Genomic DNA, 115,343 nt, shown 5'->3' on the forward strand with positions numbered 1-115,343 from the left:
ACCCTGCTGGAACAGGCCGCGACTGAGCCTGCGTATCGTCCGGCATTTTTCCGCACGCTGCTGGAATCCACGGTTTGGGTGCCAGGCACGGCGGCGGAAGGTGAAGCCATTGTTGAAGACAGCGCGCTCGATTTACAGCACTGGGAAAAAGATGACGGCACATCCGTGATCCCGTTCTTTACCTCGCTGGACGCGCTGCAACAGGCAGTAGAAGAGGAGCAGGCGTTTGTGGTGATGCCCGCGCGTACGCTGTTTGAAATGACGCTCGGCGAGACGCTGTTCCTCAATGCCAGGTTGCCGACCGGCAAAGAGTTCACCCCACGTGAAATCAGCCACCTGGTGGGCGAAGAGGGCAGCCCTCTAAGCCAGCAGGAAGTGCTGGAGGGCGGCACGGCGCTGCTGCTTTCCGACGTGGCTGAACCGCCCGCGCAAATGGTGGATTCGCTGACCACGCTGTTTAAAAGCATCAAAACCGTGAAGCGCGCGTTTCTCTGCTCAATCAAAGAGAAAGCTGATGAGCAGCCCAATCTGCTGATTGGAATCGAAGCCGATGGCGATATTGAAGAGATTATTCACGCGGCGGGCAGTGTGGCGACCGATACGCTCCCCGGTGATGAGCCGGTGGATATTTGCCAGGTCGTTGAAGGTGAAAAAGGAATTAGCCATTTTATGATGGCGCATATTACCCCTTTCTACGAACGACGCTGGGGAAGTTTCCTGCGCGACTTTAAGCAAAATCGCATTATTTAATTATCGGGCGGTATGTTACGTACCGCCTTCTATTATTTAAAAAATTGAATTATTAGCCTTTCATTAATAACGTCGTACGGCTTTCGCTGTAAATTCCATAAATTATGTATTAATCCCATTCCTGTGATACGGTTCGTTTTTACGTTTCTTTACGGTTACTTTTTATGGACAAAAAAAGCCTGCTGTACTGCTTCGGCGTACCGTTAATTCTTTTCTTCTACGCCTGCTGGCAGAATATCCGTATTAACGAAGTGGATGTTTATCAGGTCACGCAATATGGTTTTGTCGGTCACAGCGTATTTGCCGATATGTCGCGCCAGATGCTCGCCAAAGCCGGTATGTTGTTTTCCCTGTTGGGCTTGATTGCCAGTACCAGCGCGGTAATTCTCTGTATTTTAAGCGTACGGAAAGCCCGTATATCTGCGGAAAAGCTCATTGCCGCGTTTACCCTTTGTCGCAAGTTACTGCCATTTATTATGGTTGGCGTAATGGCGTCGATTGGTTTCGCGCTGGTCTGCGTACTGTTATATGAGGTGTGCTGGATCTACACGCTCGGCAGGGCGAGCGCCTTTAATATCAAACTGGTGATATTTGTTTTGCTGATCATTGGTTCGCTGGTATTTATGGTGCTGAAAAGCCTGTTCTTACTAAAACGCTGCTTTGCGCTGTTTGAGCCACAAGATATGCAGGTTCATGGTGCAGCTGTTTCTGAAGCCGACGCGCCGGAGCTGTGGCGCTGGGTCAGAGAATTAGCCCAGCGCGGGCAGGCTATTGTGCCGGATAATATTGTTGTCGGTTTATTTGAAGGGTTTTACGTCACCGCAAGCCCGGTGCAAATTGAAAATGGCGCGCGGTTAACCGGCAACACGCTCTATTTCCCGCTCAGCTACGCCGCGTTTATGAATAAAGACGAAGTGGCTGCCGTGATTGGTCATGAGCTGGGACATTTTTCCGGTAATGACACCGTCTACACCCTGCATTTCGCCGGGCTGTATGCTGGTATGGAAAACAGTCTCGACTACTTTTATCGCGATGTGGCGAGCAGCGGCTGGCTTGAGCGGCTGGCGCTCAACCCGACTATTCATCTCGGCCTCTGGTTTTACCGTCAGTTCCATGAAACGGTCAATGGCTGGAGCCGCGTACGCGAACTGGCGGCGGACGCTGCGGGCGCGCGTACCAGTTCGCCGCAGGCGCTGGCGGCCTCGCTCCTGCGTTTCTCTGCGCTCAATGAACGCTTTAACGCGCCGATGGAGCTGTTCTTTAATCGCAAACTTGAGACGCACGATCTGGTGCACAGCTTGTTTGCTTCGCTGCGTGAGGGCGGGCGTTTTGATGTTGCCGCCTCGCTTGAGCAGGAACTGGCGCACCCAACAGACAGCCACCCGCCGACGCGCGTGCGTATCGAGCAACTGAATGTGCCGCTGGATGAAACGCTGCTGGCCAGGGCGTCGCGCCCGGCGGATGAGGCGGATTACCAGTGGATGCGCAGTTTATTCCGTGATGCTTCGGCTTTATCAGCCGCGTTAACCGCTGGCATGGCGAGCAATGTGGAAGCACATCATGACGCTTATCAGGCCGAATTAGAGAATCTGGCAGCACACTCCACGGAAAGCGTCGTTGTCTCGCTGCGTAAGAAAAATTTCTGGCTGTTCCTGGTGCTGGCGGTGCTCTGTGTTGCCGGTGCCGGTTTAGTCCTCACGCTGAGCATCCAGTGGAACGCCACCGCCAATCCCTCAATGGAGAAGATAATTTTTGGGCTGGCCGTTGGCGGGCTGATCTTTGGGCTGGGAAGCTGGACGATGTATACGCGCGTGCGCCAGCCGCTGTTCACACTGACGGCACAAGGCATCGAAAGCTATCAGCTCAGCGCGCCGCTGTTGCTGGCGGAGATTGAAAACATTGATATTCGTAGCGTTAATGACTGGGTATTTATCGATCTCTACTGGCGGGAGGGTTATCAGCCACCTACCTGCACCGTGGGGCGTTTGTTCCGCAATTTTGTTGTTGATCCGAAGAAGCGCAAAGTGGTGATAAGCCTGCCCGGCGGGGTGTTGAAAGGCGCACAGCGGGAAAAAATGCCGATTGAGGAGCTGTATGTCGCGCTTCATGAATACATTCAGGCGGCCTGGGCGCGGCGTGAACTGAGCCATTCGTAATGCGCGCATTTGTTGATGCTTGCCGCATAGCGGCAAGCCTTATTGCGTCGCTTCCAGCAGCAACAGATCCATCAGTAGCACCAGATTTGACTCGAACGAGGTGATCCCGGCGGCTTCAGCGGCAAAATGCACCGCTTCGTCGTACAGCGCGAAATGGATATCTGCCATCTCCGCCAGCGGGTTTACCGACGCGCGGGTAAATGCCACCACCGTCATACCGACCGTGCGCGCAATACGCGCTTTATCCAGCACTTGTTCCGTTTCACCGCTGCGGGAGACGGCAATAAACACCTGGTAGCGCGCCGCGTTACTGAGAAAGATATTCCGGCTGTCGCCCGGCCCGGAAATAAACGCCGTCTTGCCCAACACCTGTAATTTCTTGGTCAGATACTCAGCAAACAGATAGGAAAACCCGGCACCATACAGAAAAAAGCTCTCCTGCTCATGCAGCAGGGCGGCAAAATGCTGCCGTTTTTCCGCGCTCACCCACTGAAACGTGCGCTGATAATTCGCCATAAACTGCGCGAAAGCGGCGGGTAGCTCGGCGGGTTCACTGTGTGGCCCGGTAATGTGCGGCGTGTCTGCCAGCCGCTGTTTGCAGTGCCAGATAAACTCGCTATAGCCACTGAAACCGAGCTTCTGGCACAGGCGAATAATGGTGGCGGTGGAGACAAATGTCGCCTGCGCCAGTTCGCGTACCGTGATGTTCCCCACCAGCAACGGGTGTTCCGTCAGATGCGCAAGAACACGATATTCCGCGCGGGTCAGCGATTCCCCGCGCGTCAGCAGTGGTGCCAGTCGGTTGTCCATTTACGCCGTTTCGATGGGTAAATCGTCGCGCGCGCCCCATTCACTCCAGGAGCCGTCATACAGCGTCACGTTACTTGCACCAAGTGTTTCCAGTGCAAGGATCACCACCGATGCCGTCACGCCGGAGCCGCAGCTGGCGATGATCGGTTTGTGCAGATCCACACCCTGACGGCGGAAAATCGCCGCCAGCTCATCGGTGGTTTTCAGTTCACCTTCAACGACTAAATCGACCCACGGTACATTCAGCGCGCCGGGGATATGGCCGCGCTTCAGGCCCGCGCGCGGTTCATCCACTTCGCCATTAAAACGCGGAGCAGGGCGGGCATCGACAATTTGTGCCGTGCCTTCGTGGCTCGCCAGCAGCACGTCGGTCAGTTTTTTCACTACGTGAGGATCGAAATTGGCATTGAAGTCGGACTCCGGCAGCGGCACGTCGCCTTTTTGCAGCGGCAGGGCATCGCGCTGCCAGCCTGCCAGCCCACCGGCCAGAATCGAGACATTTTCCACGCCGTGATTACGTAACATCCACCAGGCGCGCGGGGCAGAGAAGAGATTGCCTTCGTCATACACCACCAGATGTTTATCCTGGCTGATGCCCAGTTCGCGCATCGCCACGGCGAACGCTTCCGGGCGCGTCAGCATATGCGGCAGCGGCGTGGTGTGATCGGAAAGGGCTTCGATATCAAAAAAGACCGCACCGGGAAGGTGCCCGGCGCGGTATTCCGCTCTCATGTCGCGATGCTCCTGACCCACTGGCGCCATCCGCGCATCAATCAGCTGGATTTCGGGATCATCGCTGTGCTCTATCAGCCAGTCGGCCGCGACAAAAAACGAGGTGGACATGGTTGTCTCCGTGTCATCAACAGTAACCTGAATTGTTAACGTTTTTTCATGACCCGACAAGCCGACTTCGCTAACGCCGCGAGCGACCTCGTTATTTTTATGCTGGTTTGCCGTTTTCCCATGCTTTTTGCAGCGCTGGCCAGTAGTCACGGTTGGCTTCGATCATCTCATCAAGGATCGCTTTCGCGTGCTGCATGGTCGGTACGGTGCGGTTGAGGGTAAATGCCTGCAGCGCTTTCTCGTAACTGCCTTCAATGGTGGCTTCCACCAGCAGTTGTTCCGACGCCAGTTGCTGCATTAGCAACGTCTGGTGGAACAGCGGCACCGCGCCCATCCGCACTGGCTCCGGCCCTTCACTGGTGATGTAAGCCGGGACTTCCACCATCGCATCGTAAGGCAGGTTAGCAATCGCCCCTTTGTTTTCCACAATCACCAGGTGACGCTGGCGCAGGTCAAAAGCCAGCGAACAAGCGACATCGACGATAAACGCGCCGTGTACGCCAACATGGAACGCATCCGGCAGAATGCCGGTGCGCTGATATTCCGCCGCGGCGGCAAACAGTTTTTTCTCGCGCCCGTCCATCACTTCATTGGCTCGGGTGTAATCAGCGTTTTGATGCGCAACGATGTCGTTTGGCATTAGGTAATACTGCAAATAGGGGTTCGGCAAAAATTCCGGGAAGTGATCCATAATCGGCTTGATGTTGCGCCAGGTTTTCACCCACGACGGATCCGAGTGTTGCGGATCGGTTTGCGCGGCATCTTCAGTTAACAGGCCAAAACGGGCGACGTGCTCGCGCAACTCCGGCAGCCGGTCTTCACCATCGACCCGCACTTTGGTAAACCAGCCAAAGTGATTCAGACCGAAGTAATCCACCTCCAGTTTGTGGCGATCAACGCCGAGGATCGCGCCCATATTGCGCATTGCCGCCACCGGCATATCACAAATATTCAGCACGCGCGCGTCGGGACGCAGACGGCGCACCCCTTCGGCGACAATCGCTGCCGGGTTCGAGTAGTTAACGATCCAGGCGCTTTTATCGGCGTAACGTTCCACCAGATCTATCAGTTCTACCATTGGCAAAATGGTTCGCAGCCCGTAAGCCAGCCCGCCAGGCCCGCAGGTTTCCTGACCCACCACGCCGTGGCGCAGCGGGATCTTTTCATCCTGCTCGCGCATTTTGTACTGCCCGACGCGCATCTGCGCGAAGGCAAAATGTGCGCCGCGAAACGCCGTTTCCGCATCACTGGTGACGGTAAACTTGATGCTCTGGCTGTGGTCACGGATCACTTTTTCCACCACCGGTGCGATGGTGTTTTGCCGGGTTTCATCGATATCGTAAAGGCGGATTTCCGCCAGCGGAAAATCTTCCAGTCTCACCATCAGGCTTTTGACAATGCCCGGGGTGTAGGTGCTGCCGCCACCGGCGATCGATAAAATAAACGGGGGTTTAATCATTTCTGGACTCCTTTAGAGAAACATCTCAACCGCTTCTCGCATTTTTTTGACATGCAGCCCGTAGACCACCTGAACGTTATTACCTTGTTTAATCACGCCTTTCGCGCCTGTCGCTTTTAGCTGCGGCTCATTAATTACCGCAGTGTCTTTCACCGTGACGCGCAGGCGGGTGTAGCAGTTATCCACCACTTCAATATTGGCGCGCCCGCCCAGCCCTTCGATAATCGCTTCGCCAACTGCGTCGTTATTGCCTTTTGCCTGGTAATCCTGCTTGCTGTAAAGGCGCGTCTCTTCGCTGTCATCCTCACGCCCTGGCGTTTTCATATCGAAGCGCAAAATCAGGAAGCGGAAGATAACGAAGTAGAGGGCGAACATGATGAGCCCGACGAGGATGTACATCGGCCAGTTGGATTTCACGGTGCCGAGCGGCAGGTTGTAGAGAATGAAATCGATAATGCCATTCGCGCCGATGGCGTGAACGCCAAACAGGGAAAACAGCATCATGCCAATGCCGGTCAGTACGGCGTGAACCACAAACAGCAGCGGCGCGACAAACAGGAACGAGAACTCAATCGGTTCGGTCACACCCACCAGCAACGAGGTGAGCGCGGCGGGGATCAAAATGGCTTTTGCTGCGGCTTTGCGTTCCGGTTTCGCGGTGACATACATCGCCAGCGCGGCGGCGGGCAGGCCGAACATTTTACTGATGCCGCGTGCATCCCACACTGCCGTGCTGCTCAATTGTGTGACGCTCGGGCAGGCCATTTCTGCGAAGTAGATATTGCGTGCGCCCTGGTAGGTGCTACCGCAAACATCTGCCGTACCACCTAACTCCGTGTACAGAAACGGTGTGTAAACCAGGTGATGCAGCCCGGTCGGCACCAGAATGCGCTCCAGAAAACCGTACACCGCCACACCAAATGGCCCGGCACCTTTGATCGCCAGCGCCAGCGTGCTGATGCCGTGCTGGGCAAAGGGCCATAACTCACTCATCACCACGCCGAGCACGATGGATACCGGTAGCATAATAATGGCGACAAAACAGTGGCCGGAGTAAATCGCCATCGCGCCGGAAAACTGTACGCCGGAATATTTATCGTACAGATAGCCCGACAGCGCGCCGGTGAGTATGCCAGCGAAAACGCCCATCTCCAGCACCTGTACGCCCAGCACCATGCTTTGCCCGGCGGCTTTCATCTGCGCAGCCGGGGCCAGCGCACCCTGCATTTGCAAAGTGACATTCATGGCGTTGATGAAAACAATAAACGTCACCAGACCAATTAACGCGGCATAGCCTTTATCCCGCGAAGCCAGCCCGACCGGGATGCCGACAGCAAACACCAGTGCCAGGTTAGCCAGCACGGAGACGGCGGATTTGGCAATGAGCTGGCCGACGTTTTGAATAAACGGATGACCAAGAAAGGGTAAATATTCGGCCAGGTTGCCGTTGCCAAAGATATTTCCGAAGGCAATAAACAAACCGACGATGGGCAAAATGAGCACCGGACCAAAGAGGGACTTACCAAAATTTTGTAGGGCATTCACGGCTCTGGACATAATGTTCTCTCTTATTAGAACCGCGCACAAAGGTGCACAGACCGCTTAACGTTAGCAGCCAGTGGTAAGAAATATCCAGCTATCTTATTGTTTTAAAAACAAATGACTCATAAGGTAACATGTTACATTACGGGCTGTGATCGGCTTAACAGCGAGGGTTAAGAACGTTAAGTGCGCTTTGCGAGGCGCTTTCCAGAATTCATCGGCGCTTTTGTAATTGTCACGGTTGCGCATAATAATGTGTGAGCCTCTTTCAACAGGTTACTTAACCAGGGATAACGAATGAAACCGCTACGTCTTGCGGCGCTGACTCTTGCGCTCGTCACCACCTTTACGCTCGCGGGCTGCGATGATAACGATAAGCCTAAGGCCGCCACTGCTCCCGAATCGAAGGCTGCGCCTGCGCCAGAGCAAAAAACACCGGCGGCGATCCCGCAGGATAAAGCAAAGCTTGCTGAGCTTGCCGCACGCAGCGAAGGCAAACCGTTAACGCTGCTGGATGCCTCTGAAGTGCAGCTTGACGGCGCAGCAACGTTGGTGCTGACCTTCTCGGTGCCGCTGGATCCAGACCAGAACTTTGCTTCCGCCGTGCATCTGGTGGATAAAAAAAGTGGCAAAGTGGATGGTGCCTGGGAGCTGGCGCCTAACCTGAAAGAGTTGCGCCTGCGCCATCTCGAACCAAACCGCGAGCTGCTGGTATCGGTCGATAAAGGGTTGCTGGCGCTTAACAAGGCTACGTTCGGTAGCGATTACGAAAAAACAATCACCACCCGCGATGTGCAACCGAGCGTCGGTTTCGCCAGCCGTGGTTCGCTGCTGCCAGGCAAAGTAGTGGATGGGCTGCCGGTGATGGCGCTGAACGTGGACAACGTTGACGTCAATTTTTACCGCGTGAAACCGGAATCGCTGGCCGCGTTTATCAGCCAGTGGGAGTACCGCAGTTCGTTGTCGAACTGGGAATCGGAAACGCTACTGAAAATGGCCGACCTGGTTTATACCGGCCGTTTTGATCTCAACCCAACCCGCAACACGCGTGAAAAACTGCTGTTGCCACTGGGCGGTATTCAGCCGTTACAGCAAACCGGCGTTTACATCGCGGTGATGAACCAGGCCGGGCATTACAACTACAGCAATGCCGCGACCCTGTTCACCCTCAGTAACATTGGCCTTTCTGCGCACCGTTACCACAACCGACTGGATATCTTCACCCAGGGGCTGGAAAACGGCGCTGCGCTCTCCGGCATTGAAGTGATGTTGCTGAACGAGAAGGGGCAAACCCTGGCGCAGGCCACCAGCGATAGCGATGGTCATGCCACGCTCAGCACCGATAAAGAAGCGGCGTTGATCCTCGCGCGCAAAGCGGGTGAAACCACGCTGCTGGATCTGAAATTACCGGCGCTGGATCTCGCCGAGTTCGCCATCGCAGGCGATCCTGGCTACAGCAAACAGTTCTTTATGTTTGGCCCGCGCGATCTCTACCGCCCGGGTGAAACGGTGATCCTTAATGGCCTGCTGCGCGACAGCGACGGCAAGCCACTGGCAGAGCAGCCGGTAAAACTTGAGGTGGTAAAACCGGACGGGCAGGTGATCCGCACGGTGGTTAGCCAGCCGCAAAACGGGCTGTACCAGTTTACTTACCCGCTGGAAGCCAGCGCGCAAACCGGTATGTGGCATATCCGTGCGAACACCGGGGATAACCTTTCCCGTGAGTGGGGTTTCCACGTTGAAGATTTCATGCCAGAGCGCATGGCGCTGAACATTACGCCGCAGCCAGAGCCTGTTGAGCCCGCCGCAGATGTGGTGTTTAACATTGATGGTCACTATCTGTATGGCGCGCCGGCCAGCGGGAACAGTCTGCAAGGCCAGCTGTTCCTGCGCCCGCTGCGCGAAGCCGTTCCCGCACTGCCGGGCTTCCAGTTTGGCGATATTGCCGAAGAGAATCTAAGCCGCAGCCTGGACGAAGTGCATCTGACGCTGGATAAACAAGGGCAGGGCGAAATCACCACGCCGAGCCAGTGGCAGGATTCGCACTCACCGTTGCAGGTGATTTTACAAGCCAGCCTGCTGGAGTCTGGCGGTCGCCCGGTGACACGCCGCGCAGAACAGGCTATCTGGCCCGCACAAGCGCTGCCGGGCATTCGTCCACAGTTTGCCTCCAAAGCCGTATATGACTATCGCACTGACACCACCGTGAACCAGCCGATAGTCGATGAGGGCAGCAATGCCGCTTTTGACATCGTTTATAGCGATGCCAGTGGCGCGAAAAAAGCGGTCAGCGATCTGCAGGTGCGCTTGATTCGTGAACGCCGCGACTACTTCTGGAACTGGTCGGAAAGCGAAGGCTGGCAATCACAATTCGACCAGAAAGATCTGGTCGAGGGCGAACAAAGCCTGACGCTCAAGGCAGATGAAACCGGAAAAGTCAGTTTCCCGGTGGACTGGGGTTCCTATCGTCTGGAAGTGAAAGGGCCGGATGACACCATCAGTAGCGTGCGCTTCTGGGCCGGTTACAGCTGGCAGGACAACACCGATGGCGCCGGTGCGGCAAGGCCGGATCGGGTGACGATGAAACTGGATAAACCGGCCTACAAACCGGGCGATACCATCAAATTGCACGTCACCGCGCCTGCCGCTGGTAAGGGCTATGCAATGATCGAATCCAGTGAAGGTCCGCTGTGGTGGAAAGAGATCGATGTGCCGGCAGAGGGCGTTGATCTGAGTATTCCTGTCGATCAGAAGTGGCAGCGCCACGATCTCTATATCAGCACGCTGGTGGTGCGCCCTGGCGATAAATCGAAATCCGCCACGCCAAAACGCGCTGTAGGTTTACTGCATCTCCCGATGGGCGATGAGAACCGTCGCCTTGACGTGACGCTCAGTGCGCCGCAAAAAATGCGTCCTAATCAACCGCTGACGGTGAAAGTCAAAGCGGCGGTGAAAAACGGCGCCACGCCAAAACAGGTTAACGTGCTGCTTTCTGCTGTGGACAGCGGCGTGCTGAACATTACCGATTATGTGACGCCGGATCCGTGGCAGGGCTTTTTCGGCCAGAAACGCTACGGTGCGGATATTTACGATATTTATGGTCAGGTGATTGAAGGGCAGGGACGTCTGGCGGCGCTGCGCTTTGGCGGCGATGGCGACGAGCTTAACCGTGGCGGCAAACCGCCGGTCAACCATGTCACCATTATTGCTCAGCAGGCACAGCCGGTAACGCTTGATGAAAATGGTGAAGGGACGGTGAGCTTGCCGATTGGCGATTTCAACGGCGAGCTGCGCGTAATGGCTCAAGCCTGGACGGCGGAAGACTTTGGTAGCACCGAAAGCAAAGTGATTGTGGCCGCGCCAGTGATTGCCGATCTCAATACCCCCCGCTTCCTTGGCAGTGGCGATACCTCGCGCCTGACGCTGGATCTGACTAACCTGACCGATCAACCGCAAACGCTCACTGTCGCGCTGACGGCGAGCGGCCTGCTGGGACTGGAAAGCGGTCAACCGGAGCCGGTTAAGCTCTCTGCCGGCGAGCGCACCACGCTGTTTATTCCGGTGCGTGCGCTGGAGGGATTTGGCGATGGCGAGATTAGTGCGCAAATCAGTGGCCTGACCTTACCGGGTGAAACGTTCGCACCGCAGCAAAAGCAGTGGAAAATCGGTGTGCGTCCCCCGTTCGCGGCACAGACTGTCAATAGCGGTGTGATGCTCAATCCGGGTGAGAGCTGGCATACGCCTGGGCAGCATCTTGCCAATATTTCACCGGTGACCTTGCAAGGTCGCTTACTGCTTAGCGGCAAGCCGCCGCTGAATCTGGCGCGCTACATCGAAGAGCTGCGTGCTTATCCGTACGGCTGTCTTGAACAGACCACCAGCGGGTTGTTCCCGTCGCTTTATACCAATGCCGCGCAGTTGAAAGCGCTGGGGATCAAAGGCGACAGCGATGAGCAGCGCCGCGCGGCGGTGGATTTGGGTATCTCCCGCCTGCTGCAGATGCAGCGCGAAGATGGCGGTTTCGCGTTGTGGGATAAGAGCGGGCCGGAGGAGTACTGGTTGACGGCCTACGTCACCGACTTCCTGGTAAGCGCCTCTGCGCAAGGGTACAGCGTGCCTATGGACGCACTGAACAACGCCAATAATCGCCTGCTGCGTTATTTGCAGGATCCGGCGGCTATGTCCATTCGCTATAGCGATGACGTTCCGGCAACCAAGTTCGCGGTACAAAGCTATGCCGGTCTGGTGCTGGCGCGCCAGCAGAAAGCACCGTTAGGCGCACTGCGTGAAATCTGGCAACGTCATGAGCAGGCTAAAGCGGCGCTGCCGCTGATGCAGCTGGGTGTGGCGCTGAAACTGATGGGCGATGCGCAGCGCAGCGAACAAGCGTTAGCGCTGGGGCTGAAAACATCTCGCCTGCAGTCCGGGCTCTGGCTGGCGGATTACGGCAGCGAACTGCGTGATAACGCATTGATCCTGGCGCTGCTGGAAGAGAACAACCTGCTGGCACAGGAGCAGCCGCGTCTGCTGGCGACGCTCGCCGAGCAGGCTTACGGTCAGCGCTGGTTGTCGACACAGGAGAGCAATGCGCTATTTATGGCCGGGCGTAACCTGCAAAACGCCACTGGCGCGTGGCAGGCACAAACCTCTCTGGATGCCGCGGGGCTCAGTGGCGATCGCCCGCAAAGCCGTAATCTCAGTGCCGATCAACTGGGGGCATTGCAGGTTACCAATAGCGGCAGCACACCGCTATGGTTGCGTCTCGACAGTACAGGTTATCCGGAGCAGGCACCCGCGCCGTCCGGGAAGGTATTAAAAATTGAGCGTATGTTCCTCGGAACCGATGGCCGCAGTAAATCACTTTCGTCACTGAAAAGCGGTGAACTGGTGCTGGTGCGTCTCGACGTGAACGCCAGCCAGAACGTACCGGATGCACTGGTGGTTGATTTACTGCCTGCCGGGCTGGAGCTGGAAAACCAGAACCTCGCCGATAGCAGCGCCAGTCTGCAAGATAGCGGCAGTGAAGTGCAGGATCTGCTTAATCGCATGCAACAAGTGGATATTCAGCATATGGAGTTTCGTGATGACCGATTTGTTGCAGCGGTACCGGTAAACGCAGGGGAGTGGGTCACGCTGGTTTACCTGGCGCGCGCGGTCACGCCAGGCACTTATCAGGTTCCCGCTCCGCAGGTGGAGTCAATGTATGTTCCGCAGTGGCGGGCAACCGGTGCGACCAGTGGTCCGCTGATTATCGTACCGTAACGTGAGGATCGTACGTCTGATACGCACCCGCTGGCGCTGGCTGGTGGGTGTTCCGCTGCTGTTGGTGTTGGGCGTTATGGCTGCCGACAAAATCTGGCCGCTGCCGCTGAGCGAGGTCGATCCGGCGCGGGTGGTGGTGGCCGAAGACGGTACGCCGCTGTGGCGCTTTGCCGATGCCGATGGTATCTGGCGCTACCCGGTCACTATCGAAGAGGTATCGCCCCACTATCTGCAGGCGCTGATCCAGTATGAGGATCGCTGGTTCTGGGCGCATCCCGGGGTGAATCCTCTGTCGATTGCGCGCGCAGCCTGGCAGGATCTGCGTTTCGGCCATGTCGTTTCCGGCGGCAGCACGCTGACCATGCAGGTTGCTCGCCTGCTCGATCCGCATCCGCGCACCTTCGGCGGCAAGGTACGCCAGCTGTGGCGGGCGCTGCAACTGGAGTGGCACCTCTCAAAACGTGAAATACTCACCCTTTATCTGAACCGCGCGCCGTTTGGCGGCACGCTGCAGGGCGTGGGCGCAGCGAGTTGGGCTTATTTGGGTAAACCGCCTGCGAAACTCAGCTATTCCGAAGCGGCGCTGTTAGCGGTTTTGCCGCAGGCACCCAGCCGTTTACGTCCGGATCGCTGGCCGCAACGTGCGCAGGCCGCGCGCGACAAAGTGCTGGAGCGCATGGTGTCGCAAAAGGTGTGGTCGGCAACGCAGGTGGCGGAGTCCCGCGAGGAGCCGGTCTGGCTGGCGCCGCGTCAGATGCCGCAACTGGCACCGCTATTCGCCCGGCGAATGCTTGGTGAAAGCAAGGCACTGAAAATCACCACCACGCTGAATGCCAGCCTGCAACGTCAGCTTGAAGATCTGGCGTTAAATGTGAAAAGCCGCCTGCCGGCGCGCAGCTCGCTGGCGATAATCGTCGTTGACCACACAGATATGAAAGTGCGCGGTTGGGTTGGCTCCGTGGATATCAATGACGACAGCCGTTTCAGCCATGTGGATATGGTTAGCGCCGTTCGCTCGCCGGGCTCGGTGTTAAAACCTTTTATTTATGGCCTCGCGCTGGATGAAGGGCTGATTCATCCGGCCTCACTGTTACAGGATGTGCCGCGCCGGGTGGGCGATTATCGGCCCGGTAATTTTGACAGTGGTTTCCATGGCCCGGTAAGCATGAATGAAGCGCTGGTACGCTCCCTTAATTTACCGGCGGTGCAGGTGCTGGAAGCCTACGGGCCGAAAAAATTTGCCGGAAATCTGCGTAACGTTGGTTTGCCGCTGATTTTGCCGACCGGGGCGGAACCAAATCTGTCGCTCATCCTTGGCGGCGCGGGTGCGCGGCTGGAAGATATTGCGGCTGCTTACACTGCGTTTGCCCGTGAGGGGAAAGCGGGAAGCCTGCGCCTGACCCCCAACGCCCCGCTGATGGAGCGGCGATTGATGTCGCCGGGCGCGGCGTGGATTATTCGCCGCATTCTCGCCGGAGAAGCACAACCGGTGCCCGACGAAGCGTTGCCGCAGGTGGTGCCGCTGGCGTGGAAAACTGGTACCAGTTATGGCTATCGCGACGCCTGGGCGATAGGGATTAATGCCCGCTACGTGATAGGCATCTGGACGGGCCGACCTGACGGCACGCCCGTTGCCGGGCAGTTCGGTTTTGCCAGCGCGGTGCCGTTACTTAACCAGGTCAATAATCTGTTGCAGCCGCGCTCAGCGCTTGAACAGGCGAGACTGCCGCGCGACCCGCGCCCGCAAACGGTCAGCAGCGGCGTCATCTGCTGGCCGGGCGGGCAAAGCTTACCGCCTAGCGACAGCAATTGTCGCCGTCGACTTACCACCTGGCTGTTGGACGGTAGCCAGCCGCCAACGCTGCTATTACCGGAGCAGGAAGGCGGGCACGGGATCAATTTCCCGCTCTGGCTGAATAAAGAGGGGCGCAGGGTTGCCGCAGATTGCCCGGAGGCGCAGCAGAAAACATGGATTGCCTGGCCGCTACCGCTGGAGCCATGGTTACCTGCCGGTGAACGCCGCGCAGCCCGTTTACCGGCGGCGGATAAACGCTGCCCGCCTCGCGACGATAACGCACCGCCGCCACTGTTATTAAGCGGCGTGCGTGAAGGTGCGGTTATCAGACGCATACCCGGCCAGGCGTTTGCCTTGCTGCCGCTACAAAGCAGCGGCGGCGAAGGCAGTCGCTGGTGGTTTTTGAATGGCGAACCGTTAGCCTCGCATAACAACTTATTGAGCCTGAAACTTGATAAAAGCGGGGAGTATCAGTTATTGGTTATGGATGACGCAGGGCAGATAGCGACAGTACAGTTTGCGGTGCAATAACCAATGAAATGGCGCTGTTGGCGGGGAGTGTTGCTAAAAATAGTCTCATTTTAAAAAAATGTTACCTTCATCCATAGGCAACGCCCGTATTGCTCTTTATAATCCGCGCCACACCTATTCAGGGCAACAGAACAACTTACAGAGGTAAACATGGCTATTGAACGTACTTTTTCCATCATTAAACCGAACGCGGTGGCAAAAAACGTTATTGGCAGCATCTTCTCTCGCTTTGAAGCGGCAGGGTTCAAAATTGTCGGCACCAAAATGCTGCACCTGACCGTTGAGCAGGCGCGCGGTTTCTATGCCGAGCACGAAGGTCGCCCGTTCTTTGACGGTCTGGTTGAGTTCATGACGTCCGGCCCGATCGTGGTTTCCGTACTGGAAGGTGAAAACGCGGTGCAGCGTCACCGTGACCTGCTGGGCGCAACCAACCCGGCTAACGCGCTGGCAGGCACGCTGCGTGCTGATTACGCAGACAGCTTCACTGAGAACGGCACCCACGGTTCTGACTCCGTTGAATCCGCTGCGCGTGAAATCGCCTACTTCTTCGCCGAAGGCGAAGTGTGCCCGCGCACTCGTTAATCACTCGTTAAACGTGTAACGAGGTTTACACTTTAATTTGTGAAAAGCCGCGTGCAAACGTGGTATCTGTGCGTCAGAATTTGTACAATGCTGCGCCCCAGGATGAGCCGATGCTTTCCTGGGGCGCTTCTTTTTAACCCTCCACGGGCCACAACGTGTAATAACGAGGCCGGAATACATTATGACTGAACAAATTGTCATGCCTGAGAACGACGCTCTCACGGTGCCAAACAAAGATGCAAAAATTAACCTGCTGGATTTAAACCGTCAGCAGATGCGTGAATTTTTCAAAAACTTAGGCGAAAAACCCTTCCGCGCCGATCAGGTGATGAAGTGGATGTACCACTATTGCAGCGACGACTTTGATGAGATGACCGACATCAACAAAGTGCTGCGCAACAAATTAAAAGAAGTCGCCGAAATTCGTGCGCCGGAAGTGGTGGAAGAACAACGTTCCTCCGACGGCACCATCAAGTGGGCGATTGCCGTGGGCGATCAGCGCGTTGAAACCGTCTACATCCCGGAAGAGGATCGCGCGACGTTGTGCGTCTCTTCCCAGGTAGGTTGCGCGCTGGAGTGCAAATTCTGCTCCACGGCTCAGCAGGGCTTTAACCGTAACCTGCGCGTTTCGGAAATTATCGGCCAGGTGTGGCGCGCGGCGAAAATTATCGGCGCGGCGAAAGTCACCGGCAGCCGCCCCATTACCAACGTGGTGATGATGGGCATGGGCGAGCCGCTGCTCAACCTGACCAACGTCGTTCCGGCGATGGAGATTATGCTGGATGATTTCGGCTTTGGTCTCTCCAAACGTCGCGTAACGCTCTCCACCTCCGGCGTGGTTCCGGCGCTGGATAAACTGGGCGATATGATTGACGTTGCGCTGGCTATCTCTCTGCATGCGCCAAACGACGAAATTCGCGATGAAATTGTACCGATCAACAAAAAGTACAACATCGAAACTTTCCTCGCCGCCGTTCGCCGTTATCTGGAAAAATCCAACGCTAACCAGGGCCGCGTGACCATCGAATATGTGATGTTGGATCACGTCAACGATGGCACTGAACATGCGCACCAGTTGGCGGAGTTGCTGAAAGATACACCGTGCAAGATTAACCTGATCCCATGGAACCCGTTCCCGGGCGCGCCGTATGGCCGCAGCTCTAACAGCCGTATCGATCGCTTCTGTAAAGTGCTGATGAGTTATGGTTTCACCACTATCGTGCGTAAAACGCGTGGCGATGATATCGATGCCGCGTGTGGACAGCTGGCGGGCGATGTGATTGACCGTACCAAACGTACGATGCGTAAGCGTATGCAGGGCGAGCCTATTGAGATCAAGGCACTATAATCATAAGTTGCAGCGCGAAGAATATGCTGCATTTTGTGAAAATGTCGACTATTTGGCCTGTACACATACAGGCCATTAATAATTACGGTGCGTTTCTCCTGACTTTAAGGCAGTATGTAGTGATGGAACAATGGTTTAGCAAAAAGTGCTGAAAGCTGTTCTGTTATGACGAGCCTGACAGTCCTATACTGTGGGCCAGGTTTAACCGACCCGGTTTTTTCGCGGCGCGTGTAGGCATTGCGGTTATGCGCGCCTGAATGTTTAATTTTCACGTACCAGTAGTTGTAGCGAATGAATACTGAAGCCACTCACGACCAAAATGAAGCACAAACCACTGGCGTACGTCTGCGCAACGCCCGTGAACAACTTGGACTCAGCCAGCAAGCGGTTGCAGAGCGCTTGTGCCTGAAGGTCTCCACGGTACGCGATATCGAAGAGGACAGGTCCCCCGCCGATCTGGCTTCGACTTTTGTACGCGGTTACATCCGCTCCTATGCCCGTCTTGTGCACATCCCTGAAGAAGAGCTGCTGCCGATTCTTGAAAAACAAGCGCCGGTCAGAGCGGCGAAAGTTGCGCCAATGCAGACTTTTGCTTTAGGCAAACCGCGTAAAAAACGCGGTGGCTGGATGATGAGTTTTATCACCTGGCTGGTGTTTCTGGTCGCAATCGGCCTGACAGGCGCATGGTGGTGGGATAACCACAAAGCGCAGCAGCAAGAGATCACCAACATGGCCGATCAATCTTCTGCGGAATTGAATACGGGCAACAGCAACGCGCAAAGCGTACCGCTGAATAACGACACTGCTGCTGCAGACCCGGTTGATAATTCCGGCACGCCTGTTGAAGCGCCAGCCCCGTCGGCGACGGCACAAACACCAGCCGCCAGCGCGCCGCAAACCCCTGCTACTACTGCAAACCAGAACACCGTTGTTGCACCGTCGCAGGCGAATGTCGACGCCATGCAGCAGCCTGCCGCTCCAGCGAATACTGCACAGCTCCCGACCAGCCAGGCCGGTGTCGCAGGTGCGCAAGCAGATACTAACGCACTGGTGATGAACTTTACTGCCGATTGCTGGCTGGAAGTGAGCGATGCCACCGGGAAGAAATTATTCAGTGGCTTGCAACGTAAAGACGCCACGCTCAATTTAACCGGCCAGGCGCCATATAAGCTGAAAATTGGCGCGCCGTCAGCCGTTCAGATTCAGTATCAGGGTAAACCTGTCGATCTGAGCCGTTTTATCAGAACTAACCAGGTTGCGCGTCTGACCCTCAATGCCGAACAATCAGCAGCACAGTAACAGACGCGCAACGCGGGAGATTTTTCATGCATAACCAGGCCCCGATTCAGCGTCGGAAATCGAAACGGATTTACGTTGGTAATGTTCCCATTGGCGATGGCGCGCCCATCGCCGTACAGTCCATGACAAACACCCGTACCACGGATGTTGAAGCTACGGTCAATCAAATCAAAGCGCTTGAGCGCGTCGGCGCGGATATCGTCCGCGTCTCCGTACCGACCATGGACGCGGCGGAAGCATTCAAGTTGATCAAACAGCAAGTGAGTGTCCCGCTGGTTGCGGACATCCATTTTGACTATCGCATTGCGCTGAAAGTCGCCGAATATGGCGTTGACTGCCTGCGCATTAACCCCGGCAATATCGGCAACGAAGAGCGAATTCGCACCGTTGTTGATTGTGCGCGCGATAAAAATATCCCGATTCGCATTGGTGTTAACGCCGGTTCGCTGGAAAAAGATCTGCAGGAAAAGTATGGCGAGCCAACGCCGCAAGCGCTGCTCGAATCCGCCATGCGTCATGTCGATCATCTCGATCGCCTGAATTTCGATCAGTTCAAAGTCAGCGTGAAAGCGTCGGACGTATTCCTCGCTGTTGAATCCTATCGCCTGCTGGCAAAACAGATTGATCAGCCGCTGCATCTTGGCATCACCGAAGCCGGTGGCGCACGTGCAGGTGCGGTCAAATCTGCAATCGGTCTGGGCTTACTGCTTTCAGAAGGCATTGGTGACACACTGCGTATTTCGCTGGCTGCCGATCCGGTGGAAGAGATTAAAGTTGGTTTTGATATCCTGAAATCGCTGCGCATTCGCTCGCGCGGCATTAACTTTATCGCCTGTCCGACCTGTTCCCGCCAGGAATTTGACGTTATCGGTACGGTCAATGCCCTTGAACAGCGGCTGGAAGATATCATCACGCCGATGGATGTCTCCATTATCGGTTGCGTGGTAAATGGGCCTGGCGAAGCGTTGGTTTCCACGCTGGGTGTGACCGGCGGCAACAAGAAAAGCGGCCTGTACGAAGATGGCGTGCGCAAAGACCGCCTGGATAACAGCGATATGATTAGCCAGCTTGAAGCCCGCATTCGCGCGAAAGCATCAATGCTGGATGAAGCGCGTCGTATCGATGTGCAACAGGTAGAAAAATAAGGTTGCTGGGAAGCGGCAGGCTTCCCGTGTATGATGAACCCGCCCGGCGCGACCCGCAGTTCGTCGCGGCCCTGAGGGTTCATTTTTTGTATTAATAAAGAGAATAAACGTGGCAAAAAATATTCAAGCCATTCGCGGCATGAACGATTATCTGCCTGGCGAAACCGCCATCTGGCAGCGCATTGAAGGCACTTTAAAAAACGTGCTCGGCAGCTACGGTTACAGTGAAATCCGTTTGCCGATTGTAGAGCAGACCCCGCTGTTCAAACGCGCGATCGGTGAAGTGACCGACGTGGTTGAAAAAGAGATGTATACCTTTGACGATCGCAACGGCGACAGCCTGACATTGCGTCCCGAAGGTACCGCGGGCTGCGTACGCGCCGGCATCGAGCATGGTCTGCTGTACAATCAGGAGCAGCGCTTGTGGTACGTTGGGCCGATGTTCCGCTACGAGCGTCCGCAGAAAGGGCGCTACCGTCAGTTCCATCAGCTGGGTGTGGAAGTGTTTGGTCTGCAAGGGCCGGATATCGATGCCGAGCTGATTATGCTGACCGCACGCTGGTGGCGCGAGCTGGGCATTGCTTCGCACGTTGCGCTCGAGCTCAACTCTATTGGCTCTCTTGAAGCGCGCGCGACCTATCGCGATGCGCTGGTGGCTTTCCTTGAGCAGCATAAAGATAAGCTGGACGAGGACTGCCTGCGTCGTATGTATACCAACCCGCTGCGCGTACTGGATACCAAAAACCAGGACATTCAGGCGCTGTTGAACGATGCACCGAAACTGGGTGATTACCTTGATGACGAGTCCCGCGAACACTTCGCAGGTCTTTGCGCATTCCTTGATGCGGCGGGTATCGCTTATACGGTGAACCAGCGTCTGGTGCGCGGTCTGGACTACTACAACCGCACTGTTTTCGAGTGGGTAACCACCAGTCTTGGCGCGCAGGGCACTGTTTGCGCAGGTGGTCGTTATGACGGCCTGGTTGAGCAGCTTGGCGGTCGTGCGACCCCGGCGGTTGGCTTCGCAATGGGTCTTGAACGACTTGTTTTGTTAGTTCAGGCAGTTAATCCGGAATTTAAAGCAGAATCCGTTGTCGATATATACCTGGTGGCGTCTGGTGCCAATACGCAATCCGCTGCTATGCAGTTGGGTGAACAGGTGCGCGATGCGTTACCTGGCGTACGGCTGATGATGAACCACGGCGGCGGCAATTTTAAAAAGCAATTTGCCCGCGCGGACAAGTGGGGCGCTCGCGTCGCACTGGTGCTCGGTGAAACTGAAATTGCCGACGGTAATGTTGTGGTGAAGGATTTACGCTCTGGTGAGCAGAGTACGGTAACGCAGGAGAGCGTTGCGGCGCATTTGCGCACACTACTGGGCTAATCTCCCCGGTGAATTATCGTTAAGGAGAAGGACTGCGTGGAAATTTACGAAAACGAAAACGACCAGGTAGACGCGATTAAGCGCTTCTTTGCCGAGAATGGTAAAGCGCTGGCCGTTGGCGTCGTTTTGGGTATTGGTGCGCTGGTTGGCTGGCGCTACTGGAACGGCCATCAGGCGGACACGGCGAGAGCCTCTTCACAGGCTTATGAAAACGCGGTTGCCGCGCTTTCGGCGGACAAACCAGAGTCGTTCACCGCGGCGGAAAAATTCGCGGCTGACAACAAAAACACCTACGGCGCGCTGGCGTCGCTGGAGCTGGCGCAGCAATACGTTGAAAAGAACGAACTGGATAAAGCCGCCGCTCAGCTGCAGCAAGGGCTGGTTGCGACGAATGATGAAAATCTCAAGTCGATAATCAATGTGCGTCTGGCGCGCATTCAGGTACAGCAAAAGCAACAAGACGCTGCGTTGAAAACGCTGGATGCTGTCAAAGCGGAAAGCTGGTCAGCGATAGTTGCCGATCTGCGTGGTGAAGCACTGCTGAGCAAAGGTGATAAACAAGGTGCGCGCACCGCATGGGAAAACGGCATTAAAAACAATGCTTCTCCTGCGCTGAGTGAAATGATGCAGATGAAAATCAATAATTTGTCCATCTAAGAGGGACCCGATGCAATTGCGTAAATTACTTCTGCCAGGGCTGCTTTCCGTCACGCTTTTGAGCGGCTGTTCCCTGTTTAACAGCGAAGAAGACGTTGTCAAAATGTCCCCGTTGCCGGTGGTTGAAAACCAATTCACCCCGACCACGTCATGGAGCACCTCCGTGGGCAACGGTATTGGTGACTTCTACTCTAACCTGCATCCGGCTTTTGCTGATGGCGTGGTCTACGCCGCCGATCGTCACGGTGTGGTGAAAGCGGTTAGCATTGAAGATGGGCATGAAATTTGGTCGGTTAACCTGGCTGAAAAAGATGGCTGGTTCTCCACTCGCGCTGCACTGCTTTCTGGCGGTGTGACCGTTTCCGGTGGCCATGTTTATGTGGGCAGCGAAAAAGCGCAGGTTTACGCACTGAACACCAGCGATGGTTCGCAGGCGTGGAAAACGAAAGTCGCTGGCGAAGCGCTTTCTCGCCCGGTAGTAAGCGACGGTTTAGTGCTGATCCACACCAGCAACGGTCAGTTGCAGGCGCTGAACGAAAGCGATGGCGCAACCAAATGGACCGTCAACCTTGATATGCCTGCGCTTTCTCTGCGCGGTGAATCCGCTCCGACTACCGCCTTTGGCGCTGCCATTGTCGGCGGTGATAACGGTCGCGTAAGTGCGGTATTGATGCAGCAGGGCCAGATGATTTGGCAGCAGCGCATCTCCCAGGCTAATGGCCCGACAGAGATCGATCGTCTGAGCGATGTCGATACCACGCCGGTTGTTGTTGGCAACGTGGTTTACGCGCTGGCCTATAACGGCAACATGACCGCGCTCGATCTGCGTAGCGGCCAGATTATGTGGAAACGCGAGCTGGGCTCAGTGAGCGATTTCGTGGTTGATGGTAACCGCATCTATATGATTGACCAGAGCGATCGTATTCTGGCGCTGACTACCGACGGTGGCGTAACCCTGTGGACGCAAAGTGATCTGCTGCACCGTAACCTTACCGCTCCGGCGTTGTATAATGGTTACATTGTGACAGGCGATAGCGAAGGCTACGTGCACTGGATTAACGTCGAAGACGGGCGCTTTGTCGCGCAGCAGAAAGTCGACAGCTCCGGTTTCCTGACCGAGCCGGTGGTTGCCGGGGGCAAACTGCTGATCCAGGCGAAAGACGGCACAGTGTACGCCCTTTCGCGCTAAGCGCGTCGGGTTTGTCGTTCCTGAAGACGGCTCCTGTTGCAGGAGCCGTTTTCCTGTTTTTAAAACGGCGCGCAATCCGCGACGTTTTGCTAATGAATTTTCTGTAATGAGGCTTTAAACATGGTACCTGTGGTCGCGCTTGTCGGGCGCCCTAACGTTGGAAAATCCACTCTATTTAACCGTTTAACACGCACCCGTGATGCGCTGGTGGCGGATTTCCCGGGTCTGACTCGTGACCGTAAGTACGGTCGTGCTGAAGTTGAAGGCCGCGAATTTATCTGTATCGATACCGGCGGTATCGATGGCACCGAAGACGGCGTGGAAACGCGCATGGCGGAACAGTCGCTGCTGGCGATTGAAGAAGCTGATGTCGTGCTGTTTATGGTCGATGCGCGCGCGGGGCTGATGCCTGCCGATTCGGCCATTGCCAAACACCTGCGTTCACGCGAAAAACCGACCTTCCTGGTGGCGAACAAAACTGACGGTCTGGATCCGGATCAGGCAACGGCCGATTTTTACTCCCTCGGTCTGGGTGAAATCCACGCTATCGCCGCCTCCCACGGGCGCGGCGTGACCAGCTTGCTTGAACATGTGCTGATGCCATGGATGGACGAACTCAACCCGCCGGAAGAGGTGGATGAAGACGCCGAATACTGGGCGCAGTTCGAAGCCAACGAAAACGGCGAGAAAGAAGAGCCGGAAGACGATTTCAACCCGCAGGATCTGCCGATCAAACTGGCTATTGTCGGGCGTCCGAACGTCGGTAAGTCCACTCTGACTAACCGCATTCTCGGTGAAGAGCGCGTGGTGGTGTATGACATGCCGGGCACCACGCGCGACAGCATCTACATTCCAATGCAGCGCGATGAGCGTGAGTACGTACTTATCGACACGGCTGGTGTGCGTAAACGCGGCAAAATCACCGATGTGGTAGAAAAGTTCTCGGTTATCAAAACGCTGCAGGCTATTGAAGACGCAAACGTCGTGCTGCTGGTTATTGATGCCCGTGAAGGTATCTCCGATCAGGATTTATCGCTGCTCGGCTTTATTCTTAACAGCGGTCGCTCGCTGGTTATCGTCGTCAATAAATGGGACGGTCTGAGCCAGGAAGTGAAAGAGCAGGTGAAAGAGACGCTGGATTACCGCCTGGGCTTTATTGATTTCGCCCGCGTGCATTTTATTTCTGCACTGCACGGCAGCGGCGTTGGCAACCTGTTTGAATCCGTTCGCGAAGCTTATGACAGCTCCACCCGCCGTGTCAGTACCGCATTGCTGACCCGCATTATGAACATGGCGGCAGAAGATCATCAGCCGCCGCTGGTGCGTGGTCGTCGCGTGAAGCTGAAATATGCCCACGCTGGTGGTTATAACCCGCCGATTGTGGTGATCCACGGCAATCAGGTAAAAGATTTGCCGGATTCCTACAAACGCTATTTGATGAACTACTTCCGCAAATCGCTGGATGTGATGGGTACGCCAATCCGTATTCAGTTCAAAGAAGGGGAAAACCCGTTTGCTGAAAAACGTAACACCCTGACCCCGAACCAGATGCGTAAACGTAAGCGCCTGATTAAGCACATCAAAAAAAGTAAGTAATCACTTGCTTCAAACCCGCCGCCTGGCGGGTTTTTTGTTTGCCAGAATTGGCTCACCTACAAAATTCAGGTGCTGTTTCAGCCTGTCGATAGCAGTACACTCTTTATAGCTATAAAAACAACGGGTTAATAACTGGCTTCAATAAATAATTTCAAAAGGGATATGAAATGAAGAAGGTTTTACTGTTAATACTGCTGGGCAGTGTAATGACAGGTTGCACACCGCTTCACCCCTCCGGTTGCCATAAAACCACTGCGCTTGGTAGTTGCGACTCAGGGCGCTTTACCGATCAGGATGAGTACGGGAAACAGGCCCGCGCGATAAAAAACGCTATCGAATCACGGCTTGCCGATCGTTCTGAATGGAAAGGGAAAAAATGCCGCTTACATCTGGAGTTTGCCTATGATGGCAAACTGAACAATATCGAGACGTGGGAAGGGAATAGAGCTTACTGTGCAGCGCTGAAAACCGCAGCGCAACGGGCGACATTCCCGGCATTTCCCTCTCAGCGGGTTTATCAGGCATTCGAGAGCTCCCGCTTCGTGATGGTGGGCGAATAGCAAACCAAACCTGACGCGGCACTTAACCCGTCTCCAGGCGGGTTTTTTGTCGCCAGCGGTGTATGATAAACCCCGTGAAAAATTAAGGAGCGCCTTATGGAACTTACCTGCCCGACTTGCCATAACCCGCTGCAAGTAGTGGGAACACATGCTCACTGCGACGGCTGCGGCAAAGACATTGAAGTACAAGCACATTGCCCGGAGTGCCACCAGCCTCTGGAAGTGTTAAAAGCCTGTGGCGCGGTTGACTTTTTCTGCCAGCACGGCCACGGGCTGATTTCGAAAAAACGCGTCGAGTTTACGCTGCTCTAAGGTTTGCAAATACAGTCTTCCCCTTCGCGCCACAGTTCGACAAACGACGGTGGCGCTTTGCTTTCCGGGATAAGCAGCAGCACATCCGTTTGCTGGGCGGTCCAGGTTATCTGCAAACGGTAGAAGCGCTGATCGCCGCTGCCCGGAGAGTCCGGCTGGCCTGGCGGCTCAGCGAGCGGGAGCGTCTGGTGCAATATGTCCACCAGCCGCTGGCGCTGCTCCGCACTGAGCTGGGCGATGACGATTTTTCGCGCGCCGCTCAGTTTAGGAATGTAAGCCAGCCCGCCTTCACGGGCTAACTCGACTACCGCGTCGTCGGTTAATTCGGGTTCGTTCATCATAAAACTCCGACATCTTTCCACGCCTGTTCGATAGCAGCGGCGACTTTTTTGCCGGACCGTTTTTCGCCATGTTTGATGGTGAATTTGGCGAAGGTGGCGAAGTCGGCATTTTGCGCCAGTGACTTATCACACACCGTGTCGTACCAGGCGTATCCGGCTTTTTCCCATGCATAGCCGCCTATAGCGGTTGCCGCCAGGTAAAATGCCCGGTTAGGAATGCCGGAATTCAGGTGCACACCGCCGTTATCTTCACGCGTTTTAATAAAATCTTTCATATGCGCAGGCTGCGGATCTTTACCCAGTAACGGGTCGTCATAAGCCGTTCCCGGCTTCGACATCGAACGCAGCCCCTTGCCATGAATGCCTTTTGCCAGCAAGCCTTCGCCAATGATCCAGTCCGCCTGATCCGCCGTCTGCTGCTGGTGGTACTGTTTTACCAGCGAACCGAACACATCGGATAATGACTCATTTAATGCGCCAGCTTGTTCAAAATAGATCAGCCCGGCTTCCGTTTCTGTGACGCCGTGGCTCAGTTCATGCGCTACCACGTCAATAGCAATGGTAAAACGGTTGAAGATCTCGCCATCACCATCGCCAAACACCATCTGCTGACCATTCCAGAAAGCGTTCTGGTAATCTTTGCCGTAATGCACGGTGCCGCTGAGAATTAGCCCCTGGTTATCCAGCGAGTTGCGCTGATAAACCTGCCAGAAGAAATCATGGGTGACACCCAGGTAGTCGTACGCTTCGGTGACGGCGACATCACCCGTCGGTGGCTGGCCCTCATAGCGTACCTGCTCACCGGGCAATGTCTCTTTTTGCTGAGCGTCATAAATATCGCGTACCAGTTCGCCGGGCGAAGTGACCAGCGGCGCATCGACTTTGCCGTGGCTGTGCGCCATCAACGTTTGTACATGCGTTAAGGTCTGGCGGGCGCAGCGTTGCTGAAGTTCAGAGCCATTGTCGATAATGCGGCGCAGGATATAAGGCGGGATAACACTGTACGGATGACGTGCATTCATGTTGATCTCCTTGATAAAACAAAAAAGAACAACAAAAAGTATAGGTTCGTCTGATTTATTGAGCGCGCTAATTAAGAGGATTTACGTTGGCGCGTTTTTTTCACGAGCGTAACGGCACTGACTTCACTCTCTACCCAGCCGTCGTTCAGCCGCGTGGTCAGTTTGTCACCCGCTTTAACCTGTTTGGTCTGTTTCAGCACTTTGCCGTCGGTCGCTGTGGTTACGCTGTAGCCACGCGCCAGCGTTGCCAGCGGGCTGACCGCTTCAAGGTGAGTGATTGCCGAACCGAAGCGTTCACGCGTGCTGCTTAAGCGATCACGAATATTCTGGCTCAGACGATATTCCAGTTGCTGAATACGGCTTTGCGCCCGGTGAATACGCGGCTGCGGGTTTTGCTGATTCAGACGCTGTACTGTGCGCTGCTGGCGCACGGAAGCGCGTTTTAACTGATTATCCAGCACGTTATGCATGCGCTGTTGCAGGCGTTCCAGCACAGTTTGCTGGCGCGCCAGACGCAGTTGCGGATGCTGTTGTTGCAGACGATGGTGTACCTGGGCAAAACGGCGACTACGGCCTGCCAGATAGTAATCCATCGACATTTCTAAACGCTGTTGCATCGCCTGAACCTGGCGCAGCAGCTCCAGCTGGTTACGGCTGACAATTTCCGCCGCCGCAGAGGGCGTTGGCGCGCGCAGGTCGGCTACAAAATCGGCAATGGTCACATCGGTTTCATGCCCAACGGCGCTGACTACCGGAATGCGGCTGGCAAAAATCGCCCGCGCCACGCGCTCGTCGTTAAAGCTCCACAAATCTTCCAGCGAACCGCCGCCGCGACCAACAATCAGTACGTCGCACTCTTCGCGGGCGTTAGCCAGCTCAATGGCGCGCACAATCTGCGCGGGCGCATCTTCGCCCTGTACCGCAGTCGGGTAAATCACCACCGGCAGTGACGGGTCGCGGCGTTTCAGTACATGCAGAATATCGTGCAGCGCGGCGCCGGTTTTAGACGTGATAACACCAACGCAATGGGCGGGCGAGGGCAGCGGTTTTTTGAATTGCTGGTCGAACAGCCCTTCGGCCGCGAGCTTAGCTTTAAGTTGCTCATACTTCTGTTGCAGCAAACCTTCACCAGCCGGTTGCATGCTCTCGACAATAATCTGGTATTCGCCGCGCGGTTCATACAGCGTGATATTGGCGCGTACCAGCACTTGCTGGCCGTGCTGCGGGCGAAACGTGACGCGACGGTTGCTGTTGCGGAACATCGCGCAGCGCACCTGGGCGGTATCGTCTTTTAAGGTGAAGTACCAGTGACCGGAAGCGGGCTGGGTAAAGTTGGAGATTTCCCCGCTGATCCACACCTGGCCGAGTTCGCGTTCCAGCAGTAAGCGCACCGACTGATTAAGGCGGCTAACCGTAAAAATTGAGGGGGATTGGAACGACGACATGTGAGCCAGATCAAATTCTAAATCAGCAAGTTATTCGTTCGATAGTAACCCGAAACGAGGGGATGGCAAGTATTTTTCTTAAAAAAGTGTGGATGCAATCGGTTACGCTCTGTATAATGCCACGGCAATATTTAACCCCCCAGGTCAGAGATATTGCCCATGCTACGTATCGCTAAAGAAGCACTGACGTTTGACGACGTCCTCCTCGTTCCCGCTCATTCCACCGTTCTGCCGAATACTGCCGACTTGAGCACGCAGCTCACTAAAACCATTCGCCTGAACATTCCTATGCTCTCTGCGGCGATGGATACCGTGACGGAAGCGCGCCTGGCAATTGCCCTGGCACAGGAAGGCGGCATTGGCTTTATTCACAAAAACATGTCGATTGAGCGCCAGGCGGAAGAAGTTCGCCGCGTGAAGAAACATGAATCCGGCGTGGTTAAAGACCCGCAAACCGTTCTGCCGACCACCACCCTGCGCGAAGTGAAAGAGCTGACCGAACGTAACGGCTTTGCCGGTTACCCGGTGGTGAACAACGACAACGAACTGGTTGGCATCATCACCGGTCGTGACGTGCGTTTCGTCACCGACCTGAACCAGCCTGTTAGCGTGTACATGACGCCGAAAGAGCGTCTGGTCACCGTACGTGAAGGTGAATCCCGCGAAGTTGTGTTCGCTAAAATGCACGAAAAACGTGTTGAGAAAGCGCTGGTTGTTGACGAAAGCTTCCACCTGCGTGGCATGATCACCGTTAAAGATTTCCAGAAAGCAGAACGTAAACCGAACGCCTGTAAAGATGAGCAGGGCCAACTGCGCGTTGGCGCCGCGGTTGGCGCAGGTGCGGGCAACGAAGAGCGCGTTGACGCGCTGGTTGCCGCTGGCGTGGACGTGCTGCTGATTGACTCCTCTCACGGTCACTCCGAAGGCGTGCTGCAGCGCATTCGCGAAACCCGTGCTAAATACCCGGATCTGCAAATCATTGGCGGTAACGTCGCAACTGGCGCAGGTGCTCGCGCACTGGCAGAAGCTGGCGTCAGCGCGGTGAAAGTCGGTATCGGCCCTGGCTCCATCTGTACGACGCGTATCGTGACTGGTGTGGGCGTTCCGCAGATCACCGCCGTTTCCGACGCGGTTGAAGCGCTGGAAGGCACCGGTATTCCGGTTATTGCCGATGGCGGTATCCGTTTCTCTGGCGACATCGCCAAAGCCATCGCCGCAGGCGCTGCCGCGGTGATGGTTGGCTCGATGCTTGCCGGGACCGAAGAATCCCCGGGCGAAATCGAACTCTACCAGGGCCGCTCTTACAAATCCTACCGTGGCATGGGCTCGCTGGGCGCGATGTCCAAAGGCTCTTCTGACCGCTACTTCCAGAGCGATAACGCCGCCGACAAACTGGTGCCGGAAGGTATCGAAGGCCGCGTGGCTTACAAAGGCCGCCTGAAAGAGATCATTCACCAGCAGATGGGCGGCCTGCGCTCCTGTATGGGTCTGACCGGCTGTGGTACTATCGACGACCTGCGCACCAAAGCGGAATTCGTGCGCATTAGCGGCGCGGGCATTCAGGAAAGCCACGTTCACGACGTGACCATCACCAAGGAATCCCCGAACTACCGCATGGGTTCTTAATGATTTTCGCGCCCGGTGCTCTCACCGGGCGCTTTCGTAACTTGCCTCGGAAGTAACGTCAATGACGGACAACATTCATAAACATCGTATTCTTATCCTCGATTTTGGTTCTCAGTACACCCAACTGGTTGCGCGCCGCGTGCGTGAACTGGGCGTTTACTGCGAACTGTGGGCGTGGGATGTCACCGAAGCGCAGATCCGCGACTTCAATCCAAGCGGCATCATCCTCTCCGGCGGCCCGGAAAGCACCACCGAAGACAACAGCCCGCGCGCACCGCAATATGTGTTCGAAGCTGGCGTGCCGGTGCTTGGCGTCTGCTACGGCATGCAGACCATGGCGATGCAGCTCGGCGGCCACGTTGAAGGTTCTAACGAGCGTGAATTCGGCTACGCGCAGGTTGAAGTGCAGACCGACAGCGCGCTGGTTCGCGGCATTGAAGATTCGCTGACCGCAGAAGGCAAAGTGCTGCTGGATGTGTGGATGAGCCACGGCGACAAAGTGACGGCGATCCCGTCTGACTTCGTCACCGTAGCCAGCACCGAAAGCTGCCCGTTCGCCATCATGGCGAACGAAGAAAAACGCTTCTACGGCGTGCAGTTCCACCCGGAAGTGACCCACACCCGCCAGGGGCTGCGTATGCTGGAGCGCTTTGTGCGCGACATCTGTGAATGTGAAGCGCTGTGGACGCCGGCAAAAATTATCGATGACGCCGTTGAGCGCATCCGTCAGCAGGTTGGCGATGACAAAGTGATCCTCGGCCTCTCCGGCGGCGTGGATTCTTCAGTGACCGCGATGCTGCTGCACCGCGCTATCGGCAAAAATCTGACCTGCGTATTCGTTGATAACGGTCTGCTGCGTCTGAACGAAGCTCAGCAGGTAATGGACATGTTTGGCGACCACTTCGGTCTGAACATTGTTCACGTTGAAGGGGAATCCCGTTTCCTGGCCGCACTGGCCGGTGAGAACGATCCGGAAGCAAAACGTAAAATCATCGGCCGTGTGTTCGTGGAAGTGTTCGACGAAGAAGCACTGAAGCTGGAAGACGTGAAATGGCTGGCGCAAGGCACCATTTACCCGGACGTGATCGAATCCGCTGCTTCGGCAACCGGTAAAGCGCACGTTATTAAATCTCACCACAACGTGGGCGGCCTGCCGAAAGAGATGAAGATGGGGCTGGTTGAACCGCTGCGTGAGCTGTTCAAAGACGAAGTGCGTAAAATTGGTCTGGAACTGGGCCTGCCGTACGACATGCTGTACCGCCATCCGTTCCCGGGGCCGGGCCTCGGTGTTCGCGTGCTGGGCGAAGTGAAGAAAGAGTATTGCGACCTGCTGCGCCGCGCGGATGCGATCTTTATCGAAGAGCTGCATAAAGCCGATCTCTACAACAAAGTGAGCCAGGCGTTCACCGTGTTCCTGCCGGTTCGCTCCGTGGGCGTGATGGGTGACGGTCGTAAATACGACTGGGTTGTCTCTCTGCGTGCAGTAGAAACCATCGACTTTATGACCGCACACTGGGCGCATCTGCCGTACGATTTCCTCGGCCGCGTCTCCAACCGCATCATCAACGAAGTGAACGGTATTTCCCGCGTGGTGTATGACATCAGCGGTAAACCGCCAGCTACGATTGAGTGGGAATAAGATTTAGCTCCTGCTGAATCTTAGAAATATAAAGCCCGCGAAAGCGGGCTTTTTTGTTTATGGCGTTTTTGCGGAACTTATTGGCAATTAACTCAATATTTTTGTCCCGTTGTGAGGAGGCTTAATAGTATAAGTGCTATCAGGTATGTTTTTTATAACCTCTTGTCGATGCTTCATATTTATTTGGTGTGATTGATTAAGAATATAAGCACTCAAATGGAAATTAAGATTATGAAAAGCTCTTTAAACACCGCTTTGATATTTATAAAAATGATTTAATCAGAAAACACAGTTAGAAGTTTAATTTAACGTTTTTATTCCCTTTTTCTTCCTTATAGCGGTGGAAAAGCCTCTTCTGTTTCGAATTCCATGCTTTTAAATTATCAGCCCCCTGTACCTGTATTTCCCCTCCTGCGCATAAATTCCTTGTTTCTGCCTTCCATTTGATGTCATGAATGTGCGTTTTTTGAACAAGCTCGGTTCATCGCCAGGATGAATAGCTATTCCATGAAACGACATATTTGAAACGTTAGTTTGAATAAATTGGTGAATCCTAAGCATATTTTCTTTCTCACAAGTACCTTCTTTCTAACTCTTTGATTCAAATGTGTAATGTGATTTAAATTAAATTTTAACGCCAGATTGCCGATAAGTTGTCTTCGGTATGCTTCTTTCAAAGGGAGCAGAAATTCATGAAATCACCTCAACCCTGGGTAATAAATATGTCAGTTAGGCGTTTTTCATTTCTCGTTTTTAGTCTGTTACTTGGTATTTTTCTCATCAGCTCGGCTTCTAACCTTTGGTCACTTACTCACAGCAACCAGTCGCTGGATAACGTGAACAAAGAGATCAGAGTCGTGCTGTCGGTTATTGACCCGATTAACCATAGCCGCACACTGCGTGTGCGTCTGATGGAAGCCATGATTAACGCCTCCCTGGGCGACAAACAGAAAACGGATGCGTCGCTTGAGAGCGCGAAAGCGGTGATGCAAAAAGCCACCGATGCGTTCAACAACTACAAGGCTGCGCCACCTGTCGAGGGCGAAGAGGCGCTTTCCGCGCCTTACAGCCAGGCCTGGCAAACGTATGTTGATCAAGGGTTGCGACCGTTGATGGACGCCGCGAGCAACAACGACACGGCGCGTTTCAACCAGCTCGTCAGCACCACCATCCCGCAGCTTGATCGTCAGTTTGAAATCACTCTCGATAACCTGCTGGCCTTTCGCGAAAAGTACGCCCAGCGCCTTAACAACGACGCGCAGAATCGCTTCGTGAACAGCATGGTGACCATTGGTGTTTTCGCCTTACTGTTTACCTTGATCATTGTCGCTATCTTTATCCTGCTGCGTCGCCGTGTTCTTTCGCCGCTGGATGCCGCACGTTTGCACTGCCAGAAGATGGCGGCAGGGGAGCTGCACACTCCTGTTGTTTACGGTTCTAAAGACGAGATTGGCGACATGCTCGGTTCGCTGGAGCAAATGCGTCTTGCTCTTCTGGAAATCATTGCCCAGGTGCGTAATTCCAGCCAGAGCGTGGCCCATGCGGCAGAAGAAATCGCTGCCGGTAATACCGATCTCTCGGCCCGTACCGAAGAGCAGGCGGCTTCTCTTGGGCAGACCGCTGCCAGCATGGAACAGCTGACTTCAACGGTTAAGCACACCTCCGAAAACACACAACAGGCAAATACCCTTGCGACGGCGATGCGCAGCTCCGCGCAGGAAGGGAATACGATTGTTGAAAAAGCAGTGATGTCGATGAAAGAGATCGAATCCAGCGCCGGCAAAATCGACACCATCATTTCCTTAATCGAAGACATTGCTTTCCAGACCAATATTCTGGCACTCAACGCAGCGGTTGAAGCGGCAAGAGCTGGCGAGCAGGGGCGCGGGTTTGCCGTCGTGGCAAGCGAAGTCCGTAATCTGGCGCAGCGTTCGTCACTCGCGGCGAAAGAGATCAAAGAGCTTATTGAGGAATCCGGCCGACAGGTGCTGCTGGGTAGCGAAAGGGTGTCGCAGGCGGGCGAGAGCATGCAACGCATTATCAGCACCGTTAAGCAGGTTTCTGAACTGATGGCGGAAATTGCGCTCTCGACCGGTGAACAGAGTCGCGGTATTGAGCAGATAAACCAGGCTGTTGCGCAGATGGACACGGTAACGCAGCAGAACGCCGCGTTAGTCGAAGAAGCATCAGCAGCAGCGCATTCGCTTAAAGAGCAGTCTCAATTGCTGGAAGAGACGGTAGCCGTTTTTAAACTGAGCTAACGTTTTGTCAAAAAAAACAAGGCAGGTTTATGCCTGCCTTGTTTGTGATTCTTTAATGGTTCGTCGTTACCCGGTTACCCGCTATTCAACGTATTGGTCGACAGTACAGAAGCGCTCATGGAAGGCGCGGACGTTGTTGCATCGCTGCTGCTGTTCCAATATAGCGCTGCTCAGTACATCCACTTTTCCACAACGTCATCACCCAGGTGTTCGCGCAGCAGATCTTCGTTATCTTCCTCGCCGTGGGCTTCCAGCAGGCATTTGAACATCAGCACGTCGAGGTACTGCCCCACGTCGGCGAAAACCTGCGTCAACATCGGCGAGCTGTCGTGATCGAAATACCACACTTCGCCGGTTTCCCGGTGAAAGCACCACAAATTGCCGTTGCCCAGGTAGTCGCCAAAGACGATCAACTGATGGACCAGCGCCCATTGCGACGCTGCGTCTGCCGCACTTTCGAGAATGTCATGAATGCCGGGGTAAGCCGCTAACAGCGGTTCAATGCTGGCGTATTTCGCGGGCGTGACACTGCACAACCTTTCGGCCAGTTCGAGTGCGCCGAGCGTTTCATGATAACGGCGAAGCAGCGGCGGGAGCGCGCAGCCCAGACGTTGTTCAAGCGCTTCAATCTCTTTGGCGTTAACCGGAGCCACTGGCGCAGGGTTATTCCACTGTTCGCGCCAGGCCTGTACGCAGGCGCGCCACCAGGCCAACCGTGCTGTCTCATCGGTAAATTCTGGCCACGCTAAGGGCGGCAGTTCACTGCTATCTGGATTCATTTTTTTCCCCTGCTGATTTACTCCGGCGGCTCACAGGATCGCTTATATTCGCCATGTGGGCCACTGCCATTAGTGATGGCTTTACGCTATGTTCTTCACCACGTTAAGGTAATTCGAACATATCAACGGTGCTGAACGGGGAGCGCGATGCAGTCAGTAAAGCTAATGGGGGATGGCTATGAGCCGCAGGTCTGGCAGGAAGGCGATAAGCTGACATACTCGTTGCCGGTCGATTCCGGGTTTGTCAGCTTCGATTTTCGTTTTGTTATTCGCCAAAGCGATCTGGATGTTCTGCTTGCCGATAATTACCGACGCGCCGTGCTCGAAATCATTGCGCACACCCTGCTTCAGCATTCCACGCTAAAGGGAAATGCCCGTTTCACGCAAAGCGATTTCGATAAACTGCTTGCGGATACGCTCCACGCAACGAACGATTCCCTGCAGACTTTTATTGCGCGCATCAATCGGGAACATCACATTGCAATTGAGCATTATGTGCAAGAGATCCTCACCCGTCGCGCTGATGCGGATTAAAGCAACGCATGCGCTGTGAAAGCGTCGTGCGCATTGCTCACTGAAGCGCATCGGGCTTTTCTCCTCAGACAACCCCCACTAAATCAGGTAGTTTGCTTCCGGCTTGCGGTGCCGGAGGCGTTATAGTGCTGTTTTATTGCAAAAGGCGTCACAAGCACAAAGAAGGATTCACATGTCGGGTAGCCAAAAATTCGTTTTACTCCTCCTTGCGTTGGCGTTGTGCTTCGTGGTGGGAACCGGGCTCTATTCCTCGTGGTTTAATGCGGCTTCAGTTGCCGTGTTTATCTGCCTGATGATCTATTTCACGCGCCCGTTGCTGATGCCCGCCGGGTATGGTGCGAACAAGATACGCGCGCTGGTGCTGGTGCTCGGATTCGGCATCATTGGCAGCGGTTCCAGCGCGTTAAATACGCTGTTACCGACTATCTGGACATTGCCGGTGCTGCAAAATGCTCCTGCGTGGCTGAAGAATATCCAGCTTATCAGTCAGCCTTCGCCGTGGATCCTTGCCAGCGTTGTCATCATCGTTGGTATTGTGTTCTTTTGCCTGCGCGATCGAAGCGTTGGCGGTGGGCATCCGACGCCGCTGAAAAAGGATTTCCCGGAAGATCGTTTTGCACGAAAGCTGGAGGTGTTCTGCAACATGTTGCAGCAGGATCTCACCTCGATTGACGTGAGCAGTAACTGGAGCCCTGAGTACTACACCGAACTGGAAGCCGAGGTTGAGATCCGTAAAGCGAAAGGTCTCGCTTCCCGTAAAAAGATCCTTGGGCTGCAAGACGCGATCCGCAAAGACAGAACCTCACGGTCGTTTTTGATTCTGGGCGCACCGGGTTCCGGCAAGAGCGTGGCGCTGCGCAAACTTGCCAGAGATATGCTGGCGGAGGTTAAAAAGACGCACCGCGTGCCGATTTACATCAACCTGCGCGAGTGGGTACCTGACAGCATTGTCACTGGCGGTCGCAAAGAGTTTTCTGTCGAAGATCTGGAAGCGTTTGTCATTAAAAACCTCGTCCGGCGTGGTGACGCCTACACGCGAGATTTTGTTAATGACTACTTTCATGACCTGTGGCGTACCGGTCGCTTATTTTTTATCTTCGATTCGTTTGATGAGATCTCCGAGTTGCTGGACGCCAGCGAAAACTCGACGGTCATCGATTCGTTGTCCACGGTTATCTCGCGCTTTATTACTACGCAAACGGCCTCACGCGGGGTTTTAGCTTCGCGCGTATTCCGCCAGCCGACGCGCGCGTTTCTGGCGGATAAAGTGCTGGAGATCCGCCCGCTTTCCGAAGCCGGTATTTCAGAAGCGCTGAGTCGGTATCCGCAATTTACTGATCAGGTGCGAAATACGTTATTCAGCCACCGACTGGATCTGATCCCGCTGGTGCGTAACCCGTTTATGATGGCGCTTCTTGGCGAATGGATCGCGGTTAACGAGACATTGCCGGTCAATCAGGCTGAGATTTATAAAAACTATATCGACAGCCGGATACAGCTCTGCAAACAGGAGCTGCGCGATACGGGGATCTCCTCTCGTGAGGTGATCGAGGTTGCGACGGATATCGCGTGGTTTGTTTTTCGCTCCTCGACGTTTGGCCTCGAAGCGCCGGTGAAAGTGATCCGCAGCTATTTCAATTCAGAACACGTGGACACGGTGCTGGAACTCCTGCGTTTTGCCCGTATTGCCAGAGTCACCCCTGGCGATGAGAAGTCGTTTGCGTTTGTTCATCGACGCTTTCTGGAGTATTTCGTCACCACCCGCTTTTTGCAGCAGCCCGCGGAAGTGCCGGATTCGCACATTCCTACGGATTCGCGCGGTCGCGATGCGCTGGTGCTGTATGCCCAGTTGTGTAGCGAAGCCGAAGCAAAACGGTTAGCGGAACTCTGCTGGGGTGAGATCCAGCACCATTTTGCGGATGCAGGTCAGCGCATTCGCGCTATTCACTGCCTGCGCTTTTTAATTGACGCATTTGGCTCCCGCCGCGAGGTGCTACAACCGTTCGAAGAGGAACTCTCTGCCTTTGTGATACAGCACGTTAAAACGGGCGATAACATTCTGCTGGCGAAAATTTGCCTGGAAGCGACCGGGCTGCTCTCCGAATCGCGTGCCGCGCCGGTGCTGACCACCGCGATTGCTGGTGAGGATGGCTGGTTACAGGAGACCGCGTTTCGCGCCTGTCGTCATCTGCCGAAAATGAATGATGAGCTGGAAGAGGGGATGAAGAAATACGTGCTGAATATTTCGGAAACCAACTTCTGGCGCGGGCGCAAGAATATCCTGCTGAGCTTGTCATTATCCGATGCCTTAAGCGGGGTTTATCGCGTTGCGAAGATGCGTTTATGGAGCATGAAAGCAGCACTTGCCAGCACGTTGTTACTGGCCATTGCACTGCCGTTTATTACCCTTTTCAGCGTGAGTTACGCGATGGCGGTGACCGCACCAATTTTGCTGTTCGGCAAAGCGGGGCGTACGGCGCAAACAGAGAAAGCGAAAAAAACGGGCAGTGATAGTCCCGCTCCGCGCGCTGCTGCGTCATTTATTGATAAGGGTTTTATATCCGGCACCTTTGTACTGTTTCGCGTGATGAGTTTTGTCATCCTGTTGGTGGTCAGTATTGCCGGGCTGTTCTCCCCGGCGCTGTCGCTGGCGGCGATACCGTTTTACACCTATAGCGGATACGCCATTTATAACGGCTGGCTGGCCGCCGCGAATGTAGTGTTAGGGTTGATGTTGCTTGATTGGGTGGCAATCTGTCGGTTTGTTCGCAGTAAAATTCATGATTTGCTGAACCCCAAAAAATGGCTGGCGGCGCTGTCGGTTCTTGTGGCATCCGCTGCGGGGGTAGGAATTATTTTCAGCCTCATCCATTATATCTCCCGCTATCCGATGGCGGAGCCGGTCTTTAAGGCGACCTTCTCTGTGCTGATTGCATTGATGGCGGCATACGTGGTGTTCACCTTTATTCAAGCTGTGCGCGGGGGGATTAAAGATCTGCGGAGGCTGCGGAAATTGGCCTTTGGCTCAGTCATTAAACGTGCGCAAATCGCGAAGATCATGGCGGAATGCGTGTCGGATTATGGGCGTTTGCAGTTTGTTCTGCGGCTTGAAAGTGAAGGTATTTCCGCCACCGGTCACTGGCCGGAAGGATTCAAACTGGCGGTTGGGCTTGGCGAAGCCTACACGGCGCTGGCGCGGCTGGAAGAGCGCTGGTTAAACCTCGACAGATAAGCAACGCGTTTGTGCAATGGGGCGAATACCGTTGCACAGACGAGCGCAAACCCACGCGGTAAAGCGTGTAAGCAAAATCGGATAAACTTTAGCGTCGTGCGGTGGGGTCGATAGTCTGACTGATTTGTTGTGACTGGCTTTTGTCCTGATGGTGGTACCAGGCGCCAATAGAGGAATAGACGAAGCGGCCGAAGAAAAAGATAAAGCTGATAAGAAGTACGATACGGGTCATGCGACTGTCAAATCGATGTCGTTTTCGCATACTGGTTGCCTGACTCACAATGGTTCCTTTAGGAATACCCGATTTACGGGCGACAGCGACATTAATGCACACTCTTTTTGTCAGGTCAATTAAGCCTGGCGCAAAATCACAATGATTAAATTATCACCATGGATTATATAAGATAAATTAAATATTTACGTCAGCAATGAAAAATGGACGATAATGCGCATTAAGCCGGTAATTAAAGCTGGCTGGCGCGCTTTTTTTGATGCAAATCAATTAACAGATATTGTCCGGAATTAGAATTTCTGTTTGTTAACAAACTGGCACTTCACCGTTGTACAGCACAGTCGGGTCGGATACCTGCCTGAAACACCCGCCAGGATCTGGGTTGGGTAACCGAGCATCTATGACACTTATTCAAAAATATCATCGCCTGAAAGATCAGTGGTGGGCTTTGCCGCTCATCACGCCTGTTATTTTGTACCCACTGTTTAGCCTCGCTAATACATTTACTACCGTTTCTGGTCAGACGGTCATTCTCTATTATCTGCCGATGGCGTTGCTGATCGCCCTGATGATGTTTTATGGCTGGGCGGCGCTGCCGGGCATTGTGCTGGCGCTGATTTGCCATTATTGGCCCGCACCGCCGCTGGAAATGGCCAGTAAAGGCGTGCATTTGCTGCTGCCTGTAATACTTAGCTGGGCGGGTTACCGTATTTTTGTCACTCGCCGCCACCGGGTGGCTTATGGCACGGCATTGCTGGTTTCGCAGCGTATTTTCTGGCAGGTGCTCTGCCCGGCGTCGATTTATCTGATTATTCTTGAGCTGGGCGTCTGGCTGAATCTTTACGATCGGGCAACAAGCGACGGCGGCGCGCTGGCGTGGAATGTGCCGATGCTCATCAATTACCAGGCATTACTGGTCGGGACGATGACCGGCGTGCCGTTTAGCTATTTGTTGATCCGCGTTATTCGCCATCCGCGTTATGCGATGTCGTGGTTATCGCAAATGCGTCACGAGTTTGATCGTAAAGTTACGCGCATTGAGATTGGGGTCTGGTTCGCCGTGGTGATTGGCATTTTGCTGCTGTTACTGATGCCGCTGAATAAAAACAGTTCCATTTTCAGCACCAACTACACGCTTTCACTTCTGTTACCGGTGATGCTGTGGGGATCAATGCGCTACGGCTATCGTTTTATGTCGCTGGTCTGGACACCGCTGCTGGTCATCTCTATTCACTTTTTTTACCGTTATTTGCCATGGTTTCCCGCTTACGACGTGCAACTCGCGATCGCCTCATCAAGTTACCTGGTCTTTTCCTTCATCATTCTCGCCATGGCGATGATGGCGACGCGTCAGAGACTGGTGCATGATCGCGCCCGCCGTCTGGCATTTATCGATCCGGTTGCCAATATGCCCAATCTTCGTGCGTTGAGCCGGGCTATGGCGGATACGCCGTGGTCGGTGCTCTGTTTTCTGCGCGTGCCGGAGCTGGAACTGCTGGGGCGTAACTATGGCGTGCTGCTGCGCATTCAGTATAAACAGCGCATGGCGGACTGGCTCAGGCCACTGCTGTCGGCGGAAGAGAACGTGTATCAACTTTCCGGGCACGATCTGGCGATCCGCCTGAATGCCCAGTCGCACCAGACACGCATTGAGGAACTGGACGCGCGCATCAAGCAGTTCCGCTTTATCTGGGATGATATGCCGCTGCAGCCGCAGGTGGGGTTAAGTTACTGCTACGTGCGTTCACCGGTGAAGCACCTCTATTTACTGCTCGGTGAAATGAGCACCATCGCCGATTTGTCGCTGGCGACCAACCACCCGGAAAATTTGCAAAACCGGGGCGCGGCGAATCTGCAACGCAGCCTGAAAAGCAAAGTGGATATGATGAATCGCCTGCAACTGGCGCTGGAAAAAAATCACTTTATCCTGATGGCTCAGTTAATTCATGGCGTGCGCGGCGATGATTACTACGAGATCCTGCTGCGCATGCGGGAAGAGAACGGCGACAACATCAGCCCGGATGCGTTTTTGCCTGTCGCGTATGAGTTCGGCTTGTCGTCGCGCATCGATTTATGGGTGATCGAACATGTGCTGATGTTTATGGCGCAAAACCGTGAAAAACTCCCCGCCCAGCGTTTTTCCATTAACCTCTCTCCGGCCTCAATTTGCCGCACGCAGTTTGCCCAGGAAGTCCGGCGTTTATTGCGCAAATACCGCATCGAAGCCTGGCAGTTGATTTTTGAGATCACCGAAAGCAACTCAATGACCAATCTTCAGCAGGCCAACCAGACGCTGGGGCAACTGCAACAGATGGGGTGCCGGGTGGCGATCGATGATTTTGGCACCGGTTATGCCAGCTATGCGCGGCTGAAAACCGTTAATGCTGACATCCTGAAAATCGATGGCAGTTTTATCCGCAATATTGTCTCGAACAGCCTGGATTATCAGATTGTGGCGTCGATTTGCCATCTGGCACGGATGAAAAAAATGCTGGTGGTGGCAGAGTATGTGGAAAGCGAAGAGATACGCAGCGCGGCAATCGCGCTGGGTATCGACTATTTACAGGGGTATCTGATTGGTAAGCCAGCGCCGCTGGAGACGCTGGTTAACAAGTAGCGAACGGGCGGCTCAGGCCGCCACTTCCGGAGAGTGCTCTTCTTCGATTTTCAGTCGCCAGCCAGTCACGGCTTCCCAGTATTCCTGCTCTTTTTCCAGATCCAGCAACACCAGCGCGTTCTGGCTGAACCAGTCGTACGGGAAGCTGAGCGTCCAGTGATTAGCATCGGTAGTCAGGCGCAGTGTCGGCGGCGTGGTGGTCGCCTGGCGCTGGTTATTCAGCAGCACGCCAAGCCGTAAGATTTGCACCAGCGGCAAATACTGCTTCTTTTTAAACAGCGTAAAGCGCGGCAAATCATCAAGCTTGATAGCCTTACGGTGGCAGCGCACCAGCGTCGCCATCATCAGCTGTTGCTCCTGATTAAAACCGGGTAGATCGCTGTTTTGCAGAATGTACGCCGAATGGCGGTGCATCCCGCTGTGGTTAATATTGAGCCCTACTTCGTGCAGCATCGCTGCCCATTTCAGCAACGCCGCCAGTTGCGGGTTAGCGAGCTTCGGGTTTTGCTCCAGCCACTGATCGTAAATCTGAGTGGTGGTTTCCAGCACACGACGCGCCTGCTCGCGGTCGATATTGTACTGGCTGGCGAGGCTCTGCGCGGTGCGGCTGCGAATATCCTGGTGGCGGAAACGACCTTCCATCTCATACAGCACGCCTTCACGCAGTGCGCCGTCGGAAAGGCGCAGCTCGCGGATCGCCAGCGCATCGAACACGCCGCAAAGAATAGCCAGCCCCGGCACAAACACCGCTTTACGCTCTTCGGAAAGGCCTGGCAGACTCAGTTCGCTGAAACTTTTGTACTTCAGCACTTCGGCGACCAGCTTCTCCAGCCGTTCCGGGGTGATAAAGCCATCTTTCTCGCCGGAGGCGATCAGCACTTCGTGGGCGGCTTTAATGCTACCGGATGCGCCAAGCGCAACATTCCAGCCCTGAATGCGGAACTGCCACGCCAGCGACTCCAGCTTTTGTGTTGCCGCCATGCGCGCGCGGCGGAAGTTTTCGCCGTTAATCGTGCCGCCCATAAAGTACATCTGCGCAAAGCTCACGCAGCCCATACGGCGGCTTTCCACCAGCTTCGGCTCGAAATCTTCACCGATCACCAATTCGGTAGAACCGCCGCCGATATCGATTACCAGCTTGCGGCCTTTTTCCGGCTGTGTATGTTCCACGCCCATAAAAATCAGGCGCGCTTCTTCATTGCCCGGAATGATTTCAATCGGGTAGGGGATTACCTTTTCCGCGCGTTTAAGAAATTCGGTGGCGTTCAGTGCCTGGCGCAACGTGTGCGTACCGACAATGCACACGCTTGCCGGATCAAAGCCCTGCAAGCGTTCGGCGAACAGCGACAGGCAAGCCAGCCCGCGCTCCATTGCCTCTTCGCTCAGCATGTTATTGCTGTCCAGACCATCAGCCAGGTGCACGCGCTGTTTCAGGCGGCCAATGATCTGCATTGCGCCGTCGACCACACGCGCAATGACCATATGGAAACTGTTTGAACCCAGATCGACCGCGGCAAATTCCTCCGGTCGTGGCGTCTTTTCTTGTATCGGCATAGGTTAGTCGGGCTGTTCGAGTGATTTGATGTAGTCGTAAATCGCCAGTTGTGCGCGCACTTTACGACGGTTGCCGCGCGGCACATAGCGATTACTCAGTTCTTTATCGATGTACCTGGCTTTCACGGTATCACTTAAAAGCAAATCAATGATATCCAGAACGCGCTGTTTAAGGCGCGGATCGAGCAGCGGTGCGGCCACTTCGATACGGTAATCGATGTTACGTGTCATCCAGTCTGCGGAGGAGAGATAAACGCGTTTATCGCCGCCGTTCTCAAAAATATAGATGCGATCGTGCTCAAGATAACGATCAACGATACTGGTGACACGAATATTTTCGCTGATGCCTTCCAGTTGCGGAATAAGTGAACACATGCCGCGCACCAGCAGGTTCACCGGCACGCCGGAACTGGAGGCGGTATACAGCCTGTCCACCAGCCCTTTATCGACAAGGTTATTCAGCTTCAGCGTAATGCCGGAAGGTTTACCTTCCTGCGCGTTAGCAATCTCCGTGTCGATCATATCGTACAACAGGCGGCGCGAGTTCTGCGGCGACACCAGCAAATAATCGAAGCTCACCGGGCGGTAGGGGTTTTCAATAAAGTTGAATACCCGGCGCACTTCATTGGTGATGCGCGCATCGGCCGTGATCAGTGAGTAGTCCGTATAAAGCCGCGCGGTTTTTTCGTTAAAGTTGCCGGTACCGATGTGCGCATAGCGCACGATCTCTTCCCCTTCCATACGGGAAATGAGGAACAGTTTGGCGTGAATTTTTAAGCCCGGCGCCGAGAAGATCACCTGCACGCCCGCTTCCGTCAGCCGCTTCGCCCAATGAATGTTGGCTTCCTCGTCGAAACGCGCCTGCAACTCCACCACCACGGTGACTTTTTTACCGTTATGCGCGGCGTGGATCATCGAATCGATAATGCGCGAATCTTTCGCCACGCGGTAAATGTTGATTTTGATCGCCAGCACGCTCGGGTCGAACGACGCCTGGCGCAGCAGCTCCAGCACGTGTTCAAAGGTGTGGTACGGATAATAGAGCAGCACATCGCGTTCGCGAATGGCGTCAAAACCGTTGCGGAACTTATCAAAGCCAATGTGGCGCAGACGCGGCATCGGTTTGTTGACGAGGTTGGCTTTGCCGACATTCGGAAAACCAATAAAGTCTTTGAAGTTGTGATAACGCCCGCCGGGAATAATGGAGTCATAACGGGAGATAGTCAGCTTTTCACGCAGCATCTCGACCATGGCATCGGGCATATCGCGCTGATAAACAAATCGTACCGGCTCGGCGGTCAGACGCTGTTTCAGGCTGGAGGACATCAGCTCCATCAGGCTCGACTCCATTTCGTGCACCAGGTCATATTCGGCGTCACGGGTCATTTTCATCGAGTAGGCGTTCAGCGCGTCATAATCGAAGAAGCCTTTAAAGATATCATCCAGGCAGTAACGCAGAATGTTATCCAGCAGGATCATCGGTTTGCGACGGCGCGGCGTTTCCGGCGGCAGGTTAACAAAGCGCGGCACTTTATCTGACGGGATCTCCAGCAGCGCGTAGCGGATTTCGTCGCCGCGAATAATCTCTACCGCCAGGTAGGTGTAATCATCTTTTAAGAAGCGTACCAGGTTGGTTTCGCGGTTAATCAGCGTCGGGGTAATGTGCTGGCGCAAATATTGTTTGAAGTAATTGCGCAGCCAGCTCTGCTGGTTTTGCGAAAGCTGACGTTCGTTAATCAGGAAAATTTGATTACGCGCCATCTCCAGCAGCAGGTCGTTGTACAGACTGTCGAACTCCTGATCGGCTTTCAGTACGCGAGACTGGATCTTGCCCAGCAGATGGCGGGAATTCGTGGTAACGCCTTGCTCTTCGCTAATGATTAAGCGGCGTTTCAGTTCAGCAAAACGGACTTTATAAAATTCGTCGAGGTTGTTGGAATAGATCCCCAAAAAACGCATGCGTTCGATAAGCGGGTTACTTTTGTCGGCGGCTTCCTGGAGAACACGTTCATTGAAGCACAACCAGCTTAGTTCTTTTTCGAGATATAACTTTTCCTGACCCATTCCTGTTTACACTCCGGTTCTTGCTCGGGACACGGCAAATCCTTCTCGCTCTCGCGGTGCCCTGACTGACAGGTGAACGTTGCTGGCGTCCCTTCGTATGACACAACTTATTATGGCGAGCTTTGCCGTCAGATGTCCAACTGTGCCAAAAAAGTATGACAGTAATCCGTTTTTCGCATCTAAGGTGATGGAAATAAAGTAACTTTTTCTTTTAGCAGGGGAAGAGGAAAGAAACCCTGCCACGGCGGGCAGGGTGAAAAGCGATAAATTGCAGTAATTATTCGTCGGCCGCATAGCCTTCAGGCGGTAGGCGCACACCATCCAGCCACGCGCTGTTGCTGTCCATTTTCAGGCGGCCATCAACAAACCAGCTGACCACCAGCGGGTAAATCGCATGTTCCTGTGACTGCACGCGTTCGGTGATCTCTTCTTCCGTATCACCTTCGAACACCGGCACTTTGGCTTGCAAAATCACCGGGCCACCGTCCAGCTCATCGGTAACAAAATGCACGCTGGTACCATGTTCTTCATCACCGTTTTCCAGCACCTGGCGGTGCGTGTGAAGGCCGGGATATTTTGGCAACAGGGAAGGGTGGATATTCAGCAGACGTCCGGCGTAATGCGCGACAAACGCCGGGCTGAGGATACGCATATAACCCGCCAGCACCACCACATCCGGGGCGTAGGCGTCGATTTCCTGCATCAGCTCGCGGTCAAACGCATCGCGGCTGGCGAACTGATCTGCGCTCAGCGCATGGGCGGGAATATTGGCTTCCCGCGCACGTTCAAGGCCGAACGCGTCGGCCTTATTACTGAATACTGCCCGCAGGGTGCCGTTGATTTTCTTCTGTTTGCAGGCGTCGATAATTGCCTGCAAATTGCTTCCGTTACCGGAAATCAGCACCACGATGTTTTTCATTCAATAACCACACGCTCACTGGAATCGGATGCTTTGATGATACCGATTTTCCACGCCTTTTCACCTTTCGCATTCAGCAGAGTGATGGCTTTATCGGCTTCAGCCGCAGGCAGCGCAATTACCATACCAACGCCGCAGTTAAAGGTGCGGTACATTTCGTGGCGGCTCACGTTGCCGGCGTTTTGCAGCCAGTTAAACACGGCCGGCCACTGCCAGGAGGACTCATTAATTACCGCCTGGGTGTTATCCGGCAGTACGCGCGGAATGTTTTCCCAGAAACCGCCGCCGGTCAGGTGGGCGATAGCGTGGACATCGACATTTTCAATCAGCTCCAGCACGGACTTCACATAAATGCGGGTCGGTTCCAGCAGGTGATCGGCCAGCGGTTTGCCTTCCAGTTGCGTAGCCAGCGGATCGGCACCGCTCACTTCGAGCACTTTACGCACCAGCGAATAGCCATTGGAGTGCGGGCCGCTGGAAGCCAGTGCGACCAGCACATCGCCGTCAGCCACTTTCGAGCCGTCGATGATTTCTGATTTTTCTACCACACCGACGCAGAAACCGGCGACATCGTAATCTTCACCGTGGTACATGCCCGGCATTTCCGCCGTTTCGCCGCCAACCAGCGCACAGCCAGATTGCAGGCAGCCTTCGGCGATGCCGTTGATCACGCTGGCGGCAGTATCAACATCCAGCTTGCCGGTGGCGTAATAGTCGAGGAAGAACAGCGGCTCAGCGCCCTGTACCACCAGATCGTTAACGCACATTGCCACCAGATCGATACCAATGGTGTCGTGACGTTTCAGATCCATTGCCAGACGCAGTTTTGTGCCCACGCCGTCAGTGCCGGAAACCAGTACTGGCTCACGATATTTTTGCGGCAGCGCGCACAGCGCACCGAAGCCGCCCAAACCGCCCATCACTTCCGGGCGACGGGTTTTCTTCACCACGCCTTTGATTCGGTCAACCAGAGCATTGCCCGCGTCGATATCAACACCGGCATCTTTATAGCTGAGAGAGGTTTTATCGGTCACTGCTTGGGTCCCCACGCGTTTACTTGCGGTAGAAATAAAATTCGGCGCAATTCTAACAGCCAAGGCAAACGTTTGCGAGTCCATTATTTAAGGGCGCGGCGGATTCTTGCGATATACTCTTTTCCAGTCTGATTGATCGCGATCAAGCGCCTTCCTGTAGCGCAACGGAGAAAAAGCGGTATAATCCGGCGATTTTTTTTGTGGCTGCCACCTGTCAGGGGAAAGGAGAAGAGTATGAAGGTCGTGGAAGTAAAACACCCACTCGTCAAACACAAGCTGGGTCTGATGCGAGAGAACGACATCAGCACCAAACGCTTTCGTGAACTCGCCTCAGAAGTGGGCAGCCTGCTGACCTATGAAGCAACGGCCGATCTGGAAACGGAAAAAGTGACCATCGAAGGCTGGAATGGCCCGGTACAGGTTGATCAAATTAAAGGTAAGAAAATCACCGTAGTGCCGATCCTGCGCGCAGGTCTGGGCATGATGGAAGGCGTGCTGGAGCACGTACCGAGCGCGCGCATCAGCGTAGTGGGTATCTACCGTAATGAAGAGACGCTGGAGCCGGTACCGTACTTCCAGAAACTGGTATCCAACATCGACGAGCGCATGGCGCTGGTTGTTGACCCGATGCTGGCGACCGGTGGTTCGATGATCGCTACCATCGACCTGCTGAAAAATGCCGGTTGCCACAGTATTAAAGTGCTGGTGCTGGTTGCCGCGCCGGAAGGGCTGGCGGCGCTGGAAAAAGCGCACCCGGATGTTGAGCTGTACACCGCGTCGATTGACCAGGGGCTGAATGAGCACGGATACATTATTCCGGGCCTCGGCGACGCCGGCGACAAAATCTTTGGTACGAAGTAACTGATAAGAAATCGAAAGCCGACTTTGATAGTCGGCTTTTTTTTGGAATTCATAACACTGCCCGCCGTTTTGGACGGGTGGACAACAACAACACTCAGAGGAAAACACTATGACGCGCCGTGCTATCGGGGTAAGTGAAAGACCGCCGCTTTTGCAGACGATCCCGCTTAGTTTACAGCATCTGTTCGCCATGTTCGGCGCAACCGTGCTGGTGCCAATCCTGTTCCACATTAACCCGGCCACCGTGCTGCTGTTCAATGGTGTCGGAACGCTGCTGTATATCTTTATCTGTAAAGGGAAAATTCCGGCCTATTTAGGCTCCAGCTTTGCGTTTATCTCCCCGGTACTGCTGTTGCTGCCGCTGGGCTACGAAGTGGCGCTCGGCGGGTTCATTATGTGCGGCGTGCTGTTCTGCATCGTCTCGTTCATTGTGAAAAAAGCGGGCACCGGCTGGCTGGATGTGATGTTCCCGCCTGCGGCGATGGGCGCAATCGTTGCCGTCATCGGTCTGGAACTGGCGGGTGTGGCGGCGAACATGGCCGGTCTGCTGCCTGCGGAAGGGCAGTCTGCGGATTCCAAAACCGTGATTATCTCGCTGGTGACGCTGGGCGTGACGGTGTTTGGCTCGGTGCTGTTCCGCGGCTTTCTGGCGATTATCCCGATCCTGATTGGCGTGCTGGCGGGTTATGCGCTCTCCTTCGCGATGGGCGTTGTCGATACCACGCCGATTGCTCAGGCGCACTGGTTCGCGCTGCCAACGTTTTACACGCCGCGTTTTGAGTGGTTTGCCATTTTCACCATTCTGCCTGCGGCGCTGGTGGTGATTGCCGAGCACGTCGGTCACCTGGTGGTGACGGCGAATATCGTCAAAAAAGATCTGATCCGCGATCCGGGTTTGCACCGCTCCATGTTCGCCAACGGCCTTTCAACCATCATCTCCGGTTTCTTCGGCTCTACGCCGAACACCACCTACGGTGAGAACATCGGCGTGATGGCGATTACCCGCGTGTACAGCACCTGGGTGATTGGCGGCGCGGCGATTTTCGCCATTCTGCTCTCCTGCGTCGGTAAACTGGCGGCGGCTATCCAGATTATCCCGGTGCCGGTAATGGGCGGTGTTTCCCTGCTGCTGTACGGGGTAATCGGCGCTTCCGGTATCCGCGTGCTGATCGAATCGAAAGTGGATTACAGCAAAGCGCAAAACCTGATCCTCACCTCCGTTATCCTGATCATCGGCGTTAGCGGCGCGAAAGTGCACATTGGCGCGGCTGAATTGAAAGGCATGGCGCTGGCGACGATCGTCGGTGTGGGTCTGAGCCTGATCTTTAAACTGATTAGCGTACTGCGCCCGGAAGAAGTGGTGCTGGACGCGCCAGAAGATGACGTCGCGAAGTCGTAAACATCGTGCAGAATTGAACCGGGCCTCGCGCCCGGTTCAAACCTTGCAACATTTTGTGATAGACTCACTGCGTTTTTTGTAAGCCTTGTTGAGGTACCTCTGAACACGCCGGCACAGCTCTCCCTGCCATTGTACTTACCCGATGATGAAACCTTTGCGAGTTTCTGGCCGGGTGATAACCCCTCTTTACTGGCGGCACTGCAAAACGTTCTGCGCCAGGCGCACAGCGGATACATCTATTTCTGGTCACGTGAAGGCGCGGGCCGCAGCCATTTGCTGCATGCCGCGTGTGCCGAACTCTCCCAGCGCGGCGATGCCGTAGGCTATGTGCCGCTCGATAAGCGCACCTGGTTTGTACCGGAAGTGCTGGATGGGATGGAGCAACTCTCGCTGGTGTGTATCGACAATATCGAATGCGTGGCCGGTGACGAGCCGTGGGAGATGGCGATTTTCAACCTCTACAATCGCATTCTGGAACAGGGCAAAACCCGCTTGCTGATAACCGGCGACAGACCGCCGCGCCAGCTCAATCTGGGGTTGCCGGATCTGGCCTCAAGGCTGGACTGGGGGCAAATCTACAAGCTGCAACCGCTCTCTGACGAAGACAAATTACAAGCCTTACAACTGCGGGCGCGGATCCGCGGGTTTGAACTGCCGGAAGACGTGGGGCGGTTTTTGTTAAAGCGGCTGGACAGAGAAATGCGCACGCTGTTCGATACGCTGGATGAGCTGGATCGCGCGTCGATCACCGCCCAGCGCAAGCTGACCATTCCGTTTGTCAAAGAGATCCTTAAACTCTGAACCCTCGCCACGCGGCGAGGGTTTTTTAATGCTACAAAATCTCCAGCACCTGCTCCGGCGGGCGACCGATTCGTGCTTTGCCGTGGCTAACGACAATCGGGCGTTCAAGCAGTTTCGGGTTATCCACCAGCGCCTGCACCAGTTGCGCTTCCGTCAGTGCGCTATCGCTAAGCTGTAATTCTTTATAGAGATCTTCTTTGCTGCGCATCAGTTCGCGCGCGCTGGACATACCGAGCATTTTCAGCAGTTTTTGCACCGTTGCCACGTCCGGCGGCGTCTCGAGGTAGAGCACCACTTCTGGCTCAACGCCGTTTTCCTTCAGCAGCGCCAGCGTTTCGCGGCTCTTTGAGCAGCGTGGGTTATGGTAAATCTTCACCGTCTCTGACATCTCTTCTCCTTATTACATTTTCTGGTACGGCTTGAACCGTTGCTGCAACTCGCGTAGCTGGTCAATTCGCGCATCGTAACGTGCCTGTTGCAGGCTACCGAGTTTCACCTGCGAACTGGCGCTGCTTAGCAAGGTGATCGCCTGATCCAGCTTGCCTACCAGCGCTAACCCTTCGGCACGCGCGGCCAGTTCCTGATCGCGGTTATTCAGTGCCGCTTCGGCCTGCGCCAGTAAATCCCAGCCGTTGACATCCTCTTTATTCGTAAAGGTGTAACGGTTAAGAATGCGCGCGGCTTCCGCGGGCTGACCACCTTCCAGGTAAGCGTTCGCCAGGTTGAGTTGTAGCACCGGGTTAGTTTTCAGTTCGCTGGCACCATTGAGGCGTTTAATGGCGTCCGCGCTTTTGTTCTGCCCTAAATCGATATCGGTCGCCAGGTCGATATACCAGGCATTGTTCGGGCTGGCGTTCAGCAGCGGCTGCAAGATTTTTGCCGCCTCGGCGTAATTTTTCGCTTCCATTGCCTGTAACGCCCGACCATATTGCGCCGCGCGTTGTTCACGTACGTTGCCTTTCGACCAGCCATCCAGCAGGTCACTGGTGAGCTGGTTACGCCCGGAGTTGTACATGCCCAGCGTTCTGGCTTTCGCCATGTAGAACTCTTCGGATGATTGCACCACCACCGGACGCATCTGATTGGCGCGGTTGCGCGCATCCGACAAGCGGCTTTCCGGCAACGGGTGCGTCAGCAAAATTTCCGGCGGGCGCGTGGAGTAGCGCGACTGATCCAGCAGTTTTTCGAGGAAGGTCGGCATCGCTTGTGGATCGAACCCGGCGCGTTGCAGTACCTGAATACCGATGCGGTCCGCTTCCTGTTCGTTCTGCTGGGTAAAACTGATAAGCCCTTGCTGTGTTCCGGCCAGCGTGCCGGTGAGCGCGCCCATCCCGGCTTGCGGGTTAGCCATCGCCAGCAAAATGGAACCCAGTACGCCCGCCCAGGTCAGCGGCGCGTTGCGTTTTTGGTCTTCCATCGCGCGCGCCAGGTGGCGCTGGGTGACGTGGGAGATTTCGTGCGCCATCACCGAGGCCAGTTGGCTCTCGTTATCCGTATAACGGAACAGCGCGGAGTGCAGCACCACATTGCCACCAAAAAAGGCGAAGGCGTTGATCTCGTCGTTATTGACGAGATAGAAGTGGAAAGGGGTTTTGACCGAATCCGCGTGCGCCACCAGACGCATACCGAGGGAATTAATGTACTGCACCAGCAGCGGATCATTAATCAGTGGCGCGCTGCCGCGAAGCTGGCGAACGTAATAGTCGCCCATCTGCATCTCCTGACCAATGGAGAGCGTGCTTCCCGCCGAGGTGCCCATATCCGGCAACGTGCTGTCTATCGAATCAGCCCATGCCGGGGCAACGCTACCTGCACTGAGTGCAGCAATCAGGGTTGCGACCAGCGTTCGTTTCAACTGCCTGAACATAACCTCTTTCCTGTATTTGGGGTGACACACTGTTGACCTGCTTTCGGCGGCGTCGTTCCGGCTCACCGGCCTTCGAGTGTAGCCGCCTTTAGGGATGAAAAACATTGTATTCAGTGGATTGCTATGTTTCCCGCAAAGGATACGAAAAGCGAAGTCTTTTTTGTGACATTTCGATACAATTCCACTCCTTACCCCCGCTCAAGAGGTTCATAAAGGAACGTTATGCTCGAAATGTTAATGCAGTGGTATCGCCGCCGCTTCAGCGATCCGGAGGCGATTGCGCTGCTGGTCATTCTGCTCGCGGGGTTCTGTATTCTCTTCTTCTTCAGCGGCCTTCTTGCGCCGCTGCTGGTAGCGCTGGTGATCGCTTACCTGCTTGAATGGCCAACCGCACGTCTGCAACGTATCGGCTGTTCGCGTACCTGGGCTGCCACAATAGTTCTGGTGCTGTTTGTCGGCATCCTGCTGGTGATGGCGTTTGTGGTGATGCCGGTTGCCTGGCAGCAGGGGATTTACCTGATCCGTGATATGCCCGGCATGTTAAGCAAGCTCTCTGATTTTGCCGCCACCTTACCGCGCCGTTACCCGGCGTTAATGGATGCGGGGATCATCGATGCGATGGCGGAAAACATGCGCTCCCGCATGCTGACAATGGGCGATTCCGTGGTGAAATATTCGCTCGCCTCACTGGTCGGGTTGCTGACGCTGGCGGTCTATCTGGTGCTGGTGCCGCTGATGGTTTTCTTCCTGGTAAAAGATAAAGAGCAGATGCTCAATGCCGTGCGCCGCGTGCTGCCGCGCAACCGTGGGCTGGCAGGCCAGGTGTGGAAAGAGATGAACCAGCAAATCACCAACTACATCCGTGGCAAAGTGCTGGAGATGATTGTCGTCGGCGTCGCCACCTGGATCGGTTTTATCCTGTTTGGTCTCAACTACTCCCTGCTGCTGGCGGTGCTGGTCGGCTTCTCGGTGCTGATCCCCTATATCGGCGCGTTTGTCGTCACCATTCCGGTGGTTGGCGTGGCGCTGTTCCAGTTCGGTCTTGGCACCGAGTTCTGGAGCTGCTTTGCCGTTTATCTGATTATTCAGGGGCTGGATGGCAACCTGCTGGTGCCGGTGCTGTTCTCCGAAGCGGTTAACCTGCACCCGCTGGTGATCATTTTATCGGTGATTATCTTCGGCGGGCTGTGGGGCTTCTGGGGCGTCTTTTTTGCTATTCCGCTGGCGACGCTGATTCAGGCGGTGATCCACGCCTGGCCGGATTCGCCGCCGGTGTCAGAAGAGTAATCTTGCAGGGCGGCAGACAGCTTGCCGCCCTGCATTCTCCTCAATGCGTGTCGTTCTGATGACGCAGATAGATAATCCAGTACGTCACCCCCACCAGCACGCCGCCGCCGATAATATTGCCAATCGTCACTGGCAGCAGGTTATCGGTAATCACGTTACTGATGGTCAGCGCCGGGAAGTTATCTGGCGAGCTGTGTACCGCCGTCCAGAAACTCTGTGGTGAAAAGTCACGAATGATCACCGCCAGCGGCAGCAAAAACATGTTGGCGATGCTGTGCTCAAAACCGCTGGCGACAAACATGCCGATTGGCAGCAACATCGCCATGATTTTATCCGTCAACGTATGGCCGGAATAACTCATCCACACCGCCAGACAGACCATTAAATTGCACAGCGTGCCCAGGCACACCGCTTCGATAAAGGTGTGGTGCATTTTATGGTCAGCGGTTTGCAACACATTCAGCCCCCACAAACCGTTGCTGTTCATGGCCTGGCCGCCAAACCAAATCAACGCCACAAAAAACAGCGCACCCACGAGGTTGCCGAAATAGACGATCACCCAGTTGGTAAACAGTTGCCGCCAGCTAATCAACCCGCTGGCTTTCGCCATCACCGTCAGCACGGTTGAGGTAAAGAGATCCGCCCCGCAGACCACCACCAGAATCAGCCCGAGGGAAAAACAGACGCCGCCCGCCAGCTTCGCCAGCGCGGTCGCAGGCGCAGGCCCGGCGGTAACGGTGATGTAAAACACAAACGCAATTGAGATAAACACGCCCGCAGTAATCGCGAGGAAGAACGACAGCTCTTTTCGTTTGCTGACTTTATACAATCCAGACTGCTCGGCGACTTTTGCCATTTCCGCAGGAAGTCGCAGGTCAAACGCGTTGCCGGTATCCATTTGATTCTCCTGATTCAATGCATAGTAGACACCCGCCGTCTTATGCATAGCGCATACCAGCGACAAACCAGAGAGCGTTAGCGGGTTCACAGAACCCGAAGGGGGTTACAGCACTTCGCGCACGGCGATACCGAGACGCTGCATTCGCGATAACAGCGTGGTGCGTTTCATGCCGAGTTTGGCGGCCGCGCCGCGCGGCCCGGCGACAATGCCGTTGGTTTCGCGCAGCACCTGAATAATTTGCTGGCGTTCCGCTTCGTCATTTTCCGGCGGCTCCGGGCGCATCATCTCCGCCACTTTGGGCAGCGTGAAGGGGAAGGGATCGTGGCTAACCGGCTGCACCATGCTGACGGGCTGGGCGTGCAGATGCAGGTTTAAGGTGTTGTCGCGCGCCAGCAGTACCGCGCGTTCAATGACGTTTTCCAGCTCGCGCACGTTGCCGGGCCACTCATAGCGCATCAGTTGCTGGATAGTATCGGCGGGAATGGTATCAATGGTGCGATTGAGGCGGCGCGCCAGTTTTTGCGTGAAATAACGCGCCAGCAGCGGAATATCGTCCGGCCGCTCGCGTAGCGGCGGCAGCACCAGCGGAAACACATTCAGGCGGTAAAACAGATCGTTACGGAATTCGCGATCAATCACCATCTGGCGCAGATCGCGGTTGGTGGCGGCAATCACCCGTACGTTAACCGGAATGGTTTTCGTACCGCCGATGCGTTCGATCTCGCGCTCCTGCAACACCCGCAACAGCTTCGGTTGCAGCTCAAGCGGCATATCGCCAATTTCATCGAGGAACAGTGTGCCTTCATCAGCCATCTCAAAGCGCCCGCGATGGGCATTAATCGCCCCGGTGAAAGCGCCTTTATCGTGACCAAACAGCTCGCTTTCCAGCAGGCTGGCGGGAATGGCGGCACAGTTGATTTTCACCAGCGGTTTGTCTTTGCGCGGGCTCATCTGGTGCAGCGCGCGGGCGATGATCTCCTTGCCGGTGCCGGTTTCACCGAGGATCAGCACCGTACTGTCGCTCAGTGCCACAATATTGACCTGCTGAAGCACGTCGCGCATGGCATCACTCTGGTAAATGATGTCGCCAAAACTCTGGCTGGAGGCGATTTGCTCGTTCAGTTTGCGGTTTTCGCTGTTCAGATTCTCTTTTAAATGGATCACCTGCCGGTAGGCGTCGGCATTATCGACGGCAATGCCAATTCTGTCGGCAATTTGCTGCAATAATCGACAGTTTTGCTCACTGAAAATTGAGGCGTCCCGGTGCGCCAGCAACAGCACGCCAGGTGCGTGGTGGCTGAAGGTCAGTGGCAAAATAAATACCACGTTTAACCCCTGCATCAATAGCTGTTGCAATACCGGATCGCGCTGCCATAACCCGGCATCCTGCGCCTGGTGCAGCAGTGCGCCCTGATTTTCATTGAGCGCCGCCAGCACCACCGGGCTATCACTGCGCAGCGCAAAGCGCTCGGTTTCCGGCGGGCAGCTGGGAAAGTGGGTGGCATGGCAAATAAGCTGGCGGGAGTGCAGCGTGTCGCGCAGAACCACGCGGACATTATCGATACCGAAAAAGCGGTGAATTTCCTGCGAAACATCGGCGATCAGATCGTCAAGATCCAGATGCGAAAGCACCGAGTTGGTAATGTCCACCAGCACCCGATCATGGTCGCGCTCTTCACGCAGCGTTTCGATCGACTCGCTCAACGCCACCTGAGAAAGTTGTGTTTCCAGCGCCTGGCTTGCCAGCCGCGCCAGCCAGCTAAACATCGTGTTGTCCTGCTCCGTGAACTGGCCGCTATCGGTACGGGCAAAACGCAACTCCAGCGCCTCACTTTGCGCCAGCAGAATAAGGTGCAGCGAACTGTCGCTGACTTTTCCGCCGTATTCACGCTCGCTGGTTTCGACGCTGCCATCATCAAAGCAGCGCCAGAAGTGGGCGTTATTTAAGCGTAATTCGATAAACTGGACGGGGCTGAAAGGCGGCGGTAAAGGGATAAACGCCCGGAGTAACGAAGTGTGAGTATTCTGTTCCAGCAACTGCCGTAAGATCATGGATACGTCGCCCTTAATAGTGAGCGTAAATAGTACATTACCCCTTATTTTTGTAGTGTTACAAGCTTCACGTATAAATCACTGGGGTGATATTTATGTGATGAATCATTCAGCGCAACAGCCGCACCATCAGATAGATCGCCGGTTCATGCGCCATATCCTGTAAATGTTGCAGCAACTGGCGGCTCCAGCTCCGCCAGGGTTCTTCTGCTGTTTTTGATAACTGCACGCATGTCGGTGCCAGCGTATTCACGTGGCTGGCATCGATGACAATTTCGCCAAAGGTTAATAACCCCTGCATTTTGCGCCTGGCATCCGCGTCATCGATTAACGTTAGCCAGTGCTGATACTCATCAAGCGGGCATTCGAGCGCCACGTTGAGGCAGTCGATCACCCCAACGTGATGACCAATCGCCAGCGAGTAGTACATCACCTGGCGACTTTTTTCTTCCAGTTCGACGCTGTTATCGACAAACTTCTGCCGCAGCATCCAGAACATCACTTTCGCTTGCTGCTCAGACATGGGCACGCTCCAGCTCGTTCATCAGTTGCTGCACGATGGAGGTCAGACGCGGGTCCGCCGCCTGTTGCAGCCAGTTATTTACCCGCAGCGTAGCCTGCGCGGGATCGCCTGCGGTTAATAAAGCGAAGAGCTGGTCGGTGATCTCGCGTCCCTGGCGATAACCCGCCAGCTGGCGCGCCAGCCGTTCAAGGGTCACGCGCAATGCCAGTGGCAGTGTCGGCCAGCGTACGCTGGCAATTTCATCTGCCGCTTGTTGATGGTCGACGGCGTGCAGTTTTTGCTCCAGCAAGCCAAGCGCCACCGCAAAACCGTGGATGGTCGCCGCTGGCGTCGGCGGGCAGCCGGGGATCCACACATCAATCGGCACAATGGTGTCGCTGCCGCCCCACACGCAGTAGAGATCGTGAAAAATCCCGCCGCCGACGCCGCATGCGCCATAGGAGATGGCGATTTTATGATCCGGTGCCGATTCCCAGGCGCGCAGGGCAGGCATGCGCATGGCGCGCGTGACCGCGCCGGTAAACAGCAAAATATCCGCGTGACGCGGCGAAGCCACCACTTTGATGCCAAAGCGTTCCGCGTCAAACAGCGGCGTAATGGCGGCAAAAATTTCGATTTCACACCCGTTGCAGCCGCCGCAATCGACGCGATAAACGTAGGCAGAACGCTGGATATCGCGCAGCAGTAGCTGCTTCATTTTCTGCGCGGATTCCTCGAGCGGCACCGGCTGGCTGACATGCTGGTTCAGCACTTTCAGGTCGGAACTCATGCTTGCTCCTTCAGGTAATAGTGCACGTTAACGCTGCCGCGATGCTCCAGTGCCGCGCGTCGGCGGCACGCCGGGCAGAGAGAGGCTTGCGCCCGCAGGTTCTCAAGCTGGTGCGGTGCGTTTTGGTTCAGGGCCAGCAGTTCCACCGCCAGCGCCACGGATTTTTCTGGCGCGAACGGCACGCCGCATTCGCTACAGTGCTGCAGGCGGAAGGTGGCGCGCACATACAGATCGGCTTTGTTAGTGACCGCCAGTTCAAACTCTTCCGACAGACGGATCGCCCGCGTCGGGCACACCTCTTCGCAGCGCCCGCAGTAGATGCAGCGGCCGATGAACAGTTGCCAGACGCGGCTGTTCTCCCCGGCATCCGTTTCCAGCGTGAGCGCGTTCGCCGGACAGGCGGTGGTACAGGCGCCGCAAGCGATGCATTGCTGCGGGTCGAGTTCCGGTTTGCCGCGAAACCCCGGGCACACCTCCAGCGGTGCGAACGGGTATTTCACCGTCGGCTCGCCCGCTCTGAGAATGGTTTTCAACAATTTCAGCATCGTTTCTTTCCTTACTTCAGCGGCGAGTGGCGACGTTCAAGGCCGTAACGTTCGATCTCTTTGTAGGGCACGGTTGTCGATTTACGCTTGCGCACATCCACCAGCGTCACGCGGTCGGTACACGAATAGCAGGGATCGAGGCTGCCGATAATCAGCGGCGCATCGGAAACGGTATTGCCGCGCAGCATATAACGCAGCACCGGCCAGTTGGCGTAGGTCGCCGCGCGACAGCGCCAGCGGTAAAGTTTCTGGTTGTCGCCGAGCATGCTCCAGTGCACATCTTCGCCGCGTGGCGCTTCCACATAACCGAGGGCGAATTTATGCGGCTGATAGCTGAACCCTTCGGTCAGCAGCGGCGTATCCGGCAGGTTATCAAGGGCAAACTCAATCATTGCCAGCGAATCGAACACCTCTTTCACCCGCACCATAACGCGTGAAAAGACGTCGCCATCCGGCCAGGTAAACAGCGTTTTCGGCAGGCTGCCGTAGTCGGCGTACGGATGATCGAAACGTAAATCGCGGGCAAAACCGCTGCCGCGGATCAGCGGCCCGACCGGGCTGAAATCGCGTGCGACCTGGCGGTCAAGAATGCCCACCCCCTGGGTGCGCTGCGCCATGTTGGGCGTGGAGAGCAGCATATCGACCAGTTGCGCCACTTCCGCGCGCATCTCTTTCACCAGTTGAATGGTTTTGACGCGCTGCTCTTTGAGAATGTCGCGGCGGATACCGCCAATCAGATTCAGACCGTAGGTTTTGCGCGAACCGGTGAGCAACTCTGCCATGGTCATCGATTTTTCGCGGATGCGGAAAAACTGCATAAAACCGGTATCAAAACCGACAAAGTGGCTGGAAAGACCGATGTTGAGCAGATGGCTGTGCAGCCGTTCCACTTCCAGCAGCACCGAACGGATGGTGTGCGCCCGCTGCGGCACCACAATGCCGAGCGCGTTTTCCACCGAGGTGGTGTAAGCCACGCTGTGGGCAAAGCCGCAAATGCCGCAAACCCTGTCCGACAGGAACGTCACTTCGTTGTAGCCCATGCGGGTTTCCGCCAGCTTCTCCATGCCGCGATGGACATAAAACAAGCGGTAATCGGCATCGACAATCCGTTCACCATCGACAAACAAACGGAAATGCCCCGGCTCATCCGAGGTGATATGCAGCGGGCCTATCGGCACAATGCGCGCGGAATTGCCGCCATCGTTGATAAAGGTGTAGTTTTCCGTGTCGCTGGTAGGTTCCGGGCGCAGACGGTAATCCATGGTGTCTTTGCGCAGCGGGTGCAGATCGTCCGGCCAGTCATCCGGTAGCACCAGGCGGCGCTGATCCGGCAAACCGACCGGGATCAGACCGTACATATCGCGGATCTCACGTTCGCCCCATACCGCGGCGGGTACACGCGGCGTCACCGACGGGAACTCGCGCGTGTCGGCATCGACCAGCGCTTTCACCACAATCCAGCACTTTTCCGCACCTTCCATCGACAGCGCGTAGTAGACCGCGTAATGACCATTCAGGGTACGTTCATCATTGCCGAACAGCACCGGTAACCAGCCGTCATGCTGGTAATAGAGGTAGTGCACGATGTCCGGCAACAGATTGATTTTGACCGTTATAGTGACTTGTTCGAAGGTCTGGCGCTCCTCGTCCAGCACCGCGCCGGGAAACTGCGCCTTCAATGCAGCAAGACAGGCGTTGCCGCGAGGTTGCTGGAGATTCACGCTTGCTAAATAACTCACTTTCACTCTCCCTGACGATGCGACGGCGTTGCCGATGCGGCGGTGGTATCAAAATTGGCCCACAGCCAGCTAAGCTGGGTGGGATGATCATCATTGTTTTGCTGCACGATGGTGGCAGCGCTGGCCAGTAACCGGCTGACCGGCTGAGGAATATGCGTACCCATCACCAGCATCATCACCAGTAAAATCACCATCGGCGCGGTAGTGAGCCAGCCCAGCTCGCCGGTTGCCACCTGCTGCGGCGGCGTGGCGAACAGCACTTTCGCCACCATGCGCACCAGCCCGCCAAGCACCAGCGTCAGTAACACCAGCAGCAGGATTGTGACGGCGAGATGTTCCGCCGCCAGCCCGGCGGTGACGGTCATAAACTCACTGAGGAAAATATTGAATGGCGGCATACCGCCCAGCGCCAGCGCGCCGCCGCCGAGCAGCACGGCGGTAAACGGCATCACTTTCAGCATCCCGCACACCACATCCATATTGCGGGTGCCGTACTTCAGCAGCACATTGCCGGAGCCGCAGAACAGCAGCGTTTTCGCCAGACTATGATTGAGCGTGTGCAGCAGCGCCGCCAGAATACCGAGCGGGCCGCCGATGCCGAGCGCAACAGCTACCAGCCCCATGTTTTCCACGCTGGAATAAGCCAGCAGGCGTTTCATATCCTGTTGCACCAGAATGAAGAACGCGGCGACGCCCACCGACAGCAGGCCAAAAATCAGCAGTAGCCGGTTGGGGAAACTGTCCCCGATAGCATGACAAATAATGATGTAGTAGCGGATCAGCACCAGCAGGGCGCAGTTGAGCAGCACCGCCGAGAGCAGGGCGCTCACCGGGCTCGGCGCTTCGCTGTGCGCGTCCGGCAGCCAGGCGTGCATCGGGAACAGCCCGGTTTTAGTACCAAAACCAATCAGCACAAACACAAACGCCAGCACCATCAGCGTCGGGTCGAGCTGGCCGCTCTCTTTCAGCACTTCGGTCCAGAAAATGGCGTGATCAGGCTGCGCCATAAAGCTGGCGGCATTGGCGTACACCAGCACCGTACCGAACAGGCCAAACGCCACGCCAACGGTACAGATGATGATGTATTTCCATGCCGCTTCCAGCGACGAGCGCTGCCCGTAAATACCGACCAGAAAAGCGGAACTGAGCGTAGTGGCTTCGATCGCCGCCCACATCACAATCAGGTTATTGCTGGTGACCACCAGCAGCATGGTGAACAGGAACAGGTGAAAAAAACCGTAGTAGTAACAGAGCGTCGGCACGCTGATCTCACCGTGATCAACTTCATGGCGCATATAGCCAATCGAGTAGAGGCCGGTGATAAAACCGATAACGCCCAGCAGCGACAGGAACAGCCCGCTCAGGCTGTCGATATGCAACCAGTGGCTGGCGGCGAAAATTTCCCCTTCGCGCACCGCTTCCGCGACCGTCCACAGGGCGATAACCAGCAGCAGCGCAATCCCCAGCGTATGCACCACCGTAACCAGCGTGCGCGCGGCATTGCCGCTCAGGCGGCAGGCGAAACACAGCGCAGAAACCAGCAGCGGCGTCAGCAGTAACAACGTGAACATCAAGGTATGGCTCATGGTGTTACCCCTTCAACGCCGTCAGCGTGTTGACATCCAGCGTGCCGTGGGTGCGCCAGATTTTCCGTGCCAGTAGCACCATCACAATCACCGCGAAAATGGCGTCGGTGGCGATGCCAATCTCCACCAGCTCCGGCGCGCGCCAGGCGAGCAGCGCCAGCACCAGGTGCGAGCCGTTCTCCATCAGGCAGTAGCCGAAGATCTGCCGCAAAATATTGCGCTGGCTGATAATGCACAGCAGCCCAAGCAGGAAGTGACCGAGCGCAACGGCGAGCGCCGGTTTGAGCTGGGCGATCATCGGTAACTGCACCGGGCGCACCACAAACCAGCACAGCAGCACAATTGCCGCTGCCATCAGCACCAGCGTGGCCGGGCCAAACAGCCGTTCTCCAACGCCGGATTGCGCCATCTTGCGAAAGGCGTAGCCCATGATCAGCGGCACCAGCAGCACTTTGGTGAAGAACGCGCTGAACGACCACATCAGCAACTGTTCGGCGTCCAGCAACTGCGACAGGGTAAAAAAGATAGAGACCAGCACCAGCGATTGCAGGGCATACAACCAGCAGGAGACGGAGTAGCGTCTGGCGCAGGTGACCAGCAGCGAGGTGAACATCATCAGCCCCGCCAGGTTGTTAACAAGCAGTGTTCCCGTCATTATCGACTCCCTTATCCAAGCCACGCCGCAGCGATCACGCTTGAGCACAGCGACATCACAATCAGAATCACCAGCACCAGTTTCATCGCGTACGGCAGCGGTGCGGCCTGCGCCACTTCTTCGCTCGGCTCACCTGGCACCACGCGCCCGAACCAGTAAATAAACCAGCCGAAGCTGGCGACGGATTCCACCAGCGCCAGAATCATTACCGCCAGTAAAATCGGGGCGTCATTCGACAGGGCAAACCCGGCGGCGAAGAGGGGGAATTTACTGAAGAAACCGTTAAACGGCGGCACGCCGGTGATCGCCAGCGCGGCAACGCAAAAGCCAATGCCCGCCAGCGGCAATGTCTTCATTACCCCGCGCAAGCGCGGCAACAGACGCGTACCGCAGCTGTAGCTGAGTGCGCCCGCCACGAGGAAAAACAGGCTTTTGGCAAAGGCGTGGTTGAAGATGTAAACAATCCCCGCTTTGAAGGCCAGCGGTGAACCGAAGGTCGACAGCGACAGGGCGAGGAAGATCCATGCCAGTTGCGAGATGGTCGACCAGGCCAGCAGCCGTTTCATATCTTTTTGCGGCAGGTACATCAAAAAGCCGTATACCAGCGTCAGCGTCGCCATGCCGACACCAATCCAGCTGATGGTGTGGGGAATGTGCCCGCCTTCGGCGATTGCGCGGGCAAAAATGTAGACACCCACTTTCACCATGGACGCGGCGTGTAAGTAAGCGCTCACCGGGGTTGGTGCTTCCATCGCATCCGGCAGCCAGGCTTGTAACGGCAACTGGGCGGATTTGCCCCACGCGGCAAACAGAATGCCGCCATACACCAGATAGGCCGCCGGGCCTTGTAGCTGACTGATGGCGCTCAGGGCAAAAGTGTGGGTATGCAAAAACAGCGTGGCCGCCGCCAGATAAAGGCCAAGCGAACCAACGTGCGTAATAAGCAGCGCTTTCATCGCCGCGCGCTGGGATTTTTCGCTCTGGTAATAACTAATCAGCGCCCAGGAACAGCCGCCGGTGATCTCGAAAAACAGCAGTTGCCCGAGCAGCGTGGAGGAGAGCACTAAACCGGACATCGCGCCGATAAACACCAGCAGGAACGCGTAATAACGGTTGCTGCCGTCGTGCGGATGCTCGCGGTTGCTGCGCGTCAGGTAACCGGTCGAATAGAGCGCCACCAGCAGGCCAAGAAACACCACCGCAAACAGGATCAGGGTGCTGATGCGGTCGACTAACAGACCAAACAGCACCACCTGACCCGCCGCCAGCAGCGGCATATCCGCGGTTTCACTGCCTGCTTGGTAAAAGCGCCAGGCCAGCAGCACGGTGGCAAGCGTTGCCAGAAGCGCGAAGAGCGTGGCAAGCTGCGGCGCGGTTTTCCGTGGGCAAAGCGAGACGACCAGCGCGCCGATAAAGGGCAGCAGCAGCGTCGTCAGAGCAAGAGTTTCCATTATTTTTCCGCGCTCCTTACAAACCGGTTAACCAGAGGACATAGGACAGCGCAGCCAGACTGAAGCCGAGCCAGGTCAGGCGGTGCGTCAGCAAAAAGCGCCCGCGCGCCAGCGAGTTTTCCACCACCGAGGCCAGCACAAACACCACCAGCAGTTTCAGCAGCGTGATCACCAGCGACAGCGCCATCGCGCCCACGCTGAGCGTGACGGCATTGCCGAAGGGGAAAAACAGCGCCAGCAACAGCGAGGCCATCACGACCTGTTTCAGGCCGACGCCCCATTTCACCAGTGCCAGACCCGCGCCGGAGTATTCGGTCAGTGGACCTTCCTGCAACTCCTGCTCCGCTTCCGCGACGTCGAACGGGATTTTGCCCATCTCAATAAAGCAGGCGAACCCGCAAGCCAGCAGCGCTAAAAAGGTGGCGACCGGTGACATCCAGCCCGCCGCCAGCGTGTTGCTGATGGCGCTGATTTGGGTGGAACCCGCCAGTAACGCCAGCACCAGCAGCGAAAGGATCAGCATCGGCTCCACCAGAATTCCCAGCGTCAGCTCGCGGCTGGCGCCGAGGCCGGAGAAGGGGCTGCCGGTATCCAGCCCGGAAAGGGCAAAGAAGAAACGGAACAGGGCAAAGAGATAAATCAGGGTGATTAAGTCGCCCGCTCCGGCAAACGGCGCGGTACGGATAAACAGCGGCAGCGTCATCGCCACCAGCAGCATGCTGCTGAGCAACACCCACGGCATGGCGCGAAACATCAGGCCGGAGGAAGCCGGTGCGACAGCCTGGCGTTTCAGCAGCTTTTGTAAGTCGCGATAATCCTGCCAGATCCCCGGCCCTTTTCGGGAGTGCATGCGGGCGCGGATTTGCCGGGAAACCCCGGTAAACAGCGGCGTCAGCGCCAGCAATAGGGCTGCCTGGCAGAGGGCAAATAGCCCGAGTGACCACGCAGATGTCTGTTCTAACATTGTTGTCTCCTCCTCACAGCGCGATCGTCAGCAGCAGGATCACCAGCGCGGCAATCACATACAGGCAGTAGAGCCGGAAATCGCCGCTTTGCAGGTACTGCACCACGCGGGCCACGCGCTGCGTCGCGCTGACCAGCGGGCGAATAATTTTCTCGTCCCAGAACGGCTCTGTGCGCGTTGCCGCCTGCGTAATACCGCCCAGGCTGCGCTGTAAGGGCTGAGCCGGATCGAGCTGTTTACGTAGCTGGTAAAGCGGGCCGAACATCACGCGCAGCGGCTGGGTAAAGCTGCTAGCGGAAGGGGCCATGCCTTTTTCCCACGCGTAACCGCAGGCCCAGGCATCGCCGCTGCGGCGAAACGCGCCGCGCGTCTGGCGGTTGAGAAACCACAGCACGCCGGGCAGCAGGGGCAAAAGCAGTAACAGCAGGAACACGGTGGAAGGCGTCAGCATCGCTTGCTGCGCATCTCCGGGGATAAGCGTTGCGCCTTCGGCGGCGGCAAGCATTGCTGGTGGCGTTAAGCTCAGCGCGATATGCATTAATTGCGGGGCTACCCAGCTTGCGCCCACGCCGAGCACGACGCACAGCAGCGCCAGCACGGACATGGCGGCAACCATCGGCCACGGTACTTCGCGTGCCTGATCGGCTTTTTCACTGCGCGCATTGCCGCAAAAACTGACGCCGTAAACTTTCACAAAACACATTGCCGCCAGCGCACCGGTGATCGCCAGCATCACAATGGCAATGGGGCCGGCGAGGCGCGGGATGATGGCGTCAATGCGGGTCAGGGAGAACAGCGACTGATAGGTGTACCACTCGCTGATAAAGCCGTTCAGCGGCGGCATCGCGGAAATGGCGAGACAGCCCACCAGAAATGCGCCGGCTGTCCACGGCATCCGTTTACCGAGCGCCCCCATTTTTTCCATATCGCGGGTATGCAGACGAAAGATGATTGCGCCTGCGCCCAGAAACAGCAGGCCTTTAAACAGTGCGTGGTTAAGCAGGTGGAACAGCGCGCCGAGCAGGCCGATGGCGGCAATCACCGGTTGATGTAAAGCGATGCCCGCCATGCCGACGCCGACGCCCAGCAAAATGATGCCGATGTTCTCGACGGTGTGCCATGCCAGCAGGCGTTTGATGTCGTGCTCTGCCAGCGCGTAGAGCACGCCAAGCACCGACGACACCGCGCCAAAAGCCAGCACCACCACGCCCCACCATAACGGAATACCGCTGTGACCGAGCAGGTCGATACCGACTTTGATAATGCCGAAGATACCAATTTTCACCATCACGCCCGACATCAGCGCTGACGCGTGCGATGGTGCAGCCGGGTGGGCGCGCGGCAGCCAACTGTGCAGCGGTAACATCCCGGCTTTGGCGCCAAAACCGAAAAAGGCCAGCAGGAAGACCGCTGACGCGGTGCCCGGTTCAAGCGTGAGTGTGCGGAAACTGGCGAAATCGAGGCTGCCGCTCTGCCGCCACATCAGGAAGAAGGCGATCATAATCAGTACCGACCCGGCATGGGCGATAAAGAAGTAGAGCATCCCGGCGCGGATCGACTCTTCATCCTGGTCAGTGATAACCAAAAACCACGAGGCGAGGGACATCATTTCAAACAGCACGATGAACCAGAACGCGTTATCCATCACCACCAGACCGACCATTGAGGCGATAAACAGGTTCATAAAAAAGCCCATCGCCCCGGCACCCTTGCCGATGTATTCCCGCACATAGGCCAGTGAATAGAGCCCGCACAGCGTGACCAGCAGTGAGATAACGAGCACCATAAAGGCGCTCAGGTTATCCATGCGCACCACGAAATGGGCGAAATCAAACGGGCCGATGGCCTGAAAACTCAGCGGCACGCCGCCGTGCAACGCGCTCAGGGCGCTGGCGATCCCCAGCACGCCGCCGAGCATGGCGGCGATCCCGGCGACGTTGATCGCCAGTTCCTGACTGCGGGCAAGCAACAACGACAGGAAGCCTCCGGCGACGTACACCACGATTGACCACATCAATAATTGCAGGGCATCCATTAGCGTTGCTCCGGCGAAGAGGGAAGAGGAGGGAAGGTCACATCGGTTGAACTCAGCGCGGCCAGCTCCCGACGGGCCTTGAGCTGTTTATGCAGTGTGTTTTCCGTTTCCAGATGCAGCGCCTGCGTGGGGCAAGCCCGTACACAGGCTGGGCCTTCGGGCAGAAAGTCGCAGAGATCGCATTTCACTGCGATGGTTTGCACCCCCGCGTTCCAGCGTAAAAAGGGGTGATCGTTGGGCGCACTGCCGGGTACATCGCGCAGTTGTTCTTCGGCAATGTGATGCTCGTAACGGGCGGGAATATTAAGCGGGCGGCTGCCGGCGGGCGTGATCGCCCCGAACGGACACACCAGCCCACACAGTTTGCAGCCAATGCACAGCGTTTCGTTGAGATAAACGGCATCATCCCGAAACGAAATGGCATTAACCGGACACACCTGTTTGCATGGCGCGTCGTCACAGTGGCGGCACAGTATCGGCGCGGTTTTGGTGGGGGTGCGCACGAGTGTCAGCCGGGGATGGTGTTGCAGTCCCTGGCTTTTATGCACATCCGAGCAGGCGGCAAGGCAGGTATTGCATCCTATACACCACTCGGGATCGGCAATCACAAAGCGGTTCATTTCGGCTCCCTGGAATCGAGGTAAAAACATTGAGCCTGCTTTAGCATAAGCTGTGCCAAAGTTATAAATCGTTAAATTTCAAATGGTTGTGAATTTTTGAGGATCGAGGGGCGAACAAAAGTGATGGTCAGCGTAGAGCGAAAATTAACCTGTCGGCACAAGTGTCGACATCAGGGTGGGAAGTGTGATCGTGGTCAACTATTTGCAGGGGGGCGGCAAAGGAAAGGGCGTACCCGATAGGGCCGCCCTGAGAAAAGGTGCGTTACTGTCAGGCGTTCTCTTTCAGCCAGTTAACCACGATGTCGTGGTGATTGCTGGTTTTGAAGTCATCAAACACATGTTCAACTTTACCGTCAGCATCCACGAGGAAGCTGATACGGTGGATGCCGTCGTAGGTTTTACCCATAAAGGTTTTTTCACCCCAGACGCCAAACTGCTCGCAGACCTGGTGGTCTTCATCAGAGAGCAGCGTAAAGTTGAGCAGCTCTTTTTCGGCAAAGCGGGAAAGTTTCTCTGGTTTGTCGGTGCTGATACCCAGCACTTCCACACCCGCTTTCTTTAACTCATCCATGTTATCGCGCAGGCCACAGGCCTGGACAGTACAGCCTGGTGTCATGGCTTTCGGGTAGAAATAGACCAGAACACGCTGTCCCTGGAAGTCGGCCAAATTTACTTGTTCACCGTCTTGATCGGGCAAGCTAAATTTCGGTGCGATATCACCGGCTTTCAGTGGATTCATTACTTAACTCCATCCTGTTCATCATGCTGGGAATAGTTGACGATGTTTATACTGCCTTGCGCGTTCAATTCTGTACATAGGGCTTTGAACGCCTGCTCAATATTTGACGCGTCCTGTGACGCGGGGCTATGAGCGGTTATCTGGATAAATAACGTTGGCGCAACGGTAAGATTACCGGGCTGTGTACGGGAGACTAACTCCGCAATATTCATTTCGTGTGCGTCGAAAAGCGCAGTGAAACGCTCAATCAGGTGGGGCGAATCGGGGACTTCAACCTGCACCCACACGGTGGCTGGCATATCAGGACGCGGACGGGCATCGGTACGTTTCATCACAATCAGCAAATCCAGCTCGGCGCCTTTCAGCGGCAACGTCGATTCGATAAGGGTGATGGCGTTCCACGAACCCGAAAGCAGCATTATAAACGTGAACTCTTCCCCCAGCATCGCCAGACGGCTGTCTTCGATATTACAGCCGCAGCTGCTGACGTGGCGTGTGATCGTGTTCACAATGCCAGGCCGGTCGGCCCCCAGCGCAGTGATAACCAAAAAGTGTTGTGATGAGGTTGTCAAACCTGAGCTTCCTGTCAAACATGAGGTAATCATAAGGAAAGCATAAAAAAAACCGGCATACAACCGCCACAGAGCCTCAGGTCTCTTGCTTTTCTGACGGCACCGCACGTACCATTGAGAATCTTGTTCGCACAGAGGATGGCCCATGTTCACGGGAAGTATTGTCGCGCTTATCACGCCGATGGATTCGCAAGGTAAAGTCTGCCGGTCAAGCCTGAAAAAACTGATTGATTACCATGTCGCCAACGGAACCACGGCGATCGTTTCGGTAGGGACTACCGGTGAATCCGCCACGCTGAGCCATGATGAACATGCCGACGTGGTGAAGATGACGGTTGAACTGGCCGACGGGCGCATCCCTGTGATTGCCGGGACGGGCGCGAACGCTACCGCAGAAGCCATCAGCCTGACCCAGTGTTTCAACGACAGCGGTGTGGTGGGTTGCCTGACCGTTACGCCTTACTACAACCGCCCGACTCAGGAAGGGCTGTTCCAGCATTTTAAAGCCATCGCCGAACATACTGACCTGCCGCAAATTCTGTATAATGTGCCGTCGCGTACCGGCTGCGATATGCTGCCGGAAACCGTGGGTCGCCTGGCGAAAATTAAAAATATTATCGGTATTAAGGAAGCGACCGGGAACTTAAGTCGTGTTCACCAGATCAAAGAGCTGGTTTCAGACGACTTTATTCTGCTGAGCGGCGACGATGCCACCGCGCTGGACTTTATGCAGCTCGGCGGTGACGGTGTGATTTCCGTGACCAGCAACGTGGCGGCGCGTGATATGGCTGACATGTGCAAACTGGCGGCCGAGGGGAATTACGCCGAAGCACGCGTGATCAACCAGCGTTTGATGCCGTTACACAACAAACTATTTGTCGAACCCAATCCGATCCCAGTCAAATGGGCATGTATGGAGTTGGGGCTTGTAGCAACCGACACGCTGCGTCTGCCGATGACACCCATCACCGACCACGGTCGTGACGTTGTCCGCACTGCGCTTAAGCATGCCGGTCTGCTGTAAAGTTTAGGGAGATTTGATGGCTTACTCAGTACAGAAGTCGCGCCTGGCGAAGGTAGCGGGTGTTTCACTTGTGATGTTGCTCGCCGCCTGTAGTTCCGATTCACGTTATAAGCGTCAGGTTAGCGGTGACGAATCCTATCTGGATGCGGCTCCGCTTGCTGAACTTCACGCGCCCGCAGGGATGATCCTCCCGGTGCAAAACGGTGATTACACCATTCCTGTTGCTAACGGCAGTGGCGCAGTAGGTAAAGCGCTGGACATTCGTCCGCCAGCGCAGCCGCTGGCGCTGGTGAGCGGTGCGCGCACCCAGTTTACCGGTGACACCGCGACGCTGATGGTCGAAAACGGCCGCAACAGCACGCTGTGGCCGCAGGTCGTCAGCATTCTTCAGGGGAAAGACTACAGCATCGACAAACGTGACGATGCCACGCAAACCCTGACCACTGGTTGGGTTGACTGGAACCGTCTGGATGAAGATCAGCAGTATCGTGGTCGTTATCAAATCTCGGTGAAACCGCAGGGTTACCAGCAGGCGGTTGTCGTCAAGCTGGTGAATCTGGAACAGGCGGGCAAACCGGTTGCGGACGCCGCGTCGCTGCAGCGTTACAGCACCGAAATGCTGAACGTTATCTCCTCCGGTCTGGATAAAACCGCAACTGACGCGCAAAACGCGGCGGAAAACCGCAGCGTCTCTACGCTGAATGTCCAGAGCGCTGCCGATGATACCGGTCTGCCGATGCTGGTGGTGCGTGGTCCGTTTAACGTGGTGTGGCAGCGTCTGCCGTCCGTGCTGGAAAAAGTGGGCATGAAAGTGACCGACAGCACCCGCTCAACGGGCAGCATTGCCGTGACCTACAAGCCGCTGTCTGACAGCAGCTGGCAGGAACTGGGCGCGCGCGATCCGGGTCTGGCCTCCGGCGACTATAAACTGCAGGTCGGCGATCTCGATAACCGTAGCAGCCTTCAGTTCATCGATCCAAAAGGCCACACGCTGACACAATCGCAGAACGACGCGTTAGTCGCAGCCTTCCAGGCGGCGTTTAACCGATAATCCTCAGGGCCGGATCTTCCGGCCTTTTTTTATTATGGTGACGCAAACGTGTGCGTCAGCGTAAAATAGCCAAATTAGCCTTGTAATCACACCTGGAGTAATGAAGATGCAAAAGCAAGCTGAGTTGTATCGCGGCAAAGCGAAGACCGTGTACAGTACGGAAAACCCGGACCTGTTGGTGCTCGAATTCCGTAACGATACGTCAGCAGGGGATGGCGCGCGCATTGAACAGTTCGATCGTAAGGGCATGGTGAACAACAAGTTCAACCATTTCATTATGACCAAGCTGCAAGAAGCGGGTATCCCGACCCAGATGGAAGCGCTGCTTTCAGATACCGAATGTCTGGTGAAAAAACTGGATATGGTGCCGGTAGAGTGCGTGATTCGTAACCGTGCGGCAGGCTCGCTGGTGAAACGTCTGGGCATTGAAGAGGGCATTGAGCTGAATCCGCCGCTGTTTGATATGTTCCTCAAAAACGATGCGATGCACGATCCGATGGTGAACGAATCCTACTGCGAAACCTTCGGCTGGGTGAATAAAGAAAATCTGGCGCGCATGAAAGAGCTGACCTACAAAGCCAACGACGTGCTGAGCAAACTGTTTGATGACGCCGGTTTGATCCTCGTTGATTTCAAACTGGAATTTGGCCTGTTTAAAGGCGAAGTGGTACTCGGCGACGAGTTCTCCCCGGACGGCAGCCGCCTGTGGGACAAAGAGACGCTGGATAAAATGGACAAAGACCGTTTCCGTCAGAGCCTTGGCGGCCTGATTGAAGCCTATGAAGCCGTGGCGCACCGTCTTGGCGTGAAACTGGACTGATTTTCACCCTGCCTGACCTCCGGAGGGTGCCCGCATCCTCCGGATTTCCTCACTTTTTTCCTGTGCTAATCCTTCCCTCTGCGCCTACGATCATATATACACTGAGTCCATCATTGGGATAGTGAGGTAGTTATGCGCTGGCAAGGCCGTCGAGAGAGTGACAACGTAGAAGACCGACGTAATGAGTCGGGTGGGCCGTCGATGCGCGGGCCGGGGTTTCGTTTACCGGGTGGCAAGGGTGGGATAATCCTGCTGTTTGTGGTGATTGTCGCGAGCTATTACGGTGTTGATCTCACCAGTTTACTGACCGGGCAACCGGTTAGCCCACCCACGCAACAACAGCGCGCCGCGAACCCGCACGAGGATGAGTCTGCGCATTTTACCCGCGTCATTTTCGCCACTACCGAAGAGACCTGGGGCCAACTGTTTGAAAAAATGGGGCGACATTATCAGCAGCCGACGCTGGTGATGTACCGTGGCAGCACCCATACCGGTTGCGGTACCGGGCAATCCATCATGGGGCCGTTTTACTGCCCGGCAGACAGCAAAATTTATATCGATCTCTCTTTTTACGATGAGATGAAAAACAAGCTCGGCGCGGGCGGTGATTTCGCTCAGGGCTACGTAATTGCCCATGAAGTCGGTCATCACGTGCAAAAACTTCTGGGAACGGAAGCTAAAGTGCGCGGCCTGCAACAAAACGCCACGCAACAGCAGGCAAATGCCTTGTCGGTACGCATGGAGTTGCAGGCAGATTGCTATGCAGGCGTCTGGGGGCACAGCATGGAGCAGCAGGGCGTGCTGGAGCCGGGCGATGTCGAAGAGGCGTTAAACGCCGCGCAAGCCATTGGTGATGACCGCTTACAGCAGCGCAGCCAGGGCGTCGCATTCCCGGATAGCTTTACGCATGGCACCTCGACACAGCGTTACACCTGGTTCAAACGCGGAATGGACAGCGGCGATCCGGCGCAGTGCAATACATTCAGCGGGCAGCTGTAATCGCCTCGTGATGCAACAACTGATTGAACTGAGCGCCCGCATGGCGCAGGAAGGGATCCGTCGCTTGCTGGTCATTGCCGGTGCGCCTGTGTGGAGTGAAGCGCAGGCGAGCACACTGCGCGACTCCCTTCCCGGCGACTGGCTGTGGGTGGGTGAAAACAGCGGCTGGCCACAACACATTCAACCCCGTGCATTAACCACCCTGCTCGGACGGGAATTCCGTCATGCGGTGTTCGATGCGCGTGAAGGATTTGATGTCGCCGCTTTCGCCGCGCTTGGCGGGACGCTCACGGCCGGTAGCTGGCTGGTGTTACTCACACCGCCGTTCGCGCTGTGGCCGCAGCAGCCGGATGCAGACAGCCTGCGCTGGAGCGACACCGCCGAGCCGATTCCAACCCCGGTTTTTGTTGATCACTTTTGCCGTACGCTCCGTAATGATCCACAAACCGTGGTGTGGCAGCAAACATCCCCTTTTTCTCTTCCGGACTTTTTTCCCCGGGCTGAATGGCACGCGGCAACCGGTGCACCCGAGCGCGAGCAGGCGCAGATCCTCGCGCAACTTCAGCACATGCCACCAGGTGTCGCGGTGGTAACGGCACCGCGCGGGCGAGGAAAATCAGCGCTGGCAGGGATGCATATTACCCGCATATCTGAGCCTGTCACGGTCACCGCACCTGCGCGCGCCGCCACCGATGTGCTGGCGCACTACGCTGGGGAGCGGTTCAACTTTATCGCCCCGGATGCGTTACTCCAGCAAATAACGGCGCAGGGAGCGCAGCCCGGCTGGCTGGTGGTGGATGAAGCCGCCGCCATGCCTGGCCCGCTGCTGCATGCGCTGGTTTCTGCTTTCCCCCGTGTATTGCTCACCACCACTGTTCAGGGTTATGAAGGCACCGGGCAGGGTTTTTTGCTGAAGTTCTGCGCCGGGTTTCCGCAGTTACGCCATTACACGCTCTCCACGCCTTTGCGCTGGGCGCCGGACTGCCCGCTGGAGCAGGTGATTAGCGCTCTGTTGTTGTTTGACGATGAACCTGTCACGGAACCGCCGAGAGGTGACATCACCATGCAACCGCTACCGGCGCAGGCCTGGCGAGAGGCGCCGGCGATCCCGGCGGCGATTTATCGTCTGCTGGCGAGCGCCCATTACCGCACGTCACCGCTCGATCTGCGACGCATGATGGATGCGCCAGGGCAGCATTTCTGGCAGGCTTGCCGGGCAAAAACGACCGTTGCCGCGCTCTGGCTGGTGGAAGAGGGTGGGTTAAGTGCCGGGCTTAGCCAGGCGGTGTGGGCGGGTTTTCGTCGCCCGCGTGGTAACCTGGTCGCGCAATCGCTGGCCGCGCACGGCGGTAGCCCGCTGGCGGCAACCCTGCGCGGGCGGCGCATCAGCCGCATTGCTGTGCATCCTTTTTGCCAGCGGACAGGGATTGGCAGTGCGCTCATCGCCCATGCGCGGGCGCAAACAACGACGTGTGATTACCTCTCTGTCAGTTTTGGCTATACGCCAGAGTTATGGCGCTTCTGGCAGCGCTGCGGTTTTTCACTGGTGCGCCTTGGCAGCCATCGCGAAGCGAGCAGCGGTTGTCTTACCGCCATGGCGATACTCCCGCTGACGGCGGCTGGCGAAGCCTTGCGGGTGCGGGAACAGACCCGGCTGGCGCGCGATCTGCCCTGGCTTGCCGACTGGCGCGAGGAAACGTTGTCTCTGCCTGTTGTTCAGTCGACTACGCTTAGTGAAGAGGACTGGCTGGAGCTGGCCGGTTTTGCTTTTGCACATCGACCATTTTCGGCGGCTTTTGGCGCGTTATGTCGTCTGCTGGCACAAACGCATTTGCCTTTGCCGGCATTACGAGGGCGGGTAAGCGATGGCGAAAGCGAACAGGCGTTATGTCAGCGTTTATCGCTGAGCGGGCGTAAAGCGCTGCTGTTATCTCAGCGCCAGGAGTGTGAACAGGCGCTCTTTAACCTGGATGCTGATCGCGCGCTCAATCTGAAAACACAGGTGCAGAAACTGCAATTTTTTTAACTAACTCATTCAGTTAAATGGCATGGTCATTATGGCTCCCGGGCGTAAACTGCACTCAACGATTTAAGGAGACAACCATGAAACATGACCATTTCGTTGTACAAAATCCGCCATCCCCGGCAAAACAATTACTGCTGTTGTTTCATGGCGTTGGCGATAACCCGGTCTCCATGGGACAAATCGGCAGCTGGTTTGCACCGCACTTTCCCGATGCGCTGATCGTCAGTATTGGCGGCGTCGAAGCCTGCGGTGCACCACCCGCCCGCCAGTGGTTTTCCGTGGCAGGCGTGACGGAAGAAAATCGTCAGCAACGTATCGATGCTGTGATGCCGCAATTTATTGACGTCGTGCGCTACTGGCAGCAGCAAAGCGGTGTAAACGCATTAGCCACGGCGCTGATTGGCTTTTCGCAGGGGGCGATTATGGCGCTGGAAGGGCTGAAGGCGCAGCCGGATCTGGCCTCGCGTGTCATTGCCTTCAACGGGCGTTATGCCACGCTGCCGCAGGCGGTTTCCACGGCACAAACCATTCACCTGATTCACGGCGGTGAAGACCGGGTTATCGATTTGGCCTGGGCGGTGAAGGCGCTGGAAGCAGTGCAAACGCTGGGCGGCGATATCACGCTGGATATTGTCGATGATTTGGGCCATGCCATTGATGATCGCAGTATTGAGCTGGCGCTCAAACATTTGCGCTACACCGTGCCGAAGCACTATTTCGATGAAGCGTTAAGCGGTGGCAAGCCGAATGACGACAATATTGTCGAATTTTTATGAGTAAAAAATTCACCCCCGAAAGGGGGTGAATAATGTGAGGCTTACTTTTTCGGCTGATCCTGTTTCGGCCAGTCGTCGTCATCGTCCCACTTGTCGTTGAAATCACGATGCGGCGGCAGATCCGGCTTGTTAGCGAGGAATTTTTTGTGATCGACCCGGCTCAGGTCTTTGATCACATTAATCAGTACGCCAAGTAAAAACACCAGCACCAGAATCCACCAATATTTTGCCAGCCAGTCCATGTCATCCTCCAGGCCATCAGGCGATGAGTTGTTCCATAATGCGTTGATACATACGGGCAAGCAGTTGCAAATCCGCCGCGTTCACACATTCGTTGATCTTGTGAATGGTGGCGTTCACCGGCCCGAGTTCAACCACTTGCGCGCCCATACGCGCGATAAAACGGCCATCTGACGTGCCGCCGGTGGTTAACAACTGCGGTTTGATCTCATTATAGTGCTCAATAGCATTGACCACCGCATCCACCAGCTTGCCGCGCCCTGTCAGGAAAGGCTGCCCGGAAACCCACCACTCCACGCTGTAACGCAACTGATGTTTTTCCAGCAGCGCCTGCACATGAGCTTTGATCATTTCGTCGGTCAGCTCGGTACTAAAGCGGAAGTTGAACTGCACAAACAGATCGCCAGGGATAACGTTGTTGCTACCGGTTCCGGCTTTGATATTGGCAATCTGCATGCTGGTCGGCGGGAAGTATTCGTTGCCGTGATCCCACTGGATCGCCACTAGCTCATTGAGCATTGGCGCGGCGCGGTGCACCGGGTTATCCGCCAGGTGCGGATAGGCAACGTGACCCTGAACACCGTGAATCGTCAGATTGCAGGTCATTGAACCACGGCGACCGTTTTTTACCACATCGCCCACCACTTCCGTACTGGAAGGCTCGCCGACCAGGCAGTAATCCAGCCGTTCGTTACGTGCCATCAGTGCGTCGACCACTTTGACAGTGCCGTTGGTGGCGCTGGCCTCTTCGTCAGAGGTGATGAGAAACGCCAGACGGCCTTTATGCTGCGGATGCTGCGCGACAAAACGCTCGGCGGCGACGACCATCGCCGCCAGCGAACCTTTCATGTCTGCCGCGCCGCGGCCAAACAGCATGCCGTCACGGATGGTCGGTTCAAAAGGCGGATTGATCCAGCGGTCCGCATCGCCAGCCGGCACCACATCCGTATGGCCAGCGAAGGCCAGCGTTTCGCCTTGCCCGCGCCATGCCCAGAAGTTTTGCGTGTCGCCAAAATCCATCGGCTCAATGGTAAAACCGATAGCGCGCAGACGTTCAATCATCAGCGCCTGGCATCCTGCGTCATTGGGGCTCAGAGAAGGGCGACGAATAAGCTGCTGTGTCAGCTCAATAACCGGGCACGACATAAACTACACCTCGTTGATAAACTTCTCATAACTGGATTCATTGAAACCCAGCAGCATAGGCTTACCCGGCGCGCAGAGCAATGGGCGTTTGATAATTGCAGGCATTTCAAGCATCAACGCGATGGCGGCATCATCACTGGTGATGGTTGCGCGCTGGGCTTCATCCAGCTTACGCCAGGTGGTGCCTCGGGTGTTTAACAGCGCTTCCCAGCCGAGTTCATCAACAAATGTACGCAGTAAATCTGCATGAATACCGTCTGCGCGGTAATCGTGGAAATGGTATTCCACCCGCTGCGCTTCGAGCCAGCGGCGCGCTTTTTTGATGGTGTCGCAGTTTTTGATACCGTACATGGTGATCATGGTGAATCCTTTTGTCTCATTTTTGGTTATTTGTACAAGAAATTAGAATAACGGATTTTAATTTGCCTGTGATTAGTCTGATAAGCAAATTTCAGCGGATATAACCACTCTGTTCCAGTTTGAATAAACTTTCAGGTGTTGCGCATACCATGCCAGTGGTTAAAAAACGGAAACCATATTGTTGATAAAATCCGGTCTTTTCCGGTACGGAATAAATAAAGGTTTTACCGAACGGTAATAATGTTCTGACAATGTCAGACATTAGCTGTTTTCCATAACCGCGGCCCTGCATTTCTGGCGCGACCACAATATCCGCAACATAGCTGGCCCATGTCAGATCGCTGATAGCACGCGCCGTGGCGACCAGTTCCCCGTTATGGTAGCCGAACCAGCAAAAGGTGCTGTTGCGCCACGCTTGCTCGACTTGTAGCGGGTCGCGCTGATTAAGTCCGCCTGCGGCAATAAGCGCCGTTAACGCCAGCCAGTCCACCTCTTCAATTGCTGATTTATCGAACAATGTGATCGTCATTTCATTTGGCCCTAAAGTTTTTATGGAATATTGCCGTTATTCACAGTAAATGACATGACATCGGCTCATAGTTATCGCAAGCATTAAAAGTACCCCGCTAATAGCGATTGAAGCAATTGATTAACGTCTCTTCAATGTTGTTACGGGTTTGAGTAGAATTGCCAAAATAATAAGAGAGGTAGTTATGATTGAACATGAACTGGGGAACTGGAAAGACTTTATCGAAGGCATGCTTCGTAAATAATTTCCTGATCAACGATTAAGCAGTGACGGCTTAATAAATAACAATGTGCACCGACACATGAAAAAGGCGACCAGCAGGTCGCCTTTTTGTTATGCAGAAATTACTGCGCGCGCGCTTTCAGCGGGAAACGGCGGCGCACCAGCACGAAGAACAGCGGCACGAAGAAAATTGCCAGCACGGTGGCGGAAATCATCCCGCCCATCACACCGGTACCCACCGCATGCTGGCTGCCGGAGCCCGCGCCGGTGCTGGTTGCCATTGGCAGCACACCGAAAACGAACGCCAGCGAGGTCATGAGGATCGGCCGCAAACGCTGACGGCAGGCATGCAGCGTGGAGACCAGCAGATCTTCGCCTTTCGCATTCATATCGTTGGCAAATTCGACGATGAGTATCGCGTTTTTCGCCGACAGGCCTATGACCGTCAGCAGCCCGACCTGGAAGTAGACATCGTTCTCCAGCCCGCGCATCCAGGTTGCCAGCAACGCGCCAATCACGCCAAGCGGTACCACCAGCATCACCGAGAACGGCACAGACCAGCTCTCATACAGCGCCGCGAGGCACAGGAACACGACCAACAGGGAAACCGCATATAACGCTGGTGCCTGCGCGCCGGAGAGACGCTCCTGGTAAGACATCGCGGTCCACTCGAGGCCAAAACCGGTAGGCAACTGGCTAACCAGTTTCTCCATCACATCCATCGCCGTACCGGTGCTGACGCCGGGTGCGGATTCGCCGACAATCTCGACTGCGGCATAACCGTTGTAGCGCTCAAGGCGCGGCGAACCGGTTTCCCAGCGCGAAGTGGCAAACGCGGAGAACGGCACCATTCCACCGCTGCTATTTCGCACATACCACAGGTTGATATCGTCCGGCAGCATGCGGTATTTTGCCGCAGCCTGTACGTAGACCTTTTTCACGCGGCCGCGATCCATAAAGTCATTCACGTAGCTGGAGCCCCAGGCGGTTTTCAGCGTGTTGTTAATATCATCAATCGACACGCCGAGCGCCTGCGCTTTGCGCTGATCGATATCGATTTGCAGCTGTGCGCTGTCATCAAGACCGTTGTGGCGAACGCGGGTCAGCGCCGGATCTTTCGCCGCCATCTCAATCAGACGATCGCGGGCGGCCATCAGTGCGTCGTGGCCTGCACCGGCGTGATCCTGCAACTCCATATCAAAACCGGCCGAACTCCCCATACCACTGATAGCGGGCGGGCTGCTGGCGAAAACGCGGGCTTCACTAATACGGCTAAAAGCTTTGGTGGCACGTTCGATAATGGCAAACGCGCTACCGCTGTTCGGGTCGCGGGCTTCCCAGTCTTTCAGGCGAATAAACAAACGCGCCACGTTCTGCCCGTTACCACCGGGGCCGGAGCCGACGGTAGCAAACACCGATTCAACATTCGCTTTCTCGTGGGTGAAGAAATAGTCTTCGACTTTCTGCACCACTTTCAGCGTCTGCTGTTGCGTAGCCCCGCTCGGCAACTGCACGGATGTGGTAAACATGCCCCGGTCTTCCAGCGGCAGAAACGACGTTGGCAGACGCAGGAACAGCAGTACCATGCCGCCAATCAGCAACATATAGAGCAAAATCCAGCGCAGGCTGCGGTGCAGGATTTTACCGACGGCGGTTTCATAACGATCGGCATTACGGTTGAAAATGCGGTTAAAGGCGCCGAAAAAGCCTTTCTGCCCGTGCAGTTCCCCTTTATGCAGCGGCTTGAGCAGCGTGGCGCATAACGCCGGTGTGAGGATCATCGCCACCAGCACAGAAAGCACCATCGCCGAAACAATGGTGATGGAAAACTGGCGATAAATCGCGCCGGTGGTGCCGCCAAAGAACGCCATCGGTACAAATACCGCCGACAGCACCATCGCAATCCCCACCAGCGCGCCCTGGATTTGCCCCATCGATTTGCGTGTCGCTTCCCTGGGCGACAGCCCTTCTTCGGTCATGATGCGTTCGACGTTTTCCACCACCACAATCGCATCATCCACCAGCAGACCGATGGCAAGCACCATGGCGAACATGGTCAGGGTGTTAATGCTGTAGCCGAATGCGTAGAGCACGGCGAATGTGCCAAGCAGCACGACCGGCACGGCGATAGTGGGGATCAGCGTGGCGCGGAAATTTTGCAGGAACAGGTACATCACCAGAAACACCAGCGCGATAGCTTCGAGCAGGGTTTTCACTACATCGAAAATCGAAGCTTTAACAAATGAGGTGGTTTCGTAAGCGACTTTATATTCCAGACCGTGCGGGAAAAAGGGGGCCAGTTCGTTTAAGCGGTTAATCACCCGCTCTGCCGTTGCCATTTCGTTAGCGCCGGAGGCCAGTTTCACCCCCAGCCCGGAAGCGGGGTTACCGTTAAAACGGCTCAGGTAGTCATATTTCTCTGCGCCCAGTTCCACCGTCGCCACGTCACCAAGACGCACTTCCGAGCCGTCCTGATTCACGCGCAGCGTAATATTGCGAAACTGTTCCGGCGTTTGTAAAAGCGACTGCGCGTTGATAGTGGCGTTTAATGCCTGGCGATCAACAGAAGGCGTTCCGCCAAGTTGCCCGACGGCAATTTGCGCGTTCTGCGACGAAATGGCGCTGGTGACGTCCGAGGCGGTGAGCTGGTAACTGTTGAGCTTCGCAGGATCGAGCCAGATACGCATTGAATATTGCGAACCGTAGGCGTCAATATCACCAACGCCGTTTACGCGGCTAATCGGATCCTGAATATTACTCGCCACATAGTCGGAGATATCTTGCTTATCCATCGACCCGTCGGTGGAGACAAACGCGATGGTTAAGATGTTGGTATCACCGGTTTTACGCACCGTGACGCCCTGGTTTTGCACGGCTTGCGGAAGTTTACGCATCGCCGATTGCAGCTGGTTTTGTACCTGCTGTACGGCTTCATCAGGATCGGTACCGGCGCTGAAATTGAGGGTGACCGTCGCCTGCCCAGTAGCGCTGCTTTGCGAGGACATATACATTAAATTATCGAGGCCGGTCATATTCTGCTCGATAACCTGAGTAACGGTATTTTCTAGGGTTTGCGCCGATGCGCCAGGGTAGTTAGCGGTAATGCGGACGTTAGGCGGGGCTAAATCGGGATATTGTTCGACGGGTAAAGAAATAATGGCAAGTGTCCCCGTAAGACAGATCAGGATCGCCAGCACCCACGCGAAAATGGGGCGATCAATAAAAAAATTCGCCATCAGAAATAAAACCTCATATTGCTGCGCATCGTTATAGTGACATTGCTTGCATCAATGTAGCGGCAATGCAGAAACCAATCGTGGAGAAAAAAAGGAGAAAATGTAAATTATCATGCCGGATTAAGGCATAACTATGCATAACGAAACTTAAGCGAAATTTCCTCCTGTACAAAATCAATTTACTTTAAATTCTTTACACTTATTGACGCTCCGCGCTGGCCGGTAACGGAAAACGAAACTGCACTTGCGTGCCACTTCCCGGCGGTGAGACGATTTCCAGCACACCACCAAGGCGCTCAGCGCGCTCGCGCATGATCGTCAACCCGTAATGCCCGGCGGGCTCCTGCGTACTGTTCATACCGATGCCGTTATCACGAATGTAGACCGAGTGCAGCCCGTCAGGATCGGTCACACAACTGACGGTGATTTCGCTGGCCTGCGCGTGCTTAATCGCGTTGATGACCGCTTCGCGCACAATTTGTAAGACGTTCATTTGCTGTTGCGCATCCAGCGCCTGGGTGGGTAAACGACAATCCAGATTCAGCTTCGCGCTGGTCTGGCTTTGCAAGACATCCAGCGCTTCACGCAGCGCGGCGGGTAGCGAGCTTTGCTGTAAAGAGAGGCGGAACGTGGTGAGCAGCTCACGTAACTGCTGCCAGGCGTTGTTCAGACCGCGCGAAAAGTCGTCGATAATCAGATGTGCCGGGGCGTTATCGTCCGGCACCGAGCGTTTAAGCAGCGCCAGTTGGATACGTAAATAGGAGAGCATCTGCGCCAGTGAATCGTGCAGCTCGCGGGCGATGGTGGCGCGTTCTTCCATCAGCATTAATTGCTGGTAATGTTTCTGCGCCTGGTTGATATAGAGCCCGCGTCCAAGAATGGTGGCGATATTGCACATCAGCGGCGCAGAGAGCGGCTGCTGGTGGCTTTGCCAGCGCAGCTCACCCAGTACGTTCTCCTGCATATTTACCGGCAAGCTGTTCACCGGCAGTGCGGGGTTAAGCTCCCCTTGCTGGATCCGCCAGTTGTCATCGACAACCAGTTCCAGGAAGCAGGCGGCCTGATGATCGTAAACGATCTGCAACACGTGGTGCAGGCAGAGGGCGTCTATCTGGCTGGTATTGAGCGCCTGTGAGCACTGATACATTACCTCCAGGCGGCTGTTAGCTTCATGCAGATCGCGGGTTTTTTCCGCCACCGACGTTTCCAGCGAGCGGTAGAGTTTAAACAGTTGCCCGGACATACTGTCGAACGTTGAAGCCAGTAAACCCAGTTCGTTATCCAGTTTGTTATCGAGGGGCAGCAAGGAAAATTGCCCCTGCTGGATACGCTGGCAGGTGGCGACCAGGTTATTAAGCGGTTTGACGACCCGCTGGCGAATACGGCGCAGCGTAAAAAACACCAGCGTGAAAATCCCTGCTGCGCCCAGCAGCGAAATAGCGACCACCAGCATCATCTTGCGTTCGGCATAGTGCTGGAGCGCCAGCACGAACAAATCAATTTGCCCGACATAAGCCTGGATATTTTGTTCGTACCACTGCTGGTCGCCCTGAATCAGATGTTTTTCCATCTGGCGCCAGTTTTCGTGCAATTGCCCATAACGTTGCTGCACTTCCTGCGGAACGTACCAGTGGTTCAGGGTTTGTAATACGGGAGAGTTCAGCGTCTGCTGATAAATCTGGCGGTGGGGCTGTAGCTCGGCGGTCTGTTTTTGCAGTTCGTAACCAAGACGGTAACTCTGCATGCGCAGTGACCCGGCAATATTAATGGCTTGCGCGTCGTCCAGGCTGCTGGCAAGCGTGACGAGCGCCACGCCGGTGGAGAGCAGCGACAGTAAAACAAGAGAGAAAAAGGCTCTGGCCAGGCTTCCTGAAACAGGTTTTTTGACTATCACTGCAGCGCTTCCCAATCCTGATGTTACGTACAGTAAACATCGGCCTGGACGTCCATCGAATGAAATAATTTTTCAGGAATCCTGAAATAAATTGATCTGCTACAAGCTCGTGACAAATAGATAACCTTTCTGGGCAATTGAACATTGCCTGTGTCGTGCAGCCCCGGTAAATACAATGCTCATATAAAAAATAAGGTTTATTAAACCAGAAAAGAAGGGTGCCATGAATCGTTTTATTATGGCGAATAGCCAGCAATGTATAGGATGTCGTGCCTGCGAAGTCGCGTGTGTGATGGCGCACAATAATGAGCAACATGTGTTAAGCGCCGACCATTTTCACCCACGGATCACCGTGATTAAACATCAGCAGCACCGCAGCGCGGTGACCTGCCACCACTGTGAAGCTGCGCCCTGTGCCCGCAGTTGTCCGAATGGCGCAATCAGCCGCGTTGATGAGGCGATTCAGGTCAATCAGCAAAAATGTATTGGCTGTAAATCCTGCGTGGTGGCTTGCCCGTTTGGCACCATGCAAGTGCTGGTCACGCCAACTGGTGACGGGCTGGTAAAAGCCACTGCGCACAAATGCGATCTCTGCCAGGGCAGAGCGGAAGGGCCGGCCTGTGCGCAGAACTGCCCGGCCAATGCACTGCTACTGGTGAACAGCGACGCGTTGGCGGGGCTTGCGAAATCACGCCGTCTGCGAACTGCCAGCCATGAGGCGCAGCCGTGGCACAGTGTTGCGGCGCTGACTCCCGCCTTTAACGACCGCAAAGTGCGGCAGATGCGTAAAACGCCGCCGCGCGGTGAGCCAGATAAATTGCCACTGGCGGCGCGTAAAAGCGGTTTTGATGAAATCTATCTGCCGTTTCGCGCCGATCAGGCCAATCGTGAAGCGGAGCGCTGCCTGAAGTGCGGCGACCACAGCATTTGCGAATGGACCTGCCCGCTGCATAACCATATTCCGCAGTGGATCGAGCGGGTAAAAGAGGGCGATATTGCGGCTGCGGTCGAACTTTCGCATCAAACCAACTGCTTACCGGAGATCACCGGTCGCGTCTGCCCGCAAGACCGGCTGTGCGAAGGGGCATGTACGGTACGCGATGAGTATGGCGCGGTCACGATCGGCAATATTGAGCGCTATATCTCCGATCAGGCGCTGGCGCAGGGCTGGAAACCCGATTTACAGCAGGTTGCGGCGGTGGATAAGCGCATCGCGATTATCGGTGCTGGTCCGGCGGGCCTCGCCTGTGCGGATGTGCTTGCTCGTCATGGCGTGAGCGCCACGGTGTTCGATCGCCACCCGGAAATCGGCGGCTTGCTTACCTTTGGCATTCCCGCTTTTAAACTGGATAAATCGCTGCTGGCGCGGCGTCGTGAAATTTTCAGCGCGATGGGTATTCGCTTTGAACTCAATTGCGAAATTGGCAAAGACATCGCGCTGGATACGTTACTCAGCGATTACGACGCGGTGTTTGTGGGTGTTGGCACCTACCGTTCCATGAAAGCCGGGTTGCCAAATGAGGACGCTCCGGGCGTTTATGATGCGCTGCCGTTCCTGATTGCCAACACCCGCCAGTTAATGGGGCTGCCGGATAGCGTCGACGAGCCGTTTATCAACACCAGGGGGCGTAATGTCGTAGTGCTTGGCGGCGGCGATACGGCAATGGACTGTGTCCGTACCGCACTGCGCCATGGCGCGAGCAAAGTGACCTGCGCCTACCGTCGCGACGAAGCCAACATGCCCGGCTCGAAGAAAGAGGTGAAAAATGCGCGGGATGAAGGGGCTGAGTTTGAGTTCAACGTCCAGCCGGTCAACCTTGAGCTGGATAAGAGCGGCAAAGTTTGCGGCATTCGCTTGCTGCGCACACAGCTCGGCGAGCCGGATGCCAAAGGCCGCCGCCGTCCGGTGCCGATTGAAGGCAGTGAGTTTGTTATGCCTGCCGATGCGGTGATCATGGCGTTTGGTTTCAACCCGCATTCGATGCCGTGGCTGGAGCGCCACGGTGTGCGCGTTGATGACTGGGGGCGCATTGCCGCCAGTGTCGAAAGCCAGTATCGCTATCAGACCAGTAATCCGAAAATTTTTGCCGGGGGCGATGCGGTACGCGGTGCCGATCTGGTGGTGACCGCGATGGCGGAAGGGCGCCACGCCGCGCAGGGCATGATGGACTGGTTGGGCGTCAAAGCACCAGGGCAGCATTAAGGCGTTTGCCATAAAACAGGCTTCACGGCGTCACACTTCGCGGCGTAGTATTACGCAAAGTTGTTAGCGCTCTGGAGCCTGTATGTCGCTGAAAATTGAAGTTATCAAAGATAAAATCCTCTCTGAAAATTATTTTGTCCTGCGCAATATCACCTACGATTTGACCCGTCAGGACGGTGAAGTGGTGCGTCATAAACGTGAAGTTTATGACCGCGGCAATGGTGCCACTATCCTGCTGTATAACCGCGAAAAGCAGAGTGTGGTGCTGATCCGCCAGTTCCGGATTGCCACCTGGGTAAATGGCAACGTGGACGGTCGCCTGATTGAAGCCTGCGCCGGGTTACTGGATGACGATGAGCCGGAAGTGTGCATTCGTAAGGAAGCGATTGAGGAGACGGGATACGAAGTTGGCGAAGTGCGCAAAGTCTTTGAGTTATACATGTCGCCGGGCGGGGTAACGGAAATTGTCCACTTCTTCATTGCGGAATATAACGATGCGCAGCGCGCTAATAACGGTGGCGGCGTGGAAGATGAAGATATCGAAGTGCTGGAGTTACCTTTCCGGCAGGCCTTAGCGATGGTCGCCAACGGTGAGATCCGTGATGGCAAAGCGGTGATTTTGCTGCAATATTTGCAAACATCTGGCCTAATGGACTGAAATTTATAAGGTTATCAGCTTCGCTTTCAGATGAAGCTATCCGACAAATCCGATTGAGCAAGCCTACCGGGAAATAGAATATACGCAGGTTCTGCGTCTATTCTTCCGGGGTTGTGCCAGCCATGCGTTACCGCAGCGTTTTGACTTTGCTCTTCGGCCTTCTGGCCGCACCGTTGCTGTGCGCTGCGCCCGCGCAACAAACCTTTTCCGACTGGCAGGTCACCTGTAATAACCAGAACTTTTGCGTGGCACGCAATATTGGTGAGCATCAGGGGCTGGTAATGACGCTGGAGCGCAGCGCCGGCGCGCGTGCCGATGCTACGCTGCGTATCGACTATGGCGGCATCGACGCGCCTGTTACCAAAGAACCGCCGATTGCCGGGCGTTTACTGTTTGACGGCCAGCCGCTGGTGCTGGCTGGCGAGCGCTGGCAAATCACGCCGTGGCATCTGGTGACGGATAACACTGATGCCATCACTTCATTTCTAAAAAACATTCAGGAAGGCCAGGCGCTTACCCTGCGAGGCAGCAAGGGCGAGATTTCTCTGGTCGGGCTGAAAGCGGCGCTGCTGCTTATTGATGCGCTGCAAAAACGTGTCGGCAGCGAAACAGCATGGATTAAAAAGGGCGATAGCCCGTCGTTAAGCGTCCCGCCCGCACCCGCGTTGAAAAAGGTAGCCACGGCCAACGTTGCGCCAGCTCCGCTGACGCACCAGGAACTGAACGATTTGCTGGATTACGGCACCTGGCGAATGAACAACAGCCAGTGTTCGCTGGATCCGATGCGCCGCCAGGTGCGTGTGAGCGCGCTAACCGATGATAAAGCGTTGCTGTTGATCGACTGTGAAGCGGGTGCGTATAACATGGTCGAACGCGCTTGGCTGGTATCACGGGAAAAACCATTTGCCGCGCGGCTGGTGCGCCTGATGCTGCCTTTCACGCCGGATAACGGTAACGATGAAATGGAGCTGATGAATGCGGCATTTGATGAGAAAACCCGCGAACTCACCACGCTCTCCAAAGGCCGCAGCCTGGCGGATTGCGGCGTGTCGAGCCGCTGGCGTTTTGATGGCCAGCGCTTTCGCCTGGTGCGTTACGCGCAGGAGCCCTCCTGCGATAGCTGGCACGGCCCCGATGCGTGGCCAACGCTGTGGGTGACGCGCTAACCCTTCGCTGACATAATCCCTTGCGGATATTTATATCGGGAAGGGAATAATGAAACGCTTTTACCCACAATGGCTTGCGGCCTGCGTGCTCTTTTTTGCCGTTCTGCCTGCACAGGCTGAACTGACCTCAGCGGATAAACAGAGCATCACCCAGCTTGTTGATGTCTGGAATAGCCATCTGAATGGCAATGCCCGGGCAACCGGCAGCGATCTCTATGCGGCTCAGGTCGAATGGTTTGGCCAGCATCTTGAGCGCGACGAGGTCCTGCGCCGCCAGCAAGCGTTCACCTCTCACTCACCACACTATGCGCAGCGCATTATCACCACGCTTGATATCGCCGAAGATGAGGCGGGCCAGGTTCAGGTCGAGTTTGTCAAACAAGCTGGGCTCGATGAAAAACAGGTAAAAAACTACCCGGCGCAGCTTACCTTCAGCAAACAGTCTGTGGGCTGGCGCATTAGCGGCGAAACCGATTTGCTCACCCGCCTGAATCAAAAAGAGGCGTCGGTGCAGGGGCTGTTGACCAAAGGCAAGTTTGACGGCAACAGCAAAGATGTCGTGTGGGTGAACGCGCGCGACCCCAAAACCGGTGGCAGTTGCGATGAAGAGGGTGACTGTGAATGTAAGCTCTGGAGCAGCAACCCGGCTGTACAACCCGCGGTAGTGCCGCAGTGCATTGGTGGCGGGGTGGAAACGCTGTCGCAGCTCGATGATAGCGGGCGCGATCGGGTCGTTGTTTTCCCGCAATGGTGGACCAGCGCCTGGCGAGTGGTTTATGTCTTTGATATCCAGCAAGGGCAATGGACGAAAGCGCTGCCTTCATTTCCCATCAACATCAATATTCAGGAAGACGATGACGCCGCAACGCTGGTGAAACGCGATACGCAGCACAACGGCAATGTGCTGGTGAAAAAAGCGCTGTGGGATGAAAAGCAGGAAGATATCGTGACGCCGCAGGAGAGCGAGCCGTTGCTGGTGGTGAAATAAAATGGCGCGCCAGCCATTTATGCTGGCGCGCTCACGCTTATTTTTTCAGTACTGCTTTGGCTTTCGCCACCACGTTTTCGACCGTGAAGCCGAAGTAGGGGAACAGCTTCTCGGCAGGTGCTGATTCCCCGTAACCGGTCATACCGACAATCGCCCCTTTCAGGCCGACATATTTGTACCAGTAATCGGCGATCCCGGCTTCAACCGCCACGCGCGCACTCACGTCCGACGGCAGTACAGATTCACGCCAGGCTTCATCCTGCGCGTCGAAAATATCGGTCGACGGCAGCGATACCACGCGCACTTTATGGCCTTCGTTAGTCAGTTGCTCCGCCGCGTTGACGGTGATCTCCATCTCCGAGCCGGTCGCAATCAGGATCACATCCGGCGTGCCGTCGCAATCTTTCAGGATATAACCGCCACGGCTGATGGCCTGCACCTGCTCCGGGGTTCGCTCCATTTGCGTGAGGTTCTGGCGCGAGAGGATCAACGCCGTCGGGCCATGATGTCGCTCGATCGCCAGCTTCCAGCCGACCGCCGCTTCTACCTGGTCGCACGGACGCCAGGTGCTGAAGTTCGGCGTTAAGCGCAGGCTGGCGAGTTGTTCAACCGCCTGGTGCGTTGGGCCGTCTTCCCCTAAGCCAATCGAATCGTGGGTGTAAACCATAATCTGCCGGGCTTTCATCAGCGCCGCCATACGCGCCGCGTTGCGGGCATATTCAACGAACATCAAAAAGGTGGCGGTATAAGGCACAAAACCACCGTGGTGCGCGATGCCGTTGGCAATGGCCGTCATACCAAACTCGCGCACGCCGTAGTGAATGTAATTCCCGGCGGGGTCCTCTTTCAGCGAGGTGGAGCCGGACCAGATGGTGAGGTTGCTGGGCGCGAGGTCGGCGGAACCGCCAAGCAGTTCCGGCAGGATTGGCCCATAGCTGTTGAGCGTGTTCTGCGAGGCTTTACGGGTGGCGATTTTCGCCGGGTTGGCCTGCAGCTTATTGATCCAGTCGGTGGTGGTTTTTTCCCAGCTTTCCGGCAGTTCACCGCTCATACGGCGTGTAAACTCGGCCGCCAGATCCGGGTATTCTTTGGCCCAGGCCGCCAGTTTTTCATTCCAGTCATGTTGATGTTTCGCCCCGCGTTCGCGGGCATCCCACGCCTGGTAAATCTCTTTCGGGATTTCAAAAGCCGGGTATTTCCAGCCGAGTTTTTGCCGGGTGAGCGCCACTTCTTCTTCACCGAGCGCCGCGCCGTGCGACTCCTCTTTCCCGGCTTTGTTCGGCGAGCCAAAACCAATCACCGTGCGGCAGATAATCAGTGACGGCTTATCTTTCACGCTTTGTGCTTCTTCAATCGCTTTTTTCACCGCCTCGGGTGAATGCCCGTCGATATCGCCAATCACATGCCAGTTATAGGCTTCGAAGCGTTTGGCGGTGTCATCGGTAAACCAGCCCTCAGTCTCGCCATCAATGGAGATGCCGTTGTGATCGTAAAAGCCGATCAGTTTGCCGAGTCCGAGCGTGCCCGCCAGCGAACAGACTTCATGGGAAATGCCTTCCATCAGGCAGCCATCGCCCATAAACACATAGGTGTAGTGGTCAACAATGTCATGCCCCGGCCGGTTGAATTGCGCAGCCAGCGTACGTTCGGCAATCGCCAGCCCGACGGCGTTCGCCAGCCCCTGCCCGAGCGGGCCGGTGGTGGTTTCCACGCCCGGCGTATAGCCGATCTCCGGGTGGCCCGGGGTTTTGGAGTGGAGCTGGCGGAAGTTTTTTAGCTCTTCAAGCGGCAGGTCATAACCACTGAGGTGCAGCAGGCTGTACAGCAGCATTGAGGCATGACCGTTAGAGAGGATAAAGCGGTCGCGATCGTACCAGGTGGGGTCCGCCGGGTTGTGGCGCAGAAAATCATTCCACAGCACTTCGGCAATATCCGCCATCCCCATCGGGGCGCCAGGGTGGCCAGAATTGGCTTTTTGCACCGCGTCCATACTCAGGGCGCGAACGGCGTTTGCAAGCTCTCTACGGGACATAATTCACTCCATGGCAAAGGTTAAAGTTTAGCGGCGAGCAGATCTTCAAGGCTGCGCTGATCAACGGCGAACTGACGGATACCGTCGGCCAGTTTTTCGACGGCCATCGGATCCTGGTTATGCTCCCAACGGAATTCAGCTTCTGTTAACGGTTCCGGGCGATGGAAGGTTTGGCGCGATGGCACCAGTTTGCGCTCAACAATGCCTTCCTGTGCCTGTAGCTCTTTCAGCAGCGCCGGAGAGATAGTCAGGCGGTCGCAGCCCGCCAGTGCGAGGATCTGCTCGGTGCGGCGGAAGCTTGCGCCCATCACGATGGTTTCATAGCGATGTTGTTTGTAGTAGTCGTAGATATTGCGCACCGACTTCACGCCGGGATCTTCATCCACCACATACGGGTCGAGCGGTTTGCGATCGTTATACCAGTCGTAAATACGGCCAACGAAAGGCGAAATCAAAAATACACCCGCTTCGGCACAGGCGCGAGCCTGTGCAAACGAGAACAGCAGCGTCAGGTTGCAGTTGATCCCCTCTTTTTCCAGCTCTTCCGCCGCGCGGATCCCCTCCCAGGTTGACGCCAGTTTGATCAAAATGCGTGACTTATCGATGCCCTGATCTTTGTACAACGCCACCAGCTGGCGCGCTTTGGCGATGCTCTTCTCTTTGTCGTAAGAGAGGCGGGCGTCAACCTCGGTGGAGACGCGTCCCGGGATGCTTTTCAGAATTTCCGCACCAAAATTGACCGCCAGTTTGTCGCTGGCTTCAGCCACTTGCTGCTCCTGGGTTTTACCACGCGCTTTGCCGTAGGCAATGGCATCGTCAATCAGATGCGAGAAGTGCGCCAGCCCGGCCGCCTTCAGCAGCAGGGAAGGGTTGGTGGTGGCATCTTCCGGCTGATAGTGGCGAATGGATTCGATGTCGCCGCTGTCGGCCACCACGGTAGTGAATTGTTTGAGGCCGTCTAAGTGATTCATGAAAAATAACTCCTTTAAAAGCAATGGATTACTGGAGTGCTTTCTGTCGCACTTTTGTGAGGATGAGAGGTGCATAACAAAAAAGCATAGCAGACGCGCCCGGGCCCTGCGTTTTGCGGCACGTAACAAAGTTGCGATAAATTGATAACAATTTTGTTTATGTCATGGCGAGATTTTGGCTATGTTCAAAGTTTATGCGGGCGACAGAGGCCATACTATGCGGCGCATTGGGATAGACATCGCACGTTTCACTCTGAAAACAACGTGAAAGGAACCTCAAATGGACGACCAACTAAAACAAAGTGCCCTCGATTTTCACGAATTCCCCCGTCCGGGGAAGATTCAGGTCTCCCCGACAAAACCGCTGGCAACACAGCGCGATCTGGCGCTGGCTTACTCTCCTGGCGTCGCCGCGCCTTGTCTTGAGATCGAAAAAGACCCGCTGGCAGCCTACAAATACACCGCGCGCGGCAATCTGGTCGCCGTGGTATCCAACGGTACTGCGGTACTCGGCCTTGGCAATATCGGCGCACTGGCCGGTAAACCCGTGATGGAAGGCAAAGGCGTACTGTTCAAAAAATTCGCCGGAATCGATGTTTTTGATATCGAAGTGGATGAACACGATCCGGACAAACTGATTGATGTTGTGGCCGCGCTGGAACCGACCTTTGGCGGCATTAACCTGGAAGATATCAAAGCGCCGGAGTGCTTCTACATTGAAGCGAAGCTGCGCGAACGCATGAATATTCCGGTATTCCACGACGATCAGCACGGTACGGCGATTATCAGCACCGCCGCTATTCTCAACGGCCTGCGCGTGGTCGAGAAGAACCTCACCGATGTGCGCATGGTGGTTTCCGGCGCGGGCGCAGCGGCGATTGCCTGTATGAACCTGCTGGTGGCGCTTGGCATGCAGAAACACAACATTGTGGTCTGCGACTCAAAAGGCGTTATCTACAAAGGCCGCGAACCGAATATGGCGGAAACCAAAGCCGCTTATGCCGTTGACGATGACGGCAAACGCACGCTGGCGGATGTGGTTGCCGGTTCGGACATCTTCCTTGGTTGTTCCGGGCCGAAAGTGCTGACCCCGGAAATGGTGAAAGGTATGGCGCGCCAGCCGCTGATCCTCGCGCTGGCGAACCCGGAACCGGAAATTCTGCCGGATCTGGCGAAAGCGGTGCGCCCGGACGCCATTATCTGCACCGGCCGTTCTGATTACCCCAACCAGGTAAACAACGTTCTTTGCTTCCCGTTTATTTTCCGTGGCGCGCTGGATGTCGGCGCAACGGCAATTAACGAAGAGATGAAGCTGGCGGCAGTTAACGCTATCGCGGAACTGGCGCATGCTGAGCAGAGCGAAGTGGTGGCTTCAGCCTATGGCGACCAGGATCTCAGCTTTGGCCCGGATTACCTGATCCCGAAACCGTTTGATCCGCGCCTGATTGTCAAAATCGCGCCTGCGGTGGCAAAAGCCGCCATGGATTCCGGCGTGGCGACGCGACCTATCGCTGATTTCGATGCTTATGTCGATAAGCTCACTGAATTTGTCTACAAAACCAATCTGTTTATGAAGCCGATCTTCTCGCAGGCGCGTAACGCACCGAAACGCGTAGTGCTGGCAGAAGGTGAGGAGCCGCGCGTACTGCATGCCACGCAGGAACTGGTGACGTTAGGGCTGGCAAAACCGATTCTGATTGGCCGTCCGAGCGTCATTGAGATGCGTATTCAGAAACTCGGTTTGCAAATCCGCCCGGATGTGGACTTCGAAATCGTCAATAACGAGTCCGATCCGCGCTTTAAAGAGTACTGGATGGAGTACTTCAACATCATGAAACGTCGCGGCGTCACGCAGGAGCAGGCGCAGCGTGCGGTGATCGGTAACACCACCATTATTGGCGCGATCATGGTGCATCGTGGCGAAGCGGACGCGCTGATTTGTGGCACCATCGGTGATTATCACGAGCATTTCAGTGTACTGCAGCCGATCTTCGGCTACCGCGAGAATGTCCATGTCGCAGGCGCAATGAACGCTTTATTGTTGCCAAGCGGCAACACCTTTATCGCCGATACTTACGTCAATGAGGATCCCAGCGCGGAAGAGCTGGCGGAGATCACCATTCTGGCGGCGGAAACAGTACGCCGTTTCGGCATTGAACCGCGCGTGGCGCTGCTTTCGCATTCGCAGTTTGGTTCATCGAACGCGCCTGCGGCGGTGAAAATGCGCGATACGTTAGCGCTGGTGCGTGAACGCGCGCCGGAGTTAATGATTGATGGCGAAATGCACGGTGACGCGGCGCTGGATGAGAGTATCCGTCATGAACGTATGCCCGATAGCCCGCTGAAAGGGGCGGCGAATATCCTGATTATGCCAAACGTAGAAGCGGCGCGAATCAGCTACAACCTGCTGCGCGTGTCCAGTTCGGAAGGGGTGACCGTAGGGCCGGTGCTGATGGGCGTGGCGAAACCGGTCCATGTGCTGACACCGATTGCCTCGGTGCGGCGTATCGTCAATATGGTTGCACTGGCGGTGGTGGAGGCGCAAACGCAGCCGCTGTAATGTTTGTGTCTGCGAACCGTCGATAATCGGGTTGTCGCTTGTTGGGTTGTTTTTGAAGGAAGCCGCTCGCTCTTTCTGTCCGGGCGACATTCAATCGCGATGGGTTGCGTTCCGCTGAAATCGGCGAACCGAAGAGTGAGTTATAAGGTCTGGACGCCATGGATGGCGGCCTGAAGCGAATCGAGCCACGGACAAAATTGCCCCGGGAGCCATTCTGAACAGCGCTTGTGCTGACTCCGAAGGGGCAAGTAATCGCGAGTCGAGCTAACCGCAGACACGCACTTGGGAAGTGAGCGTAGTGCAAAGCACCGATTTATCGCGCAGACGCGGGCATTGAAAAGGGGAGCGCGGCAGCTCCCCTTTTCCCGTTCACATGCAGCGATGTTTCAGAAACTGTGGAACATCTGTGCACGGAACAATACCTCATCAGCGACATATCCGTTGAACAGCGCACTTTATCCGGCTTGAGATTAAAGAAATTACACCCAGTCTCTGACTTTTATAAACTCGCTGAGGGCGGCTTCCGGGCTGCCTTCGGCGGGCTGATAATTGTATTCCCAGCGCACCAGCGGCGGCATCGACATCAGAATGGATTCAGTGCGCCCGCCGGTTTGTAAGCCAAACAGGGTGCCGCGATCCCACACAAGATTGAACTCCACATACCGGCCGCGACGGTAAAGCTGGAAGTCGCGCTCGCGCTCGCCATAAGACGTGGCTTTGCGGCGTTCAACAATCGGCAAATAAGCATTGAGATAGCCATTACCCACCGCCTGCATAAAAGCGAAGCAGTGATCGAAATCCGGCGTGTTGAGATCGTCGAAAAACAACCCGCCAATGCCGCGCTGTTCATCACGGTGTTTAAGGTAGAAGTAATCGTCACACCACTTTTTATAGCGTGGATATACCTCTTCGCCGAACGGCAAACAGATATCGCGCGCTGTGCGGTGCCAGTGGCGAGCATCCTCTTCAAAACCGTAGTAGGGCGTTAAATCAAAGCCGCCGCCAAACCACCACACCGGTTCCGCACCGGGTTTTTCGGCGATAAAAAAGCGCACATTGGCATGGCTGGTGGGTACATACGGATTACGCGGATGAACCACCAGCGAAACGCCCATCGCTTCGAAACTGCGACCCGCCAGTTCCGGGCGGTGCGCGGTGGCCGAAGCGGGCATTGCGTCGCCGTGAACGTGCGAAAAATTGACGCCCGCCTGTTCAAACACGCTGCCATCACGCAGCACACGGCTGCGCCCACCGCCACCTGCCGCACGCGTCCACGCATCTTCAATAAATGCGCCGCCATCAAGGGCACTCAGCTGGTCACAGATCTTGTCCTGCAAATTTAACAGGGCGTTTTTAACCGGGTGGATATCAGGCGTGGTCATCCGCGTCTCTTCGTGTGGGCTTTATGATTATCAAACCAGCTAAAATAGCTGAGTACACCGTCGGCAATGGCGCTGGCGATTTTCTGGCGAAACGCCGCCGTGCCGAGCAGCTTCTCTTCTGCCGGGTTGGTGATAAACGAGGTTTCCACCAGCACGGACGGTATCGAAGGCGATTTTAGCACCACAAATGCCGCCTGTTCTGTGTTGCGGCTATGCAGGCGGTGTACCGGTTTGATCTGCTTGAGAATATGCGAGCCGAGCGTCAGGCTGTTTTTAATGGTGTCAGTTTGCACCAAATCGAACAGCACTTGCTGGAGCAGGTGATCTTTGTCTCTGGCTTTTTTCCCGGCCAGATCGTCGGCGGCGTTTTCTTTATCCGACAGGTATTTCGCCATCGCGCTACTGGCGCCGCGATTAGAAAGCGCAAACACCGACGCGCCCGCAGCGCTTGGGTTGGTGAAGCCGTCGGCGTGGATCGACATAAACAGATCGGCACCGTGCTGGTGGGCAATCTCTACGCGATCATAAAGCGGAATAAATTTATCGCCGGTGCGCGTCAGGCGCGCATCAATTCCCTGCGCACGCAATTGGGCGCGGACGGTTTTGGCGATCGCCAGCACCACGTGTTTTTCTTGCGAACCGTTATGACCAATCGCGCCGGTATCAATACCGCCGTGGCCCGGATCAAGCATCACAATGCGTTTCGCGCCGGCTTTCCTGGCTTTCGGTTTACTGTGCCCGGTCGTGGTTTTAAGTGGTGTCTCGTCCTTTGCGATAGCGCGAGACATGCCCGTTAATGTCAGGGCGGCCAGGCCTGCTTTCAGCACCTGACGACGCGAGGTGAGTGTTTTTAAAGGTTTAAAGGTGCTCATACGCCTGAATTGTCTTATTCGTGGTCCCTGGTGTTATATCGTATCGTGTTTACCGTTACGACTATCCGTGCGAACTAATGTTTTACTTTTCATTTCAATACGTGACAGAGTGACATTATGCCAAATTTCAGTGCTGAAGATGCCGGATATTGGCGACAGAGGCGCTTAGGGCCATAATCTACGTTTACACAGCTGAAAATGACGGGGAATACCATGGAGATACGCGTTTTTCGCCAGGAAGATTTCGAAGAAGTGATCACCTTGTGGGAGCGTTGTGAGCTGTTGCGACCATGGAACGATCCGGAAATGGATATTGAACGCAAAGTGAATCACGATGTGAGTCTGTTTCTGGTCGCCGAAGTCGGCGGGGAAGTGGTCGGCACGGTGATGGGCGGTTATGACGGTCATCGCGGATCGGCTTATTACCTTGGCGTTCATCCTGAGTTTCGCGGGCGCGGCATCGCTAACGCTTTGTTGAGCCGGCTGGAGAAAAAGCTGATTGCCCGCGGCTGCCCGAAAATCAACCTGATGGTGCGGGAAGATAACGAGATGGTTATCGGCATGTATGAGCGCCTCGGTTATGAACATATGGATTCGGCCAGTCTGGGCAAGCGTTTGATTGAAGATGAAGAGTACTGAAATTTATCCCGCCGATTACGACAGTCATGGTCGCCTGAAACTCCCTTTTCTGTTCTGGTGCGTGTTGCTGCTACAGGCACGCACCTGGGTGCTGTTTGTTATTGCGGGGGCATCGCGCGGGCAAGGCGACGCATTGCTCGCATTGTTTTACCCCGATCACGATGATTTCTGGCTGGGCTTGCTGCCAGGTATTCCTGCGGCATTGACCTTTTTACTGAGCGGCCGCCGCGATCATTTTCCCCGCCTGTGGCGCGCACTCTACCCGCTGGTATTGCTGGTGCAACTGGCGCTGCTGGTATGGCAACCCTGGCGCTGGTTTACCGGCGAGGCGCTTTCCGGGATTGGGCTGTTTCTGGTTATCGCCGATCTGGTTGCGCTGTGGTGGCTTGCGACAAACCGGCGTCTTCGGGCCTGTTTTTCCCTTGCTCAACATTAAGCGGCACTTTTTTCACTTCCGGGACTCCAACAGGCGTTCAATGAATAAAAGGAATGAAGCATGAAATCCCTGCGTACACTTATTTGCGTTCTGCCGCTGGCGTTAACCGGCTGCTCGACGCTGGCTTCCGTCAACTGGTCGGCGGCCTATCCGTGGAACTGGTTTGGTTCATCTGTCGAGGTGAGCGACAATGGTGTTGGTAACATCACCGCCAGCACGCCACTAAACGAGCAGGCAATTCAGGACGCGCTGGGTAGCGATTACCATCTGCGTAGCGGCATGAAGACGGAAAAAGGCAGTATCGTTCGTTATTTTGAAGCGCTAAAAGACGACAAACTGGCGCTGGTGGTGAACGGAGAAAACGGCGCGGTTAGCCGTATTGATGTGCTCGATAATAGTATCGCCACGGATAAAGGGGTAAAAATCGGCGCGCCGTTCAATTCGCTGTTTGAGAAAGCTTTCGGTAACTGTGTGAAAGGCGCGGGCGATGACAGCGTGGGCGTAGAGTGTAAAGCGCCGGGTAGCCAGCATATCAGCTATGTGTTTACCGGCCAGTGGAGCGGCCCGGAAGGGTTGATGCCATCCGATGATGCGCTGAAAAACTGGAAAGTGAGCAAGTTTATCTGGCGCCGTTAATTTGATCTCAACTCGCTGCTGCTGGGGGAAAAACAGTTACAATACCGCGATTATCGCCACGGTTTCGTGGCCTGTTTTTTTCCAGGAGGAGTCATGTCCCAGGTTCAAAGCGGCATTTTGCCAGAACATTGCCGTGCGGCGATTTGGATTGAAGCCAACGTGAAAGGGGACACCGATGCCCTTCGCGTGGCGAGCCGCGTATTCGCCGATAAGCTGGCGACCTTTCAACTGCAATTCCCCGATGCGGCGCTGGGCGCGACTATTGCCTTTGGCAACAAGACCTGGCGCGCACTGAACGGTGCCGAAGGCGCAGACGAGCTAAAAGATTTTCCGGCGTATGGCAAAGGCCTGGCGCCCGCCACACAGCGAGATGTGCTGATCCATATTCTTTCTCTGCGCCACGATGTGAATTTCTCCGTCGCTCAGGCCGCGCTGGCGGCGTTCGGTGAGGCGATTGACGTTAAAGAAGAGACGCACGGTTTCCGCTGGGTGGAAGAGCGCGATTTGAGCGGCTTTATCGATGGCACGGAAAACCCGGCAGGCGATGAGAAACGCCGCGAGGTTGCCATTATTCAGGATGGCGTGGACGCCGGCGGCAGCTACGTGATGGTGCAGCGTTGGGAGCATAACCTCAAGCAGCTTAATCGCATGAGCGTGGGCGATCAGGAGATGATGATCGGCCGTACCAAAGAGGCCAATGAAGAGATCGACGGTGATGCGCGCCCGGACACGTCACACCTGACGCGTGTTGATCTGAAAGAGAACGGCAAAGGGCTGAAAATCGTCCGCCAGAGCCTGCCTTATGGCACCGCCAGCGGCACGCATGGGCTCTATTTCTGCACCTATTGCGCCCGTTTGTACAACATTGAGCAGCAACTGCTGAGCATGTTTGGCGATACCGACGGTAAGCGCGACGCCATGCTGCGTTTTACCCGCCCGGTGACCGGCGGCTACTACTTCGCGCCGTCGCTGGATAAGCTGCTGGCGCTGTAAACCACGCACTTCTGCTGACCGGGGAAACCCGGTCACTACTCCCTTCTGCTTATATTCTTTTCTGATTCCAAATCACCAATTGGTATATAAAACCGTTACTGGTTTCACACCCGTTATAAATAAACTGAGTGACGAAATGTCATCAGCTTATAAGGGTGCGCAATGGCCGTTAACTTACTGAAAAAAGGATATCAGACGCTGGCAGCGCTGACGCTGTGGGCCGCTCAGGCACAAGCGACGGAACTGCTTAACAGCTCTTATGATGTATCACGCGAGCTCTTTGCGGCCCTTAACACGCCGTTCGAACAGCAATGGGCGAAAGATAACGGCGGTGACAAGATGACCATTAAGCAATCTCACGCTGGCTCCTCAAAGCAGGCGCTGGCGATTCTGCAAGGGTTGAAAGCGGACGTCGTGACCTATAACCAGGTCACCGACGTGCAGATCCTGCACGACAAAGGCAACCTGATCCCGGCGGACTGGCAGAGCCGTTTGCCGAATAACAGCTCGCCGTTCTACTCAACGATGGCGTTTCTGGTTCGCAAAGGTAACCCGAAGAACATTCACGACTGGAACGATCTGGTGCGCAGTGATGTAAAACTGATTTTCCCGAACCCGAAAACCTCCGGCAATGCGCGCTACACCTATCTGGCGGCCTGGGGCGCAGCGGATCAAGCGGATGGCGGCGACAAAGCCAAAACTCAGCAGTTTATGACCCAGTTCCTCAAAAACGTTGAAGTGTTCGACACCGGCGGTCGCGGCGCAACAACTACCTTTGTTGAGCGCGGGCTTGGCGATGTGCTGATCTCGTTTGAATCGGAAGTGAATAACATCCGTAAGCAGTATGAAGCGCAGGGTTTTGAAGTTGTCGTACCGAAAGTCAACATCCTGGCTGAATTCCCGGTTGCGTGGGTGGATAAAAACGTGAAGGCCAACGGCACAGAAAAAGCGGCCAAAGCTTATCTCACCTGGCTTTACAGCCCACAGGCGCAAACCATCATCACTGATTACTACTATCGCGTGAACAACCCGGAAGTGATGGCGAAACTAAGCGATAAATTCCCGCAGACGGCGCTGTTCCGCGTAGAGGACAAGTTTGGTTCCTGGCCTGAAGTGATGAAAACCCATTTCGCCAGCGGTGGTGAGCTGGACACGTTGCTGGCGGCGGGGCGTAAGTGATGTTTGCAGGATCAAAACGCGTGCTGCCTGGCTTTGGTTTAAGCCTTGGCAGCAGCCTGTTTTTTGTTTGTCTGATATTGCTGTTGCCACTGAGCGCACTGGTGATGCAGCTGGCGCAGATGAGCTGGGCGCAATACTGGGAGGTGGTCACTAATCCGCAGGTTGTGGCCGCTTATAAAGTCACGCTGATTGCAGCCTTTGTCGCCTCCGTTTTTAACGGCGTGTTTGGCTTGCTGATGGCATGGATCCTTACTCGTTACCGCTTTCCGGGCCGCACCCTGCTGGATGCGCTGATGGATCTACCTTTTGCGCTGCCAACGGCGGTGGCGGGTCTGACGCTGGCCTCGCTGTTTTCGGTGAATGGTTTTTACGGCGAATGGCTAGCGAAGTTTGATATCAAAGTGACCTATACCTGGCTTGGTATCGCGGTGGCGATGGCATTCACCAGCATTCCGTTTGTGGTGCGCACCATTCAGCCGGTACTGGAAGAGCTGGGGCCGGAATATGAAGAGGCGGCGGAAACCCTGGGCGCGACGCGCTGGCAAAGTTTTCGCAAAGTGGTGCTGCCGGAACTCTCTCCTGCATTGATGGCGGGCGTAGCCTTGTCGTTTACCCGCAGCCTTGGCGAGTTTGGCGCGGTGATCTTTATCGCCGGTAACATCGCTTGGAAGACCGAAGTGACCTCGTTGATGATTTTTGTACGCTTGCAGGAGTTTGATTACCCGGCGGCGAGCGCGATTGCCTCGGTGATCCTGGCGGCTTCTTTGCTGTTGCTGTTTTCCATTAACACCCTGCAAAGCCGCTTTGGTCAGCGTGTGGTAGGTCACTAATGGCGGAAATAACTGAATTGAAACGCTATGACAAGCCTCAGGTGAACTGGGGCAAATGGTTTTTGATTGGCACGGGAGTGATTGTCTCGGCGTTTATCCTCGTCGTGCCGATGGTTTACATTTTCGTGCAGGCGTTTAGCAAAGGCCTGATGCCAGTTCTGGAAAACCTCGCGGACGCCGACATGCTCCATGCCATCTGGCTGACGGTGCTGGTTGCGCTGATCTCGGTGCCGCTGAACCTGATATTCGGCACGTTGCTGGCCTGGCTGGTGACGCGCTTTAATTTCCCGGGCCGCCAGTTACTGTTGACGCTGCTGGATATTCCCTTTGCTGTGTCGCCGGTGGTCGCAGGTCTTATCTATCTGCTGTTTTATGGCTCAAACGGCCCACTTGGCGGCTGGCTGGATGCGCATAATCTGCAAATTATGTTCGCCTGGCCGGGCATGGTGCTGGTTACCGTGTTTGTGACTTGCCCGTTTGTCGTGCGTGAACTGGTGCCGGTGATGTTAAGCCAGGGCAGCCAGGAAGATGAAGCGGCGATTCTGCTTGGCGCGTCCGGCTGGCAGATGTTCAAGCGCGTGACGCTACCGAATATCCGCTGGGCGCTGTTGTACGGCGTAGTGCTCACTAACGCGCGGGCGATTGGCGAATTTGGCGCGGTGTCAGTGGTTTCCGGTTCTATCCGCGGTGAAACCCTGTCGCTGCCGCTGCAAATTGAATTACTGCAGCAGGATTACAACATCGTCGGTTCGTTTACCGCTGCGGCTCTGCTGACGTTGATGGCTATTTTGACGTTGTTTTTAAAGAGTGCGTTGCAGTGGCGTTTGAATAATCAGGAAAAACGCCAGCAACAGGAGGGAAATCATGAGCATTGAGATTGCCAATATTAAGAAGTCTTTTGGTCGCACCCAGGTGCTGAATGATATCTCTCTTGATATCCCATCCGGCCAGATGGTGGCGTTGCTGGGCCCGTCCGGTTCCGGTAAAACCACGTTGCTGCGTATTATTGCTGGTCTTGAGCATCAGACCAGCGGGCGCATTCGTTTTCATGGTACTGACGTCAGCCGTTTGCATGCGCGCGAGCGCCGCGTCGGTTTTGTGTTCCAGCATTATGCGCTGTTTCGTCATATGACGGTGTTCGACAATATCGCTTTCGGCCTGACGGTGCTGCCGCGCCGCGAACGGCCAAATGCGGCGGCGATCAAAGCGAAAGTGATGCAACTGCTGGAGATGGTGCAACTGGCACATCTGGCAGACCGTTTCCCGGCGCAGCTTTCCGGTGGGCAGAAACAGCGTGTGGCGCTGGCGCGTGCGCTGGCGGTGGAGCCGCAAATCCTGTTGCTGGATGAACCTTTCGGCGCGCTTGATGCGCAGGTACGTAAAGAGCTGCGTCGCTGGTTGCGCCAGTTGCATGAAGAGCTGAAATTCACCAGCGTATTCGTGACGCACGATCAGGAAGAGGCGACGGAAGTTGCCGATCGCGTCGTTGTGATGAGCCAGGGCAACATTGAACAGGCGGATGCGCCGGATCAGGTCTGGCGAGAGCCCGCCACCCGCTTTGTGCTGGAGTTTATGGGTGAGGTTAACCGCCTGAAAGGCACCGTGAGCGGTGGGCAATTCCATGTTGGTGCGCACCGCTGGCCGCTTGGTTATACGCCGGCTTACCAGGGGGATGTCGATCTGTTCCTGCGCCCGTGGGAAGTGGATGTCAGCCGTCGCACCAGTCTCGATTCTCCGCTGCCGGTACAGGTGCTGGAAGCCAGTCCGAAGGGTCATTACACCCAACTGGTTGTGCAGCCGCTGGGCTGGAACACGGAGCCGTTGACCGTGGTGATGCGTGATGAACATCCCCCCCAGCGCGGTGAGCGTCTGTTCGTCGGCCTGCAACATGCCCGTTTATATAACGGTAACGAACGCATTGAGGCCCGCGCAGAACTTGCTCTGGCGGATTCTGCCTGATAGCTTAAACAGACGTGGTTTCTGCCGGATAGCGTACAGCTTTGCCCGGCCTACAAGCCCGGTATGCATCCTGCGACCGGGTTTTTTATTGGACAGCGATTGTGAACACATTAGAACAAACCATTGGCAATACGCCGCTGGTCAAATTGCAACGCCTGAGCCCGGACAACGGGAGTGAAATCTGGGTCAAACTGGAAGGCAACAATCCGGCGGGATCGGTAAAAGACAGAGCGGCACTGTCGATGATTGTGCAGGCGGAACAGCGTGGGGAGATTAAACCCGGCGACGTACTGATTGAAGCGACCAGCGGTAATACAGGTATCGCGCTGGCGTTGATCGCCGCGCTGAAAGGCTACCGCATGAAATTGCTGATGCCGGACAACATGAGCCAGGAGCGGCGCGCCGCGATGCGTGCCTACGGGGCGGAGTTGATTCTGGTCAGCAAAGAGCAGGGAATGGAAGGGGCGCGCGATCTGGCACTGGCGATGTCAGCGCGCGGTGAAGGCAAACTGCTCGATCAGTTTAACAACCCGGATAACCCCTACGCACATTACACCACCACCGGCCCGGAAATCTGGCGGCAGACCAGCGGGCGAATCACGCATTTTGTCTCCAGTATGGGCACGACTGGCACCATCACAGGCGTATCGCGTTTTCTGCGCGAGCAGGATAAAAAAGTGACGATAGTCGGTTTGCAGCCGGAAGAGGGCAGCAGTATTCCCGGCATTCGCCGCTGGCCTGCCGAGTATATGCCGGGGATTTTTAACGCGTCTCTGGTTGATGAGGTACTGGATATCCATCAGCGCGAAGCGGAAAATACCATGCGCGCGCTGGCGGTACAGGAAGGCATTTTCTGCGGTGTCAGTTCCGGCGGCGCAGTAGCCGGGGCAATGCGGGTGGCGAAAGCGAACCCGGGCGCGGTGATCGTCGCCATTATTTGCGATCGCGGCGATCGCTATCTTTCTACTGGCGTATTTGGTGAAGAGAGTTATTCGCAGGGCGCGGGGATTTAACCCGTTAAGGAGACCGAATGGAGATGATCCTGTTCAGGGATAAGACTCGGGCGCAGCAGGCCGATATCGTTGCCGTACAATCACAGGTTGTCTACGGTAGCGTGGGCAACAGTATAGCGGTGCCGAATATTCGCCAGCACCATTTGAACGTACTGGCCGTGCCGACGGTGCTGTTCAGTAACACGCCGCACTATGACACCTTTTACGGCGGCGTCATTCCCGACGAGTGGTTTAGCGGCTATTTGCAGGCGCTGGAAGAGCGTGATGTTCTGCGTAGCGTTAAAGCGGTCACGACGGGATATATGGGTAGCGCCAGTCAGATTAAGCTGCTGGCGAAGTGGCTCACGGTGCTGCGGGAAAAACATCCACACCTGTTGATTCTGGTCGATCCGGTGATCGGCGATACCGATAGCGGCATTTACGTAAAACCAGAAATCCCGCAGGCATATCGTGAACATCTGCTGCCACTGGCACAGGGTATTACGCCAAATGTGTTCGAGCTGGAAGTGCTGAGCGGTCAGCCATGCCGGGATTTGCAAAGTGCGATTGAGGCGGCAAAAGGCCTGCTATCGGCGTCGCTGCATTGGGTGGCGATCACCAGTGCGCCGGTTGAGCAGCAAGGTGAGCACATTCACGTGGTACTGGTTACTGCCGATGCGGTTCATATCAGTGGTTATCCGCGTGTGGCGACAGATCTCAAAGGTACTGGTGACCTGTTTTGTTCTGAACTGGTGAGCGGTATTGTTCAGGGTAAAGCGCTCGATGTGGCGATACAGGCTGCGGGCGATCGGGTCGTAGAAGTGATGGGATATACGCTGGAAAAAGGCTATGACGAGCTGATTTTACCGCCGCAGTAAAGCAAAAATGGCGCCTTTCGGCGCCATTCTTTTATGCATTACGCATTACTTTTTGATACGGATCACCGGGGTTTCACCCACGGTTACGCTACCAGAAAGTTTGATAAGCTCTTTGATTTCGTCCATGTTGGAGATTACCACCGGCGTCAGGGTTGACTTGGCTTTCTCTTCCAGCAGCGGCAGATCAAATTCGATTACCGGGTCGCCAACTTTTACGCGTTGGCCTTCTTCTGCGATGCGTTTGAAACCTTCACCTTTCAGTTCAACGGTGTCGATACCGAAGTGAACAAACAGTTCAATGCCACTATCGGATTCGATAGAGAAGGCATGGTTGGTTTCAAAGATTTTGCCGATAGTACCATCAACCGGGGCTACCATTTTGTTACCGGTCGGTTTGATAGCAATGCCATCACCAACGATTTTCTCAGCGAACACAACATCCGGTACATCTTCAATGTTGACGATATCGCCAGAAAGCGGGGCAATAATCTCAATGGTTCCGGTGTCTTTTTTATCATCAGAAACCAAAGATTTCAGTTTATCGAAAAAACCCATGATCTTCTCCTAAGCAGTAATTTGGGCGCATCTCGCGGATTAGCAGATTGTTTTTTCTTCAATGAACTTGTTAACCAGCGTCATTAACTCGTCCGTTGTCGGTTGAGCAAGAGCCTGCTCTGCTAACACCTTCGCATCTTCGAAGTTTGTGTTACGAATAATCTTCTTAATGCGCGGGATAGAAATGGCGCTCATACTGAATTCATCCAGACCCATCCCCAGCAACAGAAGTGTAGCACGTTCGTCGCCAGCAAGCTCACCACACATGCCAGTCCATTTGCCTTCCGCATGAGAAGCATCAATAACTTGCTTGATCAGGGTGAGTACAGACGGTGACATCGGCTGGTAAAGATGTGAAATCATATCATTACCACGGTCAACCGCCAGGGTGTACTGCGTCAAATCATTGGTACCGATACTAAAGAAATCGACTTCTTTCGCCAGATGGCGGGCAATTGTCGCGGCAGCAGGGGTTTCTACCATCACGCCAATTTCAATGCTCTCGTCAAACGCCTTGCCTTCGTTACGCAATTCTTGTTTGTAGATCTCAATCTCTTTCTTCAGTGCGCGCACTTCTTCAACAGAGATGATCATCGGGAACATAATTCGCAGTTTACCGAAAGCGGAAGCGCGCAGAATAGCGCGTACCTGATCGCGCAGGATCTCTTTACGATCCATTGCAATACGTACAGCACGCCAGCCCAGGAACGGGTTCTCTTCTTTCGGAAAATTCATGTACGGCAGTTCTTTGTCGCCGCCAATGTCCATGGTACGAACGATAACTGCCTGAGAACCGCAGGCTTCAGCCACAGCTTTGTAGGCGTCGAACTGCTCTTCTTCAGTCGGCAAGGCGTCGCGATCCATGAACAGGAATTCGGTACGGTACAGACCAACACCTTCAGCGCCATTGCGCTCAGCGCCCGCGATATCGCGAACGGTACCGATGTTGGCGCACACTTCCACCTGGTGACCATCAAGGGTGATCGCCGGCAGATCTTTTAGTTTCGCCAGTTCGGCTTTTTCTTCGGCAACCTGAGCCTGCGCTGCACGCAGTGTCTCAATCTCTTCGTCGCTTGGGTTAACGTAAACTTTATTGTTAACCGCATCGAGGATCAGATAATCGCCATTTTTAACCTGAGTGGTGACGCTACCTGTGCCCACAATCGCTGGCAACTCAAGGGAGCGTGCCATAATAGACGTGTGAGAGGTACGACCACCGATATCAGTGATAAAACCAAGCACTTTTTTCAGGTTCAGCTGGGCAGTTTCTGACGGTGTCAGATCGGCCGCAACCAGAATTACTTCTTCCTGAATCGCGCTCAGATCGATAATCGGCATACCCAGGATGTTGCGCAGCAGACGCTTACCGATGTCACGTACGTCAGCGGCACGTTCTTTCAGGTATTCATCATCCAGCTCTTCCAGGGCTGTAGCCTGACCTTCGATAACTTCATGCGCTGCCGCATCGGCAGTCATGTTCTTATCTTTAATCAGGGCTATGATTTCCTGCTCCAGCTCCTCATCTTCCAGCAGCATAATATGCCCTTCGAAGATGGCTTCTTTTTCTTCACCGAAAGTTTCACCCGCTTTCGTTTTGATTGCTTCCAGCTGTGCCGATGCTTTGGCACGACCGCTCAGGAAACGCTCAACTTCCTGGTCAACCTTGTCGGCAGAAATTTTCTTCCGGTCGATGACGATCTCGTCTTCTTTCAGCAGCAATGCTTTGCCGAAAGCGATACCCGGGGATGCTAAAATGCCTGAAATCATAACCCTACCTTTACTTGTGACTGATCTTGAAAAGAACTCGTAAGTAAAACTTACTCAAGTTCTGCCATCAGTTTAACCAGATGCTCAACCGCTTTTTGCTCGTCTTCGCCTTCAGCGGTCAACGTCACAACAGTACCTTGAGTCAGGCCCAGAGTTTGCAGTTTGAACAGGCTTTTCGCGCTAGCGCTTTTGCCGTTAGAAGTCACAGTGATTTCAGAAGAGAAGCCTTTTGCTTCTTTAACAAACTGAGCAGCAGGGCGGGTATGCAGACCGTTCGGAGCGGTAATGGTAACTTCTTGCTGGAACATTGTATTTCCCCAACTTATAGGTTTAGTGTTGTGGAACTAAAGTCTAGCCTGGCGGCATGACTTTAGCCTGTATTGTTAGCGCCGGCGCAACGGGACAAACTACAGAAGCCTGCCTGGCGCAACCAAACGCTGGCGCTTCTGGCTGCTGACGTTTCGCTCGTCATTAAACATTATGCAGCGAAAGGCAGAATTGAACCAAATCATAAAATCGATTCAGCTTGGTGAAATCTTGCCTTCGATTAATTTCGCGCATCAAAATAAATGTGATGGTTAAATACCAGACCGGGAGGTTTCAGGCAATGCCAGGTAGGACAAAAATTTGATATATGCCACAAAAAAGCACCGCGATGGGTGCTTTTTTGAGCTGATTTAACAATCTGGCATCACTGTTGCAGTTCTTTTTCAGTAAACAGATCGGCAAACAATGCTGTGCTCAAATAACGCTCACCAGAAGACGGCAGAATCACCACGATATTCTTATTGGTAAAGGTCTCGTCTTCTTGCAATTTCAGCGCCGCCGCAACGGCAGCACCAGAAGAGATACCCGCCAGAATACCTTCCTCTTCCATCAGACGACGCGCGGTGCTGATGGCTTCTTCGTTGGTGATTTTGACAACTTTGTCGATCAGTTTCAAATCCAGGTTGCCGGGAATAAAACCCGCGCCGATGCCCTGAATTTTGTGCGGACCAGGTTTCAGCTCTTCGCCTGCCAGCGCCTGGGAAATAACCGGAGAGTCAGTTGGCTCGACCGCGACAGTGATCAGGTCAGTTTTGCCTTTGGTATTTTTGATATAACGCGTTACGCCAGTCAGCGTACCGCCAGTGCCCACGCCGGAGATAAATACATCAACCTGGCCATCGGTGTCTTCCCAGATTTCCGGGCCGGTGGTTTTTTCATGAATTTCCGGGTTAGCCGGGTTACTGAACTGCTGCAACAGCAGAAATTTCGCCGGATCGCTGGCGACAATTTCTTCCGCTTTCTGGATTGCGCCCTTCATGCCTTTGGCGCCTTCCGTCAGTACCAGGTTCGCGCCTAATGCCTTCAGCAGTTTACGGCGTTCGATACTCATGGTTTCCGGCATGGTCAGCGTCAGTTTGTAGCCGCGTGCAGCCGCTACATAGGCCAGTGCGATCCCGGTGTTACCACTGGTCGGTTCAACCAGTTCTACGCCCGGTTTCAGCACCCCGCGTTTTTCGGCATCCCAAATCATATTGGCACCGATACGGCATTTTACGCTGAAGCTTGGGTTACGTGATTCGACCTTCGCCAGAATGCGGCCGTTACCGATGCGGTTCAGTCGAACCAGCGGCGTATGACCAATCGTCAACGAGTTGTCTTCAAAAATCTTACTCATAGCCCGTCCTTAACTGTATGAAATTTGGGAACCACCTCAGCATACGCACTTACTGTTGATGGGGAAGTAAGGAAATCGCATATCTATATGCTGAGGTGAAATAATGCTAATCAGTATGGAATAAGAAACGGAATAAATCCTTATCGCCAAATTGCGTGTTTTTCCCGGTAGCAATCGACCCACATCGCCGTTGCGCCACACACCGCTACTGGCATCACGACCAGGTTCAACACCGGAATCATCGTAAACAGGCTGGTGAGCGCACCGAATTGCATATTAATAACCTTGCGTTCACGCAAGGAAACGCGCATCGCTTTAAACGGCACCTTATGGTTATCAAACGGGTAGTCGCAATACTGGATAGCGAGCATCCACGCACTGAACAGAAACCACAACACCGGGGCAATGGTTTGCCCAATACCGGGAATAAAATAAAGTACCAGCAGCAGCAGGGCGCGGGGCAGATACCAGGCTAGTTTTTGCCATTCGCGCTTCATGATACGCGGTACATCTTTTAGCAGCCCAAAAACGCCGACGTCGGGCGGTGTCGCACCGGTAAGGCGTGCTTCCAGTTGTTCTGCCAGCAAGCCATTAAACGGAGCGGCAATCCAGTTCGCAAGGGTTGAGAAGAAGTAGCCGAACACCAACAAAATTGAGATAACGGCAATTGGCCACAGTAAATAGCTAAGCCATTGTAGCCACTCCGGCACATGGCTCATCAGCGAAGGGATCCAACTATCGAGCCGGGTAAACAGCCACCAGAACGCACCGCCCATCAGCAAAATATTCACCATTAATGGCAAGATCACAAAGCGGCGAATGCCTGGCAGCGTGACCAGTTTCCAGCCCTGGGAAAAGTAAAACATGCCGCTGCGAGCAACAGACGGGGATGATGAAACCATAATCTGGCCATACTCCTTTCATGACGACCGAAAACTGCAGCTTATAATATTCATCATACTGGGGAAACCCGTTCGGAAATGTTCGAAAAAACAGCAAAAAGCACAATTTCATTCATCTTTATGCTGTGAAAGACACGCGCGCACTTGCACTTGACGTAATGGGCAAATACTCTTAGTGAGTAAATGTTTGCCGTGGTGGCAAGGTGTTAGAACAACAGAGAATATAATGATGCAGGATTTGCGTCTGATATTAATCATTGTTGGCGCGATCGCCATAATTGCTTTGCTGGTTCATGGGTTTTGGACCAGTCGCAAAGAACGTTCGTCCATGTTCCGGGATCGCCCATTAAAACGCATGAAGTCGAGACGTGACGACGACGATTTGGATGACGAGGATGTCGAAGAAGACGAAGGCGTAGGTGAAGTGCGTGTTCATAAAGTGAACCACACGCCGGGAGCCAGTAACGAGCAGGACGCGCCGCGTCAGCACCAATATCAGCCGCCTTATGCGTCGGCACAGCCACGCCCGTCGGCACCGCCGGTTCAACCCGCAGAGCCACCGCACCACGCGCAGCAGCCTTATTCCCCGCAGCAGCCGGAGCGCCCTGCGCAGGCACCTGCCTTTGAAACGCAGCCGGTGCGTCACGCACCGCAACAGCCTGTTGCCCCACAGTCACAGCCGCAACCAATGGCACCTCAGCAGCCTGCGCCGCAGTATCAATCGCAACCTGAACTTGCGCAGCCCGCGCCTCAGCCGGAACCTGAGCCGGTTGTCGAAGCGCCGGTGGAAAAACCGCAGCGTAAAGAAACCGTGATTATTATGAACGTTGCTGCACACCATGGCAGCACGTTGAATGGCGAAGTGCTGCTGAACAGCATTTTGCAGGCCGGGTTCAAATTCGGCGATATGAGCATCTTCCATCGTCATCTTAGCCCGGACGGCAGTGGCCCGGCGCTTTTCAGCCTGGCGAATATGGTGAACCCCGGCACGTTTGATGTCGATACGATGGGTGAGATGGCAACGCCAGGCGTCACCATCTTTATGCAGGTGCCTTCCTATGGCGACGAACTGCAAAACTTTAAACTGATGCTGCAATCCGCACAGCATATTGCCGACGAAGTCGGCGGCGTAGTGCTGGACGACCAGCGTCGGATGATGACCCCGCAGAAATTACGTGAATACCAGGATCGTATTCGCGAGGTCAAAGACGCCAACGCGTAACGGGACCACAAACATTATTTCCTTCCAGAACCCCCGCCAGTCGGGGGTTTTTTATCATTGATGGTGCGATATGGACTCAATTGAACAACAACTGACAGAACTGCGAACCAGCCTTCGCCATCATGAATATCTGTACCACGTTATGGATGCGCCGGAGATCCCGGACGCCGAGTACGATCGTCTGATGCGGGAACTGCGTGAACTTGAAGCGCAGCGCCCTGATTTAGTCACGCCGGATTCGCCAACGCAGCGTGTTGGCGCAGCGCCACTTACCGCTTTTAGCCAGATACGCCATGAAGTGCCGATGCTGTCGCTGGACAACGTGTTTGACGAAGAGAGTTTCCTTGCTTTTAACAAGCGCGTGCAGGACAGGCTGAAAAGCACCGACGCGCTCACTTACTGCTGCGAGCTAAAGCTGGATGGCCTGGCAGTCAGTATTCTCTACGAAAACGGTGTGCTGATGCGTGCGGCAACGCGCGGCGATGGCACCACCGGAGAGGATATCACTACCAACGTGCGCACTATCCGCGCTATCCCGCTCAAGCTGCACGGCGACAATATCCCCGCCCGTCTTGAAGTGCGTGGTGAAGTGTTTTTGCCGCAATCGGGTTTTGAAAAAATCAACGAAGATGCGCGCCGTACCGGTACGAAAGTCTTTGCCAACCCGCGCAATGCAGCCGCAGGTTCATTGCGCCAGCTTGATCCGCGTATCACCGCCAAACGTCCGCTGACCTTCTTCTGCTATGGCATCGGCATTCTCGAAGGCGGCGAGCTGCCGCGCAGCCATCTGGGTCGCTTGCAGCAGTTCAAAGCCTGGGGGCTGCCGGTAAGTGACCGCATACGCCTTTGCAACACGCCGGAAGAGGTGCTGGCTTTCTATCACCAGGTTGAAGCCGATCGCCCAACGCTCGGTTTTGATATTGACGGCGTGGTGATTAAGGTCGACTCGCTCGATTTACAGGAACAGTTGGGCTTTGTCGCCCGCGCGCCGCGCTGGGCAGTCGCTTTTAAATTCCCGGCGCAGGAGCAGATGACCTTTGTTCGCGATGTGGAATTCCAGGTCGGGCGAACCGGCGCAATTACGCCTGTCGCCAGGCTTGAGCCGGTACACGTTGCCGGAGTGCTGGTCAGCAATGCAACGCTGCACAACGCCGATGAAATTGACCGCCTTGGCTTGCGGATTGGCGACAAAGTAGTGATTCGCCGCGCCGGAGATGTTATCCCGCAGGTGGTCAATGTAGTGCTTTCCGAACGCCCGGAAGAGACGCGTGAAGTGGTTTTCCCGACGCACTGCCCGGTATGTGGTTCCGACGTTGAGCGTGTTGAAGGCGAAGCGGTGGCTCGCTGTACCGGTGGCTTAATTTGCGGTGCGCAGCGTAAAGAGTCACTGAAGCATTTTGTCTCCCGTCGCGCGATGGATGTGGATGGCATGGGCGACAAGATAATCGACCAACTGGTTGAAAAAGAGTACGTCCACACGCCAGCAGACCTGTTCCGCCTGACGGCCGGTAAGCTGACGGGGCTGGATCGTATGGGGCCTAAATCGGCGCAAAACGTGGTCAATGCGCTGGAAAAAGCCAAAGAGACGACCTTTGCCCGTTTCCTCTATGCGCTCGGTATCCGCGAGGTTGGCGAAGCCACAGCCGCTGGTCTGGCGGCTTACTTTGGTACGCTGGAGGCGCTGATGGCAGCAAGCGTTGATGAGCTGCAAAAAGTACCTGATGTCGGGGTTGTGGTCGCGAAGCACGTGGACAACTTCTTCAATGAAGAGAGCAACCGCGAGGTCATCCGCCAGTTAGTTGAGGATGTTGGCATTCACTGGCCTGCGCCGGTTGTCGTCAAGGCTGAAGAGATCGACAGCCCGTTTGCCGGGAAGACCATCGTGCTGACTGGTAGCCTGAGCCAGCTTTCGCGCGATGACGCCAAAGCACGTTTAACCGCCTTAGGGGCAAAAGTGGCGGGCAGCGTGTCGACGAAAACGGATCTGGTGATTGCCGGGGAAGCCGCAGGCTCTAAGCTTGCGAAAGCGCAGGAACTGGGTATAGAGGTTATCGACGAAGCTGAGATGATGCGCCTGCTGGGAGCGTAAATGGAAAAGGAACAACTGGTCGAGATTGCAAATACGCTCATGCCGTTTGGTAAATATCAGGGGCGGCGGCTTATCGATCTGCCCGAAGAGTATCTGCTGTGGTTTGCCCGGAAGGATTCGTTTCCCGCCGGGCGGCTGGGCGAGTTGATGCAGATAACGTTACTGATCAAAACGGAAGGGCTGAGCTACCTGGTACAGCCCCTGAAACGCAATTAAGCTTTCGCCGCTTCCTGCGCCTGCTGTTGCTCCGTTTGACGTTTATAACGGCGCGCCAGCACGGCGCAGACCATCAACTGGATCTGATGGAAGATCATCAGCGGCAGCACCATCATGCCAATCACCGACGTCGGGAACAGGATGTTGGCCATAGGAATACCGTTGGCGAGGCTCTTTTTCGAACCGCAGAAAACAATAGTGATTTCATCGGCTTTGTTAAAGCCACATTTCCGTGCCACCACTACGTTCACTACGATGACAATCGCCAGCAACACCAGGCTTGCCACCACGATAAACAGCAGCGAACCGATGCCCACTTTATGCCAGATGCCGTTCACCACCGCTTCGCTAAAGGCGGAGTAAACTACCAGCAGAATCGACGTCTGGTCGGTTTTTGAAATCCATTTCTTATGCTTTGCCACAAAAGCGCCGGTCCACGGGCGGGAAAGATGCCCCAGCACAAACGGCAGCAGCAGTTGCAGCATGATCTTGCCCACTTGCTCAAGGCTGCCTTCTGCGCCGTGCAGATCCATCAGCAGGCCGACCAGCAGCGGCGACAGGAAGATGCCGAGTAAGCTGGAAGCCGATGCTGAGCAAACCGCCGCCGCGACATTACCGCCCGCCAGCGAGGTAAAGGCAATTGCCGATTGAACGGTCGCAGGCAGAATGCACAAATACAGAAAACCGGTATACAGCTCCTGGCTGACATTCACCGGCGACCACCAGACAAACAGCACCCCGAGCGCCGGGAAAAGCACAAACGTGCTGCACATTACCCAAAGATGTAAACGCCAGTGGCTACCGCCAGCGATGATCGCCTCGCGCGACAACTTCGCCCCATGCATAAAAAACAGCAGCGCAATGGCGGCGGTGGTCAGCCCTTCGAAAAACGGCACAAAACCGCCGCGCGCCGGGAAAAAAGAGGCCAGCAAAACGGTACATACCAGCGTGAGCGTAAAAGGATCAAGGATACGAAAAAGTTTCATGTGCACTCCTGAAAGTCGGTGTCGCTATTGTGCTTTTTCTACTTTGAGAAATAAAATTGATTTATTGCATCCATTCATGAATTTATAAGATGAATTATTCCTTACGTCAGTTACGTGTCTTCGTCACGGTGGCGCAAGCCAAAAGTTTTAGCCGGGCAGGGGAGATAATCGGCCTCAGCCAGTCGGCGGTAAGCCACAGCGTGAAAGAGCTGGAACTGCAAACCGGCGTGCGCTTACTCGACCGTACCACCCGCGAAGTGGTGCTAACCGAAGCCGGGCATCAACTGGCCGGACGCCTCGAACGACTGTTAGATGAGCTTAGCAGCACGCTGCGTGAAGCCGGGCGTGTCGGGCAGCAACTGACTGGCACGGTGCGCGTGGCGGCGAGCCAGACCATTTCGGCGCACCTTATCCCGCAATGCATCGCCAGCAGCAACCAGCGTTATCCGGAAATTGATTTTGTGTTGCACGACAGGCCGCAGCAATGGGTGCTGGAGAGCATTCGCCAGGGCGAGGTGGATTTTGGCATTGTTATCGATCCTGGCCCGGTGAACGATTTTGAGAGCGAAGAGATCCTTGAGGAGCCATTCTTTTTGCTGTGTCGTAACGATCATCCGTGGGCACAGCTTGCTGAGGTGCCGTGGTCGGCGCTGGATGAGGCGCAATTAGTGGTGCAGGATTACGCGTCTGGTAGCCGACCGCTTATCGATGCGGCGCTGCGCCATTTCGCCGTACGCGCAACAATCGTGCAGGAGATTGGCCACCCGGCAACCCTGTTTCCGATGGTCGAAGCGGGAATAGGCATTAGTATTCTGCCCGCACTCGCCTTGCCGCTGCCGCAGGGAAGCGAGCTGGCGGTAAAACGGCTGGTGCCGGATATGCAGCGCAAAATTATGCTGGTGCGGCGAAAAAACAGGTCGCTCTCAGGGGCGGCGCAGGCATTGTGGGAAGTTGTCAGAGAACAGGCCCGGTGTTTAAACCAGGCCCGTGAGGACGATCCGTTATTTACTCAGACGTAAATATCAATCTGATGATCGTCGGAAGGTTTGTTAACACCTTCCGCTTTCGTTTGCGGGTGCTGCTGGGCTTGTTTCTGTTCTGCTTCTTCAGCCTGTTTGCGCTGCAGTTGCGCCAGCTGCGCTTGCAGTTGCTGGATTTCAGTCTGAATCATCTCTTGCTGTTTCTTCTTGTCTTCCGTCGAACCGCTCCCGTTAGCGATTTCTTTCAGCTGCTGCGTCAACTTGGTGATCTTCTGAGTAATGCGGCTGATTTGCGAAGCGGTATCGTTGCCGGTAGACGATGAACTACCTGCGCTACCCGTTTGAATTGACGCTGTTGTTGTCGAAATTGTGGTCATTGCACACTCCTTTTTGCCATAAAACATGGTTATCGGCCGACATCATCTATTTCTTGAATTGTGTTCATCGAATGGCCGTTCGGCGGGCATCATATCGGGATATTAAGGATAAATTATGGATAAACGTTACCGTGTTTACTTATTGAAAATACTGAAATTTTATTCGTTTTTACATTGTGGTCAGGGTGGTTTTTTTAGCTAACGTAACGTGGATTTAATTGTTTGTATGTTGCTTTAAGGTAAATTGTTCGGCGGGAAAAATTCATCGATTTACTGGTCACATAACTGGAATCGCGCGGGTTGGTAATCAATGGATTTCGACGGATTTTAACTGACGGCTGGAACAGGGCAGGAGAAGGGGGAATAGCAGATAGCAAAAAAGCGCCGCCAGCGCCGTTTTTACATTGGAGGGTAGTGCAGGATGACTCGCTTTACTCGCCTTCGGGCCGTCACCGCAAGCGGCTCCGTTGTCTCACTACGTTCGACCCGAACCTACCGCAGGTCCGAATTTTGAACTTGGGCAGATAGCAAAAAAGCGCCACCAGCGCCGTTTTTACATTGGAGGGTGGTGCAGGATGACTCGCTTTACTCGCCTTCGGGCCGTCGCCGCAAGCGGCTCCGTTGTCTCACTACGTTCGACCCGAACCTGCCGCAGGTCCGAATTTTGAACTTGAGCAGATAGCAAAAAAGCGCCTTTAGGGCGCTTTTTTACATTGGTGGGTCGTGCAGGATTCGAACCTGCGACCAATTGATTAAAAGTCAACTGCTCTACCAACTGAGCTAACGACCCGAAGTGGTGGGTGATGACGGGATCGAACCGCCGACCCCCTCCTTGTAAGGGAGGTGCTCTCCCAGCTGAGCTAATCACCCACTTCGGTACTTCAACTGATAAGAATTCGCTGGCGAGAAAGTGGTGGGTGATGACGGGATCGAACCGCCGACCCCCTCCTTGTAAGGGAGGTGCTCTCCCAGCTGAGCTAATCACCCACTTCTCATTCTTATCT

96 protein-coding genes, 3 tRNA genes and 2 other RNA genes (1 of these 101 running past the window's edge) are annotated in these 115,343 nt (G+C 55.3%); 50 read left to right on the forward strand and 51 right to left on the reverse strand.

Translation table 11 applies throughout. The annotated features are described in order from the left end of the window. On the forward strand, positions 1-750 hold the 3' portion of the coding sequence (gene sseB, locus AAIG26_RS07245; protein ID WP_343180367.1) for an enhanced serine sensitivity protein SseB. It extends 27 nt beyond the left edge of the window; 750 of the gene's 777 nt are visible here — the last part of the coding sequence; its start codon lies off the left edge, out of view; it ends in the stop codon at positions 748-750. A gap of 164 nt (positions 751-914) precedes the next feature. Then, positions 915-2,906 (forward strand): M48 family metallopeptidase, encoded by a 1,992-nt coding sequence (locus tag AAIG26_RS07250; RefSeq protein WP_343180368.1) that lies wholly within the window; start codon positions 915-917, stop codon positions 2,904-2,906. Positions 2,907-2,945: 39 nt separating this feature from the next. On the opposite strand, the gene AAIG26_RS07255 is transcribed toward AAIG26_RS07250, so the two are convergent. From AAIG26_RS07255 to AAIG26_RS07270, 4 genes are all read right to left on the reverse strand, one after another. After that, positions 2,946-3,716 (reverse strand): MurR/RpiR family transcriptional regulator, encoded by a 771-nt coding sequence (locus tag AAIG26_RS07255; protein WP_020454721.1) that lies wholly within the window; start codon positions 3,714-3,716, stop codon positions 2,946-2,948. Next, the gene (gene sseA / locus AAIG26_RS07260; RefSeq protein ID WP_045510426.1) at positions 3,717-4,559 is read right to left on the reverse strand and encodes a 3-mercaptopyruvate sulfurtransferase; all 843 of its coding nucleotides are present in this window, start codon (positions 4,557-4,559) and stop codon (positions 3,717-3,719) included. Positions 4,560-4,656: 97 nt separating this feature from the next. Continuing rightward, positions 4,657-6,018, reverse strand: coding sequence for a 6-phospho-alpha-glucosidase (locus AAIG26_RS07265; RefSeq protein ID WP_343180369.1), 1,362 nt, complete (start codon positions 6,016-6,018; stop codon positions 4,657-4,659). A 12-nt stretch (positions 6,019-6,030) separates the two neighbouring features. Further along, a complete protein-coding gene (locus AAIG26_RS07270; RefSeq protein ID WP_045510423.1) occupies positions 6,031-7,575 on the reverse strand; it encodes a PTS transporter subunit EIIC in 1,545 nt (514 codons plus the stop codon). 282 nt (positions 7,576-7,857) lie between these two features. On the opposite strand from AAIG26_RS07270, the gene AAIG26_RS07275 reads away from it, so the two are divergent. The 12 genes from AAIG26_RS07275 (at position 7,858) to AAIG26_RS07330 (ending at position 25,220) form a co-directional block, all read left to right on the forward strand. Next, the gene (locus AAIG26_RS07275) at positions 7,858-12,822 is read left to right on the forward strand and encodes an alpha-2-macroglobulin (RefSeq protein ID WP_343180371.1); all 4,965 of its coding nucleotides are present in this window, start codon (positions 7,858-7,860) and stop codon (positions 12,820-12,822) included. A 1-nt stretch (position 12,823) separates the two neighbouring features. Beyond that, entirely contained in the window at positions 12,824-15,148 is a 2,325-nt protein-coding gene (pbpC, locus tag AAIG26_RS07280) for a peptidoglycan glycosyltransferase PbpC (RefSeq protein ID WP_343180372.1), read from the forward strand. A gap of 150 nt (positions 15,149-15,298) precedes the next feature. Further along, the gene (gene ndk, locus AAIG26_RS07285; RefSeq protein WP_017458995.1) at positions 15,299-15,730 is read left to right on the forward strand and encodes a nucleoside-diphosphate kinase; all 432 of its coding nucleotides are present in this window, start codon (positions 15,299-15,301) and stop codon (positions 15,728-15,730) included. Between the two features lie 181 nt (positions 15,731-15,911). Further along, positions 15,912-17,078, forward strand: coding sequence for a bifunctional tRNA (adenosine(37)-C2)-methyltransferase TrmG/ribosomal RNA large subunit methyltransferase RlmN (locus AAIG26_RS07290; protein WP_045510414.1), 1,167 nt, complete (start codon positions 15,912-15,914; stop codon positions 17,076-17,078). Positions 17,079-17,369: 291 nt separating this feature from the next. Beyond that, complete coding sequence (gene rodZ, locus AAIG26_RS07295; RefSeq protein WP_343180373.1) at positions 17,370-18,377, forward strand: cytoskeleton protein RodZ; 1,008 nt, start codon at positions 17,370-17,372, stop codon at positions 18,375-18,377. A gap of 26 nt (positions 18,378-18,403) precedes the next feature. Then, entirely contained in the window at positions 18,404-19,522 is a 1,119-nt protein-coding gene (gene ispG / locus AAIG26_RS07300; protein WP_017458992.1) for a flavodoxin-dependent (E)-4-hydroxy-3-methylbut-2-enyl-diphosphate synthase, read from the forward strand. Positions 19,523-19,631: 109 nt separating this feature from the next. Next, on the forward strand, positions 19,632-20,906 hold the full coding sequence (hisS, locus tag AAIG26_RS07305) for a histidine--tRNA ligase (protein WP_020454712.1): 1,275 nt from the start codon (positions 19,632-19,634) through the stop codon (positions 20,904-20,906). 36 nt (positions 20,907-20,942) lie between these two features. Then, entirely contained in the window at positions 20,943-21,563 is a 621-nt protein-coding gene (locus tag AAIG26_RS07310) for a YfgM family protein (RefSeq protein WP_343180375.1), read from the forward strand. A gap of 10 nt (positions 21,564-21,573) precedes the next feature. Beyond that, positions 21,574-22,752: an outer membrane protein assembly factor BamB gene (gene bamB, locus AAIG26_RS07315; RefSeq protein WP_020454711.1), complete on the forward strand. Its 1,179-nt coding sequence runs from the start codon at positions 21,574-21,576 to the stop codon at positions 22,750-22,752. 120 nt (positions 22,753-22,872) lie between these two features. Then, positions 22,873-24,348: a ribosome biogenesis GTPase Der gene (gene der, locus AAIG26_RS07320; RefSeq protein WP_020454710.1), complete on the forward strand. Its 1,476-nt coding sequence runs from the start codon at positions 22,873-22,875 to the stop codon at positions 24,346-24,348. Positions 24,349-24,515: 167 nt separating this feature from the next. Continuing rightward, positions 24,516-24,908: a cell envelope integrity TolA C-terminal domain-containing protein gene (locus AAIG26_RS07325; protein ID WP_343180376.1), complete on the forward strand. Its 393-nt coding sequence runs from the start codon at positions 24,516-24,518 to the stop codon at positions 24,906-24,908. Positions 24,909-25,004: 96 nt separating this feature from the next. Then, the gene (locus tag AAIG26_RS07330) at positions 25,005-25,220 is read left to right on the forward strand and encodes a zinc ribbon domain-containing protein (RefSeq protein WP_020454708.1); all 216 of its coding nucleotides are present in this window, start codon (positions 25,005-25,007) and stop codon (positions 25,218-25,220) included. On the opposite strand, the gene AAIG26_RS07335 is transcribed toward AAIG26_RS07330, so the two are convergent. From AAIG26_RS07335 to xseA, 3 genes are all read right to left on the reverse strand, one after another. Then, positions 25,217-25,558: a protealysin inhibitor emfourin gene (locus AAIG26_RS07335; RefSeq protein ID WP_044489702.1), complete on the reverse strand. Its 342-nt coding sequence runs from the start codon at positions 25,556-25,558 to the stop codon at positions 25,217-25,219. The genes AAIG26_RS07330 and AAIG26_RS07335 overlap by 4 nt on opposite strands. Then, a complete protein-coding gene (locus AAIG26_RS07340) occupies positions 25,558-26,583 on the reverse strand; it encodes a M4 family metallopeptidase (protein WP_020454706.1) in 1,026 nt (341 codons plus the stop codon). Before AAIG26_RS07340 ends, AAIG26_RS07335 begins: the two co-directional genes overlap by 1 nt. 71 nt (positions 26,584-26,654) lie before the next feature. Next, a complete protein-coding gene (gene xseA / locus AAIG26_RS07345) occupies positions 26,655-28,028 on the reverse strand; it encodes an exodeoxyribonuclease VII large subunit (protein ID WP_343180378.1) in 1,374 nt (457 codons plus the stop codon). Between the two features lie 159 nt (positions 28,029-28,187). Between xseA and guaB the strand changes: the two genes are divergently transcribed. From guaB to AAIG26_RS07360, 3 genes are all read left to right on the forward strand, one after another. Next, a complete protein-coding gene (gene guaB / locus AAIG26_RS07350; RefSeq protein WP_045510389.1) occupies positions 28,188-29,654 on the forward strand; it encodes an IMP dehydrogenase in 1,467 nt (488 codons plus the stop codon). A gap of 61 nt (positions 29,655-29,715) precedes the next feature. After that, positions 29,716-31,293, forward strand: coding sequence for a glutamine-hydrolyzing GMP synthase (guaA, locus tag AAIG26_RS07355; RefSeq protein ID WP_020454704.1), 1,578 nt, complete (start codon positions 29,716-29,718; stop codon positions 31,291-31,293). Positions 31,294-32,015: 722 nt separating this feature from the next. Continuing rightward, complete coding sequence (locus AAIG26_RS07360) at positions 32,016-33,554, forward strand: methyl-accepting chemotaxis protein (RefSeq protein ID WP_045510386.1); 1,539 nt, start codon at positions 32,016-32,018, stop codon at positions 33,552-33,554. A gap of 170 nt (positions 33,555-33,724) precedes the next feature. On the opposite strand, the gene AAIG26_RS07365 is transcribed toward AAIG26_RS07360, so the two are convergent. After that, complete coding sequence (locus tag AAIG26_RS07365) at positions 33,725-34,333, reverse strand: SMI1/KNR4 family protein (RefSeq protein WP_343180380.1); 609 nt, start codon at positions 34,331-34,333, stop codon at positions 33,725-33,727. Positions 34,334-34,480: 147 nt separating this feature from the next. Between AAIG26_RS07365 and AAIG26_RS07370 the strand changes: the two genes are divergently transcribed. Then, positions 34,481-34,867, forward strand: coding sequence for a hypothetical protein (locus AAIG26_RS07370; protein WP_343180382.1), 387 nt, complete (start codon positions 34,481-34,483; stop codon positions 34,865-34,867). 172 nt (positions 34,868-35,039) lie between these two features. After that, entirely contained in the window at positions 35,040-38,099 is a 3,060-nt protein-coding gene (locus tag AAIG26_RS07375; protein ID WP_343180383.1) for an NACHT domain-containing protein, read from the forward strand. 88 nt (positions 38,100-38,187) lie between these two features. On the opposite strand, the gene AAIG26_RS07380 is transcribed toward AAIG26_RS07375, so the two are convergent. After that, on the reverse strand, positions 38,188-38,379 hold the full coding sequence (locus AAIG26_RS07380; RefSeq protein ID WP_071925214.1) for a YfgG family protein: 192 nt from the start codon (positions 38,377-38,379) through the stop codon (positions 38,188-38,190). A gap of 352 nt (positions 38,380-38,731) precedes the next feature. On the opposite strand from AAIG26_RS07380, the gene AAIG26_RS07385 reads away from it, so the two are divergent. Then, positions 38,732-40,948 (forward strand): EAL domain-containing protein, encoded by a 2,217-nt coding sequence (locus AAIG26_RS07385; protein WP_343180384.1) that lies wholly within the window; start codon positions 38,732-38,734, stop codon positions 40,946-40,948. Positions 40,949-40,960: 12 nt separating this feature from the next. On the opposite strand, the gene ppx is transcribed toward AAIG26_RS07385, so the two are convergent. The 4 genes from ppx to purM form a co-directional block, all read right to left on the reverse strand. Next, on the reverse strand, positions 40,961-42,502 hold the full coding sequence (gene ppx / locus AAIG26_RS07390) for an exopolyphosphatase (RefSeq protein ID WP_020454696.1): 1,542 nt from the start codon (positions 42,500-42,502) through the stop codon (positions 40,961-40,963). A 3-nt stretch (positions 42,503-42,505) separates the two neighbouring features. After that, a complete protein-coding gene (ppk1, locus tag AAIG26_RS07395; protein ID WP_017458969.1) occupies positions 42,506-44,566 on the reverse strand; it encodes a polyphosphate kinase 1 in 2,061 nt (686 codons plus the stop codon). A 277-nt stretch (positions 44,567-44,843) separates the two neighbouring features. Further along, complete coding sequence (gene purN / locus AAIG26_RS07400; protein WP_045510372.1) at positions 44,844-45,485, reverse strand: phosphoribosylglycinamide formyltransferase; 642 nt, start codon at positions 45,483-45,485, stop codon at positions 44,844-44,846. Continuing rightward, positions 45,482-46,519 carry a phosphoribosylformylglycinamidine cyclo-ligase gene (gene purM, locus AAIG26_RS07405; protein ID WP_044489701.1) on the reverse strand — a complete coding sequence of 346 codons (1,038 nt, stop codon included), beginning with the start codon at positions 46,517-46,519 and terminating at the stop codon, positions 45,482-45,484. Before purM ends, purN begins: the two co-directional genes overlap by 4 nt. A 234-nt stretch (positions 46,520-46,753) precedes the next feature. On the opposite strand from purM, the gene upp reads away from it, so the two are divergent. The 3 genes from upp to AAIG26_RS07420 all read left to right on the forward strand — a co-directional run bounded on the left by upp (position 46,754) and on the right by AAIG26_RS07420 (position 49,580). Beyond that, positions 46,754-47,380, forward strand: coding sequence for a uracil phosphoribosyltransferase (upp, locus tag AAIG26_RS07410; RefSeq protein WP_017458966.1), 627 nt, complete (start codon positions 46,754-46,756; stop codon positions 47,378-47,380). Positions 47,381-47,489: 109 nt separating this feature from the next. Continuing rightward, a complete protein-coding gene (gene uraA, locus AAIG26_RS07415) occupies positions 47,490-48,779 on the forward strand; it encodes a uracil permease (RefSeq protein WP_020454693.1) in 1,290 nt (429 codons plus the stop codon). Between the two features lie 99 nt (positions 48,780-48,878). After that, on the forward strand, positions 48,879-49,580 hold the full coding sequence (locus AAIG26_RS07420) for a DnaA inactivator Hda (protein ID WP_065370367.1): 702 nt from the start codon (positions 48,879-48,881) through the stop codon (positions 49,578-49,580). A 31-nt stretch (positions 49,581-49,611) separates the two neighbouring features. Here AAIG26_RS07420 and arsC read toward each other — a convergent pair whose 3' ends face one another. Continuing rightward, a complete protein-coding gene (arsC, locus tag AAIG26_RS07425) occupies positions 49,612-49,968 on the reverse strand; it encodes an arsenate reductase (glutaredoxin) (RefSeq protein WP_343180385.1) in 357 nt (118 codons plus the stop codon). A 12-nt stretch (positions 49,969-49,980) separates the two neighbouring features. Beyond that, positions 49,981-51,447 carry a beta-barrel assembly-enhancing protease gene (bepA, locus tag AAIG26_RS07430; RefSeq protein WP_097407629.1) on the reverse strand — a complete coding sequence of 489 codons (1,467 nt, stop codon included), beginning with the start codon at positions 51,445-51,447 and terminating at the stop codon, positions 49,981-49,983. Between the two features lie 222 nt (positions 51,448-51,669). Here bepA and AAIG26_RS07435 point away from each other — a divergent pair, with 222 nt between their 5' ends. Further along, the gene (locus AAIG26_RS07435; protein WP_017458961.1) at positions 51,670-52,734 is read left to right on the forward strand and encodes an AI-2E family transporter; all 1,065 of its coding nucleotides are present in this window, start codon (positions 51,670-51,672) and stop codon (positions 52,732-52,734) included. A 40-nt stretch (positions 52,735-52,774) separates the two neighbouring features. On the opposite strand, the gene focA is transcribed toward AAIG26_RS07435, so the two are convergent. The 14 genes from focA to AAIG26_RS07505 all read right to left on the reverse strand — a co-directional run bounded on the left by focA (position 52,775) and on the right by AAIG26_RS07505 (position 67,885). After that, complete coding sequence (focA, locus tag AAIG26_RS07440; protein ID WP_017458960.1) at positions 52,775-53,632, reverse strand: formate transporter FocA; 858 nt, start codon at positions 53,630-53,632, stop codon at positions 52,775-52,777. Between the two features lie 105 nt (positions 53,633-53,737). Further along, complete coding sequence (locus AAIG26_RS07445) at positions 53,738-55,687, reverse strand: sigma 54-interacting transcriptional regulator (protein ID WP_343180386.1); 1,950 nt, start codon at positions 55,685-55,687, stop codon at positions 53,738-53,740. A gap of 109 nt (positions 55,688-55,796) precedes the next feature. Next, entirely contained in the window at positions 55,797-56,210 is a 414-nt protein-coding gene (locus tag AAIG26_RS07450) for a formate hydrogenlyase maturation HycH family protein (protein WP_322555162.1), read from the reverse strand. After that, positions 56,203-56,979: an NADH-quinone oxidoreductase subunit B family protein gene (locus AAIG26_RS07455; RefSeq protein WP_020454687.1), complete on the reverse strand. Its 777-nt coding sequence runs from the start codon at positions 56,977-56,979 to the stop codon at positions 56,203-56,205. Before AAIG26_RS07455 ends, AAIG26_RS07450 begins: the two co-directional genes overlap by 8 nt. Beyond that, positions 56,976-57,524 (reverse strand): hydrogenase 4 subunit H, encoded by a 549-nt coding sequence (gene hyfH / locus AAIG26_RS07460; protein ID WP_020454686.1) that lies wholly within the window; start codon positions 57,522-57,524, stop codon positions 56,976-56,978. The genes AAIG26_RS07455 and hyfH overlap by 4 nt, the downstream gene beginning before the upstream one ends. An 11-nt stretch (positions 57,525-57,535) precedes the next feature. Further along, complete coding sequence (locus tag AAIG26_RS07465) at positions 57,536-59,245, reverse strand: hydrogenase large subunit (RefSeq protein ID WP_114413887.1); 1,710 nt, start codon at positions 59,243-59,245, stop codon at positions 57,536-57,538. Positions 59,246-59,265: 20 nt separating this feature from the next. Continuing rightward, positions 59,266-60,849 carry a hydrogenase 4 subunit F gene (hyfF, locus tag AAIG26_RS07470; protein WP_343180387.1) on the reverse strand — a complete coding sequence of 528 codons (1,584 nt, stop codon included), beginning with the start codon at positions 60,847-60,849 and terminating at the stop codon, positions 59,266-59,268. A gap of 4 nt (positions 60,850-60,853) precedes the next feature. Further along, positions 60,854-61,504 carry a hydrogenase 4 membrane subunit gene (gene hyfE, locus AAIG26_RS07475; protein ID WP_017458953.1) on the reverse strand — a complete coding sequence of 217 codons (651 nt, stop codon included), beginning with the start codon at positions 61,502-61,504 and terminating at the stop codon, positions 60,854-60,856. Positions 61,505-61,515: 11 nt separating this feature from the next. Beyond that, positions 61,516-62,955, reverse strand: a complete 1,440-nt coding sequence (locus AAIG26_RS07480) for a hydrogenase 4 subunit D (RefSeq protein ID WP_269230583.1) — start codon at positions 62,953-62,955, stop codon at positions 61,516-61,518. A 16-nt stretch (positions 62,956-62,971) separates the two neighbouring features. Continuing rightward, positions 62,972-63,919: a respiratory chain complex I subunit 1 family protein gene (locus AAIG26_RS07485; protein WP_044489443.1), complete on the reverse strand. Its 948-nt coding sequence runs from the start codon at positions 63,917-63,919 to the stop codon at positions 62,972-62,974. 13 nt (positions 63,920-63,932) lie between these two features. After that, positions 63,933-65,954 (reverse strand): hydrogenase 4 subunit B, encoded by a 2,022-nt coding sequence (gene hyfB / locus AAIG26_RS07490; protein WP_343180388.1) that lies wholly within the window; start codon positions 65,952-65,954, stop codon positions 63,933-63,935. Then, a complete protein-coding gene (locus AAIG26_RS07495) occupies positions 65,954-66,574 on the reverse strand; it encodes a 4Fe-4S dicluster domain-containing protein (RefSeq protein WP_045510338.1) in 621 nt (206 codons plus the stop codon). Before AAIG26_RS07495 ends, hyfB begins: the two co-directional genes overlap by 1 nt. Positions 66,575-66,842: 268 nt before the next feature. Next, positions 66,843-67,313: a thioredoxin-dependent thiol peroxidase gene (gene bcp / locus AAIG26_RS07500; RefSeq protein WP_020454679.1), complete on the reverse strand. Its 471-nt coding sequence runs from the start codon at positions 67,311-67,313 to the stop codon at positions 66,843-66,845. After that, entirely contained in the window at positions 67,313-67,885 is a 573-nt protein-coding gene (locus AAIG26_RS07505) for a glycine cleavage system transcriptional repressor (protein WP_017458947.1), read from the reverse strand. The genes bcp and AAIG26_RS07505 overlap by 1 nt, the downstream gene beginning before the upstream one ends. 145 nt (positions 67,886-68,030) lie before the next feature. Between AAIG26_RS07505 and dapA the strand changes: the two genes are divergently transcribed. From dapA to ypfH, 6 genes are all read left to right on the forward strand, one after another. Further along, entirely contained in the window at positions 68,031-68,909 is an 879-nt protein-coding gene (gene dapA, locus AAIG26_RS07510; protein WP_045510336.1) for a 4-hydroxy-tetrahydrodipicolinate synthase, read from the forward strand. Positions 68,910-68,925: 16 nt separating this feature from the next. Beyond that, positions 68,926-69,960 carry an outer membrane protein assembly factor BamC gene (gene bamC / locus AAIG26_RS07515; RefSeq protein WP_343180389.1) on the forward strand — a complete coding sequence of 345 codons (1,035 nt, stop codon included), beginning with the start codon at positions 68,926-68,928 and terminating at the stop codon, positions 69,958-69,960. 106 nt (positions 69,961-70,066) lie between these two features. After that, positions 70,067-70,780: a phosphoribosylaminoimidazolesuccinocarboxamide synthase gene (gene purC / locus AAIG26_RS07520; protein ID WP_017458944.1), complete on the forward strand. Its 714-nt coding sequence runs from the start codon at positions 70,067-70,069 to the stop codon at positions 70,778-70,780. A gap of 132 nt (positions 70,781-70,912) precedes the next feature. Then, entirely contained in the window at positions 70,913-71,779 is an 867-nt protein-coding gene (locus tag AAIG26_RS07525) for a neutral zinc metallopeptidase (protein WP_044489442.1), read from the forward strand. 10 nt (positions 71,780-71,789) lie between these two features. After that, positions 71,790-73,805, forward strand: coding sequence for a GNAT family N-acetyltransferase (locus AAIG26_RS07530; RefSeq protein ID WP_343180633.1), 2,016 nt, complete (start codon positions 71,790-71,792; stop codon positions 73,803-73,805). 77 nt (positions 73,806-73,882) lie between these two features. Continuing rightward, positions 73,883-74,581, forward strand: a complete 699-nt coding sequence (gene ypfH / locus AAIG26_RS07535; RefSeq protein ID WP_343180391.1) for an esterase — start codon at positions 73,883-73,885, stop codon at positions 74,579-74,581. A 41-nt stretch (positions 74,582-74,622) separates the two neighbouring features. On the opposite strand, the gene AAIG26_RS07540 is transcribed toward ypfH, so the two are convergent. The 4 genes from AAIG26_RS07540 to AAIG26_RS07555 form a co-directional block, all read right to left on the reverse strand. After that, on the reverse strand, positions 74,623-74,823 hold the full coding sequence (locus tag AAIG26_RS07540; RefSeq protein WP_017458940.1) for a YpfN family protein: 201 nt from the start codon (positions 74,821-74,823) through the stop codon (positions 74,623-74,625). A gap of 16 nt (positions 74,824-74,839) precedes the next feature. Beyond that, positions 74,840-75,967 (reverse strand): succinyl-diaminopimelate desuccinylase, encoded by a 1,128-nt coding sequence (gene dapE / locus AAIG26_RS07545; protein ID WP_305735352.1) that lies wholly within the window; start codon positions 75,965-75,967, stop codon positions 74,840-74,842. 3 nt (positions 75,968-75,970) lie between these two features. Beyond that, positions 75,971-76,327, reverse strand: a complete 357-nt coding sequence (locus AAIG26_RS07550) for an ArsC family reductase (protein WP_343180392.1) — start codon at positions 76,325-76,327, stop codon at positions 75,971-75,973. 91 nt (positions 76,328-76,418) lie between these two features. Beyond that, positions 76,419-76,856 (reverse strand): GNAT family N-acetyltransferase, encoded by a 438-nt coding sequence (locus AAIG26_RS07555; RefSeq protein ID WP_045510320.1) that lies wholly within the window; start codon positions 76,854-76,856, stop codon positions 76,419-76,421. 184 nt (positions 76,857-77,040) lie between these two features. Here AAIG26_RS07555 and ypfM point away from each other — a divergent pair, with 184 nt between their 5' ends. Then, positions 77,041-77,100 carry a protein YpfM gene (ypfM, locus tag AAIG26_RS07560; RefSeq protein WP_100181659.1) on the forward strand — a complete coding sequence of 20 codons (60 nt, stop codon included), beginning with the start codon at positions 77,041-77,043 and terminating at the stop codon, positions 77,098-77,100. A gap of 100 nt (positions 77,101-77,200) precedes the next feature. On the opposite strand, the gene acrD is transcribed toward ypfM, so the two are convergent. Both acrD and narQ read right to left on the reverse strand, forming a co-directional pair. After that, positions 77,201-80,314 (reverse strand): multidrug efflux RND transporter permease AcrD, encoded by a 3,114-nt coding sequence (gene acrD, locus AAIG26_RS07565; protein WP_343180393.1) that lies wholly within the window; start codon positions 80,312-80,314, stop codon positions 77,201-77,203. A 199-nt stretch (positions 80,315-80,513) separates the two neighbouring features. Continuing rightward, the gene (gene narQ / locus AAIG26_RS07570; RefSeq protein ID WP_160269217.1) at positions 80,514-82,208 is read right to left on the reverse strand and encodes a nitrate/nitrite two-component system sensor histidine kinase NarQ; all 1,695 of its coding nucleotides are present in this window, start codon (positions 82,206-82,208) and stop codon (positions 80,514-80,516) included. Positions 82,209-82,431: 223 nt separating this feature from the next. Here narQ and aegA point away from each other — a divergent pair, with 223 nt between their 5' ends. From aegA to AAIG26_RS07590, 4 genes are all read left to right on the forward strand, one after another. Then, complete coding sequence (gene aegA / locus AAIG26_RS07575) at positions 82,432-84,411, forward strand: formate-dependent uric acid utilization protein AegA (RefSeq protein WP_343180394.1); 1,980 nt, start codon at positions 82,432-82,434, stop codon at positions 84,409-84,411. An 82-nt stretch (positions 84,412-84,493) separates the two neighbouring features. Continuing rightward, a complete protein-coding gene (gene nudK / locus AAIG26_RS07580) occupies positions 84,494-85,069 on the forward strand; it encodes a GDP-mannose pyrophosphatase NudK (RefSeq protein ID WP_097407651.1) in 576 nt (191 codons plus the stop codon). Positions 85,070-85,191: 122 nt separating this feature from the next. Next, the gene (locus AAIG26_RS07585; protein ID WP_343180395.1) at positions 85,192-86,235 is read left to right on the forward strand and encodes a DUF1176 domain-containing protein; all 1,044 of its coding nucleotides are present in this window, start codon (positions 85,192-85,194) and stop codon (positions 86,233-86,235) included. Between the two features lie 49 nt (positions 86,236-86,284). Beyond that, entirely contained in the window at positions 86,285-87,223 is a 939-nt protein-coding gene (locus tag AAIG26_RS07590; protein ID WP_343180396.1) for a hypothetical protein, read from the forward strand. 37 nt (positions 87,224-87,260) lie between these two features. Here the strand turns inward: AAIG26_RS07590 and tkt are convergent, their stop codons facing one another. Continuing rightward, on the reverse strand, positions 87,261-89,255 hold the full coding sequence (gene tkt, locus AAIG26_RS07595) for a transketolase (protein ID WP_343180397.1): 1,995 nt from the start codon (positions 89,253-89,255) through the stop codon (positions 87,261-87,263). Positions 89,256-89,275: 20 nt separating this feature from the next. Next, positions 89,276-90,226, reverse strand: coding sequence for a transaldolase (gene tal / locus AAIG26_RS07600; RefSeq protein ID WP_020454663.1), 951 nt, complete (start codon positions 90,224-90,226; stop codon positions 89,276-89,278). 280 nt (positions 90,227-90,506) lie between these two features. Here tal and maeB point away from each other — a divergent pair, with 280 nt between their 5' ends. Then, complete coding sequence (gene maeB / locus AAIG26_RS07605) at positions 90,507-92,786, forward strand: NADP-dependent oxaloacetate-decarboxylating malate dehydrogenase (protein ID WP_343180398.1); 2,280 nt, start codon at positions 90,507-90,509, stop codon at positions 92,784-92,786. Positions 92,787-93,265: 479 nt separating this feature from the next. On the opposite strand, the gene hemF is transcribed toward maeB, so the two are convergent. Both hemF and amiA read right to left on the reverse strand, forming a co-directional pair. Then, positions 93,266-94,168 (reverse strand): oxygen-dependent coproporphyrinogen oxidase, encoded by a 903-nt coding sequence (hemF, locus tag AAIG26_RS07610; RefSeq protein ID WP_343180399.1) that lies wholly within the window; start codon positions 94,166-94,168, stop codon positions 93,266-93,268. Continuing rightward, positions 94,165-95,040 carry an N-acetylmuramoyl-L-alanine amidase AmiA gene (amiA, locus tag AAIG26_RS07615; RefSeq protein ID WP_020454660.1) on the reverse strand — a complete coding sequence of 292 codons (876 nt, stop codon included), beginning with the start codon at positions 95,038-95,040 and terminating at the stop codon, positions 94,165-94,167. The genes hemF and amiA overlap by 4 nt, the downstream gene beginning before the upstream one ends. Positions 95,041-95,253: 213 nt before the next feature. On the opposite strand from amiA, the gene AAIG26_RS07620 reads away from it, so the two are divergent. The 10 genes from AAIG26_RS07620 (at position 95,254) to pdxK (ending at position 103,582) form a co-directional block, all read left to right on the forward strand. Then, positions 95,254-95,679 carry a GNAT family acetyltransferase gene (locus AAIG26_RS07620; protein ID WP_017458925.1) on the forward strand — a complete coding sequence of 142 codons (426 nt, stop codon included), beginning with the start codon at positions 95,254-95,256 and terminating at the stop codon, positions 95,677-95,679. After that, the gene (locus tag AAIG26_RS07625) at positions 95,666-96,115 is read left to right on the forward strand and encodes a DUF2919 domain-containing protein (protein ID WP_045510292.1); all 450 of its coding nucleotides are present in this window, start codon (positions 95,666-95,668) and stop codon (positions 96,113-96,115) included. The genes AAIG26_RS07620 and AAIG26_RS07625 overlap by 14 nt, the downstream gene beginning before the upstream one ends. A gap of 60 nt (positions 96,116-96,175) precedes the next feature. After that, the gene (locus tag AAIG26_RS07630; RefSeq protein WP_343180400.1) at positions 96,176-96,751 is read left to right on the forward strand and encodes an RpoE-regulated lipoprotein; all 576 of its coding nucleotides are present in this window, start codon (positions 96,176-96,178) and stop codon (positions 96,749-96,751) included. A 93-nt stretch (positions 96,752-96,844) separates the two neighbouring features. Then, positions 96,845-97,744: a Dyp-type peroxidase gene (locus tag AAIG26_RS07635; RefSeq protein ID WP_343180401.1), complete on the forward strand. Its 900-nt coding sequence runs from the start codon at positions 96,845-96,847 to the stop codon at positions 97,742-97,744. Positions 97,745-97,906: 162 nt separating this feature from the next. Then, on the forward strand, positions 97,907-98,923 hold the full coding sequence (locus AAIG26_RS07640) for a sulfate ABC transporter substrate-binding protein (RefSeq protein ID WP_343180402.1): 1,017 nt from the start codon (positions 97,907-97,909) through the stop codon (positions 98,921-98,923). Next, on the forward strand, positions 98,923-99,753 hold the full coding sequence (gene cysT, locus AAIG26_RS07645) for a sulfate/thiosulfate ABC transporter permease CysT (RefSeq protein ID WP_017458920.1): 831 nt from the start codon (positions 98,923-98,925) through the stop codon (positions 99,751-99,753). Before AAIG26_RS07640 ends, cysT begins: the two co-directional genes overlap by 1 nt. Beyond that, on the forward strand, positions 99,753-100,628 hold the full coding sequence (gene cysW / locus AAIG26_RS07650; protein ID WP_269230600.1) for a sulfate/thiosulfate ABC transporter permease CysW: 876 nt from the start codon (positions 99,753-99,755) through the stop codon (positions 100,626-100,628). The genes cysT and cysW overlap by 1 nt, the downstream gene beginning before the upstream one ends. After that, positions 100,618-101,712, forward strand: a complete 1,095-nt coding sequence (gene cysA, locus AAIG26_RS07655; RefSeq protein WP_020454654.1) for a sulfate/thiosulfate ABC transporter ATP-binding protein CysA — start codon at positions 100,618-100,620, stop codon at positions 101,710-101,712. Before cysW ends, cysA begins: the two co-directional genes overlap by 11 nt. Before the next feature lie 101 nt (positions 101,713-101,813). Continuing rightward, a complete protein-coding gene (gene cysM, locus AAIG26_RS07660; RefSeq protein ID WP_343180403.1) occupies positions 101,814-102,725 on the forward strand; it encodes a cysteine synthase CysM in 912 nt (303 codons plus the stop codon). A 17-nt stretch (positions 102,726-102,742) separates the two neighbouring features. Continuing rightward, positions 102,743-103,582, forward strand: a complete 840-nt coding sequence (gene pdxK, locus AAIG26_RS07665; RefSeq protein WP_343180404.1) for a pyridoxine/pyridoxal/pyridoxamine kinase — start codon at positions 102,743-102,745, stop codon at positions 103,580-103,582. A gap of 45 nt (positions 103,583-103,627) precedes the next feature. On the opposite strand, the gene crr is transcribed toward pdxK, so the two are convergent. The 5 genes from crr to cysZ form a co-directional block, all read right to left on the reverse strand. Further along, positions 103,628-104,137 carry a PTS glucose transporter subunit IIA gene (gene crr / locus AAIG26_RS07670; protein WP_020454651.1) on the reverse strand — a complete coding sequence of 170 codons (510 nt, stop codon included), beginning with the start codon at positions 104,135-104,137 and terminating at the stop codon, positions 103,628-103,630. A 39-nt stretch (positions 104,138-104,176) separates the two neighbouring features. Beyond that, the gene (ptsI, locus tag AAIG26_RS07675) at positions 104,177-105,904 is read right to left on the reverse strand and encodes a phosphoenolpyruvate-protein phosphotransferase PtsI (RefSeq protein WP_020454650.1); all 1,728 of its coding nucleotides are present in this window, start codon (positions 105,902-105,904) and stop codon (positions 104,177-104,179) included. Positions 105,905-105,954: 50 nt separating this feature from the next. Next, complete coding sequence (ptsH, locus tag AAIG26_RS07680; RefSeq protein WP_007370907.1) at positions 105,955-106,212, reverse strand: phosphocarrier protein Hpr; 258 nt, start codon at positions 106,210-106,212, stop codon at positions 105,955-105,957. A 383-nt stretch (positions 106,213-106,595) separates the two neighbouring features. After that, on the reverse strand, positions 106,596-107,567 hold the full coding sequence (cysK, locus tag AAIG26_RS07685; protein WP_017458913.1) for a cysteine synthase A: 972 nt from the start codon (positions 107,565-107,567) through the stop codon (positions 106,596-106,598). 140 nt (positions 107,568-107,707) lie between these two features. Then, entirely contained in the window at positions 107,708-108,469 is a 762-nt protein-coding gene (gene cysZ / locus AAIG26_RS07690) for a sulfate transporter CysZ (protein ID WP_045510272.1), read from the reverse strand. Positions 108,470-108,695: 226 nt separating this feature from the next. Between cysZ and zipA the strand changes: the two genes are divergently transcribed. The 3 genes from zipA to AAIG26_RS07705 all read left to right on the forward strand — a co-directional run bounded on the left by zipA (position 108,696) and on the right by AAIG26_RS07705 (position 111,996). Then, the gene (gene zipA / locus AAIG26_RS07695) at positions 108,696-109,691 is read left to right on the forward strand and encodes a cell division protein ZipA (RefSeq protein ID WP_343180405.1); all 996 of its coding nucleotides are present in this window, start codon (positions 108,696-108,698) and stop codon (positions 109,689-109,691) included. Positions 109,692-109,761: 70 nt separating this feature from the next. Beyond that, the gene (gene ligA / locus AAIG26_RS07700; protein WP_343180406.1) at positions 109,762-111,780 is read left to right on the forward strand and encodes an NAD-dependent DNA ligase LigA; all 2,019 of its coding nucleotides are present in this window, start codon (positions 109,762-109,764) and stop codon (positions 111,778-111,780) included. Further along, positions 111,781-111,996 carry a DUF3820 family protein gene (locus AAIG26_RS07705; protein ID WP_097407687.1) on the forward strand — a complete coding sequence of 72 codons (216 nt, stop codon included), beginning with the start codon at positions 111,781-111,783 and terminating at the stop codon, positions 111,994-111,996. On the opposite strand, the gene AAIG26_RS07710 is transcribed toward AAIG26_RS07705, so the two are convergent. Continuing rightward, positions 111,993-112,982, reverse strand: coding sequence for a bile acid:sodium symporter family protein (locus AAIG26_RS07710; protein WP_020454645.1), 990 nt, complete (start codon positions 112,980-112,982; stop codon positions 111,993-111,995). The genes AAIG26_RS07705 and AAIG26_RS07710 overlap by 4 nt on opposite strands. Before the next feature lie 89 nt (positions 112,983-113,071). Between AAIG26_RS07710 and AAIG26_RS07715 the strand changes: the two genes are divergently transcribed. After that, positions 113,072-114,001, forward strand: coding sequence for a LysR family transcriptional regulator (locus AAIG26_RS07715; RefSeq protein ID WP_045510263.1), 930 nt, complete (start codon positions 113,072-113,074; stop codon positions 113,999-114,001). Here AAIG26_RS07715 and AAIG26_RS07720 read toward each other — a convergent pair. From AAIG26_RS07720 to AAIG26_RS07745, 6 genes are all read right to left on the reverse strand, one after another. Then, positions 113,992-114,339: a FlxA-like family protein gene (locus tag AAIG26_RS07720; RefSeq protein ID WP_020454643.1), complete on the reverse strand. Its 348-nt coding sequence runs from the start codon at positions 114,337-114,339 to the stop codon at positions 113,992-113,994. The two genes, AAIG26_RS07715 and AAIG26_RS07720, sit on opposite strands and share 10 nt — an antisense overlap. A gap of 405 nt (positions 114,340-114,744) precedes the next feature. Continuing rightward, positions 114,745-114,875: non-coding RNA, RtT sRNA (locus AAIG26_RS07725), on the reverse strand. A 23-nt stretch (positions 114,876-114,898) separates the two neighbouring features. After that, a non-coding RNA gene (locus AAIG26_RS07730) (RtT sRNA) lies at positions 114,899-115,029 on the reverse strand. 24 nt (positions 115,030-115,053) lie between these two features. After that, positions 115,054-115,129, reverse strand: a tRNA-Lys gene (locus tag AAIG26_RS07735). A gap of 4 nt (positions 115,130-115,133) precedes the next feature. Continuing rightward, positions 115,134-115,209, reverse strand: a tRNA-Val gene (locus tag AAIG26_RS07740). A 41-nt stretch (positions 115,210-115,250) separates the two neighbouring features. Beyond that, positions 115,251-115,326, reverse strand: a tRNA-Val gene (locus AAIG26_RS07745). Between the last annotated feature and the right edge of the window lie 17 nt (positions 115,327-115,343).

The organism is Kosakonia sp. PSU_27 (genome assembly GCF_039409795.1).
Taxonomy (GTDB): Bacteria; Pseudomonadota; Gammaproteobacteria; order Enterobacterales; family Enterobacteriaceae; genus Kosakonia.

Bases quoted from the DNA above. Each gene is read 5' to 3' on its own strand.
- AAIG26_RS07705 (WP_097407687.1), top strand. From the start codon at position 111,781: ATGGAAAAGGAACAACTGGTCGAGATTGCAAATACGCTCATGCCGTTT.
- tkt (WP_343180397.1), bottom strand. From the start codon at position 89,255: ATGTCCCGTAGAGAGCTTGCAAACGCCGTTCGCGCCCTGAGTATGGAC.
- xseA (WP_343180378.1), bottom strand. From the start codon at position 28,028: ATGTCGTCGTTCCAATCCCCCTCAATTTTTACGGTTAGCCGCCTTAAT.
- AAIG26_RS07485 (WP_044489443.1), bottom strand. From the start codon at position 63,919: ATGTTAGAACAGACATCTGCGTGGTCACTCGGGCTATTTGCCCTCTGC.
- cysA (WP_020454654.1), top strand. From the start codon at position 100,618: ATGAGCATTGAGATTGCCAATATTAAGAAGTCTTTTGGTCGCACCCAG.
- AAIG26_RS07525 (WP_044489442.1), top strand. From the start codon at position 70,913: ATGCGCTGGCAAGGCCGTCGAGAGAGTGACAACGTAGAAGACCGACGT.
- ispG (WP_017458992.1), top strand. From the start codon at position 18,404: ATGCATAACCAGGCCCCGATTCAGCGTCGGAAATCGAAACGGATTTAC.
- AAIG26_RS07330 (WP_020454708.1), top strand. From the start codon at position 25,005: ATGGAACTTACCTGCCCGACTTGCCATAACCCGCTGCAAGTAGTGGGA.
- AAIG26_RS07450 (WP_322555162.1), bottom strand. From the start codon at position 56,210: ATGTCTGAGCAGCAAGCGAAAGTGATGTTCTGGATGCTGCGGCAGAAG.
- AAIG26_RS07590 (WP_343180396.1), top strand. From the start codon at position 86,285: ATGAAACGCTTTTACCCACAATGGCTTGCGGCCTGCGTGCTCTTTTTT.
- AAIG26_RS07275 (WP_343180371.1), top strand. From the start codon at position 7,858: ATGAAACCGCTACGTCTTGCGGCGCTGACTCTTGCGCTCGTCACCACC.
- AAIG26_RS07585 (WP_343180395.1), top strand. From the start codon at position 85,192: ATGCGTTACCGCAGCGTTTTGACTTTGCTCTTCGGCCTTCTGGCCGCA.
- cysT (WP_017458920.1), top strand. From the start codon at position 98,923: ATGTTTGCAGGATCAAAACGCGTGCTGCCTGGCTTTGGTTTAAGCCTT.
- hyfH (WP_020454686.1), bottom strand. From the start codon at position 57,524: ATGCTGAAATTGTTGAAAACCATTCTCAGAGCGGGCGAGCCGACGGTG.
- guaA (WP_020454704.1), top strand. From the start codon at position 29,716: ATGACGGACAACATTCATAAACATCGTATTCTTATCCTCGATTTTGGT.
- AAIG26_RS07270 (WP_045510423.1), bottom strand. From the start codon at position 7,575: ATGTCCAGAGCCGTGAATGCCCTACAAAATTTTGGTAAGTCCCTCTTT.
- AAIG26_RS07290 (WP_045510414.1), top strand. From the start codon at position 15,912: ATGACTGAACAAATTGTCATGCCTGAGAACGACGCTCTCACGGTGCCA.
- AAIG26_RS07555 (WP_045510320.1), bottom strand. From the start codon at position 76,856: ATGACGATCACATTGTTCGATAAATCAGCAATTGAAGAGGTGGACTGG.
- ptsI (WP_020454650.1), bottom strand. From the start codon at position 105,904: ATGATTTCAGGCATTTTAGCATCCCCGGGTATCGCTTTCGGCAAAGCA.
- ppk1 (WP_017458969.1), bottom strand. From the start codon at position 44,566: ATGGGTCAGGAAAAGTTATATCTCGAAAAAGAACTAAGCTGGTTGTGC.
- aegA (WP_343180394.1), top strand. From the start codon at position 82,432: ATGAATCGTTTTATTATGGCGAATAGCCAGCAATGTATAGGATGTCGT.
- guaB (WP_045510389.1), top strand. From the start codon at position 28,188: ATGCTACGTATCGCTAAAGAAGCACTGACGTTTGACGACGTCCTCCTC.
- maeB (WP_343180398.1), top strand. From the start codon at position 90,507: ATGGACGACCAACTAAAACAAAGTGCCCTCGATTTTCACGAATTCCCC.
- AAIG26_RS07635 (WP_343180401.1), top strand. From the start codon at position 96,845: ATGTCCCAGGTTCAAAGCGGCATTTTGCCAGAACATTGCCGTGCGGCG.
- rodZ (WP_343180373.1), top strand. From the start codon at position 17,370: ATGAATACTGAAGCCACTCACGACCAAAATGAAGCACAAACCACTGGC.
- hemF (WP_343180399.1), bottom strand. From the start codon at position 94,168: ATGACCACGCCTGATATCCACCCGGTTAAAAACGCCCTGTTAAATTTG.
- AAIG26_RS07550 (WP_343180392.1), bottom strand. From the start codon at position 76,327: ATGATCACCATGTACGGTATCAAAAACTGCGACACCATCAAAAAAGCG.
- AAIG26_RS07265 (WP_343180369.1), bottom strand. From the start codon at position 6,018: ATGATTAAACCCCCGTTTATTTTATCGATCGCCGGTGGCGGCAGCACC.
- AAIG26_RS07640 (WP_343180402.1), top strand. From the start codon at position 97,907: ATGGCCGTTAACTTACTGAAAAAAGGATATCAGACGCTGGCAGCGCTG.
- ptsH (WP_007370907.1), bottom strand. From the start codon at position 106,212: ATGTTCCAGCAAGAAGTTACCATTACCGCTCCGAACGGTCTGCATACC.
- AAIG26_RS07375 (WP_343180383.1), top strand. From the start codon at position 35,040: ATGTCGGGTAGCCAAAAATTCGTTTTACTCCTCCTTGCGTTGGCGTTG.
- amiA (WP_020454660.1), bottom strand. From the start codon at position 95,040: ATGAGCACCTTTAAACCTTTAAAAACACTCACCTCGCGTCGTCAGGTG.
- der (WP_020454710.1), top strand. From the start codon at position 22,873: ATGGTACCTGTGGTCGCGCTTGTCGGGCGCCCTAACGTTGGAAAATCC.
- bamC (WP_343180389.1), top strand. From the start codon at position 68,926: ATGGCTTACTCAGTACAGAAGTCGCGCCTGGCGAAGGTAGCGGGTGTT.
- AAIG26_RS07250 (WP_343180368.1), top strand. From the start codon at position 915: ATGGACAAAAAAAGCCTGCTGTACTGCTTCGGCGTACCGTTAATTCTT.
- hyfF (WP_343180387.1), bottom strand. From the start codon at position 60,849: ATGAGCCATACCTTGATGTTCACGTTGTTACTGCTGACGCCGCTGCTG.
- ligA (WP_343180406.1), top strand. From the start codon at position 109,762: ATGGACTCAATTGAACAACAACTGACAGAACTGCGAACCAGCCTTCGC.
- AAIG26_RS07335 (WP_044489702.1), bottom strand. From the start codon at position 25,558: ATGAACGAACCCGAATTAACCGACGACGCGGTAGTCGAGTTAGCCCGT.
- sseA (WP_045510426.1), bottom strand. From the start codon at position 4,559: ATGTCCACCTCGTTTTTTGTCGCGGCCGACTGGCTGATAGAGCACAGC.
- AAIG26_RS07445 (WP_343180386.1), bottom strand. From the start codon at position 55,687: ATGATCTTACGGCAGTTGCTGGAACAGAATACTCACACTTCGTTACTC.
- ppx (WP_020454696.1), bottom strand. From the start codon at position 42,502: ATGCCGATACAAGAAAAGACGCCACGACCGGAGGAATTTGCCGCGGTC.
- dapA (WP_045510336.1), top strand. From the start codon at position 68,031: ATGTTCACGGGAAGTATTGTCGCGCTTATCACGCCGATGGATTCGCAA.
- purC (WP_017458944.1), top strand. From the start codon at position 70,067: ATGCAAAAGCAAGCTGAGTTGTATCGCGGCAAAGCGAAGACCGTGTAC.
- pdxK (WP_343180404.1), top strand. From the start codon at position 102,743: ATGGAGATGATCCTGTTCAGGGATAAGACTCGGGCGCAGCAGGCCGAT.
- bamB (WP_020454711.1), top strand. From the start codon at position 21,574: ATGCAATTGCGTAAATTACTTCTGCCAGGGCTGCTTTCCGTCACGCTT.
- ndk (WP_017458995.1), top strand. From the start codon at position 15,299: ATGGCTATTGAACGTACTTTTTCCATCATTAAACCGAACGCGGTGGCA.
- cysW (WP_269230600.1), top strand. From the start codon at position 99,753: ATGGCGGAAATAACTGAATTGAAACGCTATGACAAGCCTCAGGTGAAC.
- AAIG26_RS07365 (WP_343180380.1), bottom strand. From the start codon at position 34,333: ATGAATCCAGATAGCAGTGAACTGCCGCCCTTAGCGTGGCCAGAATTT.
- arsC (WP_343180385.1), bottom strand. From the start codon at position 49,968: ATGTCAGAGACGGTGAAGATTTACCATAACCCACGCTGCTCAAAGAGC.
- AAIG26_RS07715 (WP_045510263.1), top strand. From the start codon at position 113,072: ATGAATTATTCCTTACGTCAGTTACGTGTCTTCGTCACGGTGGCGCAA.
- acrD (WP_343180393.1), bottom strand. From the start codon at position 80,314: ATGGCGAATTTTTTTATTGATCGCCCCATTTTCGCGTGGGTGCTGGCG.
- purN (WP_045510372.1), bottom strand. From the start codon at position 45,485: ATGAAAAACATCGTGGTGCTGATTTCCGGTAACGGAAGCAATTTGCAG.
- AAIG26_RS07495 (WP_045510338.1), bottom strand. From the start codon at position 66,574: ATGAACCGCTTTGTGATTGCCGATCCCGAGTGGTGTATAGGATGCAAT.
- tal (WP_020454663.1), bottom strand. From the start codon at position 90,226: ATGAATCACTTAGACGGCCTCAAACAATTCACTACCGTGGTGGCCGAC.
- AAIG26_RS07630 (WP_343180400.1), top strand. From the start codon at position 96,176: ATGAAATCCCTGCGTACACTTATTTGCGTTCTGCCGCTGGCGTTAACC.
- AAIG26_RS07540 (WP_017458940.1), bottom strand. From the start codon at position 74,823: ATGGACTGGCTGGCAAAATATTGGTGGATTCTGGTGCTGGTGTTTTTA.
- AAIG26_RS07360 (WP_045510386.1), top strand. From the start codon at position 32,016: ATGTCAGTTAGGCGTTTTTCATTTCTCGTTTTTAGTCTGTTACTTGGT.
- AAIG26_RS07325 (WP_343180376.1), top strand. From the start codon at position 24,516: ATGAAGAAGGTTTTACTGTTAATACTGCTGGGCAGTGTAATGACAGGT.
- crr (WP_020454651.1), bottom strand. From the start codon at position 104,137: ATGGGTTTTTTCGATAAACTGAAATCTTTGGTTTCTGATGATAAAAAA.
- hyfE (WP_017458953.1), bottom strand. From the start codon at position 61,504: ATGACGGGAACACTGCTTGTTAACAACCTGGCGGGGCTGATGATGTTC.
- AAIG26_RS07455 (WP_020454687.1), bottom strand. From the start codon at position 56,979: ATGAGTTCCGACCTGAAAGTGCTGAACCAGCATGTCAGCCAGCCGGTG.
- AAIG26_RS07625 (WP_045510292.1), top strand. From the start codon at position 95,666: ATGAAGAGTACTGAAATTTATCCCGCCGATTACGACAGTCATGGTCGC.
- hyfB (WP_343180388.1), bottom strand. From the start codon at position 65,954: ATGGATGCCCTGCAATTATTGATGTGGTCAATCGTGGTGTACGTCGCC.
- bepA (WP_097407629.1), bottom strand. From the start codon at position 51,447: ATGTTCAGGCAGTTGAAACGAACGCTGGTCGCAACCCTGATTGCTGCA.
- AAIG26_RS07620 (WP_017458925.1), top strand. From the start codon at position 95,254: ATGGAGATACGCGTTTTTCGCCAGGAAGATTTCGAAGAAGTGATCACC.
- AAIG26_RS07530 (WP_343180633.1), top strand. From the start codon at position 71,790: ATGCAACAACTGATTGAACTGAGCGCCCGCATGGCGCAGGAAGGGATC.
- nudK (WP_097407651.1), top strand. From the start codon at position 84,494: ATGTCGCTGAAAATTGAAGTTATCAAAGATAAAATCCTCTCTGAAAAT.
- cysK (WP_017458913.1), bottom strand. From the start codon at position 107,567: ATGAGTAAGATTTTTGAAGACAACTCGTTGACGATTGGTCATACGCCG.
- cysZ (WP_045510272.1), bottom strand. From the start codon at position 108,469: ATGGTTTCATCATCCCCGTCTGTTGCTCGCAGCGGCATGTTTTACTTT.
- AAIG26_RS07385 (WP_343180384.1), top strand. From the start codon at position 38,732: ATGACACTTATTCAAAAATATCATCGCCTGAAAGATCAGTGGTGGGCT.
- AAIG26_RS07370 (WP_343180382.1), top strand. From the start codon at position 34,481: ATGCAGTCAGTAAAGCTAATGGGGGATGGCTATGAGCCGCAGGTCTGG.
- dapE (WP_305735352.1), bottom strand. From the start codon at position 75,967: ATGTCGTGCCCGGTTATTGAGCTGACACAGCAGCTTATTCGTCGCCCT.
- focA (WP_017458960.1), bottom strand. From the start codon at position 53,632: ATGGATACCGGCAACGCGTTTGACCTGCGACTTCCTGCGGAAATGGCA.
- AAIG26_RS07255 (WP_020454721.1), bottom strand. From the start codon at position 3,716: ATGGACAACCGACTGGCACCACTGCTGACGCGCGGGGAATCGCTGACC.
- AAIG26_RS07435 (WP_017458961.1), top strand. From the start codon at position 51,670: ATGCTCGAAATGTTAATGCAGTGGTATCGCCGCCGCTTCAGCGATCCG.
- AAIG26_RS07710 (WP_020454645.1), bottom strand. From the start codon at position 112,982: ATGAAACTTTTTCGTATCCTTGATCCTTTTACGCTCACGCTGGTATGT.
- uraA (WP_020454693.1), top strand. From the start codon at position 47,490: ATGACGCGCCGTGCTATCGGGGTAAGTGAAAGACCGCCGCTTTTGCAG.
- bcp (WP_020454679.1), bottom strand. From the start codon at position 67,313: ATGAATCCACTGAAAGCCGGTGATATCGCACCGAAATTTAGCTTGCCC.
- AAIG26_RS07340 (WP_020454706.1), bottom strand. From the start codon at position 26,583: ATGAATGCACGTCATCCGTACAGTGTTATCCCGCCTTATATCCTGCGC.
- AAIG26_RS07480 (WP_269230583.1), bottom strand. From the start codon at position 62,955: ATGGAAACTCTTGCTCTGACGACGCTGCTGCTGCCCTTTATCGGCGCG.
- upp (WP_017458966.1), top strand. From the start codon at position 46,754: ATGAAGGTCGTGGAAGTAAAACACCCACTCGTCAAACACAAGCTGGGT.
- ypfH (WP_343180391.1), top strand. From the start codon at position 73,883: ATGAAACATGACCATTTCGTTGTACAAAATCCGCCATCCCCGGCAAAA.
- zipA (WP_343180405.1), top strand. From the start codon at position 108,696: ATGATGCAGGATTTGCGTCTGATATTAATCATTGTTGGCGCGATCGCC.
- AAIG26_RS07720 (WP_020454643.1), bottom strand. From the start codon at position 114,339: ATGACCACAATTTCGACAACAACAGCGTCAATTCAAACGGGTAGCGCA.